This is a genomic window from Streptomyces sp. NPDC093586 (assembly GCF_044764905.1).
Lineage (GTDB): Bacteria > Actinomycetota > Actinomycetes > Streptomycetales > Streptomycetaceae > Streptomyces.
This window is the reverse complement of record NZ_JBIWJA010000023.1, coordinates 1-94998: the sequence shown is the minus strand read 5'-3', so window position 1 is coordinate 94998 and position 94998 is coordinate 1. Positions and strand designations below refer to the sequence as shown.

Annotated in this window: 80 protein-coding genes, 2 pseudogenes and 1 riboswitch; of the genes and pseudogenes, 61 read left to right on the top strand and 21 right to left on the bottom strand. The window is 72.8% G+C overall.

Annotated features, from left to right (window positions below; all coding sequences use genetic code 11):
* Positions 1-156: 156 nt before the first annotated feature.
* Positions 157-660: a transcriptional regulator BldD gene (bldD, locus tag ACIRFH_RS23405; RefSeq protein ID WP_006131213.1), complete on the bottom strand. Its 504-nt coding sequence runs from the start codon at positions 658-660 to the stop codon at positions 157-159.
* Between the two features lie 297 nt (positions 661-957).
* On the opposite strand from bldD, the gene pyrR reads away from it, so the two are divergent.
* From pyrR to ACIRFH_RS23335, 14 genes are all read left to right on the top strand, one after another.
* A complete protein-coding gene (gene pyrR, locus ACIRFH_RS23400; protein ID WP_403524008.1) occupies positions 958-1551 on the top strand; it encodes a bifunctional pyr operon transcriptional regulator/uracil phosphoribosyltransferase PyrR in 594 nt (197 codons plus the stop codon).
* A 115-nt stretch (positions 1552-1666) separates the two neighbouring features.
* Complete coding sequence (locus ACIRFH_RS23395) at positions 1667-2647, top strand: aspartate carbamoyltransferase catalytic subunit (RefSeq protein WP_403524005.1); 981 nt, start codon at positions 1667-1669, stop codon at positions 2645-2647.
* Positions 2648-2651: 4 nt separating this feature from the next.
* Positions 2652-3938 carry a dihydroorotase gene (locus ACIRFH_RS23390; protein WP_403524002.1) on the top strand — a complete coding sequence of 429 codons (1287 nt, stop codon included), beginning with the start codon at positions 2652-2654 and terminating at the stop codon, positions 3936-3938.
* Entirely contained in the window at positions 3935-4501 is a 567-nt protein-coding gene (locus ACIRFH_RS23385) for a hypothetical protein (RefSeq protein ID WP_403523999.1), read from the top strand. The genes ACIRFH_RS23390 and ACIRFH_RS23385 overlap by 4 nt, the downstream gene beginning before the upstream one ends.
* Positions 4498-5640, top strand: a complete 1143-nt coding sequence (gene carA, locus ACIRFH_RS23380) for a glutamine-hydrolyzing carbamoyl-phosphate synthase small subunit (RefSeq protein WP_403523996.1) — start codon at positions 4498-4500, stop codon at positions 5638-5640. Before ACIRFH_RS23385 ends, carA begins: the two co-directional genes overlap by 4 nt.
* Positions 5633-8941 carry a carbamoyl-phosphate synthase large subunit gene (gene carB, locus ACIRFH_RS23375; protein WP_403523993.1) on the top strand — a complete coding sequence of 1103 codons (3309 nt, stop codon included), beginning with the start codon at positions 5633-5635 and terminating at the stop codon, positions 8939-8941. Before carA ends, carB begins: the two co-directional genes overlap by 8 nt.
* Before the next feature lie 97 nt (positions 8942-9038).
* Positions 9039-10145, top strand: a complete 1107-nt coding sequence (locus ACIRFH_RS23370) for a quinone-dependent dihydroorotate dehydrogenase (protein WP_403523990.1) — start codon at positions 9039-9041, stop codon at positions 10143-10145.
* Positions 10142-10990, top strand: coding sequence for an orotidine-5'-phosphate decarboxylase (gene pyrF / locus ACIRFH_RS23365; protein WP_403523986.1), 849 nt, complete (start codon positions 10142-10144; stop codon positions 10988-10990). Before ACIRFH_RS23370 ends, pyrF begins: the two co-directional genes overlap by 4 nt.
* A 222-nt stretch (positions 10991-11212) precedes the next feature.
* The gene (locus ACIRFH_RS23360) at positions 11213-11536 is read left to right on the top strand and encodes an integration host factor (RefSeq protein ID WP_003977346.1); all 324 of its coding nucleotides are present in this window, start codon (positions 11213-11215) and stop codon (positions 11534-11536) included.
* Between the two features lie 37 nt (positions 11537-11573).
* Positions 11574-12167: a guanylate kinase gene (gmk, locus tag ACIRFH_RS23355; RefSeq protein ID WP_403523983.1), complete on the top strand. Its 594-nt coding sequence runs from the start codon at positions 11574-11576 to the stop codon at positions 12165-12167.
* Between the two features lie 69 nt (positions 12168-12236).
* Positions 12237-12509, top strand: coding sequence for a DNA-directed RNA polymerase subunit omega (rpoZ, locus tag ACIRFH_RS23350; RefSeq protein WP_003977348.1), 273 nt, complete (start codon positions 12237-12239; stop codon positions 12507-12509).
* 113 nt (positions 12510-12622) lie between these two features.
* Positions 12623-13825, top strand: coding sequence for a bifunctional phosphopantothenoylcysteine decarboxylase/phosphopantothenate--cysteine ligase CoaBC (gene coaBC / locus ACIRFH_RS23345; RefSeq protein WP_403524093.1), 1203 nt, complete (start codon positions 12623-12625; stop codon positions 13823-13825).
* 240 nt (positions 13826-14065) lie between these two features.
* Positions 14066-15274 (top strand): methionine adenosyltransferase, encoded by a 1209-nt coding sequence (gene metK, locus ACIRFH_RS23340; RefSeq protein WP_403523980.1) that lies wholly within the window; start codon positions 14066-14068, stop codon positions 15272-15274.
* 139 nt (positions 15275-15413) lie between these two features.
* A complete protein-coding gene (locus ACIRFH_RS23335; RefSeq protein ID WP_403523978.1) occupies positions 15414-17564 on the top strand; it encodes a primosomal protein N' in 2151 nt (716 codons plus the stop codon).
* A 233-nt stretch (positions 17565-17797) separates the two neighbouring features.
* On the opposite strand, the gene ACIRFH_RS23330 is transcribed toward ACIRFH_RS23335, so the two are convergent.
* The gene (locus ACIRFH_RS23330; protein WP_403523975.1) at positions 17798-18346 is read right to left on the bottom strand and encodes a hypothetical protein; all 549 of its coding nucleotides are present in this window, start codon (positions 18344-18346) and stop codon (positions 17798-17800) included.
* Between the two features lie 319 nt (positions 18347-18665).
* Between ACIRFH_RS23330 and fmt the strand changes: the two genes are divergently transcribed.
* The 11 genes from fmt to ACIRFH_RS23275 all read left to right on the top strand — a co-directional run bounded on the left by fmt (position 18666) and on the right by ACIRFH_RS23275 (position 31675).
* Entirely contained in the window at positions 18666-19598 is a 933-nt protein-coding gene (gene fmt / locus ACIRFH_RS23325) for a methionyl-tRNA formyltransferase (protein WP_403523972.1), read from the top strand.
* Between the two features lie 74 nt (positions 19599-19672).
* Positions 19673-21091 carry an RsmB/NOP family class I SAM-dependent RNA methyltransferase gene (locus ACIRFH_RS23320; protein ID WP_403523969.1) on the top strand — a complete coding sequence of 473 codons (1419 nt, stop codon included), beginning with the start codon at positions 19673-19675 and terminating at the stop codon, positions 21089-21091.
* A gap of 156 nt (positions 21092-21247) precedes the next feature.
* The gene (gene rpe, locus ACIRFH_RS23315) at positions 21248-21934 is read left to right on the top strand and encodes a ribulose-phosphate 3-epimerase (RefSeq protein ID WP_403523966.1); all 687 of its coding nucleotides are present in this window, start codon (positions 21248-21250) and stop codon (positions 21932-21934) included.
* 77 nt (positions 21935-22011) lie between these two features.
* Positions 22012-23055 carry a sugar-binding transcriptional regulator gene (locus tag ACIRFH_RS23310; protein WP_077797786.1) on the top strand — a complete coding sequence of 348 codons (1044 nt, stop codon included), beginning with the start codon at positions 22012-22014 and terminating at the stop codon, positions 23053-23055.
* A 33-nt stretch (positions 23056-23088) separates the two neighbouring features.
* The gene (locus ACIRFH_RS23305) at positions 23089-23442 is read left to right on the top strand and encodes a barstar family protein (RefSeq protein ID WP_403523961.1); all 354 of its coding nucleotides are present in this window, start codon (positions 23089-23091) and stop codon (positions 23440-23442) included.
* 108 nt (positions 23443-23550) lie between these two features.
* Positions 23551-24993 carry a GuaB1 family IMP dehydrogenase-related protein gene (locus ACIRFH_RS23300; protein WP_403524090.1) on the top strand — a complete coding sequence of 481 codons (1443 nt, stop codon included), beginning with the start codon at positions 23551-23553 and terminating at the stop codon, positions 24991-24993.
* Between the two features lie 447 nt (positions 24994-25440).
* Positions 25441-26931 carry an amino acid permease gene (locus ACIRFH_RS23295; RefSeq protein ID WP_403523959.1) on the top strand — a complete coding sequence of 497 codons (1491 nt, stop codon included), beginning with the start codon at positions 25441-25443 and terminating at the stop codon, positions 26929-26931.
* 15 nt (positions 26932-26946) lie between these two features.
* On the top strand, positions 26947-27399 hold the full coding sequence (locus ACIRFH_RS23290) for an Lrp/AsnC family transcriptional regulator (RefSeq protein WP_403523956.1): 453 nt from the start codon (positions 26947-26949) through the stop codon (positions 27397-27399).
* A gap of 138 nt (positions 27400-27537) precedes the next feature.
* Positions 27538-28743 carry an MFS transporter gene (locus ACIRFH_RS23285; protein ID WP_403523953.1) on the top strand — a complete coding sequence of 402 codons (1206 nt, stop codon included), beginning with the start codon at positions 27538-27540 and terminating at the stop codon, positions 28741-28743.
* A 405-nt stretch (positions 28744-29148) separates the two neighbouring features.
* Complete coding sequence (locus tag ACIRFH_RS23280) at positions 29149-29937, top strand: carbon-nitrogen hydrolase family protein (RefSeq protein ID WP_403523951.1); 789 nt, start codon at positions 29149-29151, stop codon at positions 29935-29937.
* 40 nt (positions 29938-29977) lie between these two features.
* Positions 29978-31675: a flavin monoamine oxidase family protein gene (locus ACIRFH_RS23275; protein ID WP_403523948.1), complete on the top strand. Its 1698-nt coding sequence runs from the start codon at positions 29978-29980 to the stop codon at positions 31673-31675.
* 4 nt (positions 31676-31679) lie between these two features.
* Here ACIRFH_RS23275 and ACIRFH_RS23270 read toward each other — a convergent pair whose 3' ends face one another.
* Positions 31680-32609 (bottom strand): LLM class F420-dependent oxidoreductase, encoded by a 930-nt coding sequence (locus tag ACIRFH_RS23270; RefSeq protein WP_403523945.1) that lies wholly within the window; start codon positions 32607-32609, stop codon positions 31680-31682.
* Between the two features lie 91 nt (positions 32610-32700).
* Positions 32701-33396, bottom strand: a complete 696-nt coding sequence (locus tag ACIRFH_RS23265; protein ID WP_403523942.1) for a DUF5995 family protein — start codon at positions 33394-33396, stop codon at positions 32701-32703.
* A 173-nt stretch (positions 33397-33569) separates the two neighbouring features.
* Between ACIRFH_RS23265 and ACIRFH_RS23260 the strand changes: the two genes are divergently transcribed.
* Entirely contained in the window at positions 33570-34706 is a 1137-nt protein-coding gene (locus ACIRFH_RS23260) for a glycoside hydrolase family 6 protein (protein WP_403524087.1), read from the top strand.
* Here the strand turns inward: ACIRFH_RS23260 and ACIRFH_RS23255 are convergent.
* Complete coding sequence (locus ACIRFH_RS23255) at positions 34688-36094, bottom strand: uracil-xanthine permease family protein (protein WP_403523939.1); 1407 nt, start codon at positions 36092-36094, stop codon at positions 34688-34690. The genes ACIRFH_RS23260 and ACIRFH_RS23255 overlap by 19 nt on opposite strands.
* Positions 36095-36282: 188 nt before the next feature.
* Between ACIRFH_RS23255 and ACIRFH_RS23250 the strand changes: the two genes are divergently transcribed.
* Positions 36283-36741: an acyl-CoA thioesterase gene (locus ACIRFH_RS23250; RefSeq protein ID WP_403523936.1), complete on the top strand. Its 459-nt coding sequence runs from the start codon at positions 36283-36285 to the stop codon at positions 36739-36741.
* On the opposite strand, the gene ACIRFH_RS23245 is transcribed toward ACIRFH_RS23250, so the two are convergent.
* Positions 36701-37912, bottom strand: coding sequence for an MFS transporter (locus tag ACIRFH_RS23245; RefSeq protein WP_403523933.1), 1212 nt, complete (start codon positions 37910-37912; stop codon positions 36701-36703). The genes ACIRFH_RS23250 and ACIRFH_RS23245 overlap by 41 nt on opposite strands.
* Before the next feature lie 124 nt (positions 37913-38036).
* On the opposite strand from ACIRFH_RS23245, the gene ACIRFH_RS23240 reads away from it, so the two are divergent.
* The 10 genes from ACIRFH_RS23240 to ACIRFH_RS23195 all read left to right on the top strand — a co-directional run bounded on the left by ACIRFH_RS23240 (position 38037) and on the right by ACIRFH_RS23195 (position 47153).
* Positions 38037-39227: an ROK family transcriptional regulator gene (locus ACIRFH_RS23240; protein ID WP_403523931.1), complete on the top strand. Its 1191-nt coding sequence runs from the start codon at positions 38037-38039 to the stop codon at positions 39225-39227.
* Between the two features lie 155 nt (positions 39228-39382).
* Positions 39383-39513, top strand: a riboswitch (FMN riboswitch).
* Between the two features lie 151 nt (positions 39514-39664).
* Positions 39665-40276: a riboflavin synthase gene (locus ACIRFH_RS23235; RefSeq protein ID WP_403523928.1), complete on the top strand. Its 612-nt coding sequence runs from the start codon at positions 39665-39667 to the stop codon at positions 40274-40276.
* Positions 40273-40917: a nicotinamide riboside transporter PnuC gene (locus ACIRFH_RS23230; protein ID WP_403523925.1), complete on the top strand. Its 645-nt coding sequence runs from the start codon at positions 40273-40275 to the stop codon at positions 40915-40917. The genes ACIRFH_RS23235 and ACIRFH_RS23230 overlap by 4 nt, the downstream gene beginning before the upstream one ends.
* Complete coding sequence (locus tag ACIRFH_RS23225) at positions 40914-42203, top strand: bifunctional 3,4-dihydroxy-2-butanone-4-phosphate synthase/GTP cyclohydrolase II (RefSeq protein WP_403523922.1); 1290 nt, start codon at positions 40914-40916, stop codon at positions 42201-42203. Before ACIRFH_RS23230 ends, ACIRFH_RS23225 begins: the two co-directional genes overlap by 4 nt.
* A 30-nt stretch (positions 42204-42233) precedes the next feature.
* Entirely contained in the window at positions 42234-42719 is a 486-nt protein-coding gene (gene ribH, locus ACIRFH_RS23220; RefSeq protein ID WP_189230675.1) for a 6,7-dimethyl-8-ribityllumazine synthase, read from the top strand.
* A 34-nt stretch (positions 42720-42753) separates the two neighbouring features.
* Positions 42754-43026, top strand: coding sequence for a phosphoribosyl-ATP diphosphatase (locus ACIRFH_RS23215; RefSeq protein WP_011027788.1), 273 nt, complete (start codon positions 42754-42756; stop codon positions 43024-43026).
* A gap of 49 nt (positions 43027-43075) precedes the next feature.
* Positions 43076-43924 carry an ATP phosphoribosyltransferase gene (gene hisG / locus ACIRFH_RS23210; protein WP_403523914.1) on the top strand — a complete coding sequence of 283 codons (849 nt, stop codon included), beginning with the start codon at positions 43076-43078 and terminating at the stop codon, positions 43922-43924.
* 49 nt (positions 43925-43973) lie between these two features.
* Positions 43974-44453: a PH domain-containing protein gene (locus ACIRFH_RS23205; protein WP_403523911.1), complete on the top strand. Its 480-nt coding sequence runs from the start codon at positions 43974-43976 to the stop codon at positions 44451-44453.
* 280 nt (positions 44454-44733) lie between these two features.
* The gene (locus tag ACIRFH_RS23200) at positions 44734-46065 is read left to right on the top strand and encodes a hemolysin family protein (RefSeq protein ID WP_403523908.1); all 1332 of its coding nucleotides are present in this window, start codon (positions 44734-44736) and stop codon (positions 46063-46065) included.
* Complete coding sequence (locus tag ACIRFH_RS23195) at positions 46062-47153, top strand: hemolysin family protein (RefSeq protein ID WP_403523905.1); 1092 nt, start codon at positions 46062-46064, stop codon at positions 47151-47153. The genes ACIRFH_RS23200 and ACIRFH_RS23195 overlap by 4 nt, the downstream gene beginning before the upstream one ends.
* Before the next feature lie 163 nt (positions 47154-47316).
* Here ACIRFH_RS23195 and ACIRFH_RS23190 read toward each other — a convergent pair whose 3' ends face one another.
* Both ACIRFH_RS23190 and ACIRFH_RS23185 read right to left on the bottom strand, forming a co-directional pair.
* Complete coding sequence (locus ACIRFH_RS23190; RefSeq protein ID WP_403523902.1) at positions 47317-49182, bottom strand: AAA family ATPase; 1866 nt, start codon at positions 49180-49182, stop codon at positions 47317-47319.
* Between the two features lie 431 nt (positions 49183-49613).
* Positions 49614-50235, bottom strand: a pseudogene (locus ACIRFH_RS23185) (uridine kinase).
* Between the two features lie 295 nt (positions 50236-50530).
* Between ACIRFH_RS23185 and ACIRFH_RS23180 the strand changes: the two are divergent.
* The 4 genes and pseudogenes from ACIRFH_RS23180 (at position 50531) to ACIRFH_RS23165 (ending at position 54421) form a co-directional block, all read left to right on the top strand.
* Entirely contained in the window at positions 50531-51901 is a 1371-nt protein-coding gene (locus tag ACIRFH_RS23180; RefSeq protein WP_403523899.1) for a peptidase C39 family protein, read from the top strand.
* Positions 51902-52050: 149 nt separating this feature from the next.
* Positions 52051-52191, top strand: a complete 141-nt coding sequence (locus tag ACIRFH_RS23175; RefSeq protein ID WP_403523896.1) for an SCO1431 family membrane protein — start codon at positions 52051-52053, stop codon at positions 52189-52191.
* Positions 52192-52333: 142 nt separating this feature from the next.
* Positions 52334-52924 (top strand): annotated as a pseudogene (locus ACIRFH_RS23170) (TetR family transcriptional regulator).
* A gap of 324 nt (positions 52925-53248) precedes the next feature.
* A complete protein-coding gene (locus ACIRFH_RS23165) occupies positions 53249-54421 on the top strand; it encodes an acyl-CoA dehydrogenase (RefSeq protein WP_403523894.1) in 1173 nt (390 codons plus the stop codon).
* A gap of 447 nt (positions 54422-54868) precedes the next feature.
* Here ACIRFH_RS23165 and ACIRFH_RS23160 read toward each other — a convergent pair whose 3' ends face one another.
* Positions 54869-55306: a hypothetical protein gene (locus ACIRFH_RS23160; RefSeq protein ID WP_403523891.1), complete on the bottom strand. Its 438-nt coding sequence runs from the start codon at positions 55304-55306 to the stop codon at positions 54869-54871.
* Between the two features lie 267 nt (positions 55307-55573).
* On the opposite strand from ACIRFH_RS23160, the gene ACIRFH_RS23155 reads away from it, so the two are divergent.
* The 4 genes from ACIRFH_RS23155 to fxsA all read left to right on the top strand — a co-directional run bounded on the left by ACIRFH_RS23155 (position 55574) and on the right by fxsA (position 59729).
* A complete protein-coding gene (locus tag ACIRFH_RS23155) occupies positions 55574-56014 on the top strand; it encodes an Lrp/AsnC family transcriptional regulator (RefSeq protein WP_004002750.1) in 441 nt (146 codons plus the stop codon).
* Between the two features lie 78 nt (positions 56015-56092).
* Positions 56093-57697, top strand: a complete 1605-nt coding sequence (locus ACIRFH_RS23150; RefSeq protein ID WP_403523889.1) for an amidohydrolase — start codon at positions 56093-56095, stop codon at positions 57695-57697.
* A gap of 525 nt (positions 57698-58222) precedes the next feature.
* Positions 58223-59110, top strand: coding sequence for a polyprenol monophosphomannose synthase (locus ACIRFH_RS23145; RefSeq protein WP_403523886.1), 888 nt, complete (start codon positions 58223-58225; stop codon positions 59108-59110).
* 46 nt (positions 59111-59156) lie between these two features.
* Positions 59157-59729: an FxsA family membrane protein gene (fxsA, locus tag ACIRFH_RS23140; protein WP_403523883.1), complete on the top strand. Its 573-nt coding sequence runs from the start codon at positions 59157-59159 to the stop codon at positions 59727-59729.
* 137 nt (positions 59730-59866) lie between these two features.
* On the opposite strand, the gene ACIRFH_RS23135 is transcribed toward fxsA, so the two are convergent.
* From ACIRFH_RS23135 to ACIRFH_RS23120, 4 genes are all read right to left on the bottom strand, one after another.
* Positions 59867-60241 (bottom strand): RNA polymerase-binding protein RbpA, encoded by a 375-nt coding sequence (locus ACIRFH_RS23135; protein ID WP_003977404.1) that lies wholly within the window; start codon positions 60239-60241, stop codon positions 59867-59869.
* 279 nt (positions 60242-60520) lie between these two features.
* The gene (locus ACIRFH_RS23130; protein WP_403523881.1) at positions 60521-61867 is read right to left on the bottom strand and encodes an MFS transporter; all 1347 of its coding nucleotides are present in this window, start codon (positions 61865-61867) and stop codon (positions 60521-60523) included.
* Positions 61868-61932: 65 nt separating this feature from the next.
* Entirely contained in the window at positions 61933-62700 is a 768-nt protein-coding gene (locus ACIRFH_RS23125; protein WP_403523878.1) for a glycerophosphodiester phosphodiesterase, read from the bottom strand.
* On the bottom strand, positions 62697-63359 hold the full coding sequence (locus tag ACIRFH_RS23120) for a YitT family protein (RefSeq protein WP_403523876.1): 663 nt from the start codon (positions 63357-63359) through the stop codon (positions 62697-62699). Before ACIRFH_RS23120 ends, ACIRFH_RS23125 begins: the two co-directional genes overlap by 4 nt.
* 101 nt (positions 63360-63460) lie before the next feature.
* On the opposite strand from ACIRFH_RS23120, the gene ACIRFH_RS23115 reads away from it, so the two are divergent.
* Positions 63461-64960: a PLP-dependent aminotransferase family protein gene (locus ACIRFH_RS23115; RefSeq protein WP_403523874.1), complete on the top strand. Its 1500-nt coding sequence runs from the start codon at positions 63461-63463 to the stop codon at positions 64958-64960.
* Between the two features lie 79 nt (positions 64961-65039).
* On the opposite strand, the gene ACIRFH_RS23110 is transcribed toward ACIRFH_RS23115, so the two are convergent.
* Together ACIRFH_RS23110 and ACIRFH_RS23105 are read right to left on the bottom strand one after the other, a co-directional pair.
* Positions 65040-66902, bottom strand: coding sequence for a hypothetical protein (locus ACIRFH_RS23110; protein ID WP_403523871.1), 1863 nt, complete (start codon positions 66900-66902; stop codon positions 65040-65042).
* Between the two features lie 49 nt (positions 66903-66951).
* A complete protein-coding gene (locus ACIRFH_RS23105; RefSeq protein ID WP_403523869.1) occupies positions 66952-67146 on the bottom strand; it encodes a hypothetical protein in 195 nt (64 codons plus the stop codon).
* 312 nt (positions 67147-67458) lie between these two features.
* Here ACIRFH_RS23105 and ACIRFH_RS23100 point away from each other — a divergent pair, with 312 nt between their 5' ends.
* Both ACIRFH_RS23100 and ACIRFH_RS23095 read left to right on the top strand, forming a co-directional pair.
* A complete protein-coding gene (locus tag ACIRFH_RS23100) occupies positions 67459-67851 on the top strand; it encodes an ankyrin repeat domain-containing protein (protein WP_403523866.1) in 393 nt (130 codons plus the stop codon).
* 322 nt (positions 67852-68173) lie between these two features.
* The gene (locus ACIRFH_RS23095; RefSeq protein ID WP_403523864.1) at positions 68174-69592 is read left to right on the top strand and encodes a HEAT repeat domain-containing protein; all 1419 of its coding nucleotides are present in this window, start codon (positions 68174-68176) and stop codon (positions 69590-69592) included.
* Between the two features lie 59 nt (positions 69593-69651).
* On the opposite strand, the gene ACIRFH_RS23090 is transcribed toward ACIRFH_RS23095, so the two are convergent.
* Both ACIRFH_RS23090 and ACIRFH_RS23085 read right to left on the bottom strand, forming a co-directional pair.
* Entirely contained in the window at positions 69652-70485 is an 834-nt protein-coding gene (locus ACIRFH_RS23090; RefSeq protein WP_403523862.1) for a putative hydro-lyase, read from the bottom strand.
* Positions 70482-71798 carry an MFS transporter gene (locus ACIRFH_RS23085; RefSeq protein WP_403523860.1) on the bottom strand — a complete coding sequence of 439 codons (1317 nt, stop codon included), beginning with the start codon at positions 71796-71798 and terminating at the stop codon, positions 70482-70484. Before ACIRFH_RS23085 ends, ACIRFH_RS23090 begins: the two co-directional genes overlap by 4 nt.
* A gap of 172 nt (positions 71799-71970) precedes the next feature.
* Between ACIRFH_RS23085 and ACIRFH_RS23080 the strand changes: the two genes are divergently transcribed.
* The 5 genes from ACIRFH_RS23080 (at position 71971) to ACIRFH_RS23060 (ending at position 80026) form a co-directional block, all read left to right on the top strand.
* The gene (locus ACIRFH_RS23080) at positions 71971-72678 is read left to right on the top strand and encodes a GntR family transcriptional regulator (protein WP_403523857.1); all 708 of its coding nucleotides are present in this window, start codon (positions 71971-71973) and stop codon (positions 72676-72678) included.
* A 92-nt stretch (positions 72679-72770) separates the two neighbouring features.
* Entirely contained in the window at positions 72771-74297 is a 1527-nt protein-coding gene (locus tag ACIRFH_RS23075; protein ID WP_403523855.1) for a hypothetical protein, read from the top strand.
* Entirely contained in the window at positions 74294-74416 is a 123-nt protein-coding gene (locus ACIRFH_RS23070; protein ID WP_403523852.1) for a hypothetical protein, read from the top strand. Before ACIRFH_RS23075 ends, ACIRFH_RS23070 begins: the two co-directional genes overlap by 4 nt.
* Positions 74413-75294 carry a hypothetical protein gene (locus ACIRFH_RS23065; RefSeq protein WP_403523850.1) on the top strand — a complete coding sequence of 294 codons (882 nt, stop codon included), beginning with the start codon at positions 74413-74415 and terminating at the stop codon, positions 75292-75294. Before ACIRFH_RS23070 ends, ACIRFH_RS23065 begins: the two co-directional genes overlap by 4 nt.
* 76 nt (positions 75295-75370) lie before the next feature.
* On the top strand, positions 75371-80026 hold the full coding sequence (locus ACIRFH_RS23060; protein WP_403523847.1) for a hypothetical protein: 4656 nt from the start codon (positions 75371-75373) through the stop codon (positions 80024-80026).
* 253 nt (positions 80027-80279) lie between these two features.
* Here the strand turns inward: ACIRFH_RS23060 and ACIRFH_RS23055 are convergent, their stop codons facing one another.
* Positions 80280-80813 carry a hypothetical protein gene (locus ACIRFH_RS23055; protein ID WP_403523844.1) on the bottom strand — a complete coding sequence of 178 codons (534 nt, stop codon included), beginning with the start codon at positions 80811-80813 and terminating at the stop codon, positions 80280-80282.
* Between the two features lie 419 nt (positions 80814-81232).
* Here ACIRFH_RS23055 and ACIRFH_RS23050 point away from each other — a divergent pair, with 419 nt between their 5' ends.
* Genes ACIRFH_RS23050 through ACIRFH_RS23035 form a run of 4 tightly spaced genes read left to right on the top strand, consistent with a single transcriptional unit; the run spans position 81233 to position 85799 of the window.
* Complete coding sequence (locus ACIRFH_RS23050; protein ID WP_403523841.1) at positions 81233-84301, top strand: nitrate- and nitrite sensing domain-containing protein; 3069 nt, start codon at positions 81233-81235, stop codon at positions 84299-84301.
* Positions 84298-84732 (top strand): roadblock/LC7 domain-containing protein, encoded by a 435-nt coding sequence (locus tag ACIRFH_RS23045; protein ID WP_403523838.1) that lies wholly within the window; start codon positions 84298-84300, stop codon positions 84730-84732. The genes ACIRFH_RS23050 and ACIRFH_RS23045 overlap by 4 nt, the downstream gene beginning before the upstream one ends.
* Before the next feature lie 10 nt (positions 84733-84742).
* Positions 84743-85138 (top strand): DUF742 domain-containing protein, encoded by a 396-nt coding sequence (locus tag ACIRFH_RS23040; protein WP_403523836.1) that lies wholly within the window; start codon positions 84743-84745, stop codon positions 85136-85138.
* A gap of 55 nt (positions 85139-85193) precedes the next feature.
* A complete protein-coding gene (locus ACIRFH_RS23035; RefSeq protein ID WP_403523833.1) occupies positions 85194-85799 on the top strand; it encodes a GTP-binding protein in 606 nt (201 codons plus the stop codon).
* A 295-nt stretch (positions 85800-86094) separates the two neighbouring features.
* Here the strand turns inward: ACIRFH_RS23035 and ACIRFH_RS23030 are convergent, their stop codons facing one another.
* Positions 86095-86805 (bottom strand): SUKH-4 family immunity protein, encoded by a 711-nt coding sequence (locus tag ACIRFH_RS23030; RefSeq protein WP_403523830.1) that lies wholly within the window; start codon positions 86803-86805, stop codon positions 86095-86097.
* Between the two features lie 642 nt (positions 86806-87447).
* On the opposite strand from ACIRFH_RS23030, the gene ACIRFH_RS23025 reads away from it, so the two are divergent.
* From ACIRFH_RS23025 to ACIRFH_RS23010, 4 genes are all read left to right on the top strand, one after another.
* The gene (locus ACIRFH_RS23025) at positions 87448-88257 is read left to right on the top strand and encodes a M15 family metallopeptidase (RefSeq protein WP_403523828.1); all 810 of its coding nucleotides are present in this window, start codon (positions 87448-87450) and stop codon (positions 88255-88257) included.
* 47 nt (positions 88258-88304) lie between these two features.
* Entirely contained in the window at positions 88305-88841 is a 537-nt protein-coding gene (locus tag ACIRFH_RS23020) for an NUDIX domain-containing protein (protein WP_403523826.1), read from the top strand.
* Positions 88842-89291: 450 nt separating this feature from the next.
* Positions 89292-91268, top strand: coding sequence for an acetoacetate--CoA ligase (locus ACIRFH_RS23015; protein ID WP_403523824.1), 1977 nt, complete (start codon positions 89292-89294; stop codon positions 91266-91268).
* A gap of 122 nt (positions 91269-91390) precedes the next feature.
* The gene (locus ACIRFH_RS23010; RefSeq protein WP_403523822.1) at positions 91391-92281 is read left to right on the top strand and encodes a hypothetical protein; all 891 of its coding nucleotides are present in this window, start codon (positions 91391-91393) and stop codon (positions 92279-92281) included.
* A gap of 71 nt (positions 92282-92352) precedes the next feature.
* Here ACIRFH_RS23010 and ptsP read toward each other — a convergent pair whose 3' ends face one another.
* Positions 92353-94023: a phosphoenolpyruvate--protein phosphotransferase gene (gene ptsP, locus ACIRFH_RS23005; RefSeq protein WP_403523819.1), complete on the bottom strand. Its 1671-nt coding sequence runs from the start codon at positions 94021-94023 to the stop codon at positions 92353-92355.
* Positions 94024-94097: 74 nt separating this feature from the next.
* Entirely contained in the window at positions 94098-94547 is a 450-nt protein-coding gene (locus ACIRFH_RS23000) for a PTS glucose transporter subunit IIA (protein ID WP_403523816.1), read from the bottom strand.
* Between the last annotated feature and the right edge of the window lie 451 nt (positions 94548-94998).

Sequence of the window (94998 nt, the reverse complement as noted above, 5' to 3'; positions counted from 1 at the left end):
CGGCAACCGTTGTCGGTTGCCGCAGGCCCTCCGGCGTCTCCTCGTGCTCCCCGGCCCTCCGGGACCACATACGTCACCGGGGTGGCCGGAAGCATCTCAGGCTTCCGGCCACCCCGGTGTTACGTTTCTGCTGTCCTCGCGGAAGCGCGGGTCGCGCTAGGCGTCCTCGTGGGACGCCACCGCGCGGCGCGCGTCCGCGTCCAGGACGCCCCAGCTGATCAGCTGCTCGGTGAGGACCGAGGGCGACTGGTCGTAGATGACGGCGAGTGTGCGCAGGTCGTCCTGGCGGATCGAGAGCACCTTGCCGTTGTAGTCACCGCGCTGCGACTGGATCGTGGCCGCGTACCGCTGCAGCGGGCCCGCCTTCTCGGCCGGCACCGTGGCCAGCCGCTCCAGGTCCAGGACCAGCTTCGGCGGCGGCTCGGCGGCGCCACCGGGGGTGGTGCCGGGCAGCAGCTCCTGCACGGGAACGCCGTAGAAGTCCGCCAGCTCGGCGAGGCGCTGCACGGTCACGGCACGGTCGCCGCGCTCGTACGACCCGACCACGACCGCCTTCCAGCGGCCCTGGGACTTCTCCTCGACACCGTGGAGGGAAAGGCCCTGCTGGGTGCGGATGGCCCGGAGCTTGGCCCCGAGCTGTTTGGCGTATTCGCTGGACATATGGCTCCCCGGACAAGGTGTCGACGCGGCCGGCTGTGTTGTCTGCCGCGCGGCTGGTAACTCACTGTGAGGTTACGCAGCGTTACTCTTCTGCGTCAAGCCGAATGGTCCGCACCGACTCTTCCGTGGTACTCGCGGTTCATTGCTGCGAACGGGTGAGGCGGACGCGCCGCAGGAGTGACGGGGGAGTGTCGGGGGCCCGGTCGGGGCGTTCCCGTGAGCCTGATACCGTAGGTGGCGCAAATCCGACGTCCTTTAAGGTCCGTCCCGTGAGGCGGAGAAGGAGGTCCGTTTCGTATGGACAAGCAGGACAGCAGGCAGCAGGACACGCAGTCCGACGCACGGCCCGTTCTCGAAGGGCCCGACATCGCGCGGGTGCTGACCCGTATCGCCCACGAGATCGTCGAACGCGCCAAGGGCGCCGACGACGTGGTGCTCCTCGGCATCCCGACCCGGGGCGTCTTCCTCGCCCGGCGGCTCGCCGACAAGCTGGAGCGGATCACCGAGCGCAAGGTGCCGGTCGGCTCGCTCGACATCACCATGTACCGCGACGACCTGCGCATGCAGCCCCCGCGCGCACTGGCCCGCACCGAGATCCCCGGTGACGGCATCGACGGCCGTCTGGTCGTCCTCGTCGACGACGTCCTCTTCTCCGGCCGCACCATCCGCGCCGCCCTGGACGCCCTGAACGACATCGGCCGCCCGCGCGCGGTGCAGCTCGCGGTCCTCGTCGACCGCGGCCACCGCGAACTGCCCATCCGGGCCGACTACGTCGGCAAGAACCTCCCCACGTCGCTGCGGGAGACGGTCAAGGTCCAGCTCGCCGAGGAGGACGGTCGCGACACCGTGCTGCTCGGTGCCAAGCCGGACACCCCGGGCGCCCACCCGTAGTACCCGGCGTACGCCCCTCATCGGTGCCGTACGCCCGCTCGGTGTGCCCCCGTGCGCACCAGGCCGCCCGAATTATCCCGCTCTTCCGCATGAATCGCCTTACGGAGCCTGACAGATGCAGCGTCATCTCATCTCGGCCGCCGACCTCACCCGCGACGACGCCGTCCTGATCCTCGACACCGCCGAGGAGATGGCCCGGGTCGCGGACCGGCCGATCAAGAAACTGCCGACCCTGCGCGGCCGGACCGTCGTCAACCTCTTCTTCGAGGACTCCACCCGGACCCGGATCTCCTTCGAGGCCGCCGAGAAGCGTCTGTCCGCGGACGTCATCAACTTCACCGCCAAGGGCTCCAGCGTCTCCAAGGGCGAGTCTCTGAAGGACACCGCCCAGACCCTGGAGGCCATGGGCGTCGACGCCGTCGTCATCCGGCACGGCGCCTCCGGCGCCCCGTACCGCCTGGCCACCTCCGGCTGGATCGACGCCCACGTCATCAACGCCGGCGACGGCACCCACCAGCACCCCACCCAGGCCCTGCTGGACGCCTTCACCATGCGCCGCCGCCTGGTCGGCCGCGACGCCGGCCTCGGCAAGGACCTGGACGGCCGCCGCATCACTCTGGTCGGCGACGTCCTGCACAGCCGCGTCGCCCGCTCCAACGTCGACCTGCTGCACACCCTGGGCGCCCAGGTCACCCTCGTCGCCCCGCCCACCCTGCTGCCGGTCGGCGTCGAGACCTGGCCCTGCGAGGTCTCCTACGACCTCGACTCCGCCCTGCCGAAGTCCGACGCGGTGATGATGCTGCGCGTGCAGCGCGAGCGCATGAACGCCGCGTTCTTCCCGACCGAGCGTGAGTACTCCCGCCGCTACGGCCTCGACGGCGACCGCATGGCGAAGATGCCGGAGCACGCCATCGTGATGCACCCCGGCCCGATGGTCCGCGGCATGGAGATCACCGCCGAGGTCGCCGACTCCGACCGCTGCACCGTCGTCGAGCAGGTCACCAACGGCGTCTCCGTCCGGATGGCCGTGCTCTACCTGCTGCTGGGCGGCAACGAACCCGCCGTCACCCACGCCCGCACCACCGAGGAGAAGTAAGAAGATGAGCAAGACCCTGATCCGCGGTGCGAAGGTGCTCGGCGGCGAGCCGCAGGACGTGCTGATCGACGGCGCCGTCATCGCCGAGGTGGGCACGGGCCTGAGCGCCGAGGGCGCCGAGGTGATCGAGGCGGACGGCAAGGTCCTGCTGCCCGGCCTGGTCGACCTGCACACCCACCTGCGCGAGCCCGGCCGCGAGGACTCCGAGACCGTCCTCACCGGCACCCGCGCCGCGGCGAGCGGCGGCTACACCAGCGTCTTCGCCATGGCCAACACCTTCCCGGTCGCCGACACCGCCGGCGTCGTCGAGCAGGTCTGGCGGCTCGGCCAGGAGTCCGGCTACTGCGACGTGCAGCCCATCGGCGCCGTCACCGTCGGCCTGGAGGGCGCCAAGCTCGCCGAACTGGGCGCCATGCACGAGTCCGCGGCCGGCGTCACCGTCTTCTCCGACGACGGCAAGTGCGTCCACGACGCCGTGATCATGCGCCGCGCCCTGGAGTACGTGAAGGCCTTCGGCGGCGTCGTCGCCCAGCACGCCCAGGAGCCCCGGCTCACCGAGGGCGCCCAGATGAACGAGGGCGTCGTCTCCGCCGAGCTGGGCCTCGGCGGCTGGCCCGCCGTCGCCGAGGAGTCGATCATCGCCCGGGACGTGCTGCTCGCCGAGCACGTCGGCTCCCGCGTCCACATCTGCCACCTGTCGACCGCCGGCAGCGTCGAGATCGTCCGCTGGGCCAAGTCCCGCGGCATCGACGTCACCGCCGAGGTCACCCCGCACCACCTGCTCCTCACCGACGAGCTGGTGCGGTCGTACAACCCGGTCTACAAGGTCAACCCGCCGCTGCGCACCGAGCGGGACGTGCACGCCCTGCGCGAGGCGCTGGCGGACGGCACGATCGACATCGTCGCCACCGACCACGCCCCGCACCCGCACGAGGACAAGGACTGCGAGTGGGCCGCCGCCGCCATGGGCATGGTCGGCCTGGAGACCGCGCTGTCGGTGGTCCAGGAGACCATGGTGGACACGGGTCTGCTCGACTGGGCCGGCGTCGCCGACCGGATGTCCTTCACGCCCGCGCGGATCGGCCGGGCCGCCGGACACGGACGACCCGTCTCGGCTGGTGAGCCCGCCAACCTCACGCTCGTCGACACGGCATACCGTGGCCGGGTGGACCCCGCGGGCTTCGCCTCGCGCAGCCGCAACACTCCGTACGAGGGGCGTGAGCTGCCGGGCCGTGTGACGCACACGTGGCTGCGGGGCAAGGCGACGCTCGTCGACGGGAAGCTCACGTGACACCTGTAATCCTGCTGGCCGCCGGGAAGGAATCGGCGGAAGTGACCGACTGGGCCGCCCGCGTCGGCTGGGTCGTCGGCCTCGGCCTGTTCGTCGCGCTCGTCTACTGGCTGATGCGCGAGGGCTGGAAGTGGCGGGGCACGCTCCAGAGCGACCTGCCGGAGCTCCCCACCGCGCCGGACTCGCCCGGCGAGGCGAGACTGACGATGAGCGGCCGCTACCACGGCTCCACCACCGCCGGTCAGTGGCTCGACCGCATCGTGGCGCACGGCCTGGGCACCCGGAGCCGGGCCGAGCTCACGCTGACGGACGCGGGACTGGACGTCGTGCGCCCCGGCGCGACCGACTTCTTCGTCCCCGCCGCCGCGCTGCGCGAGGCCCGCCTCGACAAGGGCATCGCCGGCAAGGTGCTCACGGAGGGCGGTCTGCTGATCGTCACCTGGGAGCACGGCGGCAAACCGATCGACTCCGGCTTCCGCTCCGACCACGCGGCCGAGCACAACGAGTGGGTCGACACCCTGAACGACATGATCAACAAGACGGAAACGGAAGGCGCACGATGACGACCTCCACCAGGGGAGCCCACAAAACTCCCGCCGTACTCGTCCTGGAGGACGGCCGGACCTTCCGCGGCCGCGCCTACGGGGCCGTGGGGGCCACGTTCGGCGAAGCCGTGTTCTCCACCGGCATGACCGGCTACCAGGAGACCCTGACCGACCCGTCGTACCACCGCCAGGTCGTCGTGATGACCGCCCCGCACATCGGGAACACGGGCGTCAACGACGAGGACATGGAGTCCAGGAGGATCTGGGTCTCCGGGTACGTCGTCCGCGACCCCGCGCGGGTCCCCTCCAGCTGGCGCTCGACGCGCACGCTGGACGAGGAGCTCGCCGCCCAGGGCGTCGTCGGCATCTCCGGCATCGACACCCGCGCCCTCACCCGCCACCTGCGGGAACGCGGCGCCATGCGCGTCGGCATCTTCTCCGGCAACGCGCTGCCCGACGAGGGCACCATGCTCGCAGAGGTCCGCCAGGCCCCCGAGATGAGCGGCGCCGACCTCTCCGCCGAGGTCGCCACCACCGAGCCGTACGTCGTCCCGGCGATCGGCGAGAAGAAGTTCACCGTCGCCGCGATCGACCTCGGCATCAAGGGCATGACCCCGCACCGCATGGCCGAGCGCGGCATCGAGGTGCACGTCCTGCCCGCCACGGCCACCGTCGAGGACGTCTACGCCGTCGCTCCGGACGGCGTGTTCTTCTCCAACGGCCCCGGCGACCCGTCCACCGCCGACCACCCGGTCTCGGTGATGCAGGGCGTCCTGGAGCGCGGCACCCCGCTGTTCGGCATCTGCTTCGGCAACCAGATCCTGGGTCGCGCCCTAGGCTTCGGCACCTTCAAGCTGAAGTACGGCCACCGCGGCATCAACCAGCCCGTGCAGGACCGTACGACCGGCAAGGTCGAGGTCACCGCGCACAACCACGGATTCGCCGTCGACGCCCCGCTCGACAAGGTCTCCGACACCCCCTACGGCCGCGCCGAGGTCTCCCACGTCTGCCTCAACGACAACGTGGTGGAGGGCCTCCAGCTTCTCGACAAGCCGGCCTTCAGCGTCCAGTACCACCCCGAAGCGGCAGCCGGCCCGCACGACGCCGCGTACCTGTTCGACCGCTTCGTTTCCCTGATGGAGGGCCAGCGTGCCTAAGCGCACCGATATCCAGTCCGTCCTGGTCATCGGCTCCGGCCCGATCGTCATCGGCCAGGCCGCCGAGTTCGACTACTCCGGCACCCAGGCGTGCCGCGTGCTCAAGGCCGAGGGCCTGCGCGTCGTCCTGGTGAACTCCAACCCGGCGACGATCATGACCGACCCGGAGATCGCCGACGCCACGTACGTGGAGCCGATCACCCCCGAGTTCGTCGAGAAGATCATCGCCAAGGAGCGGCCCGACGCGCTGCTGCCCACCCTGGGCGGCCAGACGGCGCTGAACACCGCCATCTCCATGCACGAGCAGGGTGTGCTGGAGAAGTACGGCGTCGAGCTGATCGGCGCCAACGTGGAGGCGATCCACAAGGGCGAGGACCGCGACCTGTTCAAGGACGTCGTCGAGGAGGTCCGCAAGAAGATCGGCCACGGCGAGTCCGCCCGCTCGGTCATCTGCCACTCCATGGACGACGTCCTCGCCGGCGTCGAGACGCTCGGCGGCTACCCGGTCGTCGTCCGCCCGTCCTTCACCATGGGCGGCGCCGGCTCCGGCTTCGCGCACGACGAGGAGGAGCTGCGCCGCATCGCCGGCCAGGGCCTCACCCTCTCGCCGACCACCGAGGTGCTCCTGGAGGAGTCCATCCTCGGCTGGAAGGAGTACGAGCTGGAGCTGATGCGCGACAAGAACGACAACGTCGTGGTCGTCTGCTCCATCGAGAACTTCGACCCCATGGGCGTGCACACCGGCGACTCCATCACCGTCGCGCCCGCGATGACGCTGACCGACCGCGAGTACCAGATCCTCCGCGACGTCGGCATCGCGATCATCCGCGAGGTCGGCGTCGACACCGGCGGCTGCAACATCCAGTTCGCGGTGAACCCGGTCGACGGCCGCGTCATCGTCATCGAGATGAACCCGCGCGTCTCCCGCTCCTCGGCGCTCGCCTCCAAGGCGACCGGCTTCCCGATCGCGAAGATCGCCGCCAAGCTCGCCGTCGGCTACACGCTGGACGAGATCCCGAACGACATCACGCAGGAGACCCCGGCCTCCTTCGAGCCGACGCTCGACTACGTGGTCGTGAAGGCCCCGCGGTTCGCCTTCGAGAAGTTCCCTTCGGCGGACTCGACGCTGACGACCACCATGAAGTCGGTCGGCGAGGCCATGGCCATCGGCCGCAACTTCACCGAGGCCTTCCAGAAGGCGCTGCGCTCCCTGGAGAAGAAGGGCAGCCAGTTCACCTTCACCGGTGAGCCCGGCGACAAGACGGCGCTGCTCGAAGAGGCCGTCCGGCCCACCGACGGCCGGATCAACGCCGTCATGCAGGCCATCCGCGCCGGCGCCACGCCCGAGGAGGTCTTCGACTACACGAAGATCGACCCCTGGTTCGTCGACCAGCTCTTCCTCATCAAGGAGATCGCCGACGAGCTCGCCGAGGCGCCCGAGCTGACCGCCGACCTGCTCGGCGAGTCCAAGCGGCACGGCTTCTCCGACCAGCAGATCGCCGAGATCCGCGGCCTGCGCGAGGACGTCGTCCGCGAGGTGCGGCACGCGCTCGGCGTCCGCCCGGTCTACAAGACGGTCGACACCTGCGCCGCCGAGTTCGCCGCGAAGACCCCGTACTTCTACTCGTCCTACGACGAGGAGACCGAGGTCGCGCCGCGCGAGAAGCCCGCGGTGATCATCCTGGGCTCCGGCCCGAACCGCATCGGCCAGGGCATCGAGTTCGACTACTCCTGCGTCCACGCCTCCTTCGCGCTGAGCGACGCCGGGTACGAGACCGTGATGGTCAACTGCAACCCGGAGACCGTCTCCACCGACTACGACACCTCCGACCGGCTGTACTTCGAGCCGCTCACCCTGGAGGACGTCCTGGAGATCGTCCACGCGGAGCGGCAGGCCGGCCCGATCGCGGGTGTCATCGTCCAGCTCGGCGGCCAGACCCCGCTGGGCCTCGCGCAGGCGCTCAAGGACAACGGCGTGCCGATCGTCGGCACCTCGCCGGAGGCCATCCACGCCGCCGAGGACCGCGGCGCCTTCGGCCGGGTCCTCAAGGAGGCCGGCCTGCCGGCCCCCAAGCACGGCACCGCCACCACCTTCGCCGAGGCCAAGGCCATCGCCGACGAGATCGGCTACCCGGTCCTCGTCCGCCCCTCCTACGTGCTCGGCGGACGCGGCATGGAGATCGTCTACGACGAGACCCGGCTGGAGTCCTACATCGCCGAGTCGACCGAGATCAGCCCGTCCCGCCCGGTCCTGGTCGACCGGTTCCTGGACGACGCGATCGAGATCGACGTCGACGCCCTGTACGACGGCGAGGAGCTGTACCTCGGCGGCGTCATGGAGCACATCGAGGAGGCCGGCATCCACTCCGGCGACTCGGCGTGCGCCCTGCCCCCGATCACGCTCGGCGGCTTCGACATCAAGCGGCTGCGCGCCTCCACCGAGGGCATCGCCAAGGGCGTCGGCGTGCGCGGCCTGATCAACATCCAGTTCGCGCTGGCCGGGGACATCCTCTACGTCCTGGAGGCCAACCCGCGCGCCTCGCGCACCGTCCCCTTCACCTCCAAGGCGACCGCGGTGCCGCTGGCCAAGGCCGCCGCCCGCATCTCGCTCGGCGCGACCATCGCCGAGCTGCGCGCCGAGGGCCTGCTGCCGGCCAACGGCGACGGCGGCGAGCTGCCGCTGGACGCGCCGATCTCCGTCAAGGAGGCCGTGATGCCGTGGTCCCGCTTCCGGGACATCCACGGGCGCGGCGTCGACACGGTCCTCGGCCCGGAGATGCGCTCCACCGGCGAGGTCATGGGCATCGACTCCGTCTTCGGCACGGCGTACGCCAAGTCGCAGGCGGGCGCCTACGGGCCGCTGCCCACCAAGGGCCGCGCGTTCATCTCGGTCGCCAACCGCGACAAGCGCTCGATGATCTTCCCGGCGCGCGAGCTGGTCGCCCACGGCTTCGAGCTGCTCGCCACCTCCGGCACCGCCGAGGTCCTCAAGCGCAACGGCATCAACGCCACGGTCGTCCGCAAGCAGTCCGAGGGCACCGGCCCGAACGGCGAGAAGACCATCGTCCAGCTCATCCACGACGGCGAGGTCGACCTCATCGTCAACACCCCGTACGGCACCGGCGGCCGCCTCGACGGCTACGACATCCGTACGGCGGCCGTGGCGCGGTCCGTGCCGTGCCTGACGACGGTCCAGGCGCTCGCCGCGGCGGTCCAGGGCATCGACGCCCTCAACCGCGGCGACGTGGGAGTCCGCTCACTGCAGGAACACGCCGAGTTCCTGACCGCGGCCCGCGACTAGCAGCCCCGAGGGGGACACCGGAAACGGTGTCCCCCTCTTCATGAGCCCTTCTCTTCAAGAGCCCCGAGGGGCTCCGCGTGAGGCTTCACGAGGACACATGTACAAGATCTTCTTCAAGCTCTTCTTCTCCCGGATGGACCCGGAGCAGGCCCACCACCTGGCCTTCCGCTGGATCCGTCTCGCCGCCCGCGTCCCCGTGCTGCGCACCTTCGCCGCCGCCGCGCTCGCGCCGCGCCACAAGGAGCTGCGCACCGAGGCCCTGGGCCTGCGGATGCACGGCCCCTTCGGGCTGGCCGCCGGCTTCGACAAGAACGCGGTCGCGATCGACGGCATGGCCATGCTCGGCTTCGACCACGTCGAGATCGGCACGGTGACGGGGGAGCCGCAGCCCGGCAATCCCAAGAAGCGGCTGTTCCGCCTGGTCGAGGACCGGGCGCTGATCAACCGCATGGGCTTCAACAACGACGGCTCCCGCGCCGTCGCGGCCCGCCTGGCCTCCCGCGAGCCCGTCTTCCGGACCGTCGTCGGCGTCAACATCGGCAAGACCAAGGTCGTCCCGGAGGAGGAGGCCGTCGGCGACTACGTGAAGTCGGCCGAGCGGCTGGCGCCGTACGCCGACTACCTGGTGGTGAACGTCTCCTCCCCGAACACGCCCGGCCTGCGCAACCTCCAGGCCACCGAGGCCCTGCGTCCCCTGCTGAGCGCCGTCCGCGAGGCCGCCGACCGCGCGGTGCCCGCCCGGCGCGTGCCCCTGCTGGTCAAGATCGCACCGGACCTCGCCGACGAGGACGTCGACGCGGTCGCCGACCTGGCCGTCGAACTCGGACTGGACGGCATCATCGCCACCAACACCACCATCGCGCGCGAGGGACTCGGTCTGCGGTCCGCGCCCTCCCTGGTCCAGGAGACCGGCGGCCTCTCCGGCGCCCCTCTCAAGACGCGCTCCCTGGAGGTGCTGCGCCGCCTGTACGCGCGCGTGGGCGACCGGATCACCCTGGTGGGCGTCGGCGGCATCGAGACCGCCGAGGACGCCTGGCAGCGCATCCTGGCCGGGGCCACGCTGGTCCAGGGCTACAGCGCGTTCATCTACGAGGGGCCCTTCTGGAGCCGCACCATCCACAAGGGACTCGCCGCCCGTCTGCGGCAGAGCCCGTACGCCACCCTCGCCGACGCGGTCGGCGCCGACGTGAGGAAGTCCCGATGACCGGTACGACGGAACCCTTCGGCGCGCGGCTGCGCCGGGCCATGGACGAACGCGGCCCGCTGTGCGTCGGCATCGACCCGCACGCCTCCCTGCTCGCCGAGTGGGGCCTGAACGACGACGTGGCGGGCCTGGAGCGCTTCAGCCGCACCGTCGTCGAGGCGGTGGCCGGCCGGGCCGCCGTCCTCAAGCCGCAGAGCGCGTTCTTCGAGCGCTTCGGCTCACGCGGCGTCGCGGTCCTGGAGACGTCGGTCCAGGAGGCCCGGGAGGCCGGCGCGCTGGTCGTCATGGACGCCAAGCGCGGCGACATCGGCTCGACCATGGCCGCGTACGCCGAGTCCTTCCTGCGCACGGACGCCCCGCTGTTCTCGGACGCGCTGACGGTCTCCCCGTACCTCGGCTACGGCTCGCTGAAGCCGGCCGTCGACCTGGCCCGGGCCAACGGCGCGGGTCTGTTCGTGCTGGCGCTGACCTCCAACCCGGAGGGCGGCGAGGTCCAGCACGCCACGCGCGCCGACGGACGGAACGTCGGGGCGACCATGCTGGCGCACCTGGCGGCCGAGAACGCGGAAGAGCGGCCCCTCGGCTCCTTCGGCGCGGTGGTCGGCGCCACGCTCGGCGACCTCTCCTCGTACGACCTGGCCATCAACGGCCCGCTCCTCGCGCCCGGGATCGGCGCCCAGGGAGCGACACCGGCCGACCTGCCGCGGGTCTTCGGTGACGCGGTGCGCAACGTCGTTCCCAACGTCAGCCGGGGTGTCCTTCGTCACGGTCCCGATGTGGCCGCGTTGCGGAAGGCCACCGACCGTTTCGCGGAGGAGATCAGCGACGCGGTCGCCGCGGCCTGACCCTGGATACATCCTCAAATCAGAGGCAATATGTCTTAAATGTCTGGCCTGACGGAGGCTGACCAGGACTTTTCCGCTGTTCTCGCTGACTCTGGCGGACTTGACCGCTAGTCTCCGACAGGGGCCGACGGGCAAGCGTGTTGCTCGGGGCTCCCAGGTGTGGGGCGACTAGGTTCCTCACCGGTCCGTATCCGACAGTTCGACATCCGAGGTGACGTAGGCGTGGCTCTTCCGCCCCTTACCCCTGAACAGCGCGCAGCCGCGCTCGAAAAGGCCGCCGCGGCTCGCCGGGAGCGGGCCGAGGTCAAGAATCGACTCAAGCACTCCGGCGCCTCCCTCCACGAGGTCATCAAGCAGGGTCAGGAGAACGACGTCATCGGCAAGATGAAGGTCTCCGCCCTTCTCGAGTCCCTGCCGGGCGTGGGCAAGGTCCGCGCCAAGCAGATCATGGAGCGGCTCGGCATCTCCGAGAGCCGCCGCGTGCGAGGTCTCGGCTCCAACCAGATCGCATCCCTGGAGCGTGAGTTCGGCAGCACGGGCTCCTGAGTCCCGGGCACCGCGCGATTGCTGGAATAATCGCTGCATGGCTGCAACACCCCGGGGGACGTCCCCCGTACCCCCGGACGCACGTCCGCGACTGACCGTGCTCTCCGGCCCCTCGGGGGTCGGCAAGAGCACGGTCGTCGCCCATATGCGCAAGGAACACCCCGAGGTCTGGCTCTCGGTGTCGGCGACGACCCGCAGGCCCCGGCCCGGCGAACAGCACGGAGTCCACTACTTCTTCGTCACCGACGAGGAGATGGACAAGCTGATCGCCAACGGCGAGCTGCTGGAGTGGGCCGAGTTCGCGGGCAACCGCTACGGCACGCCCCGTACCGCCGTGCTGGAGCGCCTGGAGGCCGGTGAGCCGGTGCTGCTCGAGATCGACCTCCAGGGTGCGCGGCAGGTCCGCGAGTCCATGCCGGAGGCCCAGCTGGTGTTCCTGGCACCGCCCTCCTGGGAGGAGCTGGTGCGCAGGCTCACCGGCCGGGGCACCGAACCGCCGGAGGTGATCGAGCGCCGCCTCGCCGCGGCCAAGGTCGAGCTGGCGGCCGAGCCGGAGTTCGACGAGACCCTGGTGAACACCTCCGTCGAGGACGTGGCGCGCGAGCTGCTAGCCTTGACGAACGTCGTGTGATCGCGACAGGTCCACCGACCCCGGCCGATCGCCTCGACTGAATCTTTCCCATCCATCGGAAGGTAGAGCGTGTCCTCTTCCATCTCCGCGCCCGAGGGCATCATCAACCCGCCGATCGACGAGCTCCTCGAGGCCACGGACTCGAAGTACAGCCTCGTGATCTACGCGGCCAAGCGGGCCCGCCAGATCAACGCGTACTACTCGCAGCTCGGCGAGGGCCTCCTCGAGTACGTCGGTCCTCTCGTCGACACCCACGTCCACGAGAAGCCGCTCTCGATCGCCCTGCGCGAGATCAACGCGGGTCTGCTGACGTCCGAGGCCATCGAAGGCCCGGCGCAGTAGTACCGGAAGCAGTATTTTCAGCTCGAAGCTGACTTTTCCACAGGCCCGGCAGTCCGACTGCCGGGCCTGTGGTGTGTGATGGGGGCACACGTATTCCGAGTCCGGGAGAGATGGTGGACAAGCCCAAGGTCGTTCTGGGGGTCAGCGGCGGGATCGCCGCCTACAAGGCCTGTGAGCTGCTGCGCAGATTCACGGAGTCGGGACACGACGTGCGCGTCGTCCCCACCGCCTCCGCGCTGCACTTCGTCGGCGCCGCCACCTGGTCCGCCCTGTCCGGCAATCCCGTCTCCACCGAGGTGTGGGACGACGTCCACCAGGTCCCGCACGTGCGCATCGGCCAGCACGCGGACCTCGTCGTCGTCGCCCCGGCCACCGCCGACATGCTCGCCAAGGCCGCCCACGGCCTCGCCGACGACCTCCTCACCAACACCCTGCTCACGGCCCGCTGCCCGGTCGTCTTCGCCCCCGCCATGCACACGGAGATGTGGGAGCACCCGGCCACCCAGGAGAACGTGGCGACGCTGCGCCGCCGCGGCGCGGTCGTGATCGAACCGGCCGTCGGCCGCCTCACCGGCGTCGACACCGGCAAGGGCCGGCTGCCCGATCCGGGCGAGATCTTCGAGGTCTGCCGCCGGGTGCTCGCCCGCGGCGTGCGGGAGCCGGACCTCGCCGGACGGCACGTCGTCGTCAGCGCCGGCGGCACCCGCGAGCCCCTCGACCCCGTCCGCTTCCTCGGCAACCGCTCCTCGGGCAAGCAGGGCTACGCCCTCGCCCGCACCGCCGCCGCCCGGGGCGCCCGCGTCACGCTGATCGCGGCGAACGCGGCGCTGCCCGACCCGGCCGGCGTGGACGTCGTCCCGGTGGGCACCGCCGTGGAACTGCGCGAGGCCGTGCTGCGCGCGGCGGCGGACGCCGACGCCGTCGTCATGGCCGCCGCGGTCGCGGACTTCCGGCCGGCGGTCTACGCCGCCGGGAAGATCAAGAAGAAGGACGGCCAGGACCCCGAGCCGATCACGCTGGTGCGCAACCCGGACGTCCTCGCGGAGATCTCCGCCGACCGGGCCCGTCCCGGGCAGGTGGTCGTCGGCTTCGCCGCCGAGACCGACGACGTCCTCGCCAACGGCCGGGCCAAGCTGAAGCGCAAGGGCTGCGACCTCCTCGTGGTGAACGAGGTCGGGGAGCGCAAGACCTTCGGCGCCGAGGAGAACGAGGCCGTGGTCCTCGGCGCCGACGGCAGCGAGACCCCGGTGGCGCACGGCCCGAAGGAAGCCCTGGCCGAAACGGTGTGGGACCTCGTGGCGAAGAGGTTCGGCTGAATGACCCATTCGTTCCCCGGTGCTCGCGTACCCCGGACATTCGGGCGTGGCGCGCCTGGCCAATGGCCCTCCGCATTGGGCAGAATGCCCGTGCCGCAGGTCACAGCCCTTCCGAGAGCTGAGACGGGTGAGTCCGCGGCCGAGTGCGACCGATAAACTGTTCTCGGACGTCGCCGGGTGCAGCTCCCCGTGCCGTCCACCAATGATCAGCCAGCAGCCGCTGCAACCCCAGGGAGCGTTGTGTCCCGTCGCCTGTTCACCTCGGAGTCCGTGACCGAGGGTCACCCCGACAAGATCGCTGACCAGATCAGCGACACCATTCTCGACGCGCTTCTGCGCGAGGACCCGACGTCCCGGGTCGCCGTCGAAACGCTGATCACCACCGGCCTGGTGCACGTGGCCGGCGAGGTCACGACCAAGGCCTACGCGGACATCGCCACGCTGGTGCGCGGCAAGATCCTGGAGATCGGCTACGACTCCTCGAAGAAGGGCTTCGACGGCGCCTCCTGCGGCGTGTCCGTGTCGATCGGGGCCCAGTCCCCGGACATCGCGCAGGGCGTGGACACGGCCTACGAGTCCCGGGTCGAGGGCGACGAAGACGAGCTGGACCGGCAGGGCGCGGGCGACCAGGGCCTGATGTTCGGCTACGCCTCGGACGAGACGCCGACGCTGATGCCGCTGCCGGTCTTCCTGGCGCACCGCCTGTCCAAGCGCCTGTCCGAGGTCCGCAAGAACGGCACGATCCCCTACCTGCGCCCGGACGGCAAGACGCAGGTCACCATTGAGTACGACGGCGACAAGGCCGTCCGCCTCGACACGGTCGTCGTCTCCTCGCAGCACGCGAGCGACATCGACCTGGAGTCGCTCCTGGCTCCGGACATCAAGGAGTTCGTGGTCGAGCCGGAGCTGAAGGCGTTGCTCGACGACGGCATCAAGCTGGAGACCGAGGGGTACCGGCTGCTGGTCAACCCGACCGGTCGCTTCGAGATCGGCGGCCCGATGGGCGACGCCGGTCTGACCGGCCGCAAGATCATCATCGACACCTACGGCGGCATGGCCCGCCACGGCGGCGGCGCCTTCTCGGGCAAGGACCCGTCCAAGGTGGACCGCTCGGCGGCGTACGCGATGCGCTGGGTCGCCAAGAACGTCGTCGCCGCGGGCCTCGCCTCCCGCTGCGAGGTCCAGGTCGCGTACGCGATCGGCAAGGCCGAGCCGGTCGGCCTGTTCGTGGAGACCTTCGGCACCGCCAAGGTGGACCCGGAGAAGATCGAGAAGGCGATCGACGAGGTCTTCGACCTCCGTCCGGCCGCCATCATCCGCGACCTCGACCTGCTCCGCCCGATCTACGCCCAGACCGCCGCCTACGGCCACTTCGGCCGTGAGCTGCCCGACTTCACCTGGGAGCGCACCGACCGCGTCGAGGCGCTGCGCAAGGCGGCGGGGCTGTAACAGCGGTTCCGCTCGACGGCACGCCGCGAGGCCCGGTGTCCCCTCGGGGACGCCGGGCCTCGGCGTGCCCGGAGCCGGTACGGAACGGTGGGAACCGGGGCACCGCCGGTTGTCAGTGGTCTTTGGTAAGAATGCAGGCGTGAGCAGCGAGAACGATCCGGCGGGCGGCGGCGTGGGCGACGCGCAGCCCGAGCAGCTCGCGCTCATCCGGGAGAGCGTGCGCAGGGCGAAGGCGCCGCGGGCCAAGCCGCGGACCTGGCGCGGTGCCGCGCTCGCCAAGGAGCTGCCCGTCGCCCGGGTGCTGGTCGACAAGGGCGTGCTCCACCTCGACCGGTACTTCGACTACGCCGTGCCGGAGGAACTCGACGCCGAGGCCCAGCCGGGCGTGCGGGTGCGGGTGCGGTTCGGGGCCGGCCGGCACCGGGTGCGGGACGGGCGGCGCGAGGGCGGCGGCCTCATCGACGGCTTCCTGGTGGAGCGGCTCGCGGAGTCCGACTACGCGGGGCCGCTGGCCGCGCTGGCCCAGGTCGTCTCGCCCGAACGGGTGCTCGACGCGGAGCTGCTCGGTCTCGCGCGGGCCGTCGCCGACCGGTACGCCGGCAGCCTCGCCGACGTGCTGCAGCTCGCGGTACCGCCGCGCAACGCGCGCGCCGAGAAGCGGCCCTCACCGGACCCGCTGCCCCCGCCGCCGGTGCCCGAACCGGGCTCCTGGGCGCGGTACGAGCAGGGCGCCGCGTTCGTCGCGTCCCTCGCGTCGGGCGGCGCGCCGCGCGCGGTGTGGAACGCGTTGCCCGGCCCCGGGTGGAGCGAGGAACTGGCGCGGGCCGTGGCGGCGACCCTGGCCTCCGGCCGGGGCGCGCTCGTCGTCCTCCCGGACGGCCGGACGGTCGCCCGCGCCGACGCCGCGCTGACCGCCCTGCTCGGCGAGGGCCGGCACGCGGTGCTCACCGCCGACGCCGGACCCGAGAAGCGGTACGCGCAGTGGCTCGCGGTGCGCCGAGGGGCGGTACGGGCCGTCGTCGGGACCCGGGCCGCCATGTTCGCGCCGGTGCGGGACCTCGGGCTGGTCGCACTGTGGGACGACGGCGACGACAGTCACAGCGAGCTCCACGCCCCGCAGCCGCACGCCCGCGAGGTGCTGCTGCTGCGCGCGGCCCAGGACAGGTGCGCCTTCCTGCTGGGCGGCTGGAACTGCACGGTGGAGGCCGCCCAGCTCGTCGAGACCGGCTGGGCCAGGCCGCTGGTCGCCGCCCGGGAACAGGTGCGGGCCACCGCCCCGCTGGTCCGGACCGTGGGGGACGGTGACCTGGCCCGCGACGAGGCCGCCCGGGCCGCGCGGCTGCCCTCCCTCGCCTGGCAGGTCGTGAGGGACGGGCTGCGGCAGGGGCCGGTCCTCGTACAGGTGCCCCGGCGTGGATACGTCCCGCGGATGGCGTGTGCCGCCTGCCGGACGCCCGCGCGGTGCCGGCACTGCTCCGGGCCGCTGGAGGGCCAGGAATCCGGGTCGGCGCTGCGGTGCGGGTGGTGCGGGCGCGAGGAGGGCGGCTGGCACTGCCCGGAGTGCGGGAGCTTCCGGCTGCGCGCGCAGATCGTGGGGGCACGCCGTACCGCGGAGGAGCTGGGGCGTGCCTTCCCCGCGGTGCCGGTGCGCACCTCGGGGCGCGAGCAGGTGCTGGACACCGTGTCGCGGACGCCGGCCCTGGTGGTGAGCACCCCCGGTGCCGAACCCGTCGCCGAGGGCGGTTACGCGGCGGCCCTGCTGCTCGACGGCTGGGCCATGCTCGGGCGGCCGGATCTGCGCGCCGGCGAGGACGCGCTGCGGCGCTGGCTCGCGGCCGCCGCGCTGGTGCGCCCGCAGCCGGCCGGCGGGACCGTGGTCGTGGTCGCCGAGCCGACCCTGCGGCCGGTGCAGGCACTGGTGCGCTGGGACCCCGTCGGTCATGCGGTGCGCGAGCTGGCCGAGCGTGCCGAGCTGGGCTTTCCGCCGGTGTCGCGGATGGCGTCCGTCGCGGGGCCCCCGGAGGCGGTGGCCGACTTCCTCGGCACGGTGGAGCTGCCGCGCGAGGCGGAGATCCTGGGGCCCGTGCCGCTCCCCGGCACGGCGCCGGGGCGCCCGCGCCGGGTGGGCGGGCCGCCGCCGGGGGAGCAGTGGGACAGGGCGCTGGTCCGGGTGCCGCCGGGGCGCGGGGCGGCGCTGGCCGGTGCGCTGAAGGCCGCACAGGCGGCACGGACGGCACGCGGGAACGATGCGGCGGTGTGGGTACGGATCGATCCGCCCGACATCGGGTGAGGACGGGGCATGGGGCGGGTGCCGACAGGAGGCGGGCGGTCGGCGTCCCGCGAGGGTGCGGGAACCGGCGTCGACGTCAGGGGCGATGGTGGCCGAGGCAGCGTCGGCGCCGGGTGAGGTCGCCTGAGTGCGGGCCTCGGCGTCGGCCGAAGGTGACGGCCGCCCGGGGCCGGTGAGAAACGGCGGCCGGGGCCGGACGGCCCTCCCGGAGCGTGCCGGGAGGGCGGGGCGGGTCAGCCGTTGCGCGGGCCGGGGAAGGCCGTCGGCCTGACCTCGTCGCGCAGGGACGGGCTGCCCGCCGTCGGCTGGGTCGGCATGGAGCGGGCCGCGGGGACCGTGGGCACGGTCGGCAGACCGGGGCCCACGTTGACCGGGCGGGCGGCTGCCGGCTCCGGTGCGGGCTCGGGGGCCTCGGTGGCCGCCGTCTGGGTCGCGGCCCGGCGGGAGCCGTAACGCCGGTGCACCGCCTGCTTGGTGACGCCGAGCGCGGAGCCGACCGCGTCCCACGAGAAGCCGAGCGAGCGGTCGAAGTCCACGGCGGCCGTGACCAGCGTCTCGACGCTGTCCCGCAGCTCCTGGGCGAGGCGGACCGTCGGTGCGGGAGCGCGTCCGTAGACGACGAAGCCCGTGGGCGGGCCCGAACGGCGCGGTCGGTAGACGTTGCCCAGCTGGGCGGTGAGGGTGCGCAGTGCGTCCACCTGCCGGCGGACCCGCTCGATGTCCCGCACCAGCAAGTGCAGGCTGGCCCGAGCCTGGGCGTCGTGGGTTGCGTGGTCGGCCATGAACAAGCCTCTCGAACCGGCGTTGAAAGGAATCGGGCCGCGCGGGCGGCCCCGTGGTCAACTCTTCCTTGACAACGCGTGGGCGCTCCGCGGGTCACGGGGTGGGGGCGTGGCGGCATATGCGCGCGCCGTCCCGGTGGGATGCGCGCCTCGGCCTTCGGTTTCTGCCCTCCCACCCGCGCACCACCCGTTTCCAGTCGGCCGGGAGACGGACGCCTGCCGCCGTGGTGCTGCGCCGTCGGCGGTTTTCCGCCCGGGGCGGGCTCGTAGACTGGTGCGTCGCCCGCATCCGCCCCCGCCCGAGAGGCCCGTCCCACCCATGAAGCTGGTCTTCGCCGGTACCCCCGAGGTCGCCGTTCCCGCCCTGGACGCCCTGATCGCCTCCGGGCGTCACGAGGTGGCCGCCGTCGTCACGCGGCCCGACGCGCCGGCCGGACGCGGGCGCCGGCTGGTCGCCTCCCCCGTGGCCGAGCGCGCGGAGGAGGCCGGGATCGAGGTGCTCAAGCCCGCGAAGCCCCGCGACCCGGAGTTCCTGGAGCGGCTGCGCGAGATCGCGCCCGACTGCTGTCCCGTCGTCGCCTACGGCGCCCTGCTGCCCCGCGTGGCCCTGGACGTGCCCGCCCACGGCTGGGTCAACCTGCACTTCTCGCTGCTGCCCGCCTGGCGCGGGGCCGCGCCCGTGCAGCACGCGCTGATGGCGGGGGACGAGATCACCGGGGCGTCCACGTTCCTCATCGAGGAGGGCCTCGACTCCGGGCCCGTCTTCGGGACGGTCACCGAGACCATCCGTCCCACCGACACCAGCGGTGACCTGCTGACCCGGCTCGCCTTCGCCGGCTCCGGGCTGCTCGCCGCCACCATGGACGGCATCGAGGACGGCAGCCTGAAGGCCGTGCCGCAGCCCGCCGAGGGCGTCACCCTCGCGCCGAAGATCACGGTCGAGGACGCCCGGATCGACTGGTCGGCCCCGGCACTGCGCGTCGACCGCGTGGTGCGCGGCTGCACCCCGGCGCCCGGCGCCTGGACCACGTTCCGAGGCGAGCGGCTCAAGCTGGTGCAGGCCGCGCCCGTGCCCGACCGGACCGACCTGGCCCCCGGGCAGCTCGCGGCCGGCAAGAACAACGTGTACGTCGGCACCGGCTCGTACGCCGTCGAGCTGCTGTGGGTGCAGGCGCAGGGCAAGAAGCCGATGCGGGCCGCGGACTGGGCGCGCGGGGTGCGGATCGCCGAGGGCGAGCTGCTCGGCGGCTGACCGCCGTACCACCGTTCACCGGCTCGACGTACGCTGGTGAGCGCACTTCACCCCACACCCGGAGCACCTTTTTCGTGAGCGAGCAGCCCCGTCGTCCCCGCAAGCCCGGCAAGCCGTACCGCAGGCCCCAGAAGGACCCCGTCCGCATCCTCGCCTTCGAGGCGCTCAGGGCCGTGGACGAGCGGGACGCCTACGCCAACCTCGTGCTGCCGCCGCTGCTGCGCAAGGCGCGGGAGAAGGACGGCTTCGACGCCCGGGACGCGGCCCTCGCGACCGAGCTGGTGTACGGGACGCTGCGCCGGCAGGGGACGTACGACGCGATCATCGCCGCCTGCGTCGACCGGCCGCTGCGGGAGGTCGACCCGCCGGTGCTGGACGTGCTGAGCCTGGGCGCGCACCAGCTGCTCGGGACGCGCATCCCGACCCACGCGGCCGTGTCCGCCTCCGTCGAGCTGGCCCGTGTGGTGCTGGGCGACGGCCGGGCCAAGTTCGTCAACGCCGTGCTCCGCAAGATCGCGCAGGACGACCTCGACGGCTGGCTCGAGCGGGTCGCCCCGCCCTACGACGAGGACCCCGAGGACCACCTCGCCGTCGTGCACTCGCACCCGCGCTGGGTCGTCTCCGCGCTGTGGGACTCGCTGGGCGGCGGACGGGCCGGCATCGAGGGACTGCTGGCCGCCGACAACGAACGGCCCGAGGTCACGCTGGTCGCCCGGCCCGGACGGGCGACGACCGGGGAACTGCTCGAGGAGGAGGCGGCCGTACCGGGGCGCTGGTCGCCGTACGCGGTGCGGCTGAGCGAGGGCGGCGAGCCCGGGGCCGTCGAGGCCGTACGGGAGAACCGGGCGGGCGTGCAGGACGAGGGCAGTCAGCTCGTCGCGCTCGCCCTGGCGGGCGCGCCCCTGGACGGCCCCGACCGGCGCTGGCTGGACGGCTGCGCGGGGCCCGGCGGCAAGGCGGCGCTGCTCGGCGCCCTGGCGGCGGAGCGGGGTGCCTTCCTGCTCGCCTCCGAGAAGCAGCCGCACCGGGCGGGGCTCGTGGCCAAGGCGCTGGACGGCAATCCGGGGCCGTACCAGGTGATCGCCGCCGACGGGACGCGCCCGCCGTGGCGGCCCGGCAGCTTCGACCGCGTCCTGGTCGACGTACCGTGCACCGGCCTCGGTGCCCTGCGCCGGCGCCCCGAGGCGCGCTGGCGGCGCCGTCCCGAGGACCTGGACGGCTTCGCCCCGCTCCAGCGCGGGCTGCTGGACAGTGCCCTGCGGGCCGTACGGATCGGTGGCGTCGTCGGCTACGCGACCTGCTCGCCCCACCTCGCAGAGACCCGCGCCGTCGTCGCCGACGTGCTCAAGCAGCACCCCGACACCGAACTCATCGACGCCCGTCCCCTCCTCCCCGGCGTCCCCGACCTGGGCGAGGGCCCCGACATCCAGCTCTGGCCCCACCTCCACGGCACGGACGCGATGTACCTCGCCCTGATCCGCCGCACCGCGTAGAACGCGCCCCGGACCGTGGGCCCCCGCCCCGGTCCCCGCCCCGGTCCCCGCCCCGGTCCCCGCCCCGGTCCCCGCCCCGGTCCCCGGGCCGGGGCACAACCGTGACCACTGGGTACCGATGCCCCTCGCCCCCGGAGGGCATGGCAGGCTTGGGGCATGGCCGCGCAGATCAACCCCAGCATCCTGTCCGCCGACTTCGCCCGCCTCGCGGACGAGGCCAAGGCGGTCGAAGGAGCCGACTGGCTCCACGTCGACGTCATGGACAACCATTTCGTCCCCAACCTCACCCTCGGCGTGCCGGTCGTCGAGTCGCTGGCCCGGGCGACGGACACCCCGCTGGACTGCCACCTCATGATCGAGGCCCCCGACCGCTGGGCGCCCCAGTACGTGGAGGCCGGCGCCGGTTCCGTCACCTTCCACGTCGAGGCCGCCTCCGCACCGGTCCGCCTCGCCCGCGAGATCCGGGCCAAGGGCGCCCGCGCCTCCATGGCGCTGCGGCCCGCGACGCCCATCGAGCCGTACGAGGACCTGCTCCCCGAGCTCGACATGCTGCTGATCATGACGGTCGAACCGGGCTTCGGCGGGCAGGCGTTCCTCGACATCATGCTTCCGAAGATCCGCCGCACCCGTGAGCTGATCAAGAAGCACGGTCTGGAGCTGTGGCTGCAGGTCGACGGCGGTGTCTCGGCGTCCACCATCGAGCAGTGCGCCGACGCCGGCGCCGACGTCTTCGTCGCGGGATCCGCCGTGTACGGGGCGTCCGACCCGGCCGAGGCGGTACGTGCACTGCGCAACCAGGCCGAGGCGGCGACCGCCAAGGCGTCCTGGGCGTGCGACCACTGAGGAACAGAACGTGAACGGCTCCCATCAGGGCTGATCGAGAGCGCCGAATCTGCAAGGATGAACGGCGAATCCAGAGTGTGAACAGCAGTGAGGAGATCGCCGTGTCGGGTATGTCGGCGGGCCGTTCAGCCATGCGGATGGGACCCGCTGAGCTGGTCCAGGCGGCGGCCATGGCCCGCCGCTTCTACCTCGAGGGCAAGTCCAAGATCCAGATCGCGGAGGAGTTCGGCGTCAGCCGCTTCAAGGTGGCCCGGGTCCTCGAGACCGCCCTCGAGCGGGACCTTGTACGAATCGAGATCCGGGTGCCCGCCGAGCTGGACGCGGAGCGCTCGGACGCCCTGCGGGCCCGCTACGGCCTCAGGCACGCCGTCGTGGTGGAGTCCCCGGCCGAGGCCGAGGAGACACCCGACCCCGAGAACCTGGGCGAGGTGGCCGCCGACCTGCTCGGCGAGCTGGTCAACGAGGGCGACGTGCTCGGCCTCGCCTGGGGCCGCTCCACGATCCACATGGCGGCCGCGCTCGACCGGCTGCCGCCGTGCACGGTGGTGCAGCTGACGGGCGTGTACGACGCCGGGACCGCCGAGCGCGGCTCGGTCGAGGCCGTCCGCCGCGCCGCCCAGGTCTCGGGCGGCGACGCCCACCCCATCTACGCGCCGATGCTGCTGCCGGACGCGGCCACCGCGGCGGCGCTGCGCAACCAGACCGGGATCGCCCGGGCCTTCGAGTACTTCGACAAGGTCACGGTCGCCTGCGTCTCCATCGGCTCCTGGGAGCCGGGCATCTCGACGGTGCACGACATGCTCAGCGACGAGGAACGCGCGCACTACGCCTCCCTCGGCGTCGCCGCCGAGATGTCCGCGCACCTCTTCGACGCCGAGGGGCGCCGGGTCGGACGGGACCTGGGGGAGCGGTGCATCACGGTCACGGCCGACCAGCTCCGCCGCATCCCCGAGGTCGTGGCGATCGCGGGCGGGCAGCGCAAGGCGGCGGCCATCGACGCGGTGCTGCGGTCCGGGCTGGTCACCAGCCTGGTGACGGACACGTCGGCCGCGGACTACCTGCTGACGGCGGGCACGGCGCCGAAGCCGACGCTCAACCGCTCGGACCCGGACGGCGTCTGACGACCGGCAAGAGAGCAGGAGAGAGGGCACGACATGACGGAGGACCCCGCGGGCCGGCTCGTGGTCACGCTGGACCTCGACGGGGTCACGGACAAGGCGGGCCTGATGGACCGCTGCGTTCGTGCCCTGGGCCTGCCCGACTGGTTCGGCCGCAACTGGGACGCGCTCGCCGACTCCCTGGCCGACCCGTCCGTCTGGCCCGGCGAGACGGCGGAGCGGGGCCTGGTGCTCCTCGTGCGGGGCTGGCGCGGGTACGCCGAGGCACGGCCGGACGAGTGGGCCGTCGCCGAGGAGATCTTCGCCGAGGCCACCGACCGCGGCCCGGGGCTCTTCGTGACCCTGGGGCCTGGAGGTTCCTCCAAGGGTGCTGCTGACCAGCCTGGATGATCCGCCCGGGGATAACCGCACGCCGGCCATGGGAGAATGAAGTACGTGCTCTTTCCCCCTGGCTGACCTGTCCGGGGGCCACCTCTGATCGACTGGGATGTGCAGCACGTGCGTTTCCTCAACGACATCCAGCCCTCGTACGACCTGACGTACGACGACGTCTTCATGGTGCCGAGCCGCAGCGCCGTCGGCTCCCGGCAGGGCGTGGACCTCAGCTCCCCGGACGGCACGGGCACCACGATCCCGCTGGTCGTCGCCAACATGACCGCCATCGCCGGCCGCCGCATGGCCGAGACGGTGGCCCGGCGCGGCGGCCTGGTGGTCATCCCGCAGGACATCCCGATCGAGGTCGTCACCGAGGTCGTCACCTGGGTCAAGGGCCGCCACCTCGTCCTGGACACCCCGATCGTGCTGGCCCCGCACCAGACCGTCGCCGACGCGCTGGCGCTGCTGCCCAAGCGCGCGCACAACGCCGGCGTCGTCGTCGACGAGGACCACAAGCCGGTCGGCGTCGTCACCGACACCGACCTGACCGGCGTGGACCGCTTCACCCAGCTCGAAGAGGTCATGTCCAAGGACCTCCTGCTGATCGACGCGGACCTGGACCCGCGCGAGGCCTTCAACACCCTCGACCACGCCAACCGCCGCTACGCCCCGGCCGTCGACGAGGACGGCCGCCTGGCCGGCATCCTCACCCGCAAGGGCGCCCTGCGCGCCACGCTGTACACCCCGGCCGTCGACGCGCGGGGCCGGCTCCGCATCGCCGCCGCCGTCGGTATCAACGGCGACGTGGCGGGCAAGGCGAAGCAGCTGCTGGACGCGGGCGTGGACACCCTCGTCATCGACACCGCGCACGGCCACCAGGAGTCGATGATCAGCGCCGTCAAGCTGGTGCGCGGCCTCGACCCGCAGGTGCCGATCGTGGCCGGCAACATCGTCTCCGCCGAGGGCGTGCGCGACCTGATCGAGGCGGGCGCGGACATCATCAAGGTCGGCGTCGGCCCCGGCGCCATGTGCACCACCCGCATGATGACCGGCGTCGGCCGGCCGCAGTTCTCCGCCGTCCTGGAGTGCGCCGCCGAGGCGAAGAAGTACGGCAAGCACGTGTGGGCCGACGGCGGCATCCGCCACCCGCGCGACGTGGCGATGGCCCTCGCGGCCGGCGCGTCCAACGTGATGGTCGGCTCCTGGTTCGCCGGGACCTACGAGTCCCCGGGCGACCTCCAGCACGACGCGAACGGCCGCCCTTACAAGGAGTCGTTCGGCATGGCCTCCGCGCGCGCGGTGCGCAACCGCACCTCGGAGGAGTCGGCGTACGACCGCGCCCGCAAGGCGCTGTTCGAGGAGGGCATCTCCACCTCCCGCATGTTCCTCGACCCGGCCCGTCCGGGCGTCGAGGACCTGATCGACTCGATCATCGCGGGCGTCCGCTCCTCCTGCACCTACGCCGGTGCCGCCTCCCTGGAGGAGTTCGCCGAGAAGGCCATCGTCGGCATCCAGAGCGCCGCCGGTTACGCCGAGGGCAAGCCGCTGCACGCCAGCTGGAGCTGACCCGCGCAGCCCTTTCGCACGGCCCCCGCTCCTCCCGTCACCCGGGAGGAGCGGGGGCCGTGCGCCGTTCCCGGCGAGTTCCCGGTCGGGGACGAGACGCCGGGCGGTCCGGACGGGCGCCGACCAGGCCCGATCCACCGTCGGTCCACCTCCGGCCCACTCCTGGCAGCCGCCCGGCGCAACGACTCGGCGGCCCCCGCGCAACGAACACGCGTCTGGTCCCGACGAACGCAACGATCGTGCGAGGACGCGCAAGGTTGCTGCATTACCACGGGGAACCCGACGCTCGTAGGGTTCTTCGCTGTACGTGGCGTGGCGAGGACCCCGCTCGGTGGGTCGCTCGCTTTCGCGAGGGGCGCCGCCGGTCCCCGCCGCTCCAGAAGCCCGCCGCGAGGAAGCCCGCTCGACACCGGGCGGCGCGACCGGCAGTGACAAAGGAGTCAACGCGTGCTCGACCACGGCGCACCCCCGCACCACGACCTACCGGTCACCCCCACGTCCCCGGGGCTGGCCGCGCGCCTCATGCGCCGCAAGCCCGTGGACCGGCTGGTCGCCGAGGGCGGCCAGGGCGAGGGCGGCAGCCTGCGCCGTTCCCTCGGCCTGTGGCAGCTCACGATGATCAGCATCGGCGCCACCCTCGGCACCGGCATCTTCGTGGTCCTCGGCGAGGCCGTCCCCAAGGCCGGGCCGGCGGTCACCCTCTCCTTCGTCATCGCCGGTCTGACGGCGCTCTTCTCGGCCCTGTCCTACGCCGAACTGGCCGGCACCATCCCCGTCGCCGGCTCCTCGTACTCGTACGCCTACGCGACCATGGGCGAGCTGGTCGCCTGGATCTGCGGCTGGTGCCTGGTCCTGGAGTACGGCGTCTCCGTCGCCGCCGTCGCCGTCGGCTGGGGCCAGTACCTGAACGAACTGCTCGACGGCACCATCGGCGTCACCATCCCGGCCGTCCTGTCGGCACCGCCCGGCGACGGCGGGATCTTCAACCTGCCCGCGCTGATCGTGGTGCTGCTCGCCATGACGTTCCTGCTGGGCGGCGCCCGCGAGTCCGCCCGCGCCAACACGATCATGGTCCTCGTCAAGATCGCATCCCTGGTGCTGTTCTGCGCCATCGGCGTCCAGGGCTTCCGCTCCGGCAACTACGAGCACTTCATGCCGCTCGGCATGGCCGGCGTCAGCGCGGCCGGCGCGACGCTGTTCTTCTCGTACATCGGCTTCGACGCCGCTTCCACCGCCGGCGAGGAGGCGAAGAACGCCCAGCGCGACCTGCCCCGCGCGATCATGCTCTCCCTCGTCATCGTCACCCTGCTCTACGTCCTCGTCGCCGCCGTCGCCGTCGGCGCCAAGCCGTGGAAGGGCTTCGGCGACTCCGAGGCCACCCTCGCCCAGATCATGACCGACGTCACCGGGCAGAGCTTCTGGGGCACCCTCCTGGCGTTCTGCGCGGTCGTCGCCATCGCCAGCGTCGTGCTGACCGTCCTCTACGGCCAGACCCGCGTCCTGTTCGCCATGTCCCGCGACGGACTGGTGCCCAAGGTGTTCTCCAAGGTCCACCCGAAGACCGGCGCGCCCCGCGCCAACACCCTGATCGTCTCCCTGTTCTGCGGGGTCCTGGCCGCCGCCGTCCCGCTCGGGCAGCTCGCCGACGCCACCAGCATCGGCACCCTCTTCGCCTTCGCACTGGTCAACGTGGCCGTCGTGCTGCTGCGCCGGACCCGCCCGGACATGCCCCGCACCTTCCGGGTGCCGCTGTCCCCGGTGCTGCCCGCCCTGGGCTTCGGCTTCTGCGTCTGGATGATGGGCAGCCTGTCCACCGTCACCTGGGTCGTGTTCGGTGTCTGGATGGCCGCCGGGCTCGTGTTCTACTTCGTGTACGGCCATCGCCGTTCCCGACTCGCCACGCCGGACACCTCCGAGGTCCGGGCGCACCAGAAGTGAAGTGAACGACCCGCAGTGCTGAACGATCTCGACGAACGCATCGTGCACGCCCTCGCCGAGGACGCCCGCCGCTCCTACGCGGACATCGGGCAGTCGGTCGGCCTGTCCGCGCCCGCCGTGAAACGGCGCGTGGACCGGCTGCGCGCCACCGGAGCCATCACCGGCTTCACCGTGCGGGTCGACCCCGCCGCACTCGGCTGGGAGACCGAGGGGTTCGTCGAGATCTACTGCCGCCGCAACACCTCGCCGGAGACCATCCAGCGGGGACTGGAGCGCTACCAGGAGGTCGTGGCCGCGTCCACCGTCACCGGGGACGCGGACGCGATCGCCCAGGTCTTCGCCGCCGACATGCGGCACTTCGAACGGGTCCTCGAGCGGATCGCCGGGGAGCCCTTCGTCGAGCGCACCAAGTCCGTGCTGGTGCTCTCGCCGCTGCTGCGGCGCTACTCGTCGGGGGCGCCCGCATAAGCGCTGGGCCCGAAGCGCCGTCCCGTCTACCATCGGTGCCATGACCTGGCGACATTGATCCACCCGCCGTGCCCGCCCCCGAGGGCCGCCTCGGACGCCGTACCTCCGGTGTCCGATCCGCCCCCTCGGGAAGGCCTCATGACTCACGCATCCACACGTGTGCCACCCGCCGGTTACCGGCGTCTCACGGCCACGCTGTACGGCTACGCGTTCCTCGACGACTTCGTCCTGCTGTATCCGGTGTACGCGCTGCTCTTCAGCGACGCCGGTCTGTCCGTCTGGCAGATCTCCTCGCTCTTCGCCCTGTGGTCGGTCACCGGCGTCCTGCTGGAGGTGCCCTCCGGCGCCTGGGCCGACGCCGTCTCCCGGCGGCTGCTGCTGTGGTTCGGCCCGCTGCTCACCGCCGCCGGCTTCGCCCTGTGGGTGCTCGTCCCGTCCTACGGCGCCTTCGCGCTCGGCTTCGTGCTGTGGGGTGCCGGGGGAGCGCTCGGCTCCGGTGCGCTGGAGGCGCTGGTCCACGACGAACTGGACCGGCTCGGCGCCGCCGACCGGTACGCCCGCGTCATGGGCCGGGCCCGCTCGGCCGGGCTGGTGGCCGTGATGGCCGCGATGGGCCTGGCCGGGCCGGTGTTCGCCCGCGGCGGCTACCCGGCCGTGGGGGCGGCGAGCATCCTGGCCTGCCTGCTGGCGGCGGCCCTGGCGACCCGGTTCCCCGAGCACCGCGCGCCCGTGGCGGACGGCGACGGATGGGCCTCGACCCTGCGGTCCGGACTCGCCGAGGCCCGCGCCGACCGGTCCGTGCGCGGTGCCCTGTTGCTCGTTCCCGCCGTGGGGGCCGTGTGGGGCGCCCTCGACGAGTACACGCCCCTGCTGGTGCGCGACACCGGCGTGGCCGAGGCGACCGTGCCGTGGCTGCTCCTGCTGGTCTGGGCCGGCGCCACGGCCGGAGGCCTGCTGGCCGGACCGGCCGAACGGCTCGGCGACGCCGGGTTCGGCGGGCTGCTCGTCGGTGCCGCGCTCGCCCTGGCCGTGGGCGCCGGAGCGGGGACGCCGGTGGGGCTCGTGGCGGTCGCCGTCGCCTTCGGCGGCTTCCAGCTGGCGAGCGTGCTCGCCGACGCACGCCTCCAGCGACGCATCGGCGCCTTCGACCGGGCGACCCTGACCTCGGTGGCCGGGCTCGGCACCGAACTGGCCACGATCGCGGTGTACGGGGCGTACGCGGTGGCCGCGACGGAGACGGAGCACGGCACCGCCTTCGCGATCTTCGCGGTGCCGTACCTGCTGACGGCGGTGGTGCTGGTGGCCGCCCGGCCCAGGGCTTCGGCTGCCAGGGCACGGTCCTGAAACAGCCCGCGCCCCTGACGGCCTTCCCGGACGGCGCCGGCCCGCGCCCCCGGGGGGTGGTCCGCGGGTGATCCGGCCACGGCCGCCGCAGCCCGGGCGGTCGTGGCGGCCGAGGCCGTGGACCGCGATGCCGGCCCGCCTGCCCGTGGCGCCGGGCAGGCGGGAGGAGGTGACGACACCGGACACGACGGCCACGTCACCACCGGCCGACAGGCGACCGAGCGGGGCCGGGCCGCGCCTGCGCCGGACGGACGGACACGACACGCAACGAATCACCGCCGGGCGCCCCGCGGACGCAACGATCCGCTCAGCGGCGCGCAACGGCTCCTTCTTGTCCGGCCGAGTCCGCCGACCGTACCGTCTATCTGGCCCCCCGAACCCCCCGCTCACCGGTGAGGAACACGCATGCGCACCGCCCTGCTCCAGAGCTCCGGCCGCCCCGGCTCCACCGTCGAGAACCTCAAGGTCCTCGACGAGGCCGCGGGCCGAGCCGCCGCCGCGGGCGCCGGGCTGCTCGTCACCTCCGAGCTGTTCCTGACCGGGTACGCGATCGGCGACGGCATCGGCCGTCTCGCCGAGGCCGCCGACGGCGAGGCCGCCGACGCGATCGCGGAGACCGCCACGCGCCACGGCGTCGCCGTCGCGTACGGCTACCCCGAACGGGCCGGCGAGAGCGTGTTCAACTCCGTGCAGCTGATCTCCGCCGACGGCACCCGCCTCGCCAACTACCGCAAGACCCACCTCTTCGGCTGCTTCGAGCAGGAGCACTTCGTCCCCGGCGAGCAGCCGGTCGTACAGGCCGAGCTGAACGGCCTGACCGTCGGCCTGATGATCTGCTACGACGTCGAGTTCCCGGAGAACGTGCGCGCCCACGCCCTGGCCGGCACCGACCTGCTGCTCGTCCCGACCGCACAGATGCACCCGTTCCAGTTCGTCGCCGAGTCGGTCGTGCCCGTGCGGGCCTTCGAGAACCAGATGTACGTGGCGTACGTCAACCGGGTCGGCCAGGAGGGCGACTTCGAGTTCGTCGGGCTGTCCGCACTCGCCGGCCCCGACGGCACCGCCCGCGCCCGGGCCGGGCGGACCGAGGAACTGGTCCTCGCCGACGCCGACCCGGCCTTCCTCGCCGCCTCCCGCGAGGCCAACCCGTATCTGAAGGACCGCCGCCCCGGCCTCTACGGGTCCCTCGTCTGAACCCCCACCCCGTTCCACCCCCGCAAGGAGTCCGTACCCCATGACGTCCACGGTGCCCAACGCGATCGAGCACGCAGACGAACAGCAGCCGCCGATCACCATGTTCGGCCCGGACTTCCCGTACGCGTACGACGACTTCCTCGCCCACCCGGCGGGCCTCGGCCAGATACCCGCGACCGAGCACGGCAGCGAGGTCGCCGTCATCGGCGGCGGCCTGTCCGGCATCGTCGCCGCCTACGAACTGATGAAGATGGGCCTCAAGCCCGTCGTCTACGAGGCCGACCGGATCGGCGGCCGGCTGCGGACCGTCGGCTTCGACGGCTGCGACCCCTCGCTGACCGCCGAGATGGGCGCGATGCGCTTCCCGCCGTCCTCCACCGCCCTCCAGCACTACATCGACCTGGTGGGACTCGAGACCCGCCCCTTCCCCAACCCCCTCGCCGAGGCGACGCCCTCGACCGTCGTCGACCTCAAGGGCGAGTCGCACTACGCCGAGACCCTCGCCGACCTGCCGCAGGTCTACCGGGACGTCGCCGACGCCTGGGCCCGGTGCCTGGAGGAGGGCGCCGACTTCTCCGACATGAACCGCGCCCTGCGCGAGCGCGACGTGCCGCGCATCCGCGAGATCTGGGCGAAGCTGGTCGAGAAGCTCGACAACCAGACCTTCTACGGCTTCCTCTGCGAGTCCGAGGCCTTCAAGTCCTTCCGCCACCGCGAGATCTTCGGCCAGGTCGGCTTCGGCACCGGCGGCTGGGACACCGACTTCCCCAACTCCATCCTGGAGATCCTCCGCGTCGTCTACACCGAGGCCGACGACCACCACCGCGGCATCGTCGGCGGCTCCCAGCAGCTGCCGCTGCGCCTGTGGGAGCGCGAGCCGGAGAAGATCGTCCACTGGCCCCACGGCACCTCGCTGAAGTCCCTGCACGTGAACGGCGAGCCCCGCCCGGCCGTGACCCGGCTGAACCGCACCGCCGGCAACCGGATCACCGTGACGGACGCCGACGGCGACATCCGCACCTACCGGGCGGCGATCTTCACCGCCCAGTCCTGGATGCTGCTGTCCAAGATCGCCTGCGACGACTCGCTCTTCCCGATCGACCACTGGACGGCGATCGAGCGCACCCACTACATGGAGTCCAGCAAGCTCTTCGTGCCCGTGGACCGGCCCTTCTGGCTGGACAAGGACGAGGAGACGGGCCGGGACGTCATGTCGATGACGCTCACCGACCGCATGACCCGCGGCACCTACCTGCTCGACGACGGTCCCGACAAGCCCGCCGTCATCTGCCTCTCCTACACCTGGTGCGACGACAGCCTGAAGTGGCTGCCGCTGTCCGCGAACGAGCGGATGGAGGTCATGCTGAAGTCGCTCGGCGAGATCTACCCGAAGGTCGACATCAGGAAGCACATCATCGGCAACCCGGTGACGGTCTCCTGGGAGAACGAGCCCTACTTCATGGGCGCGTTCAAGGCCAACCTGCCGGGTCACTACCGCTACCAGCGGCGCCTGTTCACGCACTTCATGCAGGAGGAGCTGCCCGAGGACAAGCGGGGCATCTTCCTCGCCGGCGACGACATCTCCTGGACGGCCGGCTGGGCCGAGGGCGCCGTCCAGACCGCGCTGAACGCGGTCTGGGGCGTCATGCACCACTTCGGGGGAGAGACCGACCCGACCAACCCGGGCCCGGGCGACGTCTACGACGAGATCGCGCCGGTGGAGCTCCCCGAGGACTAGAGGACTAGATACCGGCCGCCCGCGCCTTCTCGTACACCTCGGCGGCGACGTCCTTGAGCTCCTCGGCGTCCCGCAGGGAGCCCTGGAGGTCGACGAGGATCTCGTCGAGGCCGATCTCGGAGTGGGCGGCCAGGTCCTCGACGATCTGGTCGACGCCGCCGTGGAAGGGGCGGCGGCCGGCGCCGTCCCGGCCGTTCGCCCGGTAGCGGGCGTTGACCCGCAGCACCGTGCGGATCGGCTCCGTACGGCCGCGTTCCTCGGCCAGGTCGCGCAGCAGGCGCCACTGCTCGGTCACGGCCTCGACGCCGATGCCGGCCGGCAGCCAGCCGTCGGCGTGGTCGACCAGCCGGCGCCGGGCCCGGCCACTGCCCGCCGCCAGCATGATCGGGATCGGCCGGGCGGGCTTGGGGCCGACCACGGCGGACGCGATCTTCGTGACGTCCCCGTCGTACACCACCGGGTCCGGGCCCCACACCGCCCGGCACACCCCGATCAGCTCGTCCAGCGCCCGGCCGCGCTCGGCGAAGGGGCGCACGGACGCCGCCGCGTACTCGTCGTGGGACCAGCCGGTGCCGAAGCCCGCGATCACCCGGCCGCCGCTCGCCGCGTCCAGCGTGGCCAGCGACTTGGCGAGCTGGAACGGTACGTGCAGCGGGGCGACCAGCACGCTGGTGCCCAGCCGGGCCCTCTCGGTGGCCGCGGCGGCGAGGGCCAGGACGACCAGCGGTTCGGCCACGCTCCGGTAGGTGTCGGGCCAGGGCAGGCCCTCGATGCCGTACAGCCCCTGGGTGGCGGGCTCGGGGAACAAGGCCCTCTCGAAGACCCACAGGCTCTCGTAGCCCATCCGTTCCGCCGCGCGTGCCACGTCCGGGACGTCCTTGCCGATGTCGTACTGACGCATCTGGGGGAGACCGAGTCCGAGCCGGGTCGTCATGCCGGGGTGCTCCTTCGCCGTCGGGGTGCGATGTTGCCCGAGGGACCAACGTACAGCGGTCGTACGGGACTTCCGGGGAACGGTGGCCGGGTCAGTCCGGCAGCGGGGTGAGCAGCATGCGGCCCGCGAAGCCCACCGCCGCGTCCAGCCGCTCGGTGAACTCCCCGGCCACGTCGGGCATCCGGCGCAGTGCCCACAGCGCCCGGGCCGCGGCCCAGGTGGCGTCGCGGGCGCGCTCCAGGCTCCAGGAGCCGAGCAGATGGGTCAGCGGGTCGGCGACCTGGAGGAGATCGGGACCCGGCATCAGCTCCTCGCGTACGCGCTCCTCCAGCGATACGAGGAGATCGCCCACCCGGTCGAACTCGTCCTCCAGGTCGACGGGTTCGCAGCCGAGCGTACGACAGGTGTCCACCACGGCCAGCGCGAGGTCGTGTCCGATGTGCGCGTTGATGCCCGCCAGCGCGAACTGCAGCGGTCGTACGCCGGGATGGCGGCGGAACTGGAACAGGGGCCGCCAGCACGCGGGCGGCCGGCGCCCGCTCTCCAGGGCGTCGACGGCGGCCAGGTAGCGCTCCGCGAACCGCACGTCCAGCGCGATCGCGGCCCGGGCGTCCGGGAACAGACCACGGTCGATGTGCCGGTCGACCGCCTCCGTGACGGCCAGGTAGACGCCGTTGAAGACGGCGACCCCGTCCCGCGCGGGCAGCGTGGAGTCGAGGGCGCGCATCCGGGTCAGGACCGTGTCCACCGTCCGGACGGCCGTGGGGACTTGCTCACAGTGCGCCATGGCGGCAGGGTCGCAGCTTTAGGGTGGGAGCAGTGCCGGCGGGTCCGACGCTTCCCCAGAAAGGGGGAACGCGCCCGCCGTGCGGGGGAGGGGGAACGTACGTGTCAGGCCTTCGTGCCCGGCGTCCGGCCGCTCGCAGGACCGAGCGCAGGCGTGCCGCCGGACGCAGCGCCATGGTCGCGGCGGCGTCCGTCGTCGTGGCGGTCGGCACCGCGACCGGCATGCTGAACGCGTTCGGCGACGACGGCCGCGGCGCGGACGCGGCACACCCGCAGACGACGCGGTCGCCGCTGCTGGAGTCCCCGCCCGTCACGCCGACCCCGTCCGCCTCCGCGAAACCCTCGGTCTCCGCCTCTCCCTCTCCCTCGGCCTCGGCCTCGAAGGAGGCGGGCCCCAGCCCCTCGCCGAAGAAGACCGAACGGAAGAAGACCCGGACCACCGCGGCCTCCGCCGGGCTCTACCGGCACCCCGACTCCCAGGTCCTCGAATGGGTCCGGGCCCATCCGGGCGACCCGCGTCAGGACGTCATCGAGTCCCGCATAGCCGACCACCCGGCCGCCGTGTGGTTCGCCGACTTCACGCCGGACAACATCACCTCCCGGGTCCGCGCGGTCACCGCGGGCGCCGCGGCCCAGGGCCGGGTGCCGGTCGTCGTGCCGTACGTGATACCCGACCGTGACTGCGGCGGGTACTCGGAGGGCGGAGCGCCGGACCTCGACGCCTACGACGACTGGATCGACCGGTTCGCCGCGGGACTGGGCTCCGGCGAGGTCATCGTCGTCCTGGAGCCCGATTCGGTGGCCCAGTCCGAGTGCCTGTCCGCCGATGACCGGGCCGACCGCTTCGCCTCCCTGGCCCGGGCCGGCCGTGTCATGAAGGACGCCGATCCGAAGGCGCGCGTCTACTTCGACGCGGGTCACTCCGGCTGGCACGCGCCCGCCAAGCAGGCCCAGTGGCTCAAGCAGGCCGGTGCCGCCTCGGCCGACTCCTCGGACGGCATCTTCAGCAACGTCTCCAACTTCCACACCACCGCCGACGAGATCGACCACGACCGCGCGGTCCTCGCCGCCCTCGGCGGCCCGGCGAGCCTGGGCGCCGTCATCGACACCAGCCGCAACGGCAACGGCGCCCCGCCCGACGGCGAGTGGTGCGATCCCGACGGCCGCAAGATCGGCCGCGCGCCGACCCTGAGCACCGGCATGGGGCGCATCGACGCCTACCTGTGGGTGAAGCTGCCGGGGGAGTCGGACGGCTGCAAGGGCTCGCCGGGCACGTTCACCCCGTCGTACGCCTACGACTTGGCGCGCTGAGGCCCGTCGTCCCCGGACGCCTCGTCGTACGAGGACGTCCCCTCGTCCAGCAGCGGCTGCTGCGTCTTGAGGTGGGCCGGGGCGAAGGCGCGCAGCGCGTGGTAGCCGGTGATGACGACCAGGGTGCCCAGCGCGATGCCGCTGAGGGAGAAGGTGTCGGTGAACTTCATGCTGACGTTGCCGACGCCGATGATGATGCCCGCGGCGGCCGGCACCAGGTTCAGCGGGTTGCGCAGGTCCACCTTGGCGTTGACCCAGATCTGCGCGCCGAGCAGGCCGATCATGCCGTAGAGGATGACCGTGATGCCGCCGAGGACGCCGCCCGGGATGGCGGCGACGACCGCGCCGAACTTCGGGCAGAGCCCGAAGAGGAGCGCGAAGCCGGCGGCGGCCCAGTAGGCGGCCGTCGAGTAGACCCGGGTCGCCGCCATCACGCCGATGTTCTCGGAGTACGTGGTGTTGGGCGGACCGCCGACCGCGGTGGACAGGATCGAGCCGACGCCGTCCGCGGAGATCGCCGTGCCCAGCTTGTCGTCGAGCGGGTCGCCGGTCATCTCGCCGACCGCCTTGACGTGCCCGGCGTTCTCCGCGACCAGCGCGATGACGACCGGGAGGGCGACCAGGATCGCCGACCACTCGAAGCTCGGCCCGTGGAAGGACGGCAGCCCGATCCAGTCGGCGTGGCCCACGCCGGACAGGTCCAGCCGCCAGTGGTCGGTGACCTTGCCGCTGCCGTCCACCGAGTGGATCCTGCCGAAGATCCGGTCCAGGGCCCAGGACAGGGCGTAGCCGAAGACCAGCCCCAGGAAGATCGCGATCCGGGACCAGAAACCGCGCAGGCAGACCACGGCCAGACCGGTGAACAGCATCACCAGCAGGGCCGTCCACTGGTCCTGCGGCCAGTAGGTGGTGGCGGTGACCGGGGCCAGGTTGAAGCCGATCAGCATGACCACGGCGCCGGTCACGATCGGCGGCATCGCGGCGTGGATGATCCGCGCCCCGAACCGCTGCACCGCGAGACCCACCAGGAACAGCGCGACGCCGACGACGAGGACCGCGCCGGTCACCGTGGCGCTGGTGCCGCCCTGCGCCCGGATCACGGCGGCGACGCCGACGAAGGACAGGGAGCAGCCGAGGTAGCTGGGCACCCGGCCGCGGGTGGCGAGCAGGAAGAGGACGGTCGACACGCCCGACATCATGATCGCGAGGTTGGGGTCCAGGCCCATCAGGACCGGAGCCACGAAGGACGCCCCGAACATGGCCACCACGTGCTGGGCGCCGAGCCCGGCCGTGCGGGGCCACGAGAGCCGTTCGTCGGGGCGGACCACCGCTCCGGGTGCGGGCGTGCGCCCGTCACCGTGCAGCTTCCAGCGCACGCCGAGGTCCATGGTGAGGTTTCGCTTTCTCTGTACGTGAGGGCTGTCCGCACCATTGTCGGGGGTAACCGGCCGTCCTTCGTCCCGAGCCCCCCCCGCTGACCAGCGCCTTCCCGTGACCCAGGTCTCTGAGCGTCCGCTTAGGGTGGAGGGGACCAGCCGTACGTGAGCACAGCCGAGCAGGACCAGGAGCCCCGCCCGTGACCGTCGAAGCCCCCGCCGCCCCCGCCCTGTCCTACGGCAGGCTCGTCCCCGTCACCGTCCACTTCGACGACCTGGACGCGCTCGGTCTGCTGCACAATGCCCGCTACCCCGTGCTGGTCGAGCGGGCCTGGGCCGGGCTGTGGACCGAGCACGGGTTCCGCTTCGAGGGCGACTGGGCGGCGGCCGGCGACGCCTGCAACGCGGTCAAGGAGCTGACGGTCAGCTACGAGGCGCCGGTCACCAGGCCGGGCGCGTACGCCGTCCACCTCTGGCTGGAGCGGCTCGGCACGACCGGGCTGACGTACGGCTTCCGGTTCTGCTCCGCGGACGGCGCCACCACCTACGCCCACGGCACCCGGGTACTGGTCCGGCTGGACTCCGCGACGCTGCGCCCGGCGCCGTGGAGCGAGGCGTTCAGGGCTGCCGGTCGGGCACTGCTGCGCTCGGCGGACTGACCTTCGGCCGGTCGCGGTCGCCGGCGCGCAGGACCCTCGCGAACACCACCAGGCAGCAGGCCAGCACGGTCACCAGAGCGAACGACACCGCCAGACTGGTCGCCTGCGCCAGGCCGCCGATCGCGCTCGGCGCCACCAGCCCGGAGGTGTACGTGATGGTCGCCACGCCCGCGATGGCCAGGCTGGGGTTGGAACCGGCGCGGCCGGCCGCGGCGAAGCACAGCGGGACGACCACGGCGATGCCGAGACCCATCAGCGCGAAGCCGGTCATCGCCACCGCCGGATGGCGCCCGACGACGACGAGCACGCCCCCGAGCGTGGCCAGCGCGCCGCTCACCCGGACCGTGCGCACCGCGCCGAACCGGTCCACCACCTTGTCCCCGGCCAGCCGGGTCACGGCCATGGTGAGGGTGAAGCCCGTCGTGCAGGCCGCCGCGAGACCGGCCGAGGTCTCCAGCCGGTCGCGCAGATAGACCGCCGACCAGTCGAGGCTCGCGCCCTCCGCGAACACCGCGCAGAACCCGACCGCGCCGATCAGCAGCGCCGACCGGGGCGGCAGCGCGAACCGGGGCGGCGGGTCCTCGTCCTCGGCGGGCTGGAGGTCCAGCACCCAGGCGCAGGCCACCAGGCCCAGCACGGTCAGCACCGCCGCGGCGAGGACGTGGTGCAGCCGCGCGTCCGCGCCCAGATGGGCGGCGAGCGTGCCGGCCGCCGAGCCGGTCAGGGCGCCCACGCTCCACATGCCGTGCAGCCCGGACATGATCGACTTGTCGAGCCGGTTCTCCACCTCGACGCCGAGGGCGTTCATCGCCACGTCCGACATGCCCGCCGAGGCGCCGTAGACGAACAGGGCCAGGCACAGGGTGAGCAGGTTCGGGGCGAGGGAGGGCAGGACCAGCGCCAGCGTCCACAGGGCGAGCAGACCGCGCAGGGCGGTACGGGCGCCGAAGCGGTGGCTGACGCTGCCGGCCAGCGGCATGGCGACGGAGGCACCGAGCGCGGGGAACGCCAGTGCCAGCCCCAGCTGGCCCGCGCTCACCCCGGCGTGGTCCTGGATCCACGGCACCCGGGTCGCGAACGAACCGGTGACCGCGCCGTGCACGGCGAACACGGCCGCCACGGCGTACCGGGCGCGCCTCACCTCGCTCTGCGCGTAGACCACTGCGCTCATTCTCGGCTCCTCCGTCGGGTCCGCTCCACTGCTCCGTCGCGCCGCGTAAACTATCAGGAACCCTGCCTGATAGATAGTGAGTTCTCGGCGCGACCGCCGTCCGTCGATCTGGAAGGATCCCGGCATGCCCGCATCCCCGAGCACCGCCCGGGCCATCAACGACCGGCTCGCCCTGCGTCTGCTCCAGCAGGAGGGCCCGTTGACGGCCGCCCAGCTGAAGCAGCTGACCGGCCTGTCCCGGCCCACCGTGGCCGACCTCGTCGAACGCCTCACCGCCTCCGGCCTGGTCGAGGTGACCGGGGAGTCGGGGGAGCAGCGCCGCGGGCCGAACGCCAAGCTGTACGGCATCGTCGCCCACCGGGCCCACCTGGCCGCCCTCGACGTGCGTACCGAGAGCGTCTCCGTCCTCGTGTCGGACCTGCTCGGCCGGGTGCTCGCCGAGGCGTCCGCGCCGATCGGCGACGGCACCGGGACGGGCCCCGCGGTGGAACAGGCGGCCACCCTGGTCGAGCGCGCGGCGAAGGAGGCGGGGGCCGACCGGCTGCACACCGTCTGCGTCGGCGCCCCCGGCCTGATCGACCCGGCCAGCGGTGAACTCCACGACTCCACCGGCCTGCCCGAATGGCACCGCCGCCTGGTGGCCGCGCTGCGCGAACGGCTGCCCGGGGCGCGGGTCGGTGTGGAGAACGAGACCAACCTCGCCGCCCTGGCCGAGCAGCGCGACGGGGCGGCCCGCGGCCGGGACACCTTCGTCCTGCTGTGGCTCGGCCTGGGGGTCGGCGGCGCGGTCGTCCTCGACGGCGTCCTGCGGCGCGGCGTCTCCGGCGGTGCGGGCGAGCTGGGCTTCCTGCCGGTGCCGGGCACGTCGGGCCTGCCCTCGGCCACCGACTGCGACGGCGGCTTCCACTCCATGACCGGTGCGGCGGCGGTGGCCGCCCTCGCGGCACGGCACGGCGTGACGGCCGACTCCGTCACGGGGGAGCCGCACGCGGCCGCGCTGGTGCGGGCGGCGGTACGCGGAGCCGGTGCCGACCCGTCGGCCGGCCGGTTCCTCGACGACCTCGCCGACCGGATCGCACTCGGGGCCGCCGCCGTCGTCTCCGTCCTGGACCCCGGCTGCGTCGTGCTGGCCGGCGAGACCGGCCGGGCGGGCGGCGAGCCCCTCGCCGCCCGTGTGCAGGACCGCCTCGCCCGGATGTCACCGCTCGCCACCGAGGTGCGCGCCGGCGCCCTGGGCGGCGGCGCGGTCCTGCGCGGCGCCCTGCTCACCGCCCGGGACCGCGCCCAGGACGCGCTGTTCGGGCCGGAGCAGTAGGTGCGTCGAACACGGGCATCGTCGACGCCGGCCGCTCAGCCGCCCGGCCTCGCGTCACCGGTGGCCGGTGGCGGCTTCGCGTCGTGTGAGCCACCCCACACCCTCCGCCCGCATGAGCGCGTGTCGGTCGTGGCACACTGGCCCTGTACCAGAAGCAGCGCACTCCGGGGTCGGTGAAAGTCCGAACCGGCGGTTACAGTCCGCGACCCGGTCGCCTCCAGCGGCCGGTTGACCAGGTGAAATTCCTGGACCGACGGTTAAAGTCCGGATGGGAGGCAGTGCGCGGCGGGCGGGCATACGTGCGCGCCGCCGATCTCTGGGCTCGTCCCGCGCGGACGGGCCCCGTCCGGCGTCGCCCCCGGTGTCCTCGCTCGTCCCTTCTGTCGTTCGTCGACAGCCCCGGAGTCCGTGCCCGAAGAGGCAGGAGGACCCGGGAAGTGTTCACCGGAATCGTCGAAGAACTGGGCGAGGTCACCGCCGTCGAGACCCTCGACGACGCCTGTCGCTTCCGCCTGCGCGGCCCCGTGGTCACCGAAGGCGCGCGGCACGGCGACTCCATCGCCGTCAACGGCGTCTGCCTCACCGTCGTCGACCACGACGGCGACGAGTTCACCGCCGACGTGATGGCCGAGACCCTGAACCGCTCCAGCCTCGGCGCCCTCGCCGTCGGTTCCCGCGTCAACCTGGAGCGCCCCACCGCCGTGGGCGCCCGGCTCGGCGGCCACATCGTGCAGGGCCACGTCGACGGCACCGGCGAGATCCTCGAACGCAAGCCCTCCGAGCACTGGGAACTCGTGAAGATCTCCCTGCCCGCCGGCCTCGCCCGCTACGTCGTCGAGAAGGGCTCCATCACCGTCGACGGCATCAGCCTCACCGTCGTCGACGCCGGCCCCGACTTCTTCACCGTCAGCCTCATCCCCACCACCCTCGCCCTGACCACGCTCGGCCTCAAGCAGCCCGGCGACCCGGTCAACCTCGAGGTGGACGTCATCGCCAAGTACGTCGAGCGGCTGCTCGGCGGCCACGTCGAGCAGGGAGACGCCAAGTGAACTGGCTCAACTCCGAGGCCTTCACGCTCTTCGGCCAGCACATCAAATGGTCGGACATGATCGGCAACGTGATCGGTCTGCTCGGCCTCGCCCTCGGCTGGCGGCGCTCCATCTGGACCTGGCCCGTGCAGTTCGTCTCCGGGCTCATCCTCTTCACGGCCTTCGCCACCGCCCACCTCTCCGGCAGCGCCGGCAAGCAGATCGTCGTCATGGTCGTCGCCGCCTGGGGCTTCTGGCAGTGGAACCGCGGCCGCCGGCAGAGCCAGGACGGCTCCGTCGCCGTCCGCTTCGCCACCTGGCGCGAACGCGGCGCCCTGCTCGGCGCCGCCGCCGTCGGCACCCTCGCGGTCGGCGGCCTGTTCACCGCCTTCCCGACCCTGTCCTGGGACCCCTGGCCGGACGCGTACATCTTCGTCGGCACGGTCGTCGCCATGTACGCCCAGGCCCGCGGCATGGTCGAGTTCTGGTTCGCCTGGCTGCTCGTCGACCTGGTCGGCGTCCCCCTCAACTTCGCCAACGGCTTCGCCTTCTCCGGCTTCGTCTACGTCCTCTACGGCGCGCTCGTCCTGTGGGGCCTGCGCGACTGGTGGCTGCGCTCCCGCGACGCGGCGCGGCCCGTCCCGGAAGGAGCGCCCGCATGAGCGCGGTACCCATCCTGTACACCCCCGACGGCCCCGAGGACCTGCTCCTCGACCCCGTCGAACAGGCCGTCGCCGACATCGCGGCCGGCCGCCCGGTCGTCGTCGTCGACGACGAGGACCGCGAGAACGAGGGCGACCTCGTCATCGCCGCCGAGAAGGCGACCGAGGAGATCGTCGCCTTCATGATGAGCGAGTGCCGCGGCCTGATCTGCGCCCCCATGGAGGGCGACGAACTGGACCGGCTCCGGCTCCCGCAGATGGTCGACGACAACACCGAGTCGATGAAGACCGCGTTCACGGTCTCCGTCGACGCCACCGCCGCCCACGGTGTGAGCACCGGCATCTCGGCCTCCGACCGCGCCACCACCCTCCAGCTCCTGGCGAGCGGCACCGCCCGGCCGGACGACCTGGTCAGGCCCGGCCACATCTTCCCGCTGCGCGCCCGCTCCGGCGGCGTCCTGGCCCGGGACGGCCACACCGAGGCCGCCATCGACCTCGCCCGCCTCGCGGGCCTGCGTCCGGCCGGCGCCATCGTCGAGATCGCCGGCGAGGACGGGCGCATGCTGCGGCTGCCCGAGCTGATCCCGTTCGCCCGCAAGCACGGCCTGACGATCATCTCCATCGAGGACCTGATCGCCTACCGCCGCGGCGCCGAGCCCACCGTCCGCCGCGAGGCCGAGGTCCACCTGCCCACCCGGCACGGCGAGTTCACGGCATACGGCTACCGCTCCACGGTCGACGGCGTCGAGCACGTCGCCCTCGTCCACGGCGAGATCGGCGCCGGCGAGGACGTCCTGGTCCGCATCCACTCCGAATGCCTCACCGGCGACGTCTTCGGCTCCCAGCGCTGCGACTGCGGCCCCCAGCTGGACGCCTCCCTCGCCCGCATCCAGGCCGAGGGCAGGGGAGTGGTGGTCTACCTGCGCGGCCACGAGGGACGCGGCATCGGCCTGATGTCCAAGCTGCGCGCCTACGAACTCCAGGAGCGCGGCCGGGACACCCTCGACGCCAACCTGGAGCTCGGCCTGCCCGCCGACGCCCGCGACTACGGCGCCGGCGCCCAGATCCTCGCCGACCTCGGTGTGCGCGCCGTACGGCTGATGACCAACAACCCCGACAAGTCCGACGCCCTCGAACGGCACGGCATCCGGGTCACCGAGCGCGAGCCGATGCCCGTCCAGGCCGGCGAGCACAACCTCCGGTACCTGCGCACCAAGCGGGACCGGATGGGACACGACCTGCCCTGGCTGGACACGACGCCCGTGTCCACCTGCGGCAACCAGTAAGCGCAGCGAGCCGAGGAACCAAGGAGAGACGTGAGCGGCAAGGGTGCACCGGAGCTGTCCGTACGCAACGTGGGCGACCTGCGGGTCGCCGTCATCGCGGCACAGTGGCACGACAAGGTGATGGACGGACTGGTCGACGGCGCCCTGCGCGCCCTGCACGAGCTCGGGATCGACGAACCGACCCTGCTCAGGGTCCCCGGCAGCTTCGAGCTCCCGGTGGTCGCCAAGGTCCTCGCCGGCCGCGGCTACGACGCGATCGTCGCCCTCGGTGTCGTCATCCGCGGCGGCACCCCCCACTTCGACTACGTGTGCCAGGGCGTCACCCAGGGCCTGGTCCAGGTATCCGTCGACACCGGCGTGCCCGTCGGCTTCGGCGTGCTCACCTGCGACACCGAGGAGCAGGCCCTGGACCGGGCCGGCATCGAGGGCTCCAGCGAGGACAAGGGCCACGAGGCGGTCACCGCGGCCGTCGCCACGGCGGCCACGCTGCGCTCAGTATCCGAACCGTGGCGTTAGCCCCGTCGGCACTACGCGTAAAGTGGGCGCCACCATGTCCAAGAAGACTTTCGAGGAGCTCTTCACCGAGCTCCAGCACAAGGCCGCGAACGGCGACCCCGCCACCTCCCGCACCGCCGAACTGGTGGACAAGGGGGTCCATGCCATCGGCAAGAAGGTCGTCGAGGAGGCCGCCGAGGTCTGGATGGCCGCCGAGTACGAGGGCAAGGACGCGGCGGCCGAGGAGATCTCCCAGCTGCTGTACCACGTCCAGGTGATGATGGTCGCCCGCGGGATCTCCCTGGACGACGTCTACGCCCACCTCTGAAGCCCACCGCTTTACCCCTCCACCCCTTCACGCAAAGGAAGCCGACCTCATGCTGCGCATCGCCGTCCCCAACAAGGGTTCCCTGTCAGGCCCCGCGGGGGAGATGCTGCATGAGGCCGGCTACCAGCAGCGCCGCGAGTCCAAGGAACTGCGGATCGTCGATCCGGTGAACGAGGTGGAGTTCTTCTACCTCCGCCCCCGCGACATCGCGATCTACGTCTCCTCCGGCAGGCTCGACATCGGCATCACCGGCCGCGACCTGCTGGTCGACTCCGGTGCCGACGCCGAGGAGATCCTCCCGCTCGGCTTCGCCCGCTCCACCTTCCGCTTCGCCGCCAAACCGGGCACCGCGACCGGCATCGAGGACCTCAAGGGCAGGACGGTCGCCACCTCCTACGAGGGCATCGTCGCGGGCCACCTCGCCGAGCACGGCGTCGACGCCTCCGTCGTCCACCTCGACGGCGCCGTCGAGACGGCCATCGAACTCGGTGTCGCCGAGGTCATCGCCGACGTCGTCGAGACCGGCACCTCGCTGCGCAACGCCGGCCTGGAGGTCTTCGGCGAGCCCATCATGAAGTCCGAGGCGGTCGTGATCCGCCGTACCGGAGCCGACGCGGAGGAGCCCAAGGTCCAGCAGTTCCTGCGCCGCCTCCAAGGCGTCCTGGTGGCCCGGACCTACGTGATGATGGACTACGACTGCCGCGTCGAGCAGCTGGAGAAGGCCGTCGCGCTCACCCCCGGCCTGGAGTCCCCGACCGTCTCCCCGCTGCACAACGAGGGCTGGGTCGCCGTCCGCGCGATGGTCCCCTCCAAGGAGGCCCAGCGGATCATGGACGACCTGTACGACATCGGGGCCCGGGCCATCCTGACCACGGCCATCCACGCCTGCCGGCTCTGACACGTCGTCCCCGACCCCTTCCTCCAGCGTGACCCGGAGCACACACACCATGTCGGACGCACCGTCGGGCGCCGGACCGGACCTGCCCGCCCTGCCCGTCACCTTCCGGCCGGGCCACACCCGAGCCGTTCTCATCGGCCTGGCCGTGGCCACCGCCGTGACCGTCTCGGCGGTCGGCATGCTGCTGAACGGGCTCGGTCCGGGGGAGCGCCTCAGCTTCGTGCTGACCGCCCTCGCCATGGCCGGAGTCCTCCTGCTGCTGGCCCGGCCCAAGGTCGTCGCCGACGAGTCGTGCGTCACCGTCGTCAACCTGACGAACAAGCGGCGTCTGGAATGGGCGGAGATCCTCCGGGTCAACCTCCGCCAGGGTGACCCGTGGGTGTTCCTCGACCTCAGCGACGGCACCAGCCTGCCCGCGCTCGGCATCCAGCCGGGCATCGCCAAGCAGCGGGCCATCGCCGACGCACGTGCCCTGCGCGCCCTGGTGGAGGCCCGCTCCACCGCCGGCCCCGAGGCACCGCGCGACTGACCGTGCCCGCCCCCGGGACGCCCCCCGGAGCGACCGGGGGTCCGGCTCGGCGGCGTCCACCCTGCCGCACACCCCCTTTTCGTGATTAATCTGGGAACGGAAGCCGCGGTCGTCGCGGCTCCGCCCCTGTCGCTCCGCCCGGAGCGCGGGGGTTCCTGCTACCCGAGGAGTGACTCCCTCCGGCGATGGACGGATCGTCCTGCAGTACCTGCGCCGCCCCCTGCCGACATAACGCGGACCGCGCCCACGAGGCGCGCGTCCCCGCTCGGGCGGCGGCATCATGACCACCTCCCTGCTGCTCCTGGCAGCCGCGTTCCTGCTGATCCTGGCCAACGGCTTCTTCGTCGCGGCCGAGTTCGGCCTCGTGACGGTCGAACGTCCGGACGCCGAACAGGCCGCCGCCGACGGCGACCGGCGTGCCCTCCGGGTCGTCGAGTCCCTCAAGGAGCTGTCCTTCCAGCTCTCCGGCACCCAGCTCGGCATCACCATCACCTCGCTCGTCGTCGGCATGCTCGCCGAACCGGCCCTCGCCCGGCTGCTGGGCGGCCCGTTCACCGCGATCGGTGTCCCCGACGGCGCCGTGTCCGGGGTGTCGGTCGTCGTCGGCATGCTGCTGGCCTCGGCCGTGCAGATGGTGATCGGCGAGCTCGTACCCAAGAACTGGGCGGTGTCCAAGCCGCTGCACGTCGCGCGCTTCGTCGCCGGCCCGCAGCACGTCTTCGCGCGGCTGTTCCGCCCCGTGATCTCCGCGCTGAACACCGTCGCCAACCGGCTCGTGCGCATGCTCGGCATCGAGCCGGCCGAGGAGCTGGCCTCCGCCCGCACCCCCGGCGAACTGGTCTCCCTCGCCCGGCACTCCGCCCGGGCCGGCGCCCTGGAACAGGACACCGCGGAACTCTTCGTCCGCACCCTGTCCCTGGGCGAGCTGACCGCACAGCACGTCATGACCCCGCGGGTGAAGGTCAGCGCCCTGCAGTTCTCGGCGACCGCCGAGGACGTGGTCAACCTGACCCGCGCCACCGGTCTGTCCCGTTTCCCCGTCTACCGGGAGAAGATCGACGAGATCGTCGGCATGGTCCACCTCAAGGACGCCCTCGCGGTCCCCGCGCACGACCGGCTGCGCACCCCCGTCGGCCGCATCGCCCGTCCGGCCCTGCTCGTCCCCGAGACCCTGCCGGTACGGCCGCTGCTCACCCGCCTGCGCAGCGAGCAGCCCATCGCGGTCGTCGTCGACGAGTACGGCGGCACCGCCGGCGTCGTCACCCTGGAGGACATCGTCGAGGAGATCGTCGGCGAGGTCCGCGACGAGCACGACGGCCTGGACGTGCCCGAACTCGCCCCCGCCCCGCCCGAGGACGGCCGTCCCGCCTGGGACGTCGACGGCAGTTGCCGCGTCGACGCCCTGCGCCGCATCGGCCTGGAGACGCCCGAGGGACCGTACGAGACGGTGGCCGGCCTGGTCGCCGACCTGCTCGGCCGCATCCCCGCCGTCGGGGACCGCGCCGAACTGCCCGGCTGGCGGCTGTCGGTCCGGCAGGTCGGCCACTACCGCGCCGAACGGATACGGCTGGTGCGAACGGCACCGGCGCCGCTGCTGGAGGCCGCCCGATGAGCGTCCTGCAACTCCTGTTCGCCGCGCTGCTCGTGCTCGCCAACGGCTTCTTCGTCGGCGCCGAGTTCGCGCTCGTCTCCGTGCGCCGCAGCCAGATCGAACCGCTCGGCACCGCCCGCGCCCGGCAGGTGCTGTACGGACTGGAGCACCTGCCGCAGATGATGGCCGCCGCCCAGTTCGGCATCACGGTCTGCTCGCTGACGCTCGGCGCGGTCGCCGAGCCCACGGTCGCCCACCTGCTGGAGCCGGTCTTCGAGTGGATCCACCTGCCGCACGGCATGATCCACCCGCTCGGCTACGTCATCGCGCTGGCCGCGGTCGTCTTCAGCCACCTCGTCATCGGCGAGATGGTCCCGAAGAACCTCGCGATGGCCGCCCCCGAGAAGGCGGCCCTGTGGCTGAGCCCCGGCCTGGTCGCCTTCGCCCGCCTGTGCAGGCCGGTCACCCTCGCGCTCGGCGCCTGCGCCCAGGGCATCCTGCGGCTGTTCCGCGTCGAGCCGAAGGACGAGGTCGAGGCCGTCTTCACCAGCGAGCAGCTCAACCGGCTGGTCGAGGACGCGGGCCAGGCCGGCCTGCTCGACCCGGAGGAGCAGGAGCGCCTGGAGGACGCCCTGGAACTGGGCTCCCGCCCGGTGACCGACGTGCTCCTCGGCCGCGAGTCCCTGGTGACGGTCAGTCCCGCGGTCACGCCGGGCGAGATCGTCGCGCTCACCGCCCGCACCGGGTACTCCCGCTTCCCGGTCGCGGCGGACACGGGCGCCTTCATGGGGTACCTCCACGTCAAGGACGTCCTCGACGTGGAGGACTCCGACCGTGCGGTGCCCCAGCAGCTGTGGCGCCCGATGACGACCCTCCGCCCGGAACTGCCGCTCGACGACGCCCTCACCGTCATGCGCCGCGCCGCGACCCACCTGGCCCAGGTGGCCGACGCGTCCGGAAAGGTGCTGGGCCTGGTCGCGCTGGAGGACGTCCTGGAACTCCTGGTCGGCGAGGTACGAGACCCGGCCCACCGGGAGGCGACGGTGGTGGCGGAACAAAGGGCGAGCGGAGCCCCGGAGGAGGCACTGGCCCAGCCGCAGCCGTCGTAGCTGCGGGCAGTCGCGTCTCCTCCCTCCCCCCCCGTGCCGGAACGGCCCGGGAGGTACCCCCCAGGGCGGCACGGGCGGGCGCTGGGGGTCCCTCCTCTGGGGGAGGCACCCCTTCAGCGGGGCGAGCGCACACCCATCCGGCGCCGCCCCGCCTCCGGGGCCCTCACAACCCCGGAGGGTCCTGCGGCCCCCGCCCCGACAGCACCTCCCCGTACGCCTGCATCAGGTCCGGCAACCGCAACGTCGCCAGGTCCTCCCGCGTCAACACCCCGGAATACCCGGACAACCGCAGGTCCCGGTACGCGCAGCTCTTCTCGTACAGCGTCCGCAGGAACCGCCCGTTCCCCAACTCGTCGATCCACCCCTGATCGACCACGTGCCCGGCGATCGACCGCAGTTCGTCGAGCGCCTCCTCGTCCCACACGTCCCCGTTCTCCGCCGCGAGCACCTCCCCGATGGCGGTCAGTTCCAGCGGCCGGTACGACGGGAAGTCCACGCGGGTGGTGAACCGGGACGACAGCCCGGGGTTGGCGGCCAGCAGCCGGTCCATGCCCTCGGGGTAACCGGCGAGGATGACCACCAGGTGATCGCGGTTGTCCTCGGCCCGCTTCAGCAGCACCTGCAGCGCCTCGTCCCCGTACGCGTCGCCCTTGCCGTATCCCGAGTTGGACAGCGAGTACGCCTCGTCGACGAACAGCACGCCGCCGAGCGCGGAGTCGATCAGCTCGTTGGCCTTCACGGCCGTCTGCCCCAGGTACTCGCCGACCAGGTCGGCCCGCTGCGCCTCGACGAGGTGGTCGCCGCCCAGCAGGCCGAGGGCGTAGAAGACGCGGCCCAGGATGCGGGCCACGGTGGTCTTGCCGGTGCCCGAGGGGCCGGAGAAGACGAAGTGACGTTTGGGAGGCTGGACCGGCAGGCCCTGCCCGGCCCGCAACCGCGCCATGTTCAGCTGCGCGGACAGGGCCTTGACCTGCCGTTTCACCGGATCGAGGCCCACCATGCGCTCCAACTCGGCGAGCGCTTCATCCAGTAGCACGGGATCCGTGGGTCCGGCGGGCAGGGACGGTTCCGGTACACCGTCCCGCCTGCGTACCGACGGACCGGTCAGCGTGGGGAGCACGCCGGACGGCGGTGGCTCGGGGGCGGACAGCTTCAGGTCGCGTTCCTCGGTGCCGAAGAGCGGGTCGAGCCCGTCGAACCCGTCCACGCCGTCCGGTCCGGCGCCGGCCGGGGCGAGTCCCGCGAGGCCGTCCGGGTCGTCGTAGCCGTCGCTCTCGGCGATCGCCGCCAGCCGGGCCGTGGTGTCCATGAAGGCCGGGTCGACGCGGTGCACGGCACGGTACAGGGGCAGTGCCGCGGCGCTGCGGCCCGTGCCCTCGTGGGCCCGCGCCAGCCAGTAGCGCAGCTCCTTGCGCTGCGGCTGCTCGCTGCGGCACCGCATGAGCGCGGCCGACAGCAGCGGTTCGGCCTGTCCGTACATCTCCAGTCGTACCCGGGCCATTCCGCTGAACAGGCCCGCCTCGATGCCCAGCAGGGGATCGCCGAGCAGCGGATCGGTGTGCCGGACGAGCTGTTCCCAGTCCTTGACGAGGTAGGCGCGGCAGGCGTGCAGGAAGCGGACCTGGGGGTCGGTCTCCACCGGTGGCAGCCCGGCGAGGGCCCGGTCCAGCTCCGCGACGTGGCGGCCGTCCAGCCAGTGCGAGGCGTGTGCGAGCAGCAGGTCGCGCGGGGTCTCCAGCACGGGCTGGACCCACCAGCCCAGCCAGTACCAGGAGTTGAGCGTACGACGGTGCCGGGCGCGCTGTTCGCCGAAGCGGTCGCGGTGCCGGAACATCCGCAGCAGCGCGTCCGTGGTGTCGACGCGCAGCGCGTGCAGCCCCAGCCAGCCGTCGGCCATCGCGGGGTCGATGCGCACCGCGGTCCGGAACTCCTCCTCCGCCTGCGGATAGGCCCCCACGGTGTAGGCGTCCACGCCGCGCAGCCAGGCGAGGTCGGCCGGGGCCTGCGGGCCCTGCGTGCCGAAGTCCATCACGTCCCCCACGAACCGTGCCCCCGTCGGTATGCCACCGGGCCGTCGCCCGTCGGCGCTCCGCTCCAACCGCTGTACGGGCGACCGGAGTTGCAAGGTGCGCGCAGCGGCCGTCCGTAGGTCGCACACCGAGGGCATCGTACCCGCGGCGGTCTTCCCTCCGAAGGGTGCGGGGACAGGCCGTTTCCCGAGGTGGGGCAGAGGGAGCGCATGCGGGAAGATGACCGAGGGTGACCGACACGCGTCGTGGAGCAGTCGGAAACGGCGTTCAGGGCAGAACGAAGCCCCCGGTCACGGGGGAACAACCGGGGGCTTCGCGTTTCTGAGCGGTTCCGAATGACCGCACATTCAGAACGTAAGACCTGTATGGCCCCTGGGTCAAGCGGAGTTGGGGCACTCCGGCGAGTCCCGGAGGGGCGGTCTTCACACGTTCAACACATTGCGGAGGTGTCGTCACTCCGCGTGACACATGCCGTCGGAGTCTGAAGACCCGGCAGGCCCCGGAAGCACCTCGTACCCCTCATCTCCCTGACGCACCAGAAGGTGCGCGAAGGGGCGCGAGGGGTCATCGGCGAAGTGCCGGCGCTCCGCCGGGATCCACCCGTCCCAGAACGTCCGCTGTTCCGCCCCGTCGCGCGCCCTTCCGCGGCTCCACGCCTCCTCGCACGGCAGCTCCATCCACAGCAGCAGGGCCAGATGCGGGCGCAGGTCCCGGCGGCCCGCGCCGACCCCCTCGACCAGGACGACCGGTGCGGGCGGCAGTGGGCGGGGTGCCGTGAAGCGCCGGGCGCGCCAGTCGTAGGGCGCGTAATGCGCGGTGTCGCCGCGCCGCAGGGGTTCGATCACCTGACTCAGCAGCCCCCCGGTCCAGCCGAACAACTCGTCGTGGCTGGCGATGTCGTCGAGGTGCAGCACCGGCGCGCCGCCCAGCGAGTCGGCCAGCCGTCCGGCGAACGTGGACTTTCCCGACCCGGCGTGCCCGTCGACGCCGACGAGGCGCACGGGCCCGCAGGAGGGGGGCAGTCGGTGGATCCGGGCGGCGAGGTCGTGGATGGCGTGTCCTGGGCGGAGCGGAGGGGGACGGGCGTTCGCCCAGCACTCTAGCCGCGCCCGCACGGCCCCCGGCGCCCGCCCGCTCCCGAACCGCCCCCGCACCTTGAGCGCTCCCGCCCCGTCCGCGCCGCGCGGCCTGTCCCCCTCCGTCCTTCCGCCGTGTCACTGGTCGACACCAATGTTCATGGCGTGGCGTGCGCAGAAGTGCTGGCAGGAGTGGCAGCCTGCGGCCATAGTTGGCGCACATCCGTGCAACGGAACCGCCCCGACTCGCACACCTGGGGGTCTTTCGCCCATGAGCAGAGCCGAACAGCCGTCCCGCAGAACGGTCCTGGCCGCCGCCGTCGCCGCCGCGGTGGCCGGCGCCGCGGTCCCGGCCGCCGCCGAGGCCGCGCCGTCCGCCGGCACCGCGGCCGCGGGCCCGGACCGCACCGCCCGTCCGGTCGACTACCGGGCCTGGACCACGTTCCAGGACTGGCGCGGCGGAACCGCCGAGGGCGCCCGGCCCGTCGCGGGCGCCCGCCCCGGCGTCGTCATCGACGTCCCGGCCGGCACCGCCGAATACACCGACCCGCACACCGGCAGGACCGCCACCTGGGAGTACGCGACCTGGACGTCCCCCGTCCACCGGCTCGCCGTGCCCGCGACGGAGGTCATCGCCTCCTGGAACGCCCACACCCCGGAGGGCGCCTGGCTCCAGGTCGAGCTCAGGGGCACCTACTCGGACGGCACGGACACGCCCTGGTACGTCATGGGCCGCTGGGCCGCCGGCGACCAGGACATCCGGCGGACCTCGGTCGACGACCAGAGCGACGGCAGGAGCAGTGTCTGGACGGACACCTTCTCGATCGACGACGCCTCCACCGGCCTGCGTCTGGTCTCCTACCGGCTCCGGCTCACCCTCTACCGCCGCCCCGGTACGCGGGCCACCCCCACCGTCTGGCGGCTCGGCGCCATGGGCTCCGACATCCCCGACCGCTTCACCGTCCCGGCCTCCGCGCCCGGCTTCGCCGGTGAGCTGCGCGTCCCGCGCTACTCCCAGGAGGTCCACAAGGGCCAGTACCCGGAGTACGACAACGGCGGCGAGGCCTGGTGCAGCCCCACCTCCTCGCAGATGATCATCGAGTACTGGGGCGGCCGGCTCACCAAGGAGCAACTCGCCTGGGTCGACCCCTCGTACGCCGATCCGCAGATCTGTCACGCGGCCCGGTACACGTACGACTTCCAGTACGCCGGCTGCGGCAACTGGCCCTTCAACGCCGCCTACGCGGCCACCTTCAAGGACCTCCAGGGTGTGGTCACCCGCCTCGGCTCCCTCACCGACCTGGAGACGCTGATCGCGGCCGGCATCCCGGCCATAACGTCCCAGTCCTTCCTGGCGAAGGAGCTCACCGGGGCCGGATACGGCACCTCGGGTCACCTCATGACCGTCATCGGCTTCACCGCCGACGGCGACGTGATCGCCAACGACCCCGCCTCGGACGACAACGAGGCCGTGCGCCGCGTCTACAAGCGGCGCGAGTGGGAGAACATCTGGCTCAGGACCAAGCGGTACAACGCCAGCGGCAAGGTCGTCTCCGGCACCGGCGGCGTCTGCTACCTGTACTTCCCGGCCCGCCCGAGCCCCCGCCAGCGCAAGGCGCTCGAGGCGGTGGGCGTGCGCTGACGTCCGCGCCGCCATGACGGCCTCCGGCACGCACCACCGCCGGGGGCCGTCCGCTGTGACCAACGTCTCCGCCGCACACGGCGTGGACGGTGGCAAGGTGGACAGGGCCAGCGGGGGACTCAGCAACCGTTCGAGAGCAGCGAGAAGCCATGACCGCACACACCGCCACCGCCGCCCGTGTCCGAACCGGCGGCCCCAAGGACGACGGCCCGAAGGTCTTCGAGCACATCATGGGCTGGACCCTCGTCGTGGTGATCGCGATGTTCGTGGTCCAGACGGGCCTGCTGTGACATGACCCGCGTATGACCTGCCCCACGTCCTGCCTCGTCGCGCCGCGGACGTCCCGTCGCCCGTAGGGGACCAGGGCCGGAATCGAACACCGGTCAACAACGTACCGAAGCCCGTCCCCGGCCGCGCGGCACGGACCGCTCTCTGGCCCGCCGCGCCGAACTCGTCGCCGTCGGGCGCAGGTTGTTCGCCGACACGTCGTACGGCGCACTCTCGACGGACGACACCGCCCGCCAGGCGAATGCCCCCGAAGGGCTGAACCACTCCTGCTTCCGGTCCGAGCGGGGCTCCTACCCGGTGGTCATCCAGGACTCCGTCGCCGGCCTGGTCGCCCGCGGCCTGCGGCGCCGAACCGCCGCAGGCGGACCGCGTCCACCGCACCGTCGACGGCTGTCCGCGTCACGCCGAGCACCACCAGGCCGCCCACCGCGCGGTCGTCGGCGGCGGCATCGGCTTCGACGCCGAGGCGCACGCCGTCCGAGACGGGGTGCGTGAGGTGATCGTCGTGACCATCGCCGAGGGCGCGTACGGCCGTCGCGGCATCGGCCCGCCGGCCCGCACGGGCCTGCTCCCCCGGGTGCGCGGCGCCGAGGGCGCCGCCCTCGGCCGGATCGACCGTCCCGAACCGCCCGCGGGACCATGCGCGACCTCCTGGTGCGGACGCCCGGCGGCGCCCTGCACGCCGTAGGGGAACCGGACCCGGCCCGCCCCGGCCCCGCCCGCCGGGACGCCTGACGCGGAGGCTGAGCCGCCCCCGCCCCGCGTCTCGTCGACCGGTCGGCCGGCCGCCCCGACCGGCTCCCCGCTCGCGGTGTCCCCACCCGTCTCCCGGACGAATGCGCGGCGCCTTCCGGGCGGGCGGGAGATTTCTCGGAGTAAGCGGTCGTTAACTGGTGACTCCATGCGTCCGATCGGGCATACTCACAGCGCACAGCCGCTGGTCAGCCGCTTCCGCGACCCGGGAGTGCGAGCATCGGCCAGGCCCGAACGACCAGGCGGAGCCGCCTCCACCCAAGGCGCACGTCCGCCGATGTGCCCGACAGGGAGGAGAGCGTCGCCATGCCCGACCGCGCCCCGCAGCCGGTGGACCGGCAACTGCCCACGGACGAGGCACGGGATCTGATCTCGCTCGTCCGCGACATCGCGCAGCGCGAGATCGCCCCGAGCGCGGCCGAGGAGGAGGACGCCGGACGCTTCCCGCGCGAGGTCTTCACCCTGCTCTCCGAGGCCGGCCTGCTCGGCCTGCCCTACGACGCCGAGTACGGCGGCGGCGAGCAGCCCTACGAGGTCTACCTCCAGGTCCTCGAGGAACTCGCCGCGGCCCGGCTCACCGTCGGCCTGGGCGTCAGCGTGCACACCCTCGCCTCCTACGCGCTCGCCGCCCACGGCACCAAGGAACAGCGGGCCGAGCACCTGCCCGCGATGCTCGGCGGCGGTCTGCTCGGCGCCTACTGCCTCTCCGAACCGGCCTCCGGCTCGGACGCCGCCTCCCTGCGCACCAAGGCCGTGCGGGACGGGGACGACTGGGTGATCACCGGGACCAAGTCGTGGATCACGCACGGCGGGATCGCCGACTTCTACACCGTCATGGCGCGGACGGGCGTCGAGGGTCCGCGCGGCATCACCGCCTTCCTGGTCCCCGGCGACGCCGACGGACTGAGCGCCGCGGTGCCGGAGAAGAAGATGGGCCTCAAGGGCTCGCCCACCGCACAGGTCCACCTCGACGGGGTGCGGGTACCCGACGCCCGGCGCCTGGGCGACGAGGGGCAGGGGTTCGCGATCGCCCTGTCCGCACTCGACTCCGGGCGGCTCGGCATCGCCGCCTGCGCGATCGGCGTGGCCCAGGCGGCGCTGGACGAGGCGGTGTCCTACGCGGCCGAGCGACGGCAGTTCGGCAAGCCGATCTCCGACTTCCAGGGGCTGCGCTTCATGCTCGCCGACATGGCCACGCAGATCGAGGCGGGCCGCGCGCTGTACCTGACGGCGGCACGGCTGCGCGATGCGGGACTGCCGTTCGCCAAGGAGGCCGCCATGGCCAAGCTGTACTGCACCGACGCGGCGATGCGGGTCACCACCGACGCCGTACAGGTCCTCGGCGGCTACGGCTACACCGCGGACTTCCCGGCCGAGCGCTACATGCGCGAGGCCAAGGTCCTGCAGATCGTGGAGGGCACCAACCAGATCCAGCGGATGGTCATCGCCCGTCACCTCGCGGGACCCGAGGAACGGTGAAGGTGCCGGTGACGCTGAAGTCACCGGCGGCCACGACGCCGCCGAGCCCGCGTGGAGGCTCGGCGAGCCCGACCCGTCCCGGGTCGTGGCGCCCCGGCAGGGTACGGCCGAGGTCGGCCCAGGGCCGCATCGACTCGCGGTAGATCGGCGGGTCCGGGGCTGCGGCACCGGCAGTGCCGGTCCCCTCGGCACCGGCACGAACACGCGACGCCGGCTCCCGGTCGCCGAGTACGTGGGAGTCGTACCCGAGGGCAACGCGGCGCGGACAGGTCACCGGCCCACGGAATCGGGCGTGCGTTCACGGAGTCCGCCGCGCCTGTCCGGTACGGCGCCCCTCGCGCGAGGTCGCGACACACCCGTCCGCGCCACGGCGGCCTGCGAGCCGTGGCGCGGACGGACCTGCGCAAGGGAACGGCGCTCTCCGGGTACGTCCGGGAACGCGGCCGCTCAGGCGGCCTCGCGCCGCATCGTCGGCACGCGCATCGGGCGCGATCCCGGGCCGCCGACGTGGGAGAAGGGCTGGGTCCGCCAGTCGAGGCTCCGCGGCAGCGTCAGCAGCAGGGCGGTGTCCTGCTCGTGGGGCTGGAACGACTCGTCCGCCGGACGGGCGTCGGCGGCCCTGCGGCCGGTACCCGCGCAGACGGTCAGACCGAACGGGTTCCACGGCGAGGCGCACAGCGCGTGCTCCGGCAGCACCTCCTCGTCCGCCAGCAGGGCGATGGGCTGCGCGCAGTCCGGGCAGATCACCCGGTACATCTCGAAGGTGTCGTAGGCGTCGAGCTCCTCGTCGTCGAAGACGTCGGGATCGACGCCCTCCGGCACGGATTCGACGACGGGCTGCTGCCGCTTGGGCGCGGTACGACCAGGGCGCTTAAGACTCTGCATGGGATTCTCCCCCTCGGGCTGGGCCGTGACGGCACTGCGGCCTCGACCACAGCAAGCACTTCCCGTCCCCCCTTCCGGGTAATCACGAGAACATCACGGAGACGGAGCGGATGGTGTGGTGTTGGTCACACGCCGCTCGCAGGTGCCCGGTGCGGTGGTTTTGTCCCCCGTCACGCCGCCCGCCGACCCCACCCGCATCACGAACCGGGCATGACCCGGGCCGCTCAGGTATCCGAGGAGATCAAGCGCACTGTAGGTTCTTGCGCCATGGAGGAGCTGGACCGACAGATCGTGCAGCTGCTCGTCAAGGACGGGCGGATGAGCTACACAGACCTGGGCAAGGCCACGGGCCTGTCCACGTCGGCCGTGCACCAGCGGGTGCGGCGGCTGGAACAGCGTGGCGTCATCCGCGGATACGCCGCGGTCGTCGACCCGGAGGCCGTCGGGCTGCCGATGACCGCCTTCATCTCCGTGAAACCGTTCGACCCCAGCGCGCCCGACGACATCGCCGACCGGCTGGCCGGGGTCCCCGAGATCGAGGCCTGCCACAGCGTGGCGGGCGACGAGAACTACATCCTCAAGGTGCGCGTGGCCACCCCGCACGAGCTGGAGGAACTCCTCGCCCGGCTGCGTTCCCTGGCCGGCGTGTCGACCCGGACCACCGTGGTCCTCTCGACGCCCTACGAGGCCCGCCCGCCGCGGATCTGACCCCGCCCGGGCGCCCTGACCCCTGATGGCGCCGACCTGCGTGCGGACCGCCCGGCGCGAGGGGCGAGACTGGTGTCCATGAGTGAGTCCACCACCCCGCCCGCCACGGTCCTGCTGCGCCGCGGCGAGGTCCACAGTCCCGCCGACCCCTTCGCGACGGCCATGGTCGTCGAACGCGGACAGGTCGCCTGGGTCGGCTCCGAGGGCGCCGCGGACGCCTTCGCGGACGGCGTGGACGAGGTGATCGACCTGGACGGCGCCCTGGTCACCCCGGCGTTCACCGACGCACACGTGCACACCACGTCCACCGGCCTCGCCCTCACCGGCCTCGATCTGTCCGGCGCCCCCACCCGCGAGGCGGCCCTCGCCCTCGTCCGGGACTTCGCCGCGGCCCGCCCCGGCGACCGCGTCCTCCTCGGTCACGGCTGGGACGCCTCCCGCTGGCCCGACGGCCTGCCCCCGACCCGCGCGGAACTGGACGAGGCCACCGGCGGCCGGCCCCTCTACCTCAGCCGTATCGACGTCCACTCCGCGGTCGTCACCACCGCCCTGCTCGACCTGGTCCCGAGCGGCGTCGGCCGGACGGACGGCCCGCTCACCGCCGACGACCACCACGCCGTGCGCGCCGCCGCCCTGGGCGCCGTCACCCCCGCCCAGCGCACCGAGGCCCAGCGCGCCGCCCTCGCCCACGCCGCCTCGCTGGGCATCGGAACCGTTCACGAGTGCGCAGGCCCGGAGATCTCCTCCGAGGACGACCTCACCGGACTGCTGCGCCTCGCGGCCGAGGGCGACGGGCCCCGCGTGGTCGGCTACTGGGCCGAACAGGACGTCGACAAGGCGAGGGAGCTGGGCGCGGCCGGCGCCGCGGGCGACCTCTTCGCCGACGGAGCCCTCGGCTCGCACACCGCCTGCCTGCACGAACCGTACGCCGACGCCGGCCACACCGGCACCGCCCACCTGGACGCCGCCGACGTCGCCGCCCACGTCGTCGCCTGCACCGAAGCGGGCCTCCAGGCGGGCTTCCACGCCATCGGCGACGCCGCCGTGACCGCCGTCGTGGAGGGCGTGCGCGCCGCCGCCGACAAGGTCGGCCTCGCCCGCGTCCGTGCCGCCCGCCACCGCGTCGAGCACGCCGAGATGCTCACCCCCGAGACCGTCGCGGCCTTCGCCGAACTCGGCCTCACCGCCTCCGTCCAGCCCGCCTTCGACGCGCTGTGGGGAGGCGAGGACGGCATGTACGCCCAGCGGCTGGGCACGGAGCGGGCCCGCACCCTCAATCCCTTCGCGGCCCTGCTGCGCGCCGGTGTCCCGCTCGCCTTCGGCTCCGACAGCCCCGTCACGCCCCTCGACCCGTGGGGCACCGTCCGGGCCGCGGCCTTCCACCGCACCCCGGAGCACCGCGTCTCCGTGCGCGCGGCGTTCACGGCGCACACGCGCGGCGGCTGGCGGGCGATCGGCCGGGACGACGCGGGCGTCCTGGTGCCGGGCGCACCCGCGGACTACGCCGTCTGGCGCACGGGCGAGCTGGTGGTCCAGGCCCCCGACGACCGGGTCGCGCGCTGGTCGACGGACCCGCGCTCCGGCACCCCCGGGCTGCCCGACCTGACCCCGGGCCGGGACCTGCCGGTCTGTCTGCGTACCGTGGTGGGCGGTCGGACGGTCTTCGTACGGCCGGGCGAGTGATCTCCACGGCCGACGGTGCGGTGATCTTCTGACCCGCGGGTATCGGGCATCCGTCGCGCTGACCTGGGCATTGGTGCGAAAGTCGCAGGTCGAACGACTGTTGACAGGTCACAGCGGAGGGCCGGTAGGTTCGGCGGAGTCCACCACCGGACGCCCGACCGGGAAACCTCCGCGCACCCGCCGCGGCGCCGCTGCGTCAGGGACGGTGTGCCGCGCCGGCGCACCGCCACTGGGAGCCAGGCTCAGCGCTCGCGTCACGGCGGGGGAACGATACGGCCGGTCGGGAGGTGTGACCCGGGTGGGGCCCGGGCGCTCAGTAGACAACGGCTTTCGGTCGACCCGCAGCCAGCGGGTCCCTGGCCGGCCCGAAGGGCGCCGGGCCCCCATCCGCCGCGGAAACGGTCCGAAACGCGCATGCCTACCCGGATTCCGCGGCGGCGACACCGCTGTTCGAACCTCCTGTCACGTCATCGCAGGCTGCGGCCACTATGGTGGTCCTCTGCGTACGGACATGAAGGGGCAGCAGTGAACGACGGCGACGGGACGCTCGCGGCAGCGGACCAAGGGAGGCGGTTCGGCCCCCTGGGCACGGTCCTGGTGATCATCCCGACCTACAACGAGGCGGAGAACATCAAGGCGATCGTCGGGCGCGTGCGCGAGGCGGTCCCCGAGGCACACGTTCTCGTGGCCGACGACAACAGTCCCGACGGCACCGGCAAGCTCGCCGACGAACTGGCCGCCGGGGACGATCACGTCCAGGTCCTGCACCGCAAGGGCAAGGAGGGCCTGGGCGCCGCCTACCTCGCGGGCTTCCGCTGGGGCCTGGAGCACGGGTACGGCGTGCTGGTCGAGATGGACGCCGACGGCTCCCACCAGCCCGAGGAACTTCCCCGTCTGCTGACCGCGCTCAAGGGGGCCGACCTGGTGCTCGGTTCCCGCTGGGTGCCCGGCGGCCGGGTGGTGAACTGGCCCAAGTCCCGCGAGTTCATCTCCCGCGGCGGCAGCATGTACTCGCGCCTGGCGCTCGACCTGCCGCTGCGCGACATCACGGGCGGCTACCGCGCCTTCCGCCGGGAGACCCTGGAGGGGCTCGGCCTGGACGCGGTCGCCTCCCAGGGCTACTGCTTCCAGGTCGACCTGGCCCGACGGGCGATCAAGGCCGGTTACCATGTCGTCGAGGTGCCCATCACGTTCGTCGAGCGCGAACTCGGCGACTCGAAGATGAGCCGCGACATCCTCGTGGAAGCCCTCTGGCGGGTCACCACGTGGGGCGTGGGGGAACGGGTCGGCAAGGTCCTGGGCCGCGACAAGCCGAACGAGAAGACCGCCGGCAAGGCCATCGACAGGCCGGGCGACGGACCGGCCGGGAAGAGCGCACCGGCGCGCCCGGCCGCGCCGGACGAGAAGGCCTGATCACCCCCTTATCCCGTGCTGAGCCGCGCCCAGGCACACTGGGGGTATGACGACAGGCGCTCAGACCCCCAGGCCCTCCGCCCGGTCCCGTCGCTCCCGGCTGCGCACATTCCTGCCGCTGGGCCTCGCCGTGTGGCTCGTGCTGGAGATCTGGCTGCTGACCGTGGTCGCGGGTGCGTCGAGCGGGTGGGTGGTCCTCCTGATCCTGGTCGCGGGCCTGCTGCTCGGCTCCGTGGTCATCAAGCGGGCCGGCCGCCGGGCCTTCCGTGATCTCACCGGGACGCTGCAACGGCAGCAGCCCGGCGAGATGCCCGTGCCCCGCCCGAACAGCGAGGGCAACGGCCTGACCATGCTGGGCGGCCTGCTCCTGATGATTCCCGGCATGATCTCGGACGCGCTGGGCCTGCTGCTCCTGCTGCCCCCGGTCCAGAAGGCCGTGAGCCGGTACACGCAGCGAACCGTCGAACGCAAGCTCCGCGAGGCCGTCCCGGGCACCCTGGGTGACGCCTTCCGCCAGGCCCGCATGCACCGCCCGGACGGCAAGGTCGTCCAGGGTGAGGTGATCCGGGACGAACCGGACGACGTCCCGCAGGGTCCCCGCCCGCCGCTGACGCGCTGACGGAGCCGCGTCCCCCGATCCGGGGCCGGGGCACGGACGCGCGGCGCATGACAAAGCGCGGGCGCCGTACGTGACGTCACGTACGGCGCCCGCGCTCGCTCGTATTCGCTGAAAGCCCGGCTCAGCCCCCGTGGGGACTACGCACTCTTACGGCTGTCCCGCGGATGAACCGCGATGTTCATCGCGCCGGAGCGCAGAACGGCCAGTCGCTCCTCGAGGACCTCTTCGAGTTCCTCGCGGGTGCGCCGCTCCATCAGCATGTCCCAGTGCGTACGCGCGGGCTTGGCCTTCTTCTCCTCAGGGCCGTCGCCGTCCACCAGGAGTGCCTGGGCCCCGCAGACCTTGCACTCCCACTCCGGCGGGATCTCCGCCTCGACCGAGAAGGGCATCTCGAATCGATGCCCCTTCTCGCATGCGTACTCCACGGCCTGGCGCGGGGCCAGGTCGATGCCGCGGTCCGTCTCGTAGCTGGTCACCACGAGGCGCGTGCCGCGAAGAGCTCGCTCACTCATGAATCGTGCCTCCCGGGCTTGTCGCCCACAGGACAGGTGTCGCTGTCGTCGTCATCCGGTCAACGTCCGGGCGGCGGTAAAGATTCCCGTCCGGAGTCCCCGTTCCGGGCCATGCGTCGCCGTCGCAGCCGCAGCCTTGTCAACCAGTGCAGTACCCGCCGACGTCCGGTTTGTCACCTCTGTCACCAGATGCGACATAGCGTTTCGGCACCTTTGACGCGCAGTAACGGTACGCCTGGCAGGCCAAACGCGTACACTACAGCCCTTTCGTCTCGAGTGCTAAATCCTTTCGGGGACCGGATTGCCCGCGTCGGCGATCGCACGCCGTACCGGTACCCGCGTGAGCAGGGCGAAACCGATGACGAAGAACGCCACCAGCGAGACGATCGCGTCCCGGTAGCTCCCGGTGAGCTGGTAGGTGAGCCCGAACAGCAGCGGACCGAGCCAGCTCATGCCGCGGTCGCTCATCTCGTACGCGGAGAAGTATTCGGCCTCCTTGCCGGGCGGGACCAGGTGCGAGAAGAGCGAGCGGGACAGCGCCTGGCTGCCGCCGAGGACGAGACCGATCCCGGCGGCCAGGACGAAGAACCACGCCGGCGCCCCGGCCGGCAGGAAGTACCCGGCCGCGAGCGTGACCGTCCAGGCGACCAGCGACCCGAGGATCGTGCGCTTGGCACCGTACGTCCGGGCCAGCCGGCCCAGCGCCAGCGCGCCCGCCACCGCCAGCACCTGGACCAGCAGCACGGCCACGATGAGCGTCGACTGCCCGAGTCCCAGCTCCTCGGAGCCGTAGACCGAGGCCTGGGAGATCACCGTCTGGATGCCGTCGTTGTAGACGAGGTAGGCCAGCAGGAAGGCGAGGGTCAGCGGGCGCCGGCGCATGTCGCGGACGGTCGCCGCGAGCTGCCGGAAGCCGGGGAGGGCCGCCTCCCGCGCGGGGGTGCGGCGGTCGCGCAGCCGCCGCAGCGGTATGAGCGCGAAGGCGCCCCACCACAGTCCCGCCGAGGCGAGGCAGACACGGACCGCCGCGCTCTCGCTCAGGCCGAAGGAGTCGTGGGCGGTGTAGAGGACCAGGTTCGCCACCAGGACCAGCGACCCGGCCGCGTAGCCGAAGGCCCAGCCGCGCGAGGAGACCGCGTCGCGTTCCTCGGGCGGTGCGATCTGCGGCAGGTAGGAGTTGTAGAGCATCATCGCCACCGACTGCGCGGCGTTGGCGACGATCAGGAGCAGGCCGCCCAGCAGGTAGCGGTCGCCGTCGAGGAAGAACATGCCGGTCGTGGCCGCCGCCCCGGTGTACGCGGCGGCCGCGAGCAGCGGCTTCTTGCGGCCCGTGCGGTCGGCCGCTGCGCCCACCAGGGGCATCACGAGCACCGCCACGATCACCGACAGGGACACCGAGTAGGCGAAGAAGGACCCGGAGCGCACCGGGATGTCCAGGGGACGGACGTATCCGTCCGCGTCCGCCGCCGACTCGGCGACCGACGTCAGATAGGGGCCCAGGAACACGGTGAGCACGCTCGTCGAGTAGACCGAGCACGCCCAGTCGTAGAAGTACCAGCCGCGCTGCTCGCGCCGCCGGCCGGCGGCCCCGTCGGCCGCGTCCGTCCGCACGGTGTCGATGCCCACCCGTGCCCTCGCTTCCCCGTGAACGCGCGACGCCGTGGCGGGGCCCGGCTGGGCCTCGGACGGCCTCAGACCCAGACGCCGCGGTCCTCCATGACCTTGCGCAGTGTGTCGATGTGATCGGTCATGATGCCATCCACTCCCAGGTCCAGGAGCCGGTGCATACGGGCCGGATCGTTCACCGTCCACACGTGCACCTGGAGTCCGCGCGCGTGGGCGGTGCGCACGAACCGGTGGTCCACCACCTGGATGCCGGACTGGACCTCCGGAACCTGCGCGGCCACCGCCGAGCGGCGCAGTGCGGCGGGGACGCCCCAGGAGCGCAGCCGCAGGTTGAGAACGCCCCGGGTGCCGTACGAGGTGGCCAGGCGCGGACCGGCCAGTCGCTGGGCGCGGACCACCCGGGCCTCGGAGAACGAGCCGACGCAGACCCGGTCCCAGGCGTCTCTCCGTCCGATCAGCTCCAGGAGGGGCCGCAGCGCCGGCTCCGCCTTCACGTCGATGTTCCAGCGCACCCCGGGGAAGACCTCCAGCAGCTCCTCGAACAGCGGCACCGGCTCCTCGCCCGCCACGCGCGCGCGGCGGACCTCCTCCCAGCGCAGGTCGGCGATCCGGCCGGCCCCGTCCGTCACCCGGTCCAGGGTCGCGTCGTGGAAGGCGACGAGCTTGCCGTCCCGCGTGGCGTGGACGTCCGTCTCGATGTACCGGTAGCCCGCCTCGACCGCGCGCCGGAACTGGCGCAGCGTGTTCTCCAGGCCGTCCGCGGCACCGCCCCGGTGGGCGAAGGCGATCGGGCCGGGATGGTCGAGGTAGGGGTGGCGTATCGGGGTGGTCACCGCCGCAGTATCGCGCGCCGGGGCCGGCCCGCGGCAACCACCGTGGTGCTCTCCGACGCCACGGGAACGGCGAACACGCGCAGGAAGACCTGGGCGAGCGGACCGATCGACAGGGCGTACAGCAGGGTGCCGACACCGACGGTACCGCCGAGGACGAAGCCCGTCGCCACGACGGTGATCTCCAGCACCGTGCGCACCAGGCGCACCGACAGGCCCGTGCGCCGGTTCAGGCCCGTCATCAGGCCGTCACGCGGGCCCGGCCCGAACCGGGCGGCGATGTACAGCCCGGTCGCCGCGCCGTTCAGGACGATCCCCGCCGCCATCATCGCGATCCGCGGCGTCCAGCCGTGGGTGTCGGGCACCACGGCCAGCGTCGCGTCCATCGCGGCGCCGATGACCAGCACGTTGGAGACGGTGCCCAGGCCCGGCCGCTGACGCAGCGGGATCCACAGCAGCAGCACGGCCGCGCCCACGACGGTCAGCACCATTCCCATGGACAGGCCCGTGCGCTCGGCGAGGCCTTGGTGCAGCACGTTCCACGGCTCCAGTCCGAGTCCCGACCTGACCAGCAGTGCCGAACTCGCGCCGTACAGCACGAGACCGCCGTAGAGCTGTGTCAGCCGCCGTACGAGATGGCCGTGTCCTGATCGCCTGGACAAGCTGTGCCCCCTGTGTGGTGGTAGTGGCCTGCTGCATGACACCCTGTGGCATGAGAAGCAGGGCCAACCATGGCCAATTCGGGGAAGGTGGACTGATTTCCATGGCGCAGTGGACCTCGGCCGTGGGAGCGGCTCAGCTCGCCCGGTTGCTCGGCTCCCAGCAGGACCGTCCGGCCGGCCCCGGCACCCGCCGTCCGCCCGCCTACCGCGCCCTCGCCGACGGCATCCGGCTGCTGGTCCTCGAAGGGCGGGTGCCGGTCGCCGCCCGGCTGCCCGCCGAACGCGAACTGGCCCTCGCCCTGACCGTCAGCCGCACCACCGTCGCCGCCGCCTACGAGGCCCTGCGCGCCGAGGGATTCCTGGAGTCCCGCCGCGGCGCCGGCAGCTGGACCGCCGTGCCGGCCGGGAACCCCCTGCCCGCGCGCGGTCTGGAGCCCCTGCCGCCCGAGGCCCTCGGCTCGATGATCGACCTCGGCTGCGCGGCGCTGCCCGCACCCGAGCCCTGGCTCACCCGCGCGGTCCAGGGCGCCCTGGAGGAGCTGCCGCCCTACGCGCACACCCATGGCGACTACCCGGCCGGGCTGCCCGCGCTGCGGTCGATGATCGCCGAGCGCTACACCGCGCGCGGGATCCCGACCATGCCCGAGCAGATCATGGTGACCACGGGCGCCATGGGCGCGATGGACGCGATCTGTCACCTCTTCGGAGGGCGCGGCGAGCGCATCGCGGTCGAGTCGCCGTCGTACGCGAACATCCTCCAGCTGATGCGCGAGGCGGGGGCGAGGCTGGTCCCCGTCGCGATGGCCGAGGGCCTCACCGGCTGGGACGTGGACCGCTGGCGGCAGGTGCTGCGCGAGGCCGCGCCCCGCATCGCCTACGTCGTCGCCGACTTCCACAACCCCACCGGCGCGCTCGCCGACGAGGACCAGCGTCGCCGGCTGGTGGACGCGGCCCGGTCGGCCGGCACCGTCCTCGTCGCCGACGAGACGATGAGCGAGCTGTGGCTCGAGGACGACGTCGAGATGCCGCGCCCCGTCTGCGCCTTCGACCCGGCCGGCTCGACGGTCGTCACCGTCGGCTCCGCCAGCAAGGCCTTCTGGGCCGGCATGCGCATCGGCTGGGTCCGCGCCGCGCCCGACGTGATCCGCAGCCTGGTCGCCGCGCGCGCCTACGCCGACCTGGGCACGCCGGTGCTGGAGCAGCTGGCGGTGAACTGGCTGTTCAGCACGGGCGGCTGGGAGCAGGCGGTGCGGATGCGCCGCGAGCAGGCCCGGCGGAACCGTGACGAGCTGGTGGCGGCGGTACGGCGCGAGCTGCCGGACTGGGAGTTCGAGGTGCCGCGCGGCGGCCTCACCCTCTGGGTGCGCTCGGGCGGCCTCTCGGGCTCGCGGCTCGCCGAGGCGGGGGAGCGTGTGGGAGTACGGGTCCCGTCCGGACCGAGGTTCGGGGTCGACGGAGCCTTCGAGGGGTACGTCCGGCTGCCGTTCACCGTCGGCGGGGCGGTGGCGGACGAGGCGGCCGTACGGCTGGCCGCGGCGGCCGGACTGGTGGAGAACGGGGGTGCCGGGGGGAGCGAGGCCCCCCGGACCTTCGTGGCCTAGAAGGCCCATGAAGATCTTGCCGAGGGGTCGGCCTGCGGCCCGGCCGGGCGAGGCGGCTCCCCGCGGCCGGGCCGGCGGGTCAGGTCGTCTCCGCCGCGACGGCCTCGGCGGGAACGGTTTCCGCGGCCAATGCCTCTGCGGGGACCGGATCCACGGCGTCCGGTCCGGCCGGTGCGGCTTCTGCGGGCGCCTCGGCGGTGGCCCTCTTCGGTGCGGCGGCGGCCGTGACCGGCTCGGGTTCGACGGGGGTGCTCCCGGTCTCCGCGGGGATCGCCTTCACCGCCTTCGTCCCGTCGGGGGCGGTCCCGGTCCCGAGCCGTGCCGTCCCCTCGGTGGCGACGGTCCGCGTCCCGGCCGGGGCGCCCTCCGTCTTGATCAGGATCGTGTGCGGCCTGGCCTTCGCGGGCACGGCCGCCTGTTCACCGTCGGCGGGCGTCGTGCGCGGCGGCAGCAGGTCGAGGACCGCCTGCCGGTGCGCGTCGCTCGTGGCGTCGTCGTAGGGGTCCGGCGTGGCCGGCACCTGGAGCCGGTGCACCGGGCCCGTGCCGAGGCGGGCGTAGCCGCGGCCGGGCGGCACCTGGTCGACGGGCGTGGTGTGCGGGGCGATGCCCAGCACGGTCGTCAGCTCGCCGGCCGTGGCCGGGCCGAGCACCACCCGCGCGCGCGTGTGCTGCCGTACGGCGTCGCAGAGGCCGTCCAGCGCGTCCAGCTGGTCGGCGACGACCACCGTCACGTTCGCCGCCCGGCCGTGCCGCAGCGGGACCTGGAGCAGGGACTGGGGGTCCCTGCGGCCGTCCGCGGCGGCGAGGTGCGTGAACGCGCTGGGGCGGTCCACGAGGACCCACAGGGGCCGCCGGATGTCGTCGGACGGCGGCCGGCCCTCCTGCCGGGCCCGGTTGACGGCGATCAGCCGACGCTCCGTCTCGTGGGCGGCCCACTCGAGGCTGGCCAGCGCCCCGGCGAGGCCGCACTCGACGGCCAGGACGCCGTCGCGCCCGGTCAGACAGGCGTACTCGCCGGTGCCGCCGCCGTCCACGATGACCAGGTCGCCGTCGCCCAGGGCCTGCAGGGCGATGGAGCGCAGCAGGGTGGAGGTGCCGCTGCCGGGCTGCCCGAGGACCAGCAGGTGCGGCTCGGTGGAGCGGATGCCCGTGCGCCAGACGACCGGCGGCACGTCCCGCTGCTCCTCGCCGTGGGTGAGCGGAAGGGTGCGCTGCACCCGGGTCGGATCGGTGAAACCCAGGACCGTCTCGCCGGGTGCCGTGACGAACCGCTGGGCGGTGATGTCGGTGGGCAGCGGCGGGAGGACGGCGACCGTGAGGTGGTTGGCCTCCTCGTCCCAGGTGTAGTGGTACTCGCGGCCCCGGCCGGCCTTGGCGGTGAGCAGGTGCTCGATCCGCGCCCGGGACCGTGCCTCCCCGTCGGTGAAGTACGCCGGGTAGCGGACCACCAGTTCGGTGACCCGGCCGGCGTCGTCGAACTCGTAGGCCGGGAACGCCTTCTCCCACGTGCCGCCGTGGACGTAGAGCGGGTCGGGATCCTCGGCGATCGAGAAGTACGGGACCAGCGCCTCGTAGAGCGACTTGAGGCGTTGGGCCTGCGCCTCGTCGGGGCCGTCCGGCTCCCGGGGCGCGCGGTCCCTGCCCTGCCATGCCGCCGCCGCCGTCAGGGTGATGACGGCGAGCAGCGGGCCGTACGGCGCCAGGGCCACGACCAGGACCACGGAGGCCACGAGGAACAGCAGCGCACCGCGCCGGTCCTTGGGGGTCTCGGTCCATCTGCGCCGGGCGGCCGAGGCCAGTCGGCGCAGACCGCGGGCGATCGTGATGAGCGGCTGGAGGACGTCCGTGGCGCTGTCGGCCGCAGTCCGGGCCAGCTCCCGGCTCCGGGCGAGCTGCGCGCCGCCGTTGCGCAGAATGCGGGGGAGGGGCCGCCGGGCCACTGCTGCCTCCTGGAAGTCCGTACGGGCGGGTTTCGGGCGGGCTCGGCCGTCAGAACTTGATTCCGCCGAGGAGGCCCGCCAGGCTCTCGCCGCCCGCTCTGATGCTCGGGGCGATGGCCGTACTCGCGAGGTAGAAGCCGAACAGGACCGCGATCAGCGCGTGCGAGGACTTGAGGCCGTCCTTGCGGCAGAAGATGAAGACGACGACGCCGAGCAGGACCACGCCTGAGATCGAGAGGATCATGTGAGTTCTCCTGGTTCGCGGGGACAGTCACCATGAGTACTTCCAGGATCACAGCATGTATCCATACGATAAAAGGTGCAAATGGATGAATTTTCATGAAATTGCCCCATGTGGCGGAGCGGTTCTCGACCCGGCCGCGCACGGGTGTCGCGCCCGGCCCGGTCCGTGACGATCTTTGCCTCGAGCGTGGCCGCTCATGTGCGGCGCGAGCCAGTACCCTGGCGATTCACTCGTACGGCCGCACCGCTCGCGGCCGTGCGCACACGCAGTCCCCGACGTTCGTACGTCCGTGAGTGAGAGGTGGTCCGGCCCATGAGTGAAGCCCCCGACCCCGAGGTCGTGGAGCTGGCGACCAAGATCTTCGATCTGGCCCGGCAGGGGCGGACCGAGGAACTGGTGGCCTATGTGGACGCCGGTGTTCCGGCCAACCTCACCAATGACCGGGGTGACTCCCTCGTCATGCTCGCCGCCTACCACGGCCACGCCGACGCGGTACGTGCGCTGCTGGCCCGCGGCGCCGACGCGGACCGGGTCAACGACCGGGGCCAGACCCCGCTCGCCGGTGCCGCCTTCAAGGGGGAGACGGACGTGGCCAAGGCGCTCATCGAGGCCGGCGCGGATCCGTCCGCGGGCACCCCGTCGGCGGTCGACACGGCGCGGATGTTCGCCCGGATCGAGCTGCTGGAGCTGTTCGGAGTGGCATGAACCGCAGCTGATCCACCCCTGGTCCGACGCGCTGACCAGGGAAAACACGACAAACGGGGGAGGCGGTACGGGGCCGCCGAAATTTCGGTCGCGGCAGATGTGACCGCCGGGTCATCATGACGACGTGGTTCACGGACGTGATGGCTGGGCAGGTGTTGCCGCACCGCGCGGGCCGTGACGCGGCCCGCATGGGCCACCGACGAGAGGCAGAGAAACATGGTTCGCAGCAAGCAAGAGACGGCGGGCGCTCCGACGTGTTGTCGCGCGGTCAGGTAACGCGTGGTTCCCGGTTGCGTCGACGCTTGATGTGAGGCTGTTTCCCATGTTCGATCCGGTCATAGCGCCCAGCGGTACCCTGCTCGGCCTGCTGCAGCGGGGTCGCGGCGACGGCACGCTGCACGCGCTCACCGCCCCGCGTGCCGAAGCGCTCGCGGCACTGAACCACTGTGTGCTGCGCGATCCCCGCCACGACTGGCAGGTGGAGAACCGCTCCCTGTACTACGCCCGCCTCTACCTCGACCTGAACGGCGAGCTGGACGCGATCGAGACGCACCTCTTCGACCCCGAGGACGTCCTCGATCCCGACGAGTCGCGCACCGGACTGGCCCTCGCGGTCCTCGGCCACCTCGCCTCCTACGGCAGGCGCGACGCGCTCCGGCTGTTGCGCCGGTACGCCGCCCACGGCGTCAACTGGGCCTGGGCCCTGGACGAGCTGGCGCTGCGCGACGACGACGCGGGTCTGCGCGCCCTCGCCGCGCCCGTCCTGGCCCGCTTCCCGCGAGATCCCGAGGGCGACGCCGAGCTGGCCGCCGCCGTGCGCGACGCCTTCGAGCCCAGGCCCTGGCGGCTGTGGGCGGAGGACCCGCGCGAATCGATCGCCACGCGTGTGCGTGCCGCCCACGAGACGGGCTGTTTCGACCGCTGGCAGCGGCAGATGAGTCCCAGCGGACCCCGTCCGGGCTGGAGCGTCCGGGCCGTGTTCGAGTGGGCCCAGCAGGGCGTCGAGCGAGGCACCGCGCTCCACGTCCCCGCCGCCCGCTGCCTCACCGCGGTCGCCGGCCCCGACGACCGGGCCGAGATCGTCGAGGCGGCGCGGTCCGGCACCGAGGGCGCCCGCTGCACGGCCCTGCGCTATCTCGCCGACCGCGACGATCCCGAGGCCCTCGGGCTGATCGAGGACGCCGCGGTCACCGGCTCGGAGCCCGTCGTGGAGGCCGCCGTCGCCGCCTTCGAGCGCATGCGCGGCCCCGCCGCGGTCGACCGAGCACGCGGCTGGGTCCACCGGCCCGACGCCCTGGGCGCCGCCGCCGGGCGCGTGCTCGCCTGCCGGGGCGGTACGCAGGACAGCCTGCTCGTCCTCGCCGCGCTGCGGGAGGCGGTACGGGGCGAGGGCCCCGACGCGCCCACCCTGTGGACCCTCGTGGACGGCACCGGCCGGCTCGGCATCGCCTGCGCCGCGCCCGTCCTGCGCCACATCTACCGTGAGACGGCCTCCTCCCATCTGCGCGGCCGCGCCGCCCGCGCGCTGGCCGCCACCGACCCGTCCTTCGCCGCCGGCTTCGCCGTCGAGTGCCTGTGGGACTGCGAGGAGACGACCCGGGAACTGGCCGCCCGGTACGCCGAGACCGGCGACAACCGTGTCGTCGAACGGCTGCGCCGGCTCGCCGCCGATCCGGCCGAGGAGGACGAGGTCCAGACGGCCGTACGGAGCCGCTTCGGCCCGGACGCGCCGGCCGTGTGATCCGAGGCATCGCCGGGCGGGCGGCGGATCACACGGCCGGCGCCGCCTCCTGAGCGGTGTCAGGCCACGCGGTACTGCTCGTCGCGGGCGTCGGTGAGGAACATCTGTCCCGGTGCGTGGGTGATGGCGAAGGGCGGGCGCGAGGCCGTCACCGCCGCCTGCGGGGTCACCCCGCAGGCCCAGAACACCGGGATGTCGTCCGGCTCCATGTCCACCGGATCGCCGAAGTCGGGCCGGCCCAGGTCGCCGATGCCGAGCGCCGAGGGGTCGCCGCAGTGCACCGGGCTGCCGTGCACGGCCGGGAGCAGGCTGGTCTCGTGGATCGCCGCCGACAGGTGCCCGGGCGGCACCGGGCGCATGGAGACCACCATCGGGCCGTGCAGCCGCCCCGCCGGACGGCACTGACGCCCGGTGACGTACATCGGCACGTTGCGGCCCTGCTCGACATGGCGGATCGGCACGCCCGCCGAGGTCAGCGCCCACTCGAAGGTGAAACTGCAGCCGATCAGGAACGACACCAGGTCGCCGCGCCAGTGCGCTCGCACGTCCGTCGGCTCCTCCACCAGCTCGCCGTCCCGCCACACCCGGTAGCGCGGCAGGTCGGTGCGCAGGTCCGCGCCGTCGGCGAGGGCGGTGGTCCACGACCCGGCGTCCGTGACGTCCAGCACCGGGCACGGCTTCGGGTTGCGCGTGCAGAACAGCAGCATGTCGTACGCCCAGTCGGCGGGCACCGAGATCAGGTTGGCCTGGGTGTGGCCGGCCGCGACGCCGGCCGTGGGGCCGCTCAGGCCGTCCCGGAAGCGGGCGCGGGCCGCTTCCGGGCTCCACGCGTGCGCGTGCTCCTCGACGAGGGCGAGCGGCCGGTCCTCGGCCATGTGGTGCGAGTGGTTCATACCAGTTCCTTCCCGCGTGTCTCCGGCAGCCCCAGCAGAGCCAGTGCCGCGATGCCGTAACCGATCGCACCGAAGACCAGCGCGCCGCCCACACCCCAGCTGTCGGCCAGGAAACCGACCGTTGTGGGGAAGACGGCGCCCACGGCGCGTCCGGTGTTGTACGTGAAGCCCTGGCCGACGCCCCGCACCGCCGTCGGGTACAGCTCGCTCAGGTAGGAACCGAAGCCGCTGAAGATCGCCGACATGCAGAAGCCGAGCGGGAAACCGAGCACCAGGAGCAGGGTGCCGGCGCCGCTGGGGATGTTCGCGTACGCCAGGATGCAGACCGCCGACAGCAGGGCGAAGAGCCAGATGTTGCGCCTGCGGCCCAGCAGGTCGGTCAGGTGGCCGCCGGCGAGGTAGCCGGTGAAGGCGCCCGAGATCAGGAACGTCAGATAGCCGCCGGTCCCGACGACCGACAGCTCGCGTTCGTCCTTCAGATACGTCGGCACCCAGGTGGCGAGGGTGTAGTAGCCGCCCTGGACGCCGGTGGAGAGCAGACTCGCGAAGAGCGTGGTGCTCAGCAGGCCGGGTCCGTCGGGCGTGCGCGGCCGGAAGATCGCCGTGAACGCACCCTTGCCCGGGTCCCGCAGACGGGCAGCGGCGGCCTCGGGCGCGTCATGGACGCTGCGCCGCACCCACACCACGAGCAGCGCGGGCAGCGCGCCGGTCCAGAACATGACACGCCAGGCCAGGTCGTCGCCGGTCACCGAGAACACCAGCGTGTAGACGATCACCGCCAGTGCCCAGCCCGCGGCCCACGCGCTCTGGACCGCGCCGAGGGTGCGGCCCCGGTGCCGTGCGCCCGCGTACTCGGCGACCAGGACCGCGCCGACCGCCCACTCGCCGCCGAAGCCGAGGCCCTGCAGGGCGCGGAAGACCAGCAGCGTCTCGTAGTTCGGCGCGAAGCCGCAGGCCACCGTGAACACGGCGTAGGTGATCACGGTGAGCAGCAGGGCCCTCACCCGGCCCACCCGGTCCGCGAGGACACCCGCGAGGACACCGCCGACGGCCGAGACGACCAGGGTGACCGTGGTGAGCAGACCGGTCCGGCCGCTGTCGAGACCGAAGTACGCGGTCAGCGCGACCATGGTCAGCGGCAGCGTGAAGTAGTCGTACGAGTCGAGGGCGTAGCCGCCGAACGCGCCGCCGAAGGCACGGCGGCCCCGCGGGCCGAGAGCCCGCAGCCAGCCGAACGCGCCGTCACCGGCGGGGTGTTCGGCGGTGCCGACCGGAGCGTCGGGCAGGGCCCGCGGTGGAGGGGTCGTACTCATGGCACCTCGCAGGGGGAGGACGGAGGGTGCTTGTCGAGTGAGCCGGTCGGTGCGGCGGCGCGATGGGCGAGCGGGCGCCACGGGGAACACCTGAAGGCACCGTAGAGGATCGTTCAACGATCCCTCAATACCCACGTTGTTTCGTTCTGGTATCTGCGATTGAATTCCGGGCATGGCAGAGCAGCTGACGGGACTGGCCGACGACCGTGCCCTCCTCGGGCGGACCAGCACCGCGGAGCGGGTCTCGGACATCCTCAGAAGCCGGATCGCGGACGGCTACTTCCCACCCGGAACCCGCTTGTCCGAGGACAGCATCGGCGGCGCCCTCGGCGTCTCCCGCAACACGCTGCGCGAGGCGTTCCGGCTGCTCACCCACGAACGCCTGCTCGTCCACGAGCTGAACCGGGGTGTCTTCGTCCGCGTCCTGACCGTCGAGGACGTCGAGGACATCTACCGCACCCGCGCCCTCGTCGAGTGCGCCGTCGTCCGGAGCCTGGGGGAGCCTCCGTACGGCCTCGACGAGGTCGCCTCGGCCGTCGAGGACGGGCGGCGGTCGGCCGACGAAGGCGACTGGAAAGGAGTGGGCACCGCCAACATCCACTTCCACCAGGAACTGGTCGCCCTCGCCGGCAGCGAGCGCACGGACGAGCTGATGCGCAGCGTCTTCGCCGAGTTGCGCCTCGCCTTCCACGTCGTGGACGACCCGCGGCGCCTGCACGAGCCGTACCTCGCGCGGAACGCGGAGATACTCGACGCGCTCCGGGCGGGGGACCGGGAAGGCGCCGCGCGGCTGCTCGCCGTCTACCTCGAGAACTCCCTGGAGCGGGTCGCGGACGTGTACCTGCGGCGGGTCGGCGCCGACGGTACCGCCCCCTCCTGAGGAGCGGCGGAGGCCGGGCGGAGACCGGTGCGGGCGGCGGTGGTTCTGCGCCGTTTGGGTCGTTGTCAGAGTGAGGACCTAGGCTGTGCACCGTGACTTCGCCTGCATCGACGGACAGCGTTCCGCCCCAGCTCAGCGCGGGGCCGCGCCCCGCCCCGGGCCCGGCCGCCGACGAGGGACTGGCGCGGCGGCTGCGCGCGCTCGCCTGCACGGCTCCGCTGCACGACCTCGACGCCCGCAAGGCCAACCTCGCCGGCGAGTACTCGGTGTACGGCATGGCGGAGGTCGCCCTCGCCGCCATCGACCTCGTCACACTGAACATGGACTTCGACACGGGCGCCGACCACGACCAGATAGTCGCCCGGCTCGTCCCGCGCGTCGCCGCCCAGGCCCCGGCGCGGCCCGCCGCCGAGCACGAGCGGGTGGCCCGCTGGGTCCTGGAGAACCTGATCAACGTCGGCAGCGTCGACCGCGGCTTCCGCGCGGTGTACGGCACCTTCGAGCCGGACGGCACCTATGTGCGGCGCGACTACGACTTCAAGCTGCTGGAGGAGGTCCCCGGCCCCGGCGGCACCGTCTATCTGCGCACCACCGACGAAGCGGTCAACGTCCTGGTCGGCGCCCTGGACACCGATGTCACCAGCGCCCAGATCGCCGCCGAGGTCAAGCTGGAGGTGCTGATCAGCCGCGGCCGGCTCGCCGACGCCCAGCTCGCCGCCGAACAGGCCCGGTACCGGACCGTCCAGTACTCGGAGACCCTGCGCAAGGCCCTCGACGCCACCCGGCGCAACGTCCGCGCGGTCGACTGGCTGACCGCCGTCCCCGACATGATCGCCGAAGCCCTGGACCACGTGGCCGACCGGTACCGGCACGAGAACGCGATCCTCACCAACATCCGCAAGGCCCGTGACGAGTCCGAGGACCCCGAGCACAAGCGCCGCGCCGCCGAGCTCGTCGACATCGTCAAGGACTGCATCCGCCGCCACACCCAGCTCCAGTCCCGGCTGCTGGAGGCCGGCCCGCTCTTCCGCGCCGAACAGGACCGGCAGGCCTTCGCCACGCCCCTGACGACCTCGGGCCTCGACCTGTACGGGCACCTCGTCGCCCCCGTCCTGCCGCTGCCCCTGGAGCAGGCGCTGCGCGCGACCGACGCCTTCTTCGCGCACGGCACCGGACTGCGCACACCCGTCTCCGTACGGATCGGCGACCTCGTCGACATCCTGCTGACCCCGCCGGTGGAGCGGGAGCACCTGGGCGCCGAGATGCCCGAGCCCGACCTGATCGCCACCCCGGACGACAGCCGCTTCAGCGAGGAGCAGCTCGCGGCGGCCATGGAACTGCTCGACCTGCCGCACGACGCCCCGCGCCGCCTGTCCGGGCTGCTGGCCGACGCCCGCGCGCAGGACCCCGACCTGCCGTACCTCGTCGCCCTGCTGGCCGTGCACGCGGCCAGCCCGCCGGTCGGCACCGCCTACCGGCAGGGCGAGTCCAAGCTGCTGTTCGCCGTCGACGACGGCACCGAGCTGGACGACCCCGAGTTCGGCGGCGCCGACCTCGTCGTCGGCACGGCACTGCTGGACGCGGCGGGAATGGCGGCGGACCGGACGGAGGCCGCGTGAACGGCGCCGTACCACCCGGGCGGCCCGGCAGCCGGCGCCGGCACAGCACCGCCCACGCGCACAGCGAGAACCAGCAGCACAGCACCACCGACCAGCACAGCGAGGAGCACCGACCGTGACCGAGCACGTCGACCGGAGCGAACCGGAGGCGGGCGCCGCACCGGCCACCGCGGCCGTCACGCCCGCCGACGCCGCCGACGCGGCGCGGCTCGTGGCCTTCGGCCTCCAGCCCAAGCTGCTCCCCGCCCGCGACCAGGAGTACGCCGACCTGCTGCGCCGGTACCGCGAGGACCCGCCCTTCGCACGGCTCGCCGACGCCGTGGCGGCCGGCCTCGGACTCGTCGTCCTGGAGGTCTCCCCGCGCGCGGGGATGGCCGTGACCGCCGCCGAGGACTCGGTGTTCGCCGTCCGCATGGGCGACTACGCGCGCCGCGCCGCCACCGACTCCGGCGACCGCTTCCTGCACGGCCTCGCCCACCTCGCCCTCGCCGCCATGGCCTACCCGCGCCCCGAGGACCTCGCCGACGACGGCTACATCGGCCGCGTCACCGTCAACGGCGTGGACGCCTTCGTCCGCCAGGCCTGCCGTCGGCTGGAGGAGCGGGCCGAGGAGCGGGGCGAGAACACCGACCCGGCGACCGACGCCCCGGGCCTGGAGGCGGCCTGGCGGATCTGGGCCCGGCGCAGCGCCACCGGCGCCACCAAGGACGCGCGCAGACTCCCCGGCTCCACCACCGGCATCGTCGGCAAGGCCGCCGCGTTCCTCACCGAGTCCGGCTTCCTCCAGCGCACCGGCGACGAGAACGGCGGCACCTACCGCACGACGGCCCGCTACCAGCTCCAGGTACGGGACATGGCGGGCAGCGCCGCGATGGCCGAGCTGCTGGAGCTGGGCGTCGTCCCGGTCACCGACGGCACGGCGACCCTGCTGCCCGCCGAGGACACGGACGACCTGGACCTGGTGGCCGACGCCGGACTGCCGTTCCACTCCTCCTGACCCCGCCTCACACGCCCGAACGTCACCGGACGCCACCGAACGTCCCCGACTTCACGAAGACTTACGAGAGTCCGCCATGTACGAGCTGTCCCGGGTCCGCCTCTACTCCATCGGACCCGCCGGTGCGCGCTACGCCGACACCGTGCTTGACCTGCGCGGTGTCGGCGAGCCCGTGCCCGATCCCGCGCCCGCGCAGGCGGAGTTCTTCGAGGAGGAGCCCGTCGGCCCGCCGCGCCGTCCCGCGCCCGCGGGAGTGCTCTTCCTGGAGAACGGCGGCGGCAAGTCCGTCCTGCTCAAGCTGATCTTCTCCGTGATGCTGCCGGGCCACCGCAACACCCTGGGCGGCGCCAGCTCCGGCGTGCTGCGCAAGTTCCTGCTCGCCGACGACTGCGGACACGTGGCACTGGAGTGGCAGCACGTGCAGACCGGCGAGTGCGTCGTCGTCGGCAAGGTCAGCGAGTGGCGGGGACGACAGATCTCCAACGACCCGCGCAAGTTCGCCGAGGCCTGGTACTCCTTCCGGCCCGGCCCCGGACTCACCCTGGACAACCTCCCCGTCGCCGAGGCCACCGCCGTCCGCCCGCCCGTCGAGGGCGCCTCCGGCGCCCAGGGCCGGCGGCGCACCATGAAGGGCTTCCGGGACGCGCTCACCGAGGCCGGCAAGGCCTACCCGCACCTGGAGGTGCACTGGGAGGAGATCCACGACCGCTGGATCGAGCACCTCGGCGAGCTCGGCCTCGACCCCGAGCTCTTCCGCTACCAGCGCGAGATGAACGCCGACGAGGGCGAGGCGGCCGGCCTGTTCGCGGTCAAGAAGGACTCCGACTTCACCGACCTGCTGCTGCGCGCCGTCACCGACACCCGCGACACCGACGGACTCGCCGACCTGGTCAGCGGCTTCGGCAACAAGCTGGGCCGGCGCGCCGAGCTGATCGCCGAACGCGACTTCACCGCCGGTTCCGTCGATCTCCTCGGGCGGATCGTCGAGGCCGCCGACGCCCGCACCCGCGCGCGGGACGTCCACACCGCCGCCGAACGCCGCACCAGGACCCTGGCGCGCAGGCTCTCGGCGCGCGGCGCCCGGGAGCGGGCCCGGACGGCCGACCTCGCCCAGCGGGTCACCGCCGCCGCCTACGCCGTCACGCACGCCGAGTCGGCCCGCGACCGCAGCGCGCTCGTCGCCGCCGAACTCGCCTACCGGCACGCCTCGCTGGCCCTGACCGCCGCCGAGAAGTCGGCCGCCGCGCAGAAGCGCGAGCTCGCCGACGCGCGCACCCTGCACGCCGCCTGGCAGGCCGCCGAGGCCGTCCTGCGCCACCGCGCCGCCGCCGACCGCGTCGCCCGCGTGTCCACCGCCATCCAGGAGGCCGAGCGGGACGCCGCGCCCGCGCTCGCCGCCCGCGCCGAGGCCGCCGTCGCCCTCGTCCGCGCCCTGCACGCGGCGGCCGCCAAGGCCGAGCACCACGCCAACGAGGAGGAGGAACGGTCCGCCGCCCTCCAGGACGCCGGCGACGCCGCCCACCGGGACTCCACCGCCGCCGCCACCGAGGCCCAGCGGGCCCGCAGCGAGGCCGGACATCTGCGCCAGCGTCTGACCGAGGTCGAGCAGGAGACCGCCGAGGCGGTCCGCGCCGGCTGGCTCGACGACAGCGCCCCCGACGCCGACCCCGCCCGCGCCGCCCTCGCGGCCAGCGACGCCGAGAAGACGACGGTCGCCGCCTGGGACACCGCCCGCGAGGCCGCCCGCCGGGCCATCGAGCACGCGCGCGAGGCCGCCGCCGCCGAGACCCGCGCCGAGCTGACCGCCGCCCGCGCGGCCGACGCGGCCACCGCCGCCGAGCGCGCCCACGCCGCCGAACGACGCACCGCCGAGGCGCTCGCGGCAGAGGAACGCCTCGCGGAACTGCTCGGCCTGGCCGCCCCGTCCCGCCCCGGCATCCCCCAGCCGAGGCAGGACACCGACCGCGCCGACGCGCCCAGGGCGTCCGACGGCGCCCTGACCGCCGAGGAACTCGACCGCTTCGCCGACGAACTGCGCGAACTGCTCGACGACACCGTCTCCTCCGCCGAACGCCAGCTGTTCGACCTGCGCACCGCCGCCGCCGACGACTCCCGCATCCTCGGCGCCCTCGGCGACGGCGGACTGCTGCCGCCCGGCCCGGACGTGCTGGCCACCGTCGAGTTCCTCGGCGAGCACGGCATCCCCGCCCTGCCCGGCTGGCGCTACCTGGCGCAGGCCGTCGACCCCGCCGACCACGCGCGCGTGCTGGCCGCCCGGCCCGAGCTGGTCGACGGCGTGATCATCACCGACCCCGACTCGCACACCCGCGCCCGGGACGTCCTCGGCGACGCGGCCCTGCTGCCGCGCTCCGCCGTCGCCGTCGGCACCGCCGCCGCCCTGCTCGCGCCCACCCCGGCCCCCGGATCCGGCGCCGAGGACGTCTTCCTCGTCCCGCCGAACCCGGCCATGCACGACGAGCACGCCGCCGACGAGGAGCGACAGGCCCTGCGCGCGCGGGCGGCGGAGCGCGACGAGGAGATCCGCGCGCTCGCCGCCCGGCTCGGAAAGGACCGGGAACTGGCGGCCCGGCTCGCCTCCTGGCGCGCCGGCTGCCCCGCCGGACGCCTCGCCGAACTGGCCCGGACCGCCCAGGAGGCGCGTGCCTTCGCCGAGGAGGCCGAGGCCGAGCTGGCCGAGGCGCGCGCCGTGCGGGCCGAGGCCGACGAGAGCGCCACCGAGGCCGTACGGATGCGCGACGAGCGGCAGGAGGCCGCCCAGAAGGCCCGCCGCGCCGCCGACGCACTCGCCGGACTCGCCTTCCGGCTGCGCGAACGCGCCGGCTGGCAGGCCAGGCTGAGAGAACTCGCCGACGAGGCCGCAGAGGCCGAGGCCCGCGCACAGACCTGCCTGGAGCGGGCCCGCGCCGCAGACGAGGACCGCCGCGCCGCCCAGCGCGCCGCCGACGACGCCCGTCGCACCGCCCGCGCACTGCGCGCCGAGCGCTCCGAGATCGCGGGCGCTCCCGACGACGTCCCCGAGGACACATCCGGGAACGACACGGACGCGCCGAAGGCGTCCCTGCCGGACCTCCGCGAGGCCTACCGCGCCGCCTCCCAGGTGTACGAGAAGGTCGGCGTCGGCGCCGACCTGCGCGCCGAGCAGGCCCGTGCGGAGAGCGACGAGAGCGCGGCCCGCGCGGAACTGGACCGGCTCAGCAACAAGGTCCGCACCCGGGCCGCGCAGCTGCTGGAGTCGCCCGACGGCTCCGACGGACCGTCCCGGCAGGCCGCCGCCGCCCGCGCCGAGGAACTGGTGCAGCTCCTGGAGACCCGGATGTCGACCGCGAGCGAACAGCTCGGCCGGCTGCGCGGCGAGGCCGAGCGGCACGCGCCCGAGGACGGCGACGCCCACACCGAACTCCCCGAGGACCTGGTCCCGGCCGACGCCGATCACGCCCAGACCCTGCTGCGCACGGCCACCGCCGAACTCGCCTCCCGCACCGAGGCGCTGGCACAGGCCCGCGAGGCCCACGCCGAACTCCTCGACGCGCACCGCGCCGCCGAGGACGCGGCCGGCGGCTTCGACGAGATCGCCGCGATGCTCCGCGACCTGCTGCGCGACCCCGCCTCCGACGACGAGCCGGACGAGCCCGAGCCGTACCCGGGGAGCCTGGACGAGGCCCGGCGGACCGCCGCCGAGGCCCGCCGGTCGCTGCGCGGCTGCGCCGCCGACCTGTCCGCCGCCGAGGCGGCCGTCCGAGAGGCGAGCGACGTCCTCGTCCGGCACGCCAACTCCACGCGCTACGAACAGGTCCGCACGCCGGCACGGCAGCAGATCCGCGAGCTGCCCGCCGCCGCGCTGCCCGAGCACGCGGGCAAGTGGGCGGAGGCCTTCGCGCCCCGCCTCCGTGTCCTGACCGACGAACTCGCCCAGCTGGAGCGCAACCGCGACTCGATCGTGGACCGGCTGCGCGGCCTGGTCGAGTCGGCCCTCGCCACCCTCCGCTCCGCGCAGCGGCTCTCCCGGCTGCCGGAGGGCCTCGGCGAGTGGTCCGGACAGGAGTTCCTGCGCATCCGCTTCGAGGAGCCCGACCAGGCCACCCTCACCGAGCGGCTCGGCGAGGTCGTCGACGAGGCGACCAGGGCGGCCGTGAAGAAGAACTCCGACCTGCGCCGCGACGGCATGTCCCTGCTGCTGCGCGGTGTGGCCGCCGCCCTGCAGCCCAAGGGCGTCGCCGTCGAGATCCTCAAGCCCGACGCCGTCCTGCGCGCCGAGCGGGTCCCCGTCGGACAGATGGGCGACGTCTTCTCCGGCGGCCAGCTGCTCACCGCGGCCATCGCCCTGTACTGCACGATGGCCGCGCTCCGCAGCAACGACCGGGGCCACGACCGGCACCGGCACGCCGGCACCCTGTTCCTCGACAACCCCATCGGCCGCGCCAACGCCACCTACCTGCTGGAGCTCCAGCGGGCCGTGTCCGACGCACTCGGCGTGCAGCTCCTGTACACCACCGGCCTGTTCGACACGACCGCGCTGGCCGAGTTCCCGCTGGTCATCCGGTTGCGCAATGACGCCGATCTCAGGGCCGGCCTGAAGTACATCAGCGTGGAGGAGCACCTGAGGCCGGGGCTGCCCCAGCAGGCCCCGACCGGCGAGGGGGAGACGGTGCACAGCGAGATCACGGCGACCCGGATGTACAAGCGACCCGCCCCCGCCCCGTCACGCGCCTAGCTTCCCGCCCTGATCGGATCCGCGCCCGGCCAGCCGCTCGGCGCGGGTTGTGCGCCGATCCGCCGAGCCGGCCGCAGCCCGTACTTCACCCACGCGCGCATCGCGCTCGTGGGTGAAGTACCGGGGGCCACCCTGGGCTTGTCCCGGAGGTCACGGGTCAGCAGCCGCACCATGCCCCGCGACTTCGCGCGCGTCACGTCGGGATGTGAGGCGGAAGGCGTTCGGAGGTACGGCCGTTCAGCGGTGCGGCCCCTCAGGGGTGCGACAGCCGCCCCGCGCCGCCGCGCCCGCGTATCCGTCCCCGGGCACGCTCGGCGGTCCGCGCCTTCCGCCGCGCCCGGCGCCGTTCGCGCCGCACGGCCCGTGCGGTGCTGCTCGGCACCGACACCACCCCGTGGCGCTGGTTCCAGACCTGACGCGTCACCCATACGTCGAGTACGCCCCACGTGGCCACCACCGTGCCGGTCACGCTGCCGATCACCATCGGGAACGCCAGCCAGGATCCGGCCATCGTGCACAGGAAGGCCACCATCGCCAGGATCAGCGTCACGGCGACGACGAGCACCGCACGCACAGCGGCCGTACGGACCGGATCCGGCAGCCGGTGCCGCCGCGCCGGCTCCTCCCTCCACAACTCCCGGTAGACCGGCCGCGGTTCCCGCCCCTCCTCCTGCTGGGTGACCTCGACGGCACGCCCGGGCGCCGGAACGCCGTGATCCGATGCCCCGGGAGCCGATCCCGCCGCCGACCCGGCCGCCCCGCGCCGCTCCGCCGTGCCCATCACCATGCCACTCCCCACCGCCTGCCGACCGCTCACCCGCGCCCGAAGACCCGGCTCCCCTCTGGCTGCCCGGCTTGCGTCGCTTCACGCCGCCCGGAGACGGGATGCGGCTCCTGTTGCCGATTCCGCCACCGTTTCCCGTGAAGAAGGACGAACCACGGACCGTCAGGATTCCCGGAAATCCCCCGCGGCCGAAAAATCTCGGCCAATCCGCCCGCCACAGCGCAAGAGAGGCCCCGCACCGTCCGCCGGACCAGGGAGGCAATCTCCCGCAATGACCGGACAACTGACCATCCCCGGCCGCCGGTGCGGAAGTTCGCCCTCCGGACGGGCCTTCGAGTTACCTGTGCGTCAGTAGTAGGCTCGCGCCGTTTGTTGACGTACACGTGTGCCCTCTCTCGGTGGGGGCCCAGCTGGGGGAGGCCATGCGCTTTCGCGGGAAGTCCATCCGCCGGAAGATCGTGGCGCTGCTTCTCGTGCCGCTGGTGTCCCTGACCGCGATCTGGGCCTTCGCCACGGTCCTCACCGGTCGTGAGGCGAGTCGGCTGTTCAACGTGTCGGCCCTCGTCGAACAGGTCGGCTACCCCCTCGAGGACACCGTCCGCGTCCTCCAGCAGGAACGCCGCCAGACCCTGGTCTACCTCGCCGACCCACGCGCCTCCGACGGCCTGTCCGCACTGCGCCGCAGCCGCGCCGCCACCGACGAGGCCGTCGCCGAGATCCGCCGCAACGCCGGGAACGGCGACGTGCGTGACGCGCTCGGCGCGGCCGAGGAGGACCGGCTGGCCGCGGTCCTGGACGCCTTCGGCGGCATCGACTCCCTGCGCCGCGGCGTCGAGGACGGCACCGTCGACCGCGCCCGGGCGCTCGGCCTCTACAACCGCCTGGTCGACCCCTGCCACGCACTGCTCGCCAACCTCCACGTCGTCGACGACGTCGGCCTGGACAAGCAGTACCGCGCACTCGTCAACGTCTCCCGCGCCCGCGAACTGCTCTCCCGCGAGGACGCTCTGCTCGGCTCCGCCCTGGTCGCCGGCAGGCTCACCCGGGGCGAGGCGCGGGACGTCTCGGACCTCGTGGCGCAGCGCACCGTGCTGTACGAGGCCAACCTCCCGCTGCTGCCCGCCACGGAACGCGGCCGGTACGAGCGCTTCTGGAGGAACGCCTCCTCCGCCTCCCTGCGCGTCGCCGAGGAGGCGGCCGTCTCCACCGAGGAGGGCATGCCCCGCGGCGTCACCGCCAAGAGCTGGGACACCGCCGCCGGGAGCGTCCTCGACGAGCTCGGCGACCTCGAGGACCAGGCCGCCGACCGCTACCAGGACCGGGTCCGTCCGGTCGCGATGAACGTCATCACCAAGGCGGTCGTCGCCGGAGCGCTCGGTCTGGTCGCCGTGCTGTTCTCCCTCTTCCTGTCCGTCCGCGTCGGCCGCGCCCTCATCCGCGACCTCAGGCAGCTGCGCCTGGAGGCCCACGAGGCGTCCGGTGTCCGCCTGCCCAGCGTCATGCGCCGCCTCTCGGCGGGCGAACAGGTCGACGTCGAGACCGAGGTGCCGAGCCTCGAATACGACAAGAACGAGATCGGCGAGGTCGGCCGGGCCCTCAACACGCTCCAGCGTGCCGCCGTGGAGGCCGCCGTCAAGCAGGCCGAACTGCGCGCCGGGGTCTCCGAGGTGTTCGTCAACCTCGCCCGCCGCAGCCAGGTACTGCTGCACAAGCAGCTCACCCTGCTCGACACCATGGAACGCCGCACCGAGGACACGGAGGAACTCGCCGACCTGTTCCGCCTGGACCATCTGACCACCCGTATGCGCCGGCACGCGGAGGGCCTGGTCATCCTCTCCGGTGCCGCCCCCTCCCGGCAGTGGCGCAAGCCCGTCCAGCTCATGGACGTGGTGCGGGCCGCCGTCGCCGAGGTGGAGGACTACGAGCGCATCGAGGTCCGCCGGCTGCCCCGCATCGCCGTCACCGGACCGGCCGTAGCCGACCTCACCCACCTCGTGGCCGAACTCCTGGAGAACGCCACGGTGTTCTCCCCTCCGCACACCGCCGTGCAGGTCCTGGGCGAGCGGGTCGCCAACGGCTTCACCCTGGAGATCCACGACCGCGGCCTCGGCATGACGGCCGACGCCCTCCTGGACGCCAATCTCCGGCTGGCCGAGACACCGGAGTTCGAGCTGTCCGACACCGACCGGCTCGGCCTGTTCGTCGTCAGCCGGCTCGCCCAGCGGCAGAACGTCCGGGTCTCCCTCCAGCCCTCCCCGTACGGCGGCACCACCGCCGTCGTCTTCGTCCCCGACGCACTGCTCAGCGACGACGCGCCCGACACCAACGGCGTCGGATTCCGCCTCGACCGGCCACAGCGCGCCAAGGAGAAGGAGCGGGCGGAGAGCCGCCGTTCCGCCCTGGCCCACGTCCCCGCCCGGCTCCCGGGCCGGCCGGCCCCGCTGCTGGACGGGCCGGTCGAACTGGAGGCGCCCGTCGACCTGGACGCCTTCGACGACCTTCCCGGCGCACTCGGCGACCAGGACAGCGAGCGCGGCGGACTCTTCCGTCCGCGTCGCTCCCTCGCCGCGGCACAGGACGACCCGGTGGTCCGTCGAGGCGAGCGGCGACGCCAGGACGCCGAGGGGACGGAACGCCCGACGGGCCCGGACCGGTTCCCCGCGAGCGTGAAACGGCCGGGCGGTCCGGAGCGGTCCGGCGGTTCGGAACGGCCCGGTGCCGAGAACGACCCGAACGCCCCGGTTCCGCTGCCCCGCCGCCGTACCCCCAAGCTGGTCAGTTCGCACGGACGGCCCGTCCCCGAGCGCGGCTCCCGCGACCGTACGAACGACACGCCCGGGACCGACGCGGTGGGCCGGGCCGACCGGCAGGCAGGATCCGGTGAGCCGCCGGCACCGCCGTCCCGCCGCCGTCGGGAGGCTGCTGCCCAGGCCACCGACCGCGAGACCGACCGCGGACCCGACCGCGAGACCGACCGCGGACCCGACCGTGAGGCCGGTGCCGGGGCAGACCGCCCGGAACCCGACGCGCTGCCGTTCCTCCCGTCCCGCCGCCGCGGCACACCCCGCGCGCACGGCGGCCCCCCGGCCGGTGGCGGACCGGCCCCGGGCCACCGCTCCGGCGAGGCGTCCGAGCCTCCCGCCCTCCCGAACCGCACCCGACCCGCCGAGTCCGAACCGAACGCCCCGGACGACTCCGGGCCGGGCACCGACGGCAGCGCACTGCCCCGGCGCGTGCGGCAGGCCAACCTGGCCCCCCAGCTCAAACGCAGCGCCGAACGGCCCCCCGAGGACCGGACCGACCCGGCGGACCGGGACGCCGAAGAGGTGCGCAGCCGCATGGCCTCGCTCCAGCGCGGGTGGCAGCGAGGCCGCGAGGAGAACGCCGCGGGCACCGCCCCTCCCGACGGCGAACGATCACAGACACCACGACCACGGACACCACAAGCACCACAAGCACCACAACGAACGACTAAGGGGGACGGTCGATGACCGCACCGAAGGCGACCGACCACACCGCGACCGCGTCCGGGGAGCTCAACTGGCTCCTGGACGACCTGGTGGACCGCGTCGCGAGCATCCGCAAGGCCGTCGTCCTGTCCGGCGACGGCCTGCCGATCGGGGCCTCCCAGGACCTGACCAGGGAGGACAGCGAACACCTGGCGGCCGTGGCCTCCGGCTTCCACAGCCTCGCCAAGGGCGTGGGCCGCCACTTCGAGGCGGGCAGCGTCCGGCAGACGGTCGTCGAACTCGACGACGCCTTCCTGTTCGTCACGGCCGCCGGCGACGGCAGCTGCCTCGCCGTCCTGTCGGACGCCGACTCCGACGTCGGCCAGGTCGCCTACGAGATGACCCTCCTCGTCAAGCGGGTCGGCGTGCATCTGGGCACCGCCCCGCGCACCGATCTGCCTTCGGGCGGGTAAGTGGGATGACATGAGCGCAGACGGTCAGGGAACACACCACTGGTTCGACGACGAGGCCGGCCCCGTCGTCCGTCCGTACGCCATGACGCGCGGCCGCACCAGCAGCGCGGCCCAGCACCGCCTCGACCTCATCGCGGTGGTGGTCGCGGAACCCCACGCGGACGACCCGGAGGCGGACGTCACCCTCGCCCCGGAGCACGTGGACATCGTCGGGCTGTGCCGGGACAGCCCGCAGTCGGTCGCCGAACTCGCCGCCGGACTCGACCTGCCCGTCGGCGTCGTACGCGTCCTGGTCGGAGATCTCGTCGACGCCGAACTCGTGCACGTGAACCGGCCGGTGCCCCCGGCCGAGCTCCCGGACGAGGACATTCTGCGCGACGTGATCAGCGGCCTGCGCGCATTGTGAAACGGCCCCGGGGGAACGCCGGAGCGGCCCCCGGCACGGTAAGGAGAAGAGATCGATGATCTTCGGGCGTTCTCAGCGCGGCAAGCCGCCGGTCGAGCCCGTCACGCTCAAGATCCTCGTGGCCGGCGGTTTCGGCGTGGGCAAGACCACCCTCGTCGGCGCGGTCAGCGAGATCAGACCGCTGCGCACCGAGGAACTGCTCACCGAGGCCGGGCGCCCCGTCGACGACGTCAGCGGTGTGGAGGGCAAGCACACCACCACCGTGGCGATGGACTTCGGCCGGATCACGCTGCGCGAGGACCTGGTGCTGTACTTGTTCGGCACCCCCGGGCAGGAGCGGTTCTGGTTCATGTGGGACGAACTCTCCGAGGGCGCCCTCGGTGCCGTGGTCCTCGCCGACACCCGCCGCCTGGAGGACTGCTTCGCCGCCGTCGACTACTTCGAGCGGCGTTCCATCCCCTTCCTCGTCGGCGTCAACTGCTTCGAGGGCTCGGCCCGCTATCCGGCCGAGACCGTCCGCAAGGCCCTCGACCTCGACGCCGACGTGCCGCTGGTGATGTGCGACGCCCGTGACAGGGAGTCGGTCAAGGAGGTTCTCATCGGCGTCGTCCAGCACGCGATGGCCCAGGCGGCGGACCGGCGCCGGCCCGTCGCCACCTGAACCCGCCCCCACGCGCCCGCGCGGCCTCGACCGTCTCCGTCCTCCTCGACGGCGCCGGCCGGTTCCCGGTGTCGAGCAGCAGGAAGCCGCCCGTTCCGTAGGTGTTCTCCGAGGCCTCGCGTCCGTCCCATGTCGTAGCAGACCTGTCCGCCCGTGCCGCCCAGGGCCGCGGTTCGGGCGTCCGGCCCACGAGGGCGTTGCGCACCGGCCCGCCGGTCGTGCGGTCCCAGGGCACCGTGGTCAGGACCGGCCTGCTCCGCCGGAGTGCCCGCGCCTCCTCGCTCGGCGATGCCTGTCAGATGGCGTCGAGTTCCACCTCTTCGTAGACCCGGTCCCACCAGGTGCCCATCTGGGACGCCGGTGGGTCCAGCTTCCGAAGGCGGTCCCTGATCTCCAGGCCGAAGGCGACCCGTGCCGCCTCCGCCGGGTCCTCGTCGTCCTCCTCGTCGTCGGACTCGAGGTCGTCGAAGTCGTCGACGTGCCCGCACCGGTGGCCCCACGCGGCAAGCGCGTCGAGGAACGCGATCAGCGACGAGTTCACGAACCGGGGCTCCGGCAACGACGGATCGAGGAGAAGCACCCGCCCGTCGTCGGCGAGGACGTACTCGGGCACGTGGTAGCCGGGATTCAGCTGGGCGTCGTGCTGGCCGAGCCGCCAGGACCGCCTGCCGGTCCGGTCGGAGACATCGGTGAAGGGGGCCCCGCCCGTGCTCGGGTGGAACATGGCGGCTTCCCGGGGCAGTCCGTAGCGCTGGGCAGCACCGAGGGCCTCGCGTACAGGCCGCGGCCAGCCGCCCGAACCGGAGAGACCGCGTCGACGTCCAGTTCCAGGACGCCTTCCTCCTCCCAGGAGGAGGACGTCGGCCACTGAGGTGTGTACCCCACGAGAAGTTCCCTTCGCGATGCTCCGTCGCTCACGGCTGACCTCGCCGGCTCTTCGTCGACATACGTTCGAGCACGTTGGTCCCGGCGCTGCGTCCGGCCTGGGGACCAGGTCCCTGGCCATGAGGGTGATCGGCGCTCCGCGATACTTTGCCGCCTGCCGGGAGCACCGGCGGACCGGCCGGTTCAGGGCTGTCGTCCGCGAAGAGAGGGCGGAGGCTGCCGGCGAGTCGGCCTGTGCCGGGTGGCGCCACGCGTGCCGACGTCATCGGCGCGGCGGTCGTGAGGACCGCCGGCGCCACACTTGAGGCCAAGAGCCTTACGGCCCGTGGTCTGCGCATCGGTTTTCCTTCGAGGGGACCAAGGTACGTCTGCCACTCGGCGGTCGGCAGCCCTGACAAGCGGGGTCCTGTCCCTGCCGAGCGCACAGACCGTTCGGGCGGACACACGCCCACCCGGCCGCCAGAGTGCGGTCGAAGCGTTCGGCCTCGCCGTCGGTCCGCGGCCGGCGGGAACGGGTGCGCTCGTGGCCGATACCGGCGGCCCGTCGCGTCAGACACGTGACCGGCAGCGGGAGCCGTCGCCGGCCAGCACCCGCTCGTCGTCGATCCCGGCAGCACACGGGCCGGTGCCCTGCCCTCCTGCCGCATCTCGCGGGCGACATCCCGGGCACGCAGGATTCGCGGGCGATCGCCGGGGCACGGATGGTCGAGTCGTCACCCGGCCACTTCCCCTGCGGAGTCTCCGCCTGATAGATGCAGGGGGCATGACACGAATCTCCACCGCCGTACGCGGCCTGGTCACCACCGTCGCCGCCCTGCTCGCCGTGACCACCGTCCCCGCCACCGCCCAGGCCGGCCCCGAACCCAAGGCGCCCGCGGACTTCGTGACCCTGAGAAGCGTCGACCCCACGATCATCCAGGAGATGCGCTACGTCACCCCGCACAACTTCGTCGGCGAGCGCATCGACGGCTACCGCCAGTCCCTGTGCATCCTCACCCGCCCCGCGGCCCAGGCCCTCCACCGGGCCCAGACCCGGTTGCTGAGCCAGGGCTACTCCCTCAAGGTGTACGACTGCTACCGGCCGCAACGCGCCGTCGACCACTTCGTCCGATGGGCCGCGGACCTCGACGACCAGGAGATGAAGGCCGAGTTCTACCCGAACGTCGACAAGACCCGCCTGTTCGACGACGGTTACATCGCCGAGAAGTCCGGCCACAGCCGCGGCTCGACCATGGACCTCACGATCGTGAAGCTCCCGGCGAAGCCCACTCGCCCGTACCACCCCGGGCAACCACTGGTGCCCTGCTTCGCACCCCAGAAGGAGCGCTTCCCCGACAACTCCGTCGACATGGGCACCGGCTTCGACTGCTTCGACACCCTCTCGCACACCCTCGACCCCCGCGTCCAGGGCGCCCAGCGTGCCAACCGGCTGCTGCTGAAGAACACCCTGGAGGACGTCGGCCTCGTCAACCTCCCCGAGGAGTGGTGGCACTTCACCTACAAGCCCGAGCCCTACCCGGACACCTACTTCGACTTCCCGGTCTCCACGGCGTCACTGTCCGGCCGCCGCTGAGCCGCCCGCCGGAGCCGCCCCTTCCGTGATCGGATACAGTCCGCCGCGTGTCCGAAACCGAAAACCCCGTTCCCAACTCCGCGCCGGACTCCCACTGTTCGCGCTGCGGAACGCCCTACGGAGAGGGCGTCTCCGGCTGGCCCCGCACCTGCCCGGCATGCGGCACCACGGCCTACCGCAACCCACTGCCGGTAGCGGTCGCCCTCCAGCCCGTGTACGACACCAAGGGCACCGCCCTGGTCGTCATCACCCGCACCGTGGCCCCCGCACGCGGAGGCGTCGCCCTGCCCGGCGGCTACATCGACGACCGGGAGGACTGGCGGCAGGCCGTCGTCCGCGAACTCAAGGAGGAGACGGGCATCGACGCGGCGGGCCGCGACGTCCGGCTCGCCGACGCCATGAGCTCGCCCGACGGCCACCTGCTGCTCTTCGGGCTTCTCCCGGAGCGGCCCGCCGAGGGCCTCCCGCCGTCCGCCGCCACCGACGAGACCGAGGGCTGGCACCTCCTGCGCCGGGCCGAAGAGCTCGCCTTCCCCCTCCACACCCGGGCCGTGCGGGCCTGGTTCGAAGGCCGCTACATCTGAGCCGGGACCTCCACCGGCTCCCGCTCACACACCGGACGGGACGGCGCGACTCACGCCGTCCCGCTCCGCCCCCCGCATGGCCCCGCACCCGCACCCGTCCCGCCCCGCGCGGCGGCACCCCCCCCCGCGGCGCCCGCACGCGGCCTGCGCCACGCCGCCTGTACGGTACGCAACCCCTGCACCGCTCCCACGGAACCGAACGCCTTCGTCGAACGCACCAGGTCACGACCGTCCATGCCGCTCACCCTGTCACCCACCGACCTCCGGGCGGTTCGCAGTCCAACTGCCATTCACCCGTGACCGGACCACATCTTCACGACACCGACTATGTGGGGCGCACCCTGGTGCGGCAGTCGATCACATGGCATCGTCCGTGTCAGCCGCGTCACGCGCACACCCCAGCCCGTGCGCGGAGGACGCACACGACGCGCACAGTCCGGGAGCCGCCCCATGCCGACCACGTCCCCCCAGCCGCTCTGGCAGCCAGATCCGCAGCGCATCGCCCAGGCCCGGATCACCAGGTTCCAGTCCTGGGCAGCCGCACACCACGGCGCCCCCGCCGAGGGCGGTTACGCCGCCCTCCACCGCTGGTCCGTCGACGAGCTGGACACGTTCTGGAAAGCCGTCACGGAATGGTTCGACGTCCGTTTCGCGACCCCCTGCACGCGCGTGCTGGGCGACCGCTCGATGCCCGGTGCCCAGTGGTTCCCCGGCGCCACCCTGAACTACGCCGAGCACGCCCTGCGCGCCGCCGCCACCCGCGCGGACGAACCGGCCCTGCTGTACGTCGACGAGACCCACGAGACGACCCCCGTCACCTGGTCGGAACTGCGCCGCCAGGTCGGCTCCCTCGCCGCCGCCCTGCGCTCCCTCGGCGTCCGCCCCGGCGACCGCGTCAGCGGCTACCTCCCCAACATCCCCCAGGCCGTCACCGCCCTCCTCGCCACCGCCGCCGTCGGCGCCGTCTGGACCTCCTGCGCCCCCGACTTCGGCGCCCGCAGCGTCCTGGACCGCTTCCAGCAGGTCGAGCCCGTCGTCCTGTTCACCGTCGACGGCTACCGCTACGGCGGCAAGGAACACGACCGCCGGGACACCGTCGCCGAACTCCGCCGCGACCTGCCCACCCTGCGCGCCGTCGTCCACATCCCGCTCCTCGGCACCGAGGCCCCCGAGGGCGCACTCGTGTGGGACGCCCTCACGGCCGCCGACACGGACCCCGTCTTCGAGCAGGTCCCCTTCGACCACCCTCTGTGGGTGCTCTACTCCTCCGGCACCACCGGCCTGCCCAAGGCCATCGTCCAGTCCCAGGGCGGCATCCTCGTCGAGCACCTCAAACAGCTCGGCCTGCACTGCGACCTCGGCCCCGAGGACCGCTTCTTCTGGTACACGTCGACCGGCTGGATGATGTGGAACTTCCTCGTCTCCGGCCTGCTCACCGGCACCACGATCGTCCTCTACGACGGCAGCCCCGGCTTCCCGGGCACGGACGCCCAGTGGCGCATCGCGGAACGCACCGGCGCCACCCTCTTCGGCACCTCCGCCGCCTACGTCATGGCCTGCCGCAAGGCGGACGTCCACCCGGGCCGCGACCTGGACCTCTCCAGGATCCAGTGCGTCGCCACCACCGGCTCCCCGCTCCCTCCCGACGGCTTCCGCTGGCTGCACGACGAGTTCGCCGAGAGCGGGGCGGACCTGTGGATCGCCTCCGTCAGCGGCGGCACCGACGTCTGCTCCTGCTTCGCGGGCGCCGTCCCCACCCTCCCCGTCCACATCGGCGAACTCCAGGCCCCCTGTCTGGGCACCGACCTCCAGTCCTGGGACCCGAACGGCGAACCCCTCACCGACGAGGTCGGTGAACTCGTCGTCACCAACCCCATGCCCTCGATGCCGGTCCGCTTCTGGAACGACCCCGACGGCAGCCGTTACCACGACAGCTACTTCGCCGCCTACCCCGGTGTCTGGCGCCACGGCGACTGGATCACCCTCACCTCCCGGGGCTCCGTCGTCATCCACGGCCGCTCCGACTCCACCCTCAACCGCCAGGGCGTCCGCATGGGCTCGGCCGACATCTACGAGGCCGTCGAACGACTCCCCGAGATCAGGGAGTCCCTCGTCATCGGCGTCGAACAGCCCGACGGCGGTTACTGGATGCCCCTCTTCGTGCACCTGGTCCCCGGAGCCGTCCTCGACGACACCCTCCGCACCAGCATCAAGCGGACCATCCGCGAACAGCTCTCCCCACGCCACGTCCCCGACGAGATCATCGAGGTCCCCGGCATCCCGCACACCCTCACCGGCAAACGCATCGAGGTCCCCGTCAAGCGACTCCTCCAGGGCACCCCACTGGAGAAGGCCGTCAACCCCGGCTCCATCGACAACCTCGACCTCCTCCACTTCTACGAAGACCTCGCCCGCAAACGCGCCTGACCAGGCCCCCAGAGGGCCGGCCGCCCACGTGACGGCGGCCGGCCCGCTCCCGCCCCGCCCTCGTTGTCAGTGCCGCCGGTTACGGTGAGTGAGCATTGACCGACTGCGCACAGGGGGAAGACATGGCGCACACCGACCAGACGATGCGAGGCGTCCTGCGCCGCGAAATCGCCGGCACCATCGGGCTGCTCACCGACGAGCACGACTTCCGCGCCATGAGGCGCTACCGCAGCTTCGTCTTCGACGACCACACCACCTACCTACGACAGGTGGAAGCCCTGCTCAGGACACGGGCTTCCCAGGGCACCCACACCACACTCGCCCTCTTCGACCCCGAGGACTACGCCGAGTTCTGCTCGGCGGCCGGCCTCGACCCCGACCTCCCCGCCACCCGCGCCCGTTTCACCGCCGAGCTCGCGGCCAACGGGCCCACCGTCCCCTACGACGGACAGCCGCTCGCCGACCTCGTCCCCACCCTCGTCGACGAAGCCGTCCGCCAGGCCACCTGGGAGTACGCGTCCACCCTGCTCGCCCGCCTCGGCACCTGCGCCACCTGCGGCGAGGACCTCGGCCGCGCCGCGTTCACCCGCGCCTCGCGCCTCCTGACGTGCATCGTGGAAACAGCCCCGGCGGGCCACCGCCACCTGGTCTGCAGCGTCTCGACCACACCGGAAGCCCTCACCGCCGTCCTCCACGCCGACGACGACACCGAAGGCGCCGCACAGCTGGACGAAGCCGACGCCCTGGAGTTCACCGTCGTCCTGGCCCTCGGCCTCGCCACCCACACTCCCGGCGGCCTCGTCATGCGGACCAGCTCCCCCGGCAGCCCCGACCGCATCTACGGCTGGCGCCTGCGCGGATACGGACTCACCCCCCTCACCGCCGGCGAGGTCTTCGACGCCTACTGCACCGACATCGAGTCCGGCGACCTCATCGCCCCGGAATCCAACGTCGACTACTGCGCGCCGCCGGACCTCGGAGACGACACCGCCATGCCGGGGCACCACCACTGAAACGTGAGGGGCGCCCCACCCGAAGGCGGAGCGCCCCTCACGACGGCGACGGCCTCGGCCTCACCGGAGATCTATTCTCCGGACAGCACCGCCTGAGCCGCGTTACGCGCATCCTCGGCACTGTCCGCCGCGCGAGCGGCCGCCGCGGCCCGCTCGCACTGCGCCAGCGTGAACTTCGCCAAGGTCGACCGCACATAGGGGAGCGACGCCGCACCCATGGAGAGAGAGGTGACACCCAGACCGGTCAGCACACACGCGAGCAGCGGGTCCGCCGCGGCCTCACCGCAGACACCACAGCTCTTGCCCTCGGCCTTCGCAGCCTCGGCGGCCAGCGCGACCAGGTCGAGCAGCGCCGGCTGCCACGGATCCTGCAGGCGCGACACCGCGCCCACCTGACGGTCGGCGGCGAAGGTGTACTGCGCGAGGTCGTTCGTCCCCAGCGACAGGAACTCGACCTCCTGCAGGATCGAGCGCGCCCGCAGCGCGGCCGACGGAATCTCCACCATCGCACCGAACTTCGCCCGCAGCCCGGCCTCACGGCACGCGTCCGCGAACGCCTTGGCGTCCGCACGGTCCGCGACCATCGGGGCCATGACCTCGAGGTGGACCGGCAGTCCCTCCGCCGCCTTCGCCAGCGCCGTCAGCTGCGTACGCAGCACCTCCGGATGGTCGAGCAGCGTCCGCAGCCCCCGCACGCCCAGCGCCGGGTTCGGCTCGTCGGCCGGGGTCAGGAAGTCCAGCGGCTTGTCCGCACCCGCGTCCAGCACCCGCACGACTACCCGGCCCTCGGGGAACGCCTCCAGCACCTGCCGATAGGCGGTGAGCTGCTTCTCCTCGGACGGCGCGTTCTTGCTGTCGTCGAGGAAGAGGAACTCGGTACGGAAAAGACCGACGCCCTCCGCGCCCGCCTCCACCGCGGCGGGCACGTCGGCGGGACCACCGACATTGGCCAGCAGCGGCACCTTGTGACCGTCGGACGTCATACCCGGCCCGGTCGAGGCGGCCAGCGCGGCCTTGCGCTCGGCGGCCTCCGCCTCCATCTGTGCCTTCTTCTCCGCGCTGGGGTTCACGAAGATCTCGCCGGTGCTGCCGTCCACCGCGATCACAGTGCCTTCGGGTAGCTCACCCGCACCCGGCAACGCCACCACGGCAGGCACACCCAGCGCCCGCGCCAGAATCGCGCTGTGGCTGGTCGGCCCGCCCTCCTCGGTGACGAAACCGAGCACCAGCGTCGGGTCGAGCAGTGCCGTATCGGCGGGCGCCAGGTCACGCGCGATGAGCACGTACGGCTCGTCGCTGTCGGGCACGCCCGGCATGGGCACCCCGAGCAGGCGGGCGACGATACGGTTCCGCACGTCATCGAGGTCCGCGACCCGGCCGGCCAGGTACTCACCGGCACCGGCCAGCAGGGCGCGATACGCCGCGAAGGCGTCGTACACCGCGCGCTCGGCCGTGCTGCCGACGGCAATCCGCCGCTCCACGTCCGCCATCAGCTCGGGGTCCTGGGCCATCATGGCCTGCGCCTCGAGCACTGCCTGGGCTTCGCCCCCCGCCAGATTGCCGCGCGCCACCAGGTCGGCCGCCACAGCCTCCACAGCCTTGCGGGCGCGCCCCTGCTCGCGGTCCGCGTCCTCCGCCGGGATCTGCTTGGCCGGCGGCTCGAGCACCGCCGTCCCCATGTGCCGAACCTCGCCGATCGCCACACCGTGGCTGACACCGACGCCTCGCAGCGTTGTCTCCATCTCACCCGTCCCCTTAATGCGGCGGGTCCCGCCGCGGTGGTTGTCCTACCAGCCGTCGTACGACGGCGTTGTCGTCACTTCCAGAGGAAGAGGCTCTCGCCGGCCTTCACTTCGCCGTCCTCACGGAGATCGACGAGCGCCTCGGCCGTCGCCTCGAGGGCCACGACCGGACAGATCGGAGACTTGCCCGCGGCCTCGACGGCCGTCGGATCCCAGCGCACCACGGCCTGCCCGCGCACGACGGTGTCGCCCTTGTTCACCAGCAGCTCGAAGCCCTCGCCGTTCAGCTGCACGGTGTCGATGCCGAGGTGGGTCAGCACACCGTGACCACTGTCGTCGACCACGACGAACGCGTGCGGGTGCAGAGACACGATGACCCCGTCCACGGGAGAGACGGCCTCGGAAGGCTCCCGGACGGGATCGATGGCGGTGCCCGGGCCGACCATGGCCCCGGAGAAGACCGGATCCGGCACGGCGGCCAGTCCGATGGCGCGTCCTGCCAGCGGGGACGAGACGGTGGTCATGGGAAGCCTCCCGGTGATGGAGATCTGTACGGGCCGTCACTGCCTGTCCCGGACGGCACACTGTGCAGCAGGGTATGTCACAGGAAGTACCGGTTCCGCACGAGTGTGCCGAATAGAGGTCTAGACCACAGTCCTCAGTGATTTGCACCTGTTCCGCAGGCCCGTGTACAGTCGTAACTCCTGCCGAGGTTGAGCGGCGCCAAGCTGGCGTGCTCATCGGGCAGGCACCCAACTCATCAGATCCTATCTTCGGATCACCTTCTGCGTGCCCGCAGGACGGTGGTCAAAGGGACCGGAAAAGCCTGATAGTGTTGGGAACACCGAAGGGAAGCGCCCGGAGGAAAGCCCGCGAGGGCGAGTACGAAGGAAGCGTCCGTTCCTTGAGAACTCAACAGCGTGCCAAAAGTCAACGCCAGATATGTTGATACCCCGTCTCCGGCCGCACGGCCGG

What these genes read in the sequence shown, in the direction of transcription:
- bldD (WP_006131213.1), bottom strand. Translation starts at nt 660, where the DNA reads ATGTCCAGCGAATACGCCAAACAGCTCGGGGCCAAGCTCCGGGCCATC.
- pyrR (WP_403524008.1), top strand. Translation starts at nt 958, where the DNA reads ATGGACAAGCAGGACAGCAGGCAGCAGGACACGCAGTCCGACGCACGG.
- ACIRFH_RS23395 (WP_403524005.1), top strand. Translation starts at nt 1,667, where the DNA reads ATGCAGCGTCATCTCATCTCGGCCGCCGACCTCACCCGCGACGACGCC.
- ACIRFH_RS23390 (WP_403524002.1), top strand. Translation starts at nt 2,652, where the DNA reads ATGAGCAAGACCCTGATCCGCGGTGCGAAGGTGCTCGGCGGCGAGCCG.
- carA (WP_403523996.1), top strand. Translation starts at nt 4,498, where the DNA reads ATGACGACCTCCACCAGGGGAGCCCACAAAACTCCCGCCGTACTCGTC.
- ACIRFH_RS23370 (WP_403523990.1), top strand. Translation starts at nt 9,039, where the DNA reads ATGTACAAGATCTTCTTCAAGCTCTTCTTCTCCCGGATGGACCCGGAG.
- pyrF (WP_403523986.1), top strand. Translation starts at nt 10,142, where the DNA reads ATGACCGGTACGACGGAACCCTTCGGCGCGCGGCTGCGCCGGGCCATG.
- gmk (WP_403523983.1), top strand. Translation starts at nt 11,574, where the DNA reads ATGGCTGCAACACCCCGGGGGACGTCCCCCGTACCCCCGGACGCACGT.
- ACIRFH_RS23330 (WP_403523975.1), bottom strand. Translation starts at nt 18,346, where the DNA reads ATGGCCGACCACGCAACCCACGACGCCCAGGCTCGGGCCAGCCTGCAC.
- fmt (WP_403523972.1), top strand. Translation starts at nt 18,666, where the DNA reads ATGAAGCTGGTCTTCGCCGGTACCCCCGAGGTCGCCGTTCCCGCCCTG.
- rpe (WP_403523966.1), top strand. Translation starts at nt 21,248, where the DNA reads ATGGCCGCGCAGATCAACCCCAGCATCCTGTCCGCCGACTTCGCCCGC.
- ACIRFH_RS23305 (WP_403523961.1), top strand. Translation starts at nt 23,089, where the DNA reads ATGACGGAGGACCCCGCGGGCCGGCTCGTGGTCACGCTGGACCTCGAC.
- ACIRFH_RS23285 (WP_403523953.1), top strand. Translation starts at nt 27,538, where the DNA reads ATGACTCACGCATCCACACGTGTGCCACCCGCCGGTTACCGGCGTCTC.
- ACIRFH_RS23280 (WP_403523951.1), top strand. Translation starts at nt 29,149, where the DNA reads ATGCGCACCGCCCTGCTCCAGAGCTCCGGCCGCCCCGGCTCCACCGTC.
- ACIRFH_RS23275 (WP_403523948.1), top strand. Translation starts at nt 29,978, where the DNA reads ATGACGTCCACGGTGCCCAACGCGATCGAGCACGCAGACGAACAGCAG.
- ACIRFH_RS23270 (WP_403523945.1), bottom strand. Translation starts at nt 32,609, where the DNA reads ATGACGACCCGGCTCGGACTCGGTCTCCCCCAGATGCGTCAGTACGAC.
- ACIRFH_RS23265 (WP_403523942.1), bottom strand. Translation starts at nt 33,396, where the DNA reads ATGGCGCACTGTGAGCAAGTCCCCACGGCCGTCCGGACGGTGGACACG.
- ACIRFH_RS23260 (WP_403524087.1), top strand. Translation starts at nt 33,570, where the DNA reads ATGGTCGCGGCGGCGTCCGTCGTCGTGGCGGTCGGCACCGCGACCGGC.
- ACIRFH_RS23255 (WP_403523939.1), bottom strand. Translation starts at nt 36,094, where the DNA reads ATGGACCTCGGCGTGCGCTGGAAGCTGCACGGTGACGGGCGCACGCCC.
- ACIRFH_RS23245 (WP_403523933.1), bottom strand. Translation starts at nt 37,912, where the DNA reads ATGAGCGCAGTGGTCTACGCGCAGAGCGAGGTGAGGCGCGCCCGGTAC.
- ACIRFH_RS23240 (WP_403523931.1), top strand. Translation starts at nt 38,037, where the DNA reads ATGCCCGCATCCCCGAGCACCGCCCGGGCCATCAACGACCGGCTCGCC.
- ACIRFH_RS23225 (WP_403523922.1), top strand. Translation starts at nt 40,914, where the DNA reads ATGAGCGCGGTACCCATCCTGTACACCCCCGACGGCCCCGAGGACCTG.
- ACIRFH_RS23215 (WP_011027788.1), top strand. Translation starts at nt 42,754, where the DNA reads ATGTCCAAGAAGACTTTCGAGGAGCTCTTCACCGAGCTCCAGCACAAG.
- hisG (WP_403523914.1), top strand. Translation starts at nt 43,076, where the DNA reads ATGCTGCGCATCGCCGTCCCCAACAAGGGTTCCCTGTCAGGCCCCGCG.
- ACIRFH_RS23205 (WP_403523911.1), top strand. Translation starts at nt 43,974, where the DNA reads ATGTCGGACGCACCGTCGGGCGCCGGACCGGACCTGCCCGCCCTGCCC.
- ACIRFH_RS23200 (WP_403523908.1), top strand. Translation starts at nt 44,734, where the DNA reads ATGACCACCTCCCTGCTGCTCCTGGCAGCCGCGTTCCTGCTGATCCTG.
- ACIRFH_RS23195 (WP_403523905.1), top strand. Translation starts at nt 46,062, where the DNA reads ATGAGCGTCCTGCAACTCCTGTTCGCCGCGCTGCTCGTGCTCGCCAAC.
- ACIRFH_RS23190 (WP_403523902.1), bottom strand. Translation starts at nt 49,182, where the DNA reads ATGGACTTCGGCACGCAGGGCCCGCAGGCCCCGGCCGACCTCGCCTGG.
- ACIRFH_RS23180 (WP_403523899.1), top strand. Translation starts at nt 50,531, where the DNA reads ATGAGCAGAGCCGAACAGCCGTCCCGCAGAACGGTCCTGGCCGCCGCC.
- ACIRFH_RS23175 (WP_403523896.1), top strand. Translation starts at nt 52,051, where the DNA reads ATGACCGCACACACCGCCACCGCCGCCCGTGTCCGAACCGGCGGCCCC.
- ACIRFH_RS23165 (WP_403523894.1), top strand. Translation starts at nt 53,249, where the DNA reads ATGCCCGACCGCGCCCCGCAGCCGGTGGACCGGCAACTGCCCACGGAC.
- ACIRFH_RS23160 (WP_403523891.1), bottom strand. Translation starts at nt 55,306, where the DNA reads ATGCAGAGTCTTAAGCGCCCTGGTCGTACCGCGCCCAAGCGGCAGCAG.
- ACIRFH_RS23155 (WP_004002750.1), top strand. Translation starts at nt 55,574, where the DNA reads ATGGAGGAGCTGGACCGACAGATCGTGCAGCTGCTCGTCAAGGACGGG.
- ACIRFH_RS23150 (WP_403523889.1), top strand. Translation starts at nt 56,093, where the DNA reads ATGAGTGAGTCCACCACCCCGCCCGCCACGGTCCTGCTGCGCCGCGGC.
- fxsA (WP_403523883.1), top strand. Translation starts at nt 59,157, where the DNA reads ATGACGACAGGCGCTCAGACCCCCAGGCCCTCCGCCCGGTCCCGTCGC.
- ACIRFH_RS23135 (WP_003977404.1), bottom strand. Translation starts at nt 60,241, where the DNA reads ATGAGTGAGCGAGCTCTTCGCGGCACGCGCCTCGTGGTGACCAGCTAC.
- ACIRFH_RS23115 (WP_403523874.1), top strand. Translation starts at nt 63,461, where the DNA reads ATGGCGCAGTGGACCTCGGCCGTGGGAGCGGCTCAGCTCGCCCGGTTG.
- ACIRFH_RS23105 (WP_403523869.1), bottom strand. Translation starts at nt 67,146, where the DNA reads ATGATCCTCTCGATCTCAGGCGTGGTCCTGCTCGGCGTCGTCGTCTTC.
- ACIRFH_RS23100 (WP_403523866.1), top strand. Translation starts at nt 67,459, where the DNA reads ATGAGTGAAGCCCCCGACCCCGAGGTCGTGGAGCTGGCGACCAAGATC.
- ACIRFH_RS23095 (WP_403523864.1), top strand. Translation starts at nt 68,174, where the DNA reads ATGTTCGATCCGGTCATAGCGCCCAGCGGTACCCTGCTCGGCCTGCTG.
- ACIRFH_RS23090 (WP_403523862.1), bottom strand. Translation starts at nt 70,485, where the DNA reads ATGAACCACTCGCACCACATGGCCGAGGACCGGCCGCTCGCCCTCGTC.
- ACIRFH_RS23085 (WP_403523860.1), bottom strand. Translation starts at nt 71,798, where the DNA reads ATGAGTACGACCCCTCCACCGCGGGCCCTGCCCGACGCTCCGGTCGGC.
- ACIRFH_RS23080 (WP_403523857.1), top strand. Translation starts at nt 71,971, where the DNA reads ATGGCAGAGCAGCTGACGGGACTGGCCGACGACCGTGCCCTCCTCGGG.
- ACIRFH_RS23060 (WP_403523847.1), top strand. Translation starts at nt 75,371, where the DNA reads ATGTACGAGCTGTCCCGGGTCCGCCTCTACTCCATCGGACCCGCCGGT.
- ACIRFH_RS23055 (WP_403523844.1), bottom strand. Translation starts at nt 80,813, where the DNA reads ATGGTGATGGGCACGGCGGAGCGGCGCGGGGCGGCCGGGTCGGCGGCG.
- ACIRFH_RS23050 (WP_403523841.1), top strand. Translation starts at nt 81,233, where the DNA reads ATGCGCTTTCGCGGGAAGTCCATCCGCCGGAAGATCGTGGCGCTGCTT.
- ACIRFH_RS23045 (WP_403523838.1), top strand. Translation starts at nt 84,298, where the DNA reads ATGACCGCACCGAAGGCGACCGACCACACCGCGACCGCGTCCGGGGAG.
- ACIRFH_RS23040 (WP_403523836.1), top strand. Translation starts at nt 84,743, where the DNA reads ATGAGCGCAGACGGTCAGGGAACACACCACTGGTTCGACGACGAGGCC.
- ACIRFH_RS23035 (WP_403523833.1), top strand. Translation starts at nt 85,194, where the DNA reads ATGATCTTCGGGCGTTCTCAGCGCGGCAAGCCGCCGGTCGAGCCCGTC.
- ACIRFH_RS23030 (WP_403523830.1), bottom strand. Translation starts at nt 86,805, where the DNA reads ATGGCCAGGGACCTGGTCCCCAGGCCGGACGCAGCGCCGGGACCAACG.
- ACIRFH_RS23025 (WP_403523828.1), top strand. Translation starts at nt 87,448, where the DNA reads ATGACACGAATCTCCACCGCCGTACGCGGCCTGGTCACCACCGTCGCC.
- ACIRFH_RS23015 (WP_403523824.1), top strand. Translation starts at nt 89,292, where the DNA reads ATGCCGACCACGTCCCCCCAGCCGCTCTGGCAGCCAGATCCGCAGCGC.
- ACIRFH_RS23010 (WP_403523822.1), top strand. Translation starts at nt 91,391, where the DNA reads ATGGCGCACACCGACCAGACGATGCGAGGCGTCCTGCGCCGCGAAATC.
- ptsP (WP_403523819.1), bottom strand. Translation starts at nt 94,023, where the DNA reads ATGGAGACAACGCTGCGAGGCGTCGGTGTCAGCCACGGTGTGGCGATC.
- ACIRFH_RS23000 (WP_403523816.1), bottom strand. Translation starts at nt 94,547, where the DNA reads ATGACCACCGTCTCGTCCCCGCTGGCAGGACGCGCCATCGGACTGGCC.